A 92,569-nucleotide genomic window follows, 5' to 3' on the forward strand; every position below is an offset into this window, starting at 1 on the left:
GGGGGCGTCCGCCCGGGGGGGCGGCGGGGGGGGTGGGGGCCCCCGCCGGGCCGGTCCCGCGTGGGGCGGGCCGGGGCCCGCTGCTCATCGGGGGCGCGCCGGCGTCACCGCTGCTTGCGCAGCTCCCGCACGGCCGCCTCCAGGCGCTGACCGTAGTCGGCGTCGGCCTTGCGGAAGTTCTCGATCGCCCGCTCGACGATGTCGTCGCGGTCGGCCGAGACCTTGGCGATGAAGCCGGCCAGGTTGGCGACCAGCCGCTGCTTCTCGTCCTCGCCGATCAGCCGGTACAGGTTGCCCGCCTGCACGAAGTCGTTGTCCTCGGCGTGCGAGGGGGCCTCGGAGGTGCCGGTGGCACCGCTGACGGGGGTCGGCGCCCAGAGCGGCCGGCCGGTCTGCACCGGGCCGCCGAAGCTGTTGGGCTCGTAGTTCTTCTGGCGGCCGTGCCGGCCGTCGTACAGGTGGCCGTCACGGCTGTTGTTGCGCGCCTCGGCGGCGTGCGGGCGGTTGACCGGCAGGTGGTCGGCGTTGATGCCGACGCGGTAGCGGTGGGCGTCCGCGTACGCGAACAGGCGGCCCTGCAGCATCTTGTCGGGGGACGGACCGATGCCGGGCACGAAGTGCGACGGGGAGAAGATCGACTGCTCGACCTCGGCGAAGACGTTGTCGGGGTTGCGGTTGAGCTCCAGCTTGCCGAACTCGACCAGCGGGTAGTCGGCGTGCGGCCAGACCTTCGTCAGGTCGAAGGGGTTGAAGCGGTAGTTCGCCGCGTCGGCGGCCGGCATGATCTGGACGCTGACCGTCCAGGTGGGGAACTCGCTGCGCTCGATGGCCTCGCGCAGGTCCCGCTGGTGGCTGTCCGGGTCCTCGCCCGCGAGCTTGGCCGCCTCCTCCGACGTCAGGTTCCTGATCCCCTGGTCGGTCTTGAAGTGGTACTTGACCCAGAAGTACTCGCCGGCCTCGTTCTGCCACTGGTAGGTGTGCGAGCCGAAGCCGTCCAGGTGCCGGTAGGAGGCCGGGATGCCGCGGTCGCCGAACAGCCAGGTCACCTGGTGGGTGGCCTCGGGCGACAGGCCCCAGAAGTCCCAGACGTTGTCCGCCTCCTGCGAGCCCGTGTACGGGTCGCGCTTCTGGGTGTGGATGAAGTCCGGGAACTTGGTGGCGTCCTTGATGAAGAACACCGGGGTGTTGTTGCCGACGAGGTCGTAGTTGCCCTCCTCGGTGTAGAACTTCAGCGCGAAGCCGCGCGGGTCGCGCACCGCGTCGGCGGAGCCGAGGTTGCCCGCCACGGTGGAGAACCGCAGGAAGGTCTCGGTCTGCTTGCCGACCTCGGAGAGGAACGCCGCCCGCGTGTAGCCGGTCACGTCGGCGGTCACGGTGAACGTGCCGTACGCGGCCGCGCCGCGGGCGTGCACCACGCGCTCCGGGATCCGCTCGCGGTTGAAGTGCGCGAGCTTCTCGAACAGCTGCTGGTCCTGGATCAGCGCCGGACCGCCGACACCGGCGGTCTCGGTGTTCTGGTTGTCGGCGACGGGGGCACCCGCCTCCGTGGTGAGGGTGGGGCGCAGCTCGTCCTGGGTAGTCATAAGAGGGTGCCTCCGCGTGATCCGGTCGTTACGACTCGATCCTAACTTGGACTTTGTCCAAGTCAACACTGGAACCAGACTGGGAGTGCACTTACCCTGTACCCATGAGTGACCTGCTGGAACGGCTTCGCGGACGTGGATGGCGGCTGACCTCGCAGCGCCGGGTCGTGGCCGAGGTCCTCGACGGAGAACACGTCCACCTCACCGCCGACGAGGTGCACGCGCGCGCGGCGCAACGGCTGCCCGAGATCAGCCGCGCCACCGTCTACAACACCCTCGGCGAACTCGTCTGCCTCGGCGAGGTGCTGGAGGTAGCGACCGACGGCCGCGCCAAGCGGTACGACCCCAACGCCCACCACGCCCACCAGCACCTGGTCTGCTCCGGCTGCGGCGCCATCCGCGACGTCCACCCGCTGGGCGACCCGCTGGCCGCGCTGCCCGCCTCCGAGCGGTTCGGCTTCACCGTCTCCGGCGCCGAGATCACCTACCGCGGCCTCTGTCCGGACTGTACGACCGGCCCCTGAGCAGCCCCCGCGAACCGCCCCCGGCGCCACCACCCCCGGCACAGGGTGTCCGGGCGGACCGCGCAGGCGGGCACCTCGACCCGGTGAACGACGAGGACGACGAGGACGGCGCCCGACCCGCGGCGAGCGGCGCCGGGTGCCCGTGGCCGGGCCCGGCGCTACGCGCTCAGCTCGGCGTGGAGGGCGCCCAGCAGGCGGCCGGCCCGCTCGGCCACCTCGGCCGGACCGTAGTCCGCCGCCCGCCGGCACCAGTTCTCCGCCTGCACCGGCTCCCCCCGGCGCAGCGCCAGCAGCGCGAGCCGAAGCGCCGCCCGCCCGTGCCCGGCGTCCGCGGCCCGGGTGTACCAGAGCATCGCCTCGGCCTCGCTGTCCTGCCGGGCCAGCAGCAGCCCCAGGTTGAACGCGGCGCTGCGGCTGCCCGCCGCCGCGGCCCGCCGGTACCAGCTCTCGGCGATCTCCAGCGCCCCGCGCTCGGCCGCCCGCACGCCCATCCGCACCTGGGCCCGCCGGTGCCCGGCGTCCGCCGCCACCGCGTACCAGTGCTCGGCCTCCTGGTCCGCGTCCCCGCGCCGGTCCAGCACCGAGGCCAGCCGGAACGCACCCTCCGCCGACCCGCCCGCCGCCGCCTGGCGGTAACGCTCCAGCGCGCCCGCCAGATTGCCGCGCTGCTCCTGCACCACCGCCAGCTGAAGCGCCGCCTCGCCGTGCCCCTCGGCCGCGGCGCGCGCGTACCACTCCTGCGCCTGCCGCTGCTCGCCGCGCCCGGCGTGCAGGACGCCCAGGTTGAAGGCGCCGTCCACGCTGCCCGCCTCCGCGGCCTTGGAGAACCACGGTTCGGCGCCCGACTCGTCACCGCGCTGCAGCAGCACCACGGCCAGCGCGTTGCACGCCTCCCGGTGCCCGGCGTACGCGGCCCGCCGGTACCACTGCTCGGCCTGCTGGTCCCGCCCGGCGCCCGCGCAGAGCAGCCCCAGGTTGAACGCGCCGTTCTGGTCCCCGGCCTCCAGCGCGCTGCGGTACCAGCGCTCCGCCTCGGCGGCCTCGCCGCGCGAGGCGTGCAGCGCGCCCAGCGCGTTCGCCGCGTTGCCGTCCCCGGCCTCGGCCGCCTCCTGCCACCACTCGGCGGCCGCACCGAGATCCCCGGAGTCGCGCAGCAGGAAGCCCAGCGCGCACGCGGCCCGGGGCTCGCCGTTCTGCGCCGACTGCCGGTACCAGCGGGCGGCCTCCTCCAGCAGCGCCTGGTCCCCGCCGGCCCGGTCCTCCAGCAGGACGCCGAGGCGCAGCGCCGCCCGGGCGTGGCTGCGGGCGGCCGCGATCCGGTACCAGGCCTCCGCGGTCTCCTTGTCCCCGGCCGCCTCCCGCATCCGGGCCAGCCGGTAGGCGGCCTCCCGGTGTCCGGCGTCGGCGGACACCTTGAACCAGCGTTCGGCGCGGACGTCGCGCCGGTGCTCCATCAGGTCGCCGAGCGCGTACGCGCCCAGCGGGTGACCGTGGTCGGCGGCGAAGTGCAGCCAGTACTCGGCCGCCTCCTCCTCGCCCTGGTCCCGCAGTTGCAGGCCGAGCGCGTGCGCGGCCGGCGCGCTGCCGGCCACCGCGGCCTGCCGCCACCACTGGGCCGCCTCGGCCCGGTGGCCCTGCTGGTGCAGCAGCACGCCGAGGTTGTTGGCCGCGGAGCGGAGTCCGGCAGCGGCGGCCCCGCGCAGGTACGGCTCCGCGTCCTCCAGGTCGCCGCGGCGCAGCAGCAGCGTGCCGAGCCGGCCGGCGGCGTCCGCGTCGCCGTCGTCGGCGGCCTGACGGTGCCGGGCTTCCAGTGCGGCCTGCTCGCGGGCGGCCAGCGCGGTCTCGAAGCTCGCGGAGTCGAAGCCGGCGTGCTCGCCGGCGTCCGCCCCCGGGCCGCTCTGTTCGGTGAGCGCGCCGTACGGGCCGATCTCGGCGGTGAACCGGCTGGTGGGGACGTGCACCAGGCTGTCCGGGCCGTAGCCGGGCGCCGGGCGGCGCTCCGTCAGGCCGCTGGTGCGCTGGGCGGGCAGGGCGCCCGGGTTCCGCTCGGGGCTCTCCGCCCAGGCCTCGGTGTCCGCCTCGGTGGTCGCCGGTTTCGCTCCTGTCCCGTTCTTTCCGATCAGCCTCATGCCGACTCCCGCTCCCCCAGAGTGTCGCGGCATCCTTCCCCGGCCATCGGCCGGGGGGACCGTCCCCCGGTCTTGGACCGGAGGCGCCCCCAGGGGGCGCGTCGGACCGGACGGCCGGTCAGCAGCCGTGCAACGTCCCCCATGTGTCCCATCGTCGCATCACCCGCAACCCGCGTACACCTGCCCCGGCCGATTTCGGCGGGGCGGACCCGAAGCCGACGAGATTGCTTCGGCGCTTTGTCGATTTCCCGACACTGGCGTCCGCAAACCCCGCTGCCGTCGTCCTTGGCGACGCTCGATGGTACCGGAGCAACCCCCGCGGCCCGGCCGAAAAAACGCCAGAGGCCCGGAGGACGAATCCTCCGGGCCTCTGTGCTACTGAGTAGCGGGGACAGGATTTGAACCTGCGACCTCTGGGTTATGAGCCCAGCGAGCTACCGAGCTGCTCCACCCCGCGTCGGTAGCCAAACCATAACACGGTCGCGGGGTGGGACAGAAATCGGTCGCCGCAGCTCAGCGGCTCAGGGGCCGGTGCTCGGCGTTGGCGCCGGGGTGGCCCCCGGTGAGCCCGACGGGGCGGGCGTCCCCGACGGAGCCCCCGACGGAGCCGCGGGCGAGGGCCCCGCCGACGCGGCCGCGGGCGCGAGACCGGCCTTCTGCAAGGCCGCGGCCAGCGCCTTGGCCGCCTCGCTCTGCGCCTTCTGAGCCTGCCCGACGGCCACCCAGTCACCGGACTTGGCGGCGTTGTCGAGCTCGCCCTGCGCCTTCAGCACGTCCGCCATCGCCTTCTGCAGCTCGGGCGTGACCGTGCTCCCCGGCGCCGGCGTCGTCGGATTCGTCGGCGTCGTCGGGTTGGTGGGCGTCGTCGGGTTCGTCGGCGTGGTGGGTGCGGTCGGCGTGGTCGCCGGCGCCGCGCCCGCGAACACCTTCCGCAGCGCCTCCTCCAGCGTGTTCTCGAACGCCACGTTGTCGTTGCCGTAGACCGCCAGCACCTTCTGCAGCGTCGGGTACTTGGCGCCGCGCCCGCGGACGTACACCGGCTCGACGTTCAGCAGGCCGCCGCCGACGGGCAGCGTCAGCAGGTTGCCGTACTCCAGCTCCGAGTCACCGCCGCTCTTCAGCAGGGTGATCTGCTGCGCCACCTCCTGCCGCGAGTTGAACTGCGACTGCACCAGGTTGGGGCCGAGCGTCTTGGAGTCCCCCGGCACCTTGAGGATCCGGAGCTTGCCGTAGTCCGGGCCCGGGTCGGCGCTGACGGCCATGAACGCCGCCAGGTTGTCCCGGCCGCGCGGCACGAAGGTGGTCGTCAGCGAGAAGCTCGCCGACGTGACCGCCGGGTCCGGCATCCGCACCGTCAGGTAGTACGGCGGCTGGAACTGCTTGGTGTCGCTGGTCGGGTCCACCGGGACCTGCCAGATGTCGCTGCCGTTGAAGAACGAGTTGGCGTCCGTCACGTGGTACTGGCCCAGCAGGTCGCGCTGCACCTTGAACATGTCCTGCGGGTAGCGCAGGTGGGGCATCAGCGTGCCCGGGATCTCCGCCTTGGCCTTCACGGTGTCCGGGAACGCCTTCATCCAGGTCTTCAGCACCGGGTCGTTCTCGTCCCACTGGTACAGCGTCACCTCGCCGGTGTACGCGTCCACGGTGGCCTTGACCGAGTTGCGGATGTAGTTGACCTGGTTGGCGACGGTCAGCAGCTCACCGCGCTGGTTGGTCAGCGAGTCCTTGGTGGCCGTGCCCAGCGTCGTCTTCGACGAGAAGGGGTAGCCGTCCGAGGTGGTGTAGCCGTCCAGCACCCAGACCACCCGGCCGTTCTCCACCACCGGGTACGGGTCGGCGTCGATCGACAGCCACGGCGCGACCTTCTCCACCCGCTCCTTGGGCGTCCGGTCGTAGATCACCTTGGCGCCGTCGGTGATCGCCCCCGCGTAGAGGATCTGCGGCTCGGCGAACTTCACCGCGTACGCGGCCCGGGTCAGCGGGTTGTTCAGCGAGACGCCGCTGCCGCCGGTGTACTTGTACTGCTTGTTCTCACCGGAGTCGGTGGTGTAGTCGATCTCCTGGTTGGAGCCGCCCACGATCGAGTACGTGGAGGTCTTCTCGCCGTAGTAGATCCGCTGCTGGTAGTCGCCCAGCGAACCCGTCGCCGGCAGGCCGGACTCGGTGAAGACCGGCTGGCCCTTGTCGTTGACCTGGTTGCCCTTGGCCACCACCGCGCCGTAGCCGTGGGTGTACTTGAAGTGGTCGTTGATCCAGTTCCGCTGCACACCGTTGAGGTCCAGCTCGCGCAGGCCGATCACGGTGTCCTGGGCGCCCGCGTCCTTGCCGTACCGGTCCACGTCCAGGGTCTGCGGGAACGCGTAGTACGACCGCTGCTGCTCGATCGACTGGAAGGTCGGCGAGACGACGTTCGGGTCGATCAGCCGGATGTCCGAGATGGTCTGCGCGTCCGGCTTCAGCGCCTCGGCGTCGGTCGTGCCCTTCGGGGTGTACGGGATCGTCTGGCTGTCCGAGATCCCGTACGCCTGGCGCGTCGCGTCGATGTTCTTCTGGATGTAGGGCGTCTCCTTGGCCTGCTCGTTCGGCTTGACCTGGAACTGCTGCACGATCGCCGGGTACACCCCGCCGATCAGCACCGCCGACAGCACCATCAGGCCCAGCCCGATCAGGGCCGGGGCCCAGGTGCGCCGCACCGGGGTCAGGAAGAACAGCACCGCGCAGATGATCGCGACGAAGAACAGGATCGTCTTCGCCGGCAGGAACGCGTTGGCGTCCACGTACCGCAGGCCGGTCCAGCCGGAGACCTCCCGGTAGGCGCCGGTCTTCACGGCCAGCGCGTACCGGTCCAGCCAGTACGCCACCGCCTTCAGCACCACGAAGATGCCCAGCAGCACGGCCAGGTGCCCCTGCGCACCGACGCTCGCCCGCCGGCCCGGTCCCTGCAGCCGCAGCCCGCCGTACAGGTAGTGCACCAGCACCGAGGTCAGCAGCGAGACGATCACCGCGCTGAACGCGAAGCCCAGCACGAACTCGTAGAACGGCAGATCGAAGGCGTAGAACGAGACGTCCCGCCCGAACTGCGGGTCCTTGACCCCGAACGAGGTCCCGTTGGTCCACAGCAGCCACGTCCGCCACTGGCCCGAGGCCGCGGCACCCGCCACCAGCCCGATCACCAGCGAGATCCCGATCAGCGCCCAGCGCTTGAACGGCGCCAGGCCCGAGCGGTAGCGGTCCAGGCTCTGCTGCTCGACCGACATCGCCGACAGCGGCGGCCTCAGCCGGTGCGCCAGCCACACGTTGAAGCCGACGATCACCGCCATCAGCAGGCCGAAGACCGCGAACAGCCCGATCTTGGTCCAGAGCTGGGTGGTGAACACCGAGGAGTACTGGACCGACTTGAACCAGAGCCAGTCCGTCCAGAATCCGGCGAACATGACGAACAGCAGGAAGAGGACCGCGAGCACTCCCAAGGTCAGCAGGAGCACTCGCGCCCGCCGGGAGGGCGGGCCTACTCTGCGCCGGAAACCCGGCCCTGAGCGTTCCGGCATCTGGAATACCACGGTGGCACCTCAGTTGTGTCGTCTGGAGTCGGTCGGTCTTCAGTGCAACTTAACCAGGCTTTAGCCGAGTTCCCACCGTTAGCAGACGGTTACGAGCGCAGCCGGCCCCCGCTCCCCCGCCGGCGGGGGCCTCACGGCGCTCCCGACGGCTCCCGGACGGCCTCCGTCCGGCCTCCCGACGGGCTCCCCACGGCACCGCCCGGCACCGCGCCCGGCGCGGGACCCGGCACCGCCGGGCCCGCCGGACCCGCCCGGCGTGTGAGGATTGAGGCATGTCCGATGGATCCAATCTCCCCGACGACGTCTCCACGCTCCCGGCCGCGACCCCGCTGACCCGGGCCGCCCTGGAGATCGACGAGTACGCCGCCACCCTCGGCTGGGACCTCCCGGCCCGGCTGTTCGCCCTGGTGGACAGCGCCGCCCTGCGCAAGGCCGACCCGCGCATCGCCAAGCAGCTCGGCCTCGCCGACACCGAGGAGGCCGGCCTCACCCCCGTCGAGCAGGACGAGCTGCCGGCCGGCATGGAGCTGGACAAGTTCCTCGGCACCATCGCCTGGCCCGACGCGGTCGCCGGCTGCGCGCTGGTGGTCGAGCGGCTGATGCTGCCGCCCGGCTCCGAGCAGACCCGCCCGCGCAACGCCAGCGACGCCCAGCTCGCCGACTGGGTGGCCAACCACCCCAAGCGCGAAGAGGTGCGGATCACCGCCGCCGTGCTGCGCGGCGGGAAGAAGGAGGTCGCGCTGCGGCTGCGGTCCAAGGACGTCGCGCGCGAGGTGCTGACCGGCCCCGACCTGGTGCCGGGCCTGACCGAGGCCCTGCTGGCGACCTTCTCGTAGCGCAACGGCCACCCGGTCACCCGGCCGATCGGTCAGCCGGCCGTCCGGCCGGTTGACCGGTCTTCCGCATGCCGGTCCCACGATCTCGCGATCTTCAGGTCTTCCGGTCTCGCGATCGCCCGGCCGGCCGGCCGGCGGTGGGTCGGTCGGCTACGCGGCGCAGGAGGGCAGTGCGGAGGTCTGCCCGGAGCGGATCTGCTCCAGCGACTTCAGCGCGCCGTCCAGCGTCTCGGCCTTGACCAGGGTCAGCCCGTCCGGGGTGTTCTTCCCCGCCTCGGCGCAGTTGGCGGCCGGCGTGAGGAAGTACTCGGCGCCGGCGTCCCGTGCGGCGATCAGCTTCATCGATATGCCGCCGATCGGCCCGACCGCCCCGTTGTCGTCGATGGTGCCGGTGCCGGCCACGAACCGGCCGTCGGTGAGGTCGCCGGGCGTCAGCTTGTCGATGATGCCGAGCGAGAACATCAGGCCGGCACTGGGCCCGCCGACGTCCTGCAGCCCGATGTCGATCCGGAACGGGTAGGTGTGCTTCAGGCCCGGACGGATGCCGACCATCGCGGAGCCGCTGTCGGGCGACTTCACGGTCGGGACGGTGATGTCGGTGCGCACCCCCGGCTCGGCCGAGCCCTCCTTGACCCGCGGCACGACGGTGAAGACCACCTGCTCGCCGGGCTGGCGCTTGGTGACCGCCTTGGCCACGCCCTCCGGGTCGGCCACCGCGGTGCCGTCGACGGCGACGATCTGGTCGCCGGCGTGCAGCCGGCCCTCGGCCGGGGCTCCGGCGGTGACGGCCTGGACGATCAGCTCGCTGCCCATCGGGATGCCGAGCTGCTTGAGCGCCGCGGTCCGGGCGTGGTCCTCGGAGAGCGCGAACTCCTCGGCGTTCTGCTGCTTGGCCTCGGCGTCGGTCTGCCCCTTGGGGTAGACGTTGTCGTGCGGCACCACCAGCACGTCGTCCCGCAGCCAGCCGATCACCGCGTTGACCAGGCTGGGCTCGTACTTGGCCCCGGTCACCTGCACGGTGGTCATGTTGAGGTGGCCGCTCGCCGGGAACGACTCGTGGCCGGTGATGGTGATCACCGGCGTGCCCGTCTTCTCCTGCACCCCGAGCGTGTTGTACGTCGGCCCCGGGCTCATCTCGGTGTACGGCACCTTCATCAGCACCGAGACACAGAGCAGCGCTATGAGCAGCAGGGTGGCGGCGAGCATCGTCGCAGAGCGGCGTGGCATGACTCGACAGTACGGGACGCGACCGACGGTACGCCCGGCGGGCTACCGGCCCGGGCGCTCGCCCGGACCGGAGCCGGTCGTGGTGCGTTCCATCGCGGCCATGAACCGCTTGTGTTCGGCCAGTGAGGCCGGGTCCCCCGTCGCCCTGGGGGCCCTCTGGGCCCACCCCGCCCACACGGCGGCGAGCAGTGCGGCGACAACCGGAATGATCAACCAGGCGAGCGCAGCCATCTCAGTACTCCCAGCTCGTCGTGTCTATGAGCAGATTAACCACTCCGGCGGACAACGTTGACGGCGCCTTCCGGGTTACGGCACGGCCGATCGGCTCACTGCCAGGGAGTATTCGGCGCACAGGCCCACACCCGTTCGAGTGAGGACCCGGCGCGCCTGCGCGTCGGCGGGGCTGCGGGGGGCTGGGGGGCGGGGCTGCGGGGGCTGGTCAGCAGCTCCCGGCGCCGACCCACTCCTCCTCGCCGTCGGCGAAGACCTGGTGCTTCCAGATCGGCACCTCGTGCTTGAGGTCGTCGATCAGCCGACGGGCCGCGGCGAACGCCTCGCCGCGGTGGGCGCAGGAGACGGCGACGATCACCGCCTTGTCGGTGATCTCCAGCCGGCCGATCCGGTGGACCGCGGCGAGCGCCCGGACCGGGAAGTCCGCGACGATCTTCTCGGCGATCCGGCGCATCTCCTGCTCGGCCGTGGGGTGGCAGCTGTACTCCAGTGCGGAGACCGACTTGCCGCCGTCGTGGTCGCGGACCGTCCCGACGAAGACGGTCGTCCCGCCGGCCGCGTCGTCGCCCACCGCGTCGTACACCTCGTCGAGGGAGAGCGGGGTGTCGCGGATCGCGAGCAGGCGGATCGGGTCGTGGTTCTCGGACATGACCCCATGATCCCCCATCCCGAGTGGTCCGGGGCAAGAGCTTTCCGCATCACGACGGAGGAATTTCGCATCGTGAGAAACGGCCCGGAGCGAGCCACCCTCCGGACCGGACCCGGGCCAGTCCCCGGGCTACCCGGACCGGGGCCGGACCCGGAGCCGGAGCCGGGCGGCCGGCCGCGGCCCGGGGGCGACCGCGGTCGGCGCGTCGCCGATCAGAAACGGCGCCGCTTCCGCGCCCGACGCACCAGCGCCGCCGTACCCACCAGCGCCACCGTCGCCCCGGCCGCGCCCAGGCTGGTCGCGGCCTCCTTGCCGCCCAGCCGGCGCCCGGCCACCGCGTGCTTCCCCGCCACCTGCGCCAGCAGCTCCGCCAGCACCTCCTCGTTGGTGTACGTCGGCCGCCAGCCCGCCTCGTGCAACCGGCTGCCCGACACCACCCACGGGTACATCGTGTACGCCAGGTCACCGGCCGGCGCCGGGGTCAGCCCCAGCCGGTGCAGCCGCGCCGCCGTACCCAGCGCGAGCGAGGCCGGGAGCTCCATCCGCCGGATCCCCGACAGCCGCTCCACGTCCTCCTGCTCCAGCCAGCCGTCACAGCCGACCGTCACCTCGCCCTCGACCAGGCCCAGCGCCGCGTACTCCAGCGCCGCCGCCAGGTCGTCCACGTGGCAGAACTGCCAGCACGGCCGCGAACCCGCCACCACCAGCAGCCGCGGCGCCTCGAAGTGCCGGGTCAGCACCGTGTCGACCCCGGGGCCCACCACCACCGCCGGGCGCAGCACCGTCACCTGCAGCCCCGGGTGCGCCCGCGGCGCGCGCCGGGCCAGCCGCTCGATCTCCAGCAGGTCCCCGACCAGCGAGGCCTCCTCGGTCGCCCGCAGCTCCGAGTCCTCGGCCAGCGGGACCTCGTTGTCGGCCAGCGCGCCGTAGACCATCGCGGAGGTGCAGAGCACCACCCGGTGCACCCCGGCCGCCGCGGCGGCCGTCAGCACCGTCTGCGCGCCCCGCACGTTGTAGGCGCTGCGCGCCCGCGGGTCCGACTCCATGCCCAGGTCCATCGCCAGGTGGACCACCACGTCCACGCCGGCCAGCCGCTCGGCGACGGCGGGGTCCCGCACGTCCAGGACCCGCCACTGGACGCCCGGCACCTCACCGCGCCGGTCGTCCACCGCGAGCACTTTCTTCACGCCCGGCGAGGCGACCAGCCGGGCTGCGACGCGCTCGCCGAGCACGCCGGCGGCACCCGTGACCGCCACGGTCAGGGGTCTTCCGTCATAGGCTGGAGGAGGCGACGCCGTGATGTCCGGGGCGTCCTCTCCTCCGGTCAGCCCAGAGCGAACGTCCGAAGGCGGGGAACTCACCGGCCATCCTCCACGGTTAGCTTATGTGCGTACGTACGTGTGTCACGTACGTCCATCCTGCCCGAGGCGGAGGCCCGGCGGTGCACCCGGCGCGGACCAGCCGCGTGGGAGCCGCCCACCGGCCGGGAGTCCCCCACTCCACCGACCGCCCCGGGCCTGCAGATTTCACCGCCACCACCCGCATGACGGCCGACCGGATCGAGGACCCCGTGAGCGACCTTCCCTTCGGATTCGGCGTTCCGCCCGAGGAGCCCGAAGACGGCAAGGCCAAGCCCGGAGACGAGCAGAAGAAGGACCAGGGCGGCGACGAGCAGAGCGGCCCGCAGCCCTTCGGCTTCGGTGCCGGCAACCCGTTCGGCGCGCTCTTCGGCATGGGCGGCCTGCCCGGCGGACCGGGCACCCCCGGTGCCCCCGGCGCCGGCGACAACCCCTTCGCCGCCATGTTCGGCGGCCTCAACCCCAACGACCTCGGCGCCGCGTTCCAGCAGCTCGGTCAGATGCTCTCGTTCGAGGGCGGCCCGGTCAACTGGGAGCTGGCCAAGGACATCGCCCGGCAGACGGTCGTCGCCGAGCCCGCCGAGGGCAAGAGCAAGGACCGGTCGGTGAGCGCCACCGAGCGCTCCGCCGTCGCCGAGGCCGTCCGCCTCGCCGACCTCTGGCTCGACGGCTCCACCGAGTTCCCGTCCGGCGCCGGTACCGCCGTCGCCTGGAGCCGCGCCGAGTGGATCGAGGCCACCCTTCCGGTCTGGAAGGACCTCGTCGACCCGGTCGCCGAGCGCGTCGGCAACGCCATGGGCGGCGTCCTGCCCGAGGAGATGCAGGCCATGGCCGGCCCGCTGATGGGCATGATGCGCTCCATGGGCGGCGCCATGTTCGGCACCCAGATCGGCCAGGCGCTCGGCGCGCTCGCCGCGGAGGTCGTCGGCTCCACCGACGTCGGCCTGCCGCTCGCCCCCGCCGGCAAGGCCGCGCTGCTGCCGCAGAACGTCGCCGAGTTCGGCGAGGGCCTGAACGTCCCCGTCGAGGAGGTCCGGCTCTACCTCGCCCTGCGCGAGGCCGCCCACCAGCGGCTCTTCGCCCACGTGCCGTGGCTTCGCGCCCACCTGCTCGGCGCCGTCGAGGCCTACGCCCGCGGCATCAAGGTCGACACCACCCGCATGGAGGAGCTGGTCGGCCAGCTCGACCCGAGCAACCCCGAGGCCCTCCAGGAGGCGCTCGCCGGCGGCCTGCTCCAGCCCGAGGACACCCCCGAGCAGAAGGCCGCGCTCGCCCGCCTGGAGACCGCGCTCGCACTCGTCGAGGGCTGGGTCGACGCCGTCGTGCACGCCGCCGCCGAGCCCCACCTTCCGCAGGCCGGCGCCCTGCGCGAGACCGTCCGCCGCCGCCGCGCGGCCGGCGGGCCCGCCGAGCAGACCTTCGCCACCCTCGTCGGCCTCGAACTGCGGCCGCGCCGGCTGCGCGACGCCGCCCGGCTCTGGGCGCTGCTCGCCGACGCCCGCGGCGTCGAGGGCCGCGACGACCTCTGGCAGCACCCGGACATGCTGCCCACCGCCGCCGACCTCGACGACCCGGACGCCTTCGTGCACCGGGACACCGCGGGCAGCCTCGAAGGCGGTCTCGACTTCGACGCGATCGACAAGCTCCTCGGGGAGGCCGCCGCGGGCGGCGGCACCGGGACGTCCGGCCCGGCGGCCGAGCCGGGATCCGGCCCGAAGCCCGACCTGACGAAGAACGACGACGAGGGCGGAAAGGGCGAGCCCGGCGCATGACGGTCACCGAGACGGTCCCCGGCGGCACGGGCAGCACCGGCGGCACGGAAGCCGGCGCCGCCGGGGCGGGCGCCCTGCACGCGGACGCCGTCCGCGCCCTGGACGGCTGGCGCCCCGCCGACCCGGACCAGGAGCGGCTGCGCCGCGACTACCTGCAGCACCTCGCCGAACAGCCCGAGGGCCTGTTCCGCTCCTGCCTGCCCGCCCACATCACCGCCAGCGCGGCGGTCGTCGACCCGGCCGCCGGACGCGTGCTGCTCACCCTGCACCCCAAGGTCGGCCTGTGGCTGCAGATGGGCGGCCACTGCGAGCCCGGCGACCGCGACCTCGCCGCCGCCGCGCTGCGCGAGGCCACCGAGGAGTCCGGCATCCCCGGCCTCACGCTACTGACGCAGGACGGCGCGCCCGTCCCGGTCAAGCTCGACCGGCACCAGGTGCGCTGCACCGGCAAGGACCGGCCGGAGAACACCCACCTCGACGTCCAGTACGTCGCGGTGGCGCCGCCCGGCTCCCTGGCCCTGATCAGCGAGGAGTCGCTCGACCTCCGCTGGTTCGACTTCGACGCACTGCCCGACCTCACGGACGGGTCGGTGCGCGACCTCGTCGCCCGCGCCCGGCAGCTGACCGGTTGACCGGTTGACCGGTTGAGGCGTTCGGGGGCGTCCGGACGAGGAAAGGGGCGTGGGCCACAACGGCCCACGCCCTTCTCCGTACCTGACTCCGCACCTGTGTCCGCCGCGGCTCCCGCGAGCCGCGGGGCCACCGCCTCAGCCGCAGGAACCGGCCGGTTCCGAGTCCGGCGGACCGGCGTGCCGCGCCCCCGGAATGTGCGGCAGCCGGGCCGCCGACACCACGCCCTCCAGGTAGCCGCGGGCCCGCTCCGTCCTCGGATAGGCCTCCAGCAGCGCCCAGAAGGCCGGCCCGTGGTCCGGCACCAGCAGATGCGCCAGCTCGTGCAGCAGCACGTAGTCGACGACGTACTCCGGCATGCCCTGGAGACGGTGCGAGAGCCGGATCGTCCGCTCACTGGGGGTGCACGAACCCCACCGCGAGTTCTGGTTCGTCACCCAGCGCACCTGGGCCGGCTCGGCCCGGTCGTCCAGGTAGGCGGCGGAGAGCTCACGGGCCCGCGCCACCAGCGCGTCGTCGCCGAGCACCCGGCGGCTCTCCTGGGCGGCGAGCTTCTCCAGCATCTGCGCGACCCAGCGCTGTTCCTCGGCGTGCGACATCCGGGCCGGGATCAGCACGATGGTGCGGTCGCCCTCCCGGTACGCGGAGACCGTCCGGCTGCGCCGGGCGCTGCGCCGCACCTCCACCCGGGAGCGGTCGAACGGCTCCGACCGCGCGGCCCCTGGTTGCTGCTCCGGACGCCCGCGCGTACTCGGCGCCGCCACTTGCGACCCGGACGCTGCACGGGCACGCCGAGGCGACGCCTGGGGATGGGAGTCCCGTTCGGCTGCCATGGCACACGACGTTACCCGGTACCCCTGACAGAAGTCCGCTGCCGTGGCCGAAATGTTTCGTGGAGCGATCGGGAACGAAAGGCCGACAGAAGGTGTCCGGAATCCGACCTCGCACCGGACGTCAAGTTATCCACAGGGTATGCGGACGAATGATCCGATCATGCACCCGAGCCTGTGGACAACGCAGCGCACCCCGGCACCCCGATCGGGCATGCTGCCGTCGACCGTCCGGAACCGATCGGAAGGAAGACCGCCGTGCGCCTCGCCCTCAAGCCCGCCCTCTCCCGCAGCTGGCGGGACTCGGACACCCTGCAGTTCGGCACCGTCTCCCGGCACGCCGGCGTCCTCGCCCGCGCCGACCAGGCCCTCTGTGACTTCCTCGGACTGGTCGACGGGACGCGCGACCGCCCCGCCCTGCTCGCCGAGGGCGAGCGGACCGGCTTCGGGCGCGAGCCCGCCGACACCGTGCTCGACCTGCTGGAGGAGGCCGGGGTGCTCGACGACGCCGAGGCCGCCGACCGGGCGCTCGCCCGCTTCCCCCAGCCGCACCGCGAGATGCTCGGCCCCGACCTCGCCTCGCTCTCCCTGATCCACTCCACCCCCGGCGCCGCTCCCGCCGTGCTGGCCCACCGGGCCGACCATGCGGTGGAGGTCCGCGGCGCCGGGCGCATCGGCGCGGCCCTGGCGGCCGTGCTCGCGGCCGGCGGCACCGGAGCGGTCACCGTGGTGGACTCCGGCCGGGTCACCCCCGCCGACACCTCCCCCGCCGGCCTGCCACCGGGAGAGGTCGGGCGGCTACGGGCCACCGCCGCCCGCGAGGCCGTCGACCGGGCCTGCGCCAGGCACCCGGCCCGGCGCAGCGGACGGCCGAGACCAGGGCTTCCCGACCTGGTGGTGCTGACACCCCGGGACGGCAGTGGGGCGTTCGCCGGCGGAACGCCCCAGGCCCGCGAGCTGCTCCGCGCCGGGGTACCGCACCTGTACGTCGGGGTCGTGGAGGAGTTCGGCGTCGTCGGCCCGCTGGTGGTACCGGGGGTGTCGGCCTGCGGCCACTGTCTGGTGCTGGCCCGGGAGGACGAGGACGCGGCCTGGCCGCGCATCCTCGCCCAGCTCGCCGACGGCGGCCCGGGTCGGGCCCGGACACCGGCCTGCGACACCGCACTCGCGACCGCCGTCGCCGGACTCGCGGCGCTGCACGTCCAGATCTTCCTGGACGGCGGCCGGCCACCGAGCATCGACGGCTGGTGCGAGGTGTCCGCCGTCGACGGAATGCCGCGTCGTCTGCGGCTCAAGGGCCACGCGGACTGCGGGTGCCTCTGGCAGCCGACGCCGCCGCACTGAGTCCGCCGCCGAGGGAGGAAGGAGAAGGAGGAGAAGGAGAAGGAGGAAGGGAGGGAGGGAACGGCGAGTCGGCCCGGCCGGGCCGAGGACCGACCGGTGGGTGAGACGGCCGTCCCCACCGCCACCGGTCCGAACCCCCGGCCGCCAGGTGCCTGCGCCGTTCCGTCGGGCGCCCCGCCGTGGGTGCCGGGTGCCGACCGAGCACCGGCTGCCGAGTGACGACCCGATGCCGGGTACCCGGTCCGGGCACCCGGCGATGGGTGACGGGCGTGGGACGGAAAGCATGGGACGGAAGGGTCGTCAGGAGACACGAGAGGCGGGTGGGTGGGAGGGGGTGGGGGGTGGGCCCCGAAGCGCGGAAAGGCCCTCCCGAACCCCCCGTCCCCCGCCCACCCCCTGCGCTACTGTGTCGTCGGCCACCCGGCCGACGACCGGAAGATGGCCCCTTCCACCGATCGCACCGCTCGTGCACGACCTCACCGAAAGGTCCCGGCATGATCACTCGCAGATCGCTCCTCGGCGGTGCCGGCGCGCTGGCCCTTCCGCTGGCGGCCGTCCCCGCTCTCCCCGCCGTCGCCACGACCGCCGAGACCCGGCGACGGCGCTGGTCCCGGCTCTCCGGCCGTCTGCACGGCACCCTCGTCCTCCCCGGCGACCCGGCCTACGGCGTCGCCAAGCAGATCGGCCAGGCCCGCTTCGACGCCGTTGAACCGGCCGCCGTCGCCTACTGCGCCGACGAGGCCGACGTCTCCCTCTGTCTCCGCTACGCCCAGGACCAGGACATCCCGATCGCCGTCCGCGCCGGCGGCCACAGCGGCGGCGGCTACTCCACCGGCACCGGGCTGGTGATCGACGTCTCCCGCCTCAACTCGGCCGCCGTCGCCGCCGACGGCTCGGCCACCTTCGGCGGCGGCACCCAGCTGGTCGACGTGACCAACGCCGTCGCCCCGTACGGCCTCGCGGTGTCCGGCGGGTTCTGTCCCACCGTCTCCCTGGGCGGCTTCCTCCAGGGTGGGGGTATCGGCCTGCTCACCCGGCACGTCGGCATCTCCAGCGACAAGGTGACCTCCGCCCGTGTGGTGCTGGCGAACGGCAGGACGGTCACCGCCTCGCCGGACGACCACGACGACCTGTACTGGGCGCTGCGCGGCGGCGGTGGCGGCAATTTCGGTGTCGTCACCTCCTACACGGTGAAGGCCGTCCCGCTGGCCACACTGACCCTGGCCAACCTCTCCTGGACCTTCGACCACGCGGTCGACCTGCTCGACGCCTGGGCGCACTGGCTGCCCGACGCCCCTCGGACGCTGGGCGGCGGCGCCGTGGTCGGTCTCCCCGCCGCCCCCGGTGCGCCCCCGTTCATCTCGGTGCTGATCGGTTCGGTCGGCACCGAGGCCGAACTCTCGGCGGAGATCGGCCGGTTGGTCTCGCTGGTCGGCGCGGTCCCGGCCTCCCGGAACAGCTTCACCGCGCCGTACCGCTCCGTCATGATGGGCCTCTACGGCTGCGGGTCCTTCACCCAGGAGCAGTGCCACCGGGCGGGCACCGGTCCGGCCGCCGTACTGGCCCGGCCGACCGCCGCGGTGGACCGGGGCAGGCTGTTCGACGGGCCTCCGCCCCGCGCGGTCTGGGAGGCCGCGATCGGCCGCCTCGGCACCGACCGGCAGGCGGGCCAGCAGCGGATGGTCCAGCTAAGCGCGCTGGGCGGCGCGGCCAACGACCCGGCACGGACCGCCACCGCGTACGTCCACCGCGACGCGCAGTTCAACGCGAGCTTCGGCGCGGTCATCGCCACGGGCCCGGTGGACGAGGCCGCGGTCGCCGCCGCCCGGGGCTGGGTGGACGGCGGGTTCGCGCTGCTCGACCCGCACTCCGGCGGCGAGAGCTACCAGAACTTCATCGACCCCGGTCTGCCGGACTGGCAGCGCGCCTACTACGGCGAGAACTATCCGCGACTGGTCGCGGTGAAGCACCGGTACGACCCGCACCGACTGTTCTCGTTCCCGCAGGCCATCGGCACCCGTCCGCGGCCCGGAGGCCGGGGCTGAGGTCGGTCCCGGCCCCGGCGGGGTGCGAAATCCGGCCGGGGCCGGGGCGGCGAGCGGGCACAATGGCCTATGACAGCCGGCCTCCGCTGCGGGGGCCGGGGGCGTGTCGATTGGAGGCCCGGGTGAGCGATCTTCCGCGCAAGGCAATGACCCGCACGGCAAGACTCGCCGCCCTGCCGCTGGGGATAGCCGGCCGGGCCACTCTCGGGCTGGGGAAGCGGATCGGCGGACGCTCGGCCGAGGTGGTGACGGCCGAACTGCAGCAGGCGACCGCCGACCAGCTCTTCAAGGTCCTGGGTGAACTCAAGGGCGGGGCGATGAAGTTCGGGCAGGTGCTGTCCGTCTTCGAGGCCGCGCTGCCCGAGGAGGTGGCGGGCCCGTACCGGGCGGCGCTGACCAAGCTGCAGGACGCCGCGCCGCCGATGCCCGCCGCCACCGTGCACACGGCGCTGGAGCAACGGCTGGGCAAGGACTGGCGGAAGCTGTTCCGGGAGTTCGACGAGCGTCCGGCCGCGGCTGCCTCGATCGGCCAGGTGCACCGGGCGGTCTGGCACGACGGGCGCGCGGTCGCGGTCAAGGTGCAGTACCCGGGGGCGGGGGACGCACTGCTCGCGGATCTCACGCAGCTGAGCCGGGTGGCCTGGTTGCTGGGTCCGCTGATTCCGGGGCTGGACATCAAGCCGCTGATCACCGAGCTGCGCGAGCGGGTCGCCGAGGAGCTGGACTACGAGCTGGAGGCGCAGGCCCAGGAACGCCATGCCGAGGAGTTCGCGAACGACCCGGAGATCGTGGTGCCGGGTGTCGTGGCGCAGGCCGACCAGGTGCTGGTGTCGGAGTGGATGGACGGCACGCCGCTGTCCGAGGTGATCACGAGCGGCACGCAGGAGGAGCGGGACCGGGCGGGCCGGCTGCTGGCACGGTTCCTGTTCGCCGGTCCGTCGCGGACGGGGTTGCTGCACGCCGACCCGCACCCGGGCAACTTCCGGCTGCTGAAGGACGACGGCCCGGTGGAGGGCTGGCGGCTGGGGGTGCTGGACTTCGGGACGGTGGACCGGTTGCCGGGCGGGCTCCCCGCGCCGATCGGGGCGTCGCTGCGGATGGCCCTGGCCGGGGACGCGACGGGTGTGCTGGCGATGCTGCGGGAGGAGGGCTTCGTGAAGCCCTCGATCGAGCTGGACCCGGACGCGGTGCTGGACTACCTGCTGCCGATGATCGAGCCCGCGGCCGTGGACTCGTTCCACTTCACCCGGGCGTGGATGCGGGCGCAGGCGGCGCGGATCGCCGATCCCCGGTCGCCGGCGTACAACCTGGGCAAGCAGTTGAACCTGCCGCCGTCCTACCTGTTGATCCACCGGGTGACGCTGAGCACGATCGGGGTGCTCTGCCAGCTGGGGGCGAAGGCGCCGTTCCGGGCGGAGATGCTGGAGTGGCTGCCGGAGTTCGCGGAGGAGCCGCCGGCCCCGGCGAAGCGGCGGGGGCCGGCCAAGAAGGGCTGAACCGCTCGGCAGTACGCCGTGCAGCTCCGCGCCGCGCGGCGGAGGGCACGGCCGCGCGCGACGCCCCGGCTCGGCGCAGTGCCCGGCGGAGCGTCCGGCGGACGACCGCCCGCTCGGATCGTGCGACAACGGCCGCAGGCCGCCCCCCGGGTACGGGGGGCGGCCTGCGGCACGACGGGGGTCCGGCGGTGGCCGGGGCGGTGTCGGCGGTGCGACGGCACCGGGACGACTGCGTCCGCGCGACTACATCAGCGCGACGGCGAGGGCCTTGCGGGCACGCATCGAGGCCCGCTCGGCCTTCTGCTTGAGCCGGTGGGCCCGGGCGACCCGGACGACGAGTCGTTGGTGCTCCGCCTCCTGGAGGCGCTCTTGCATATGGGCGCGAGCCAGGGATTCGTGGAGAAGTTGCATTTCGAGGGTCCTGTTCTGGATCTGACGTTCGGTGGTCTGCTCTGCGCGGACGGTGGGATCGACGGCGGCGGCGGTCATGTGGTGGTCCTGCTCGTGGTGCGTTGTCGGGAAGGGGTGGACGCGGGCCGTGTCGGCCTTGGCGGCGGCGATGCGTACGGAGCGGCGGAGGGCGCTGTCCAGCGGGGGCTGCTCTCCCCGGCGGACGGCCTCGGCTCCGAACACGGGGTTCACGCCGCGACCTCGGTCTTGCGCGGGCGGCCACGCGGCCGCTTGCGGGCCACGACGACACCCTGGACGAAGAGCTCGCCGCCCCAGACGCCCCAGGGCTCGCGGCGCTCCAGGGCGCCGGTGAGACAGGCGTCCTTGACGGGGCAGGTGCCGCAGAGGGACTTCGCGTACTCGACGTCGGCGGGCGTCTCGGCGAAGAAGACCTCGGGGTCGAAGGCGCGGCACGGCACGGGGAGACCGAGCTCTTCGGCCTGGTCGATCGAGGTGATCTGCATGGGGGAAACCTCCGGAGGGTCGGCCTGGTCGGCCTGGATCTGGTTCGTCGGCGGTACGGACGGGGTGGGCGGTGTGATGACCGTGGACACTGTGGGCGTCTTCCTCGTCTTTTCAGTGGGTCCGGCTCAGCTGACTGGTGGGGCTGGGCCGGAGGCCCCGGAGGGCCTGGGTGGTCGTGCGTACCGGACAAAACAGAAGGGCCGCGGATCCCGGTGTGACGGGTTCCGCGGCCCTGGAGGTGCCGACCTGAGGCTCGCTCAGGTTCGTTCTCTCCAGGGTTCAGGCCCGCGGAAGGCCCGCATCCGGATGGCCGTGGCGCCGGTAAAGGCGGCCGTGGCCTGCTTGATCTGCTGCTCGTTCTGCTTCTGGGTGTTTCCGGCACCGACGACCTGCGCATAGTCGCCATGCATGGCGACTACAGCTGCCTTCGGTGCCTGGATCGGTCGCTCATCACGCGGGGAGCGCGACGCATCGACCGACGCCCAGTCACGGGACAGACCGCCTTCGACACTGGTGCCGTCGAGGTTGCCGCCATTGATGCCGGTGCTGCCGAGGTCAGTTTGGCCAAGGCCACTGACAGCGAGGGCGGGGGTGGCGGGAGCGACGGAGACACCGGTGGTGTCGAGGCCCAGACCGGTTCCGCACAGCTCAGCGAGTGCCCGCAGGTGGGCGGCGCGCAGGAGGGCAGCGTCGGCGGTCTGGCCAGTCATTTTGGTGATCATGGTGGTTCCCACTGCCTTCGCCTCCTCTCGGCGTCTCGCGGAGCCTGGTCTCCCGGGCTCCGAACTGTTCGGATGTCTGTCTCGGTGAAGCTGGTTCGAGCTGGTCAAGCTGGTGTGTGGCTGGTCGGCGCAGGAGACAGTGGCACAGGCGTCACCCCGTGCGACCGCGTTCCCCTTGACCGCTCCGGCAGGCTATTGCGCTCCCGGTACGGCGCGCAAACTATTTTTCCGGCGAGTTTCCCGACGGTCTCCGCGGCATCTCACGACGCCGGCTGTGATCGCCCCGGACCGGCTCACGCCGGTTCGTCCGACCGGTCGTCCTCGACGTCCGCCGGATCCTCCTCGGGCTCCTCCCCCGCACACAACGAGAGCACGGCGGCCCCGTATTTGTCCAGCTTCATGGCACCGACTCCGGAGATGACGGCCAGCTCCTGACGGGTGCCGGGGACGTCCTCGGCGATGGCCATCAGCGTGGCGTCGGTGAAGACGACGTAGGCCGGGGCCCCCTGCTTGCGGGCCTGGGCGGCCCGCCACTCGCGCAGCCGTTCGTACAGCGCCTCGTCCATGGTGGACGGGCAGGTCTCGCAGCGGCGGAGCTTGCGCTCGACGGCCTCGGTGAGGGCACGGTCGCAGACCCGGCACTTGACCGGTCCGCGGGCCCGGCGGGCGGCGGAGCGCTCGCCCGCCTCGACGCCGCCGCGTCCGCCGCGGCCCGCGGAGCGGGCGCCGGGGGCGCTGGAGCCGGGGCGCAGTCCGTCGAGGAAGCGGCTGGGCTTGCGGGAGGCCCGGCCGCCGGGGGAGCGGGAGAGCGCCCAGGAGAGGGAGAGGTGCTTGCGGGCGCGGGTGACGCCGACGTAGAGGAGGCGGCGCTCCTCCTCGACCTGCTCGTCGGTCTTGGCGTAGATGATCGGCAGGGTGCCCTCGGTGAGGCCGACGAGGAAGACGGCGTCCCATTCGAGGCCCTTGGCGGCGTGCAGGGAGGCGAGTGTGACGCCCTCGACGGCGGGGGCGTGCTGGGCGGCGGCGCGGGCGTCGAGTTCGGCGACGTAGGCGGCGAGGTCGCCGGCCAGGCCCTCGGCGGTCCGGGTGCGTTCGAACTCCTCGGCGAGGCGGACGAGCGCCGCGAGGGACTCCCAGCGGTCGCGGACGGCCCCGGAGCCGGCCGGCGGCTCGGCGGTGAACCCGCGGGTGGCGAGGACGGCGCGAACCTGGCCGGCGAGGTCGGGGGCGTCGTCGGTGAGCGGGTCGGAGCCGGCCCGGGCGGCGCCGCGCAGCAGGACGCCGGCGTCGCGGACCTCGGGCCGTTCGAAGAACCGCTCGGCACCCTTGAGCTGGTAGGGGACGCCGAGGTCGGCGAGGGCCTGCTCGTAGACCTCGGACTGGCCGTTGGTGCGGAAGAGCACCGCGACCTCGCTGGCGCGGACGCCGGCGGCGAGGAGGTCCTTGATCCGGCGGGCGGTGGTCTCGGCCTCGGTCGGCTCGTCCTCGTACTCGGTGTAGACCGGCTCGGGGCCGGCCTCGCGCTGGGAGACGAGTTCGAGGCGGTGCCGGGCGGCCTCGCCGCGGGCCTGGGAGAGCAGCCCGTTGGCGAGGTGGACGACCTGCGGGGTGGAGCGGTAGTCGCGGACCAGCTTGACGACCGTCGCCTCGGGGTGGCGGGTGCGGAAGTTGAGCAGGTAGTCCGGGGTGGCGCCGGTGAAGGAGTAGATGGTCTGGCTGGCGTCGCCGACGACGCACAGGCTGGCGCCGCCGCCGGGTCCGGTCCACTGGTCGAGGAGGCGCTGCTGGAGCGGGGAGACGTCCTGGTACTCGTCGACGGTGAAGTGCCGGTACTGGGACCGGACCTGGTCGGCGATGTCGGGGCGGTCCTCCAGGATGGCGGCGGTGAGCAGCAGGACGTCCTCGAAGTCGATGACGCCGCGGCGGGTCTTGGCCTCTTCGTAGACGCGGTAGACCTGGGCGGTCTCGGCCGGGTCCCGGGGGGCCTCGCGGCCGGACTTCTGGACGGCGGCGGGGTAGTCGTCGGGGCCGATCTGGGTGACCTTGGCCCATTCGATCTCGGCGGTGAGGTCGCGCAGTTCGGTGCGCTGGACGCGCAGGCCGCAGCGGCTCGCGGCCTCGGCGACCAGCTGGACCTTGCGTTCCAGCAGCTGGGGCACCGGTCCGCCGACGGCGCGCGGCCAGAAGTACTGGAGCTGGCGGAGGGCGGCGGCGTGGAAGGTGCGGGCCTGGACGCCCTCGGCGCCGAGCTGGCGCAGGCGGCCGCGCATCTCGCCGGCGGCGCGGGCGGTGAAGGTGACCGCGAGGACCTGCTGGGGCTGGTAGACACCGCTGCGCACGCCGTAGGCGATGCGGTGGGTGATGGCCCGGGTCTTGCCGGTGCCGGCTCCCGCGAGGACGCAGACGGGCCCGTGCAGGGCGGTGGCGACGGCCCGCTGTTCGGGGTCGAGCCCGGCGAGGACCGCGTCGGGACCGGTGGCGTCGTATCGGCCGGACCGGTCGCTGCCGTGGTCGTCGAACGGAATGCCGCTCAAGAGGTCTTCCTGCATGCGTTCCATCCTCTCAGCCCGCTCGGACAACCGGGGAGCGGTTGTCCACAGGTGCGGTGTGATCGCAGGATGATCGCTGCACGGTCCGGCGGGTTGTCGCACTTGAGGGCGCGTTCCCTTCGCCGCACGCCGGGGTGTGCTTCTCCGCGACCGCGCGGAACGACGCGGGGCCGCCGGCCGGGGCGCGGAATGACCGCCGTACGGCGGACGTTCTCCTCCTGGAACCGTACGCCCCTCTCTCTTTCGAAGGAGTCCCCCCGATGTCCGGCAGCGTGACGATGTACAGCACGACCTGGTGCGGCTACTGCAACCGGCTCAAGAGCCAGCTGGACCGTGAAGGCATCGGCTACACCGAGATCAACATCGAGGACGACCCGGCGTCGGCGTCCTTCGTCGAGTCGGTGAACAACGGCAACCAGACCGTCCCGACGGTGCTGGTGCAGCCGGCGGGCGGCGGCGAGCGGGTCGTGATGACCAACCCGAGCCTGCTCCAGGTGAAGAAGGCCCTGGCGGCCTGAGGTCCGCGGGCCCGGGCACGGCGCGCTACGGCGCGTCGGCCCGGGCCGGGTCGACGGGTGCGGCGGGCGCGGGCAGCGACGCCCGGGCGGCGAGGTCGCCGATGCCGTAGACCAGCCGGCTGCGGTCGGCGGAGTAGCGGGTCTCGATGACCCGGACCGGCCCGCGGCGGTCGTACGTGACCCGGGTCTGGACCACCAGCGGCACGCCGGGGCCGCCCTGGAACCACTGGGCCTCCTCGGGGCCCGGCATCCGCGCGACCAGGTGGTCGACCGCGCCGATCTCGGTGCGTCCGAGGGCGGCGAGCACCGCCTCGTCACCGCCGTCGATCTGGTCGGGCTCCATCAGCGGGGTGCCGGCGGCGAGGCCCGCCCGGTAGTGGCTCTCCTCGATGGAGTAGGGCTCGCGGTCGAGCAGGCGCAGCTGGCGGCGGACGACGATCGCCTCGCCGGGGCGCAGGCCGAGCCGTTCGGCGATGTCGATCCGGGCCCGGACGATCATCATCTCGAAGTCGACGGTGAGCTCGCGTCCGGCGTCGGCGGCCTCGCCGCGGTAGACGGCACTGGGGACGGCCAGGCAGTCGCGCGGGCCGTCCTCGGCCCCCGGGGCACCCGGCACTCCCGTGGTCCCCGTCGCCGCCGTGCTCCCCGACGCCGCCGAGGCCACCAGGGCCCCGGAGAGCCCGGGCATCCCGACGGACCCGACGGATCCGGAGAGCCCGGAGAGCCCGGAGGACCCGGCGGACCCGGAGGCGCCCGACGGTCCGGCCGGCCCCGGCAGGCTGGGGCGGACGTCGCGGCCGGGCGCGGGCCCGTAGGCGCGGTGGTCGAGCACCGGGTGCTCGCGCAGGTAGGTCCCCTTGCCCTGGAGCCGGACCAGGCGGCCTTCGTTGACCAGCACGTCGACGGCCAGCCGGACGGTGTTGCGGGCGACCCCGTACTGGCGTTCCAGTTCGCTCTCGACCGGGAGGGCGGCCTCGGTGGTGAACTCGCCCTCGGCGATCCGTCGGCGCAGGTCTGCGGCGAGGCGCTGGTATTTGGGGGATTGGGCGGTGCCCCGTGGGATTGTCACCCGAGAGAATGTAGCGAGGGCGGCGACGGGCTTTCAGGCGTTTGCGACAAAGTCGCCCGGGATCGGTGACGGCGGCCGGCACCCGCGCACGTGCCGTACTGGACAGGGCCGCTCCGGTTACGAACATCGGAAGCCGGCGGTTTCGGAAGGAATATTGGGGGCGCACGGAACTGGTCCGCGCGCCCCCAATATCAAGAACGCTTCAATCCACTCGAATTACGGCCGGGCCGTTACACCCGGGCCCGTTACACCCGGGCCGTTACGCCCGGCCCGTTACGCCCGAGCCCGTGCCGCCCGGCCCGTCGGCCTTCGAGCCCGTCGCCACCGGCCCCCCGGTGACTACCAGCGGGCCGCCGACGGCAACGGCTCCCCGTACCAGAGCTCGACCAGGTGCCGGGCGATCGAGATCCCCGACGGCGGCAGGATCTCCCCCGCCGCCATCCCGGCCCGCAGCTCCTCCCGGGAGAACCAGCGCGCCTCGGCCAGTTCCTCGCCGTCCACGGTGATCGTGGTGCCCGCCGGGTCCGCCTTGCCCATGAAGCCGAGCATCAGGCTGGACGGGAACGGCCACGGCTGGCTGGCCACGTAGGAGACGGCGGAGACCCGGACCCCGGCCTCCTCGTACACCTCGCGGACGACCGCCTGCTCGATCGACTCCCCCGGCTCGACGAAGCCGGCCAGCGTCGACCAGCGTCCCTCGGGCCAGAGCGCCTGGCGGCCGAGCAGGCAGCGGTCCTCGTCGTCGGTGATCATCATGATCACCGCCGGGTCGGTGCGCGGGTAGTGCTCGGCCGCGCAGGACGTGCACCGCCGCACGTGACCGGCCCCGGCCTTCTCGGTCGGGTGGCCGCAGCGCGAGCAGAAGCTGTGCAGCCGGTGCCAGTGCTCCAGCGCGACGGCGTGCACCAGCAGCCCGGCGTCCCGGCCGGAGAGCAGGGCGCCGACCTCGCGCAGCCCGGCCGGGCGGGCGTCGCCGTCCAGCCGGCCCGGCAGGCTCTCGCCCGCCAGCGCGAAGTAGGAGACGCCGTCCTCGTCGGTGCCGAGGAAGTACCGGTCGCCGGTCTGCGGCGCCTCGAAGGAGGGCATCAGGACCAGCTCGGTCCCCTGCCCGGTGTCGACCACGAAGGCCTCGCCGCCGGCGATCGGCAGCACCTTGGTGGTCGGGTGGCTCCAGGCGGCCGCCAGCCAGGGTTCGTCGAACCGGTGCTGGGCCGCCCGGTCCACCCCGGCCCGGGCCAGCGCCAGGTGCAGCGGGTGTTCGGTCTCAGGCACGGTGCTCAACTGTTTCCATCCCCACGTGATGTGTCTTCCGGACGGTTCGGGTTCACTCGCTCGCGCTGCCCGGCCGCCAGTTCTCGGCCAGGTCGGCCCAGAGGTAGGCGGCGGTCTCCACACCCTTGGCCAGCAGGTCCAGCTCGACCTTCTCGTCGACCGAGTGCCAGCCGTCCGAGGGCACCGAGATGCCGAGGAACAGCACCGGCGCGCCGAGCACGTCCTGGAGGTCGGCGGCCGGGCCGGAGCCGCCCTCCCGGGTGAAGAGGATCTTCTGTTCGAAGGCCCGCCCCATCGCCCGGACGGTGGACTGCAGCGCCGGGTGGTCGAGCGGGGTCAGGCAGGGCCGGGTCGCCCCCGGGAAGACCAGCTCGTACCGGATGCCCGCCGGGACCCGGTCGGCCACCCAGGCGCGGACGGCCTCCCGGACCTTCTCCACCTCCTGTCCGGCGACCAGCCGGAAGGAGAGCTTGAGGTGGGCCGAGGAGGGCACGATGGTCTTGCCGCCGGGGCCGGTGTAACCGCCCCAGATGCCGTTGACCTCGGCGGTCGGCCGGGCCCAGATCCGCTCCAGGGTGGAGTAGCCGGCCTCGCCGAGGGTGCCGTACGACTTGGCGACCCTCAGCCACTGCGCCTCGTCGAAGGGCAGCTCGGCGAAGAGCTCGCGCTCGCGCTCGGTCAGTTCGATCACGCCGTCGTAGAAGCCGGGGACGGCGACCCGGCGGTCCGCGTCGTGCAGGCCGGCGGCCAGGTCGGCGGCGACGGCGGCCGGGTTGGGCACGGCGCCGCCGAACGAGCCGGAGTGGATGTCGGTGTCCGGCCCGTACAGGTCGATCTGGGCGTCGGCCAGGCCGCGCATGCCGGTGCAGACGGTCGGCGTGGTCTCGGACCACATCCCGGTGTCCGAGATGATCACCACGTCGGCGGCGAGCCGCGCGGCCTCGCGCCGGACCAGGTCGGCGAAGTGCGGCGAGCCGGACTCCTCCTCGCCCTCGATCAGCAGCTTGAGGTTGACGGCCGGCGCGGTGCGGCCGGTGGCGGCCAGGTGGGCCCGCACCCCCAGGGTGTGGAAGAAGACCTGGCCCTTGTCGTCGGCGGCGCCGCGGGCGAACAGCTGCTTCCCGACCACGGTCGGCTCGAACGGCTCGGTCGCCCAGCCGTCCTCCTTGGCCGCCGGCTGCACGTCGTGGTGCCCGTAGACCAGCACGGTCGGCGCGGACGAGTCCCCGGACGGCCACTCGGCGAAGACCGCCGGCAGGCCGTCCGTCTCCCAGACCTCGGCCACCGGGAAGCCGGTGTCGCGCAGCTTCGCGGCCAGCCACTCGGCGGAGCGGCGCACGTCGTCGGCCCGGCCGGGGTCGGCGGAGACCGAGGGGATGCGGAGCCAGTCGGCGAGGTCCGCGAGGAAGGCGGCCTGGTGCTGGTCGATGAAGGCGCGGACGACGCTGTCCGGAGTTCTCGTCATACGGACGACTTTAGTTCGCCCGTGCGGGTCGGACGGGCCCCGGTCCCGGCCGGTGGACACCGGAAGGCCTGTAACGTCCGTCACCCCCGGCCGCAGGGGGGCGGCGACCGGGGGCGACGGGGGCGGGAGGACGGTGCTCAGCCGGAGCGCCGCAGCAGTGAGATCCGCGAGCGGGTGAGCAGTGCGGCCAGCGCCACCGCGAGCAGCGGCAGCAGGACCACGGTGGCCCCGACGTTGAGCCAGGGGAAGACCACGACGCCCTTGGCGGTCTCCTCCTGGAGGCTCATCCCCGGGTAGGTCTGCGCGGCGGCCTCGACCTTGCGCAGCGCCACGGCGGGCACGACCCCGGCGACGGCACCGAGCAGGGCGCCCATCGCGGCGATGACGCCGCACTGGAAGCCGGAGAGGGTGCGCCGGACCCGGGGCGCGGCGCCGACCGCCGCGAGGGTGGTCAGGTCCCGCTGGGAGTCGGCGGCGGCGAGACCGGTGGCGATGCCCGCGGCGCCGAGGGCGACCAGGCCCGCGAAGGCGGTGAGCCCGAGGGAGATCAGGTCGTTCTCCGACCGGTAGCCGCGCTCGACCTCGAAGTCGGTGCCGTCGGACAGCTTGGCGAGCGCGCCGCGGACCTTCTGCTCCGCCCGGTCGGTCGGCGCGGTCCCGGGCAGCCAGACCGAACCGGAGTCGCTGGTGGTGAGACCGAGGCGGACGGCGGTGTCGGCGCCGAGCACGGCGTCGCCGCCGGCCTGGACCGGCGCTTCGACGTGGACGGCGTCGACGGTGACGGGGTGGACGACCGGCTCCCGGTCGGGGGTGACCGGCTGGTTCGGGTCGTCCGGCTCGGTGAGTTCGAACGTCACCTTCCCGTCCTTGATGTAGCGCTGGTCGAAGACCACGACCTTGCCGGCGGCGAGCGCCTGGGCGCCGGCCGGGTCGGTGGCGCCGTAGAGGTTGCGCAGCAGGTTGCCGTCGCCGGCCTGGACGCTCCCGAAGGAGCTGCCGCGGAAGACGTACGCCGAGCGGCAGCGCGGGTCCTCGCGGAGCAGCCGCTCGGCCTCGCCGTCGATCATGACGGACCGCTTGCCCCAGACCGGGCAGCGCAGTTCCTCGGGCAGGACGATGCCGACGTGGCCGCAGGAGCCGTTGGTGGCCCGGCAGTCGCCCTTGTAGTTGACGCGCCGGACGTCGGCGCGCTCGCCGAGGGCGGGGATGTTGTCCTGCACGGCGCCGCGCAGCTGCGGGAGCATCGAGCCGTCGGAGGCGGCGCCCCAGCCGTTGGTGACGATGACCGCGTTGGCCGGGCCGGCGGCGGTGTACTCGCGCCGGTGCTGCTCGTCGCTGCTGGCGCCGTAGATGCCGACGGCGACGGAGCCCGCGACGGCGGCCATCACGGCGGCGACCGCGGGGGCGGTGCGGCCGCGGTGGCGGACGGAGTCGCGCAGGGCGAGGCGGGGGCCGAGGGGCAGCCAGCGGCCGATCCGGCCGAAGAGGCCGACCAGGTAGGGGGTGAGGGCGACCATGCCGAGTTCGGCGACGGCCGAGCCGCCGAGGACGGCCGTCGAGCGGCTGCCGAAGCCGCCGGTGGCGCCGAGCAGGGCGAGGGCGGAGCCGGCGCCGAGCATCGCCAGGCCGAGCAGGGCGAGCTTGCGGCTCGGCGGCTTGAGGCTGTCGCGGCCGGTGAGCGCGGCCACGACGTCCTGGCGGGAGGCCTGGACGGCGGGGACGACGGCCGCGAGCAGGCCGGTGACCAGGCCGATCAGCAGGATGCCGAACAGGTCGACCGGCTGCAGGTCGAAGTGGCCGAACCGCTCCCCTGCGTAGCTCTCCGCGGAGGTGCGCAGCGCGGCGACCAGGCCGATGCCGGTGACGAGGCCGACGGCCGCGCCGGTGAGGCCGAGGACGACACCGCCGCCGAGGACGACGGCGCGGACGTTGGCGCGGTCACCGCCGCCGGCGGCGAGCAGGCCGAGCTGCCGCCGGGAGCGCCGGGCACCGACGGCGAAGGCGGGGCCCGCGAGGAGCACGATCTCCAGCAGGGCCATGCCGACGACGGTGGCGAGGATGACGACGGAGGTCTTGTCGAGGAACGGGGTCGCGCCGCCGCCCCGGCGGTCCTGGTAGTCGTAGAACGGCACCTCGGAGCGGGCCGGCGGGTCGAGCATGACGGCGCGGGAGCTGACGGTGAATCCGTGCTTGTTGAGCTCCTGGACCTTGGCCCAGTCGACGACGCCGCCGGTGGGGAGCTTGACCAGCCAGCGGTCGTCGGAGCCCGAGGAGGAGCCGCGGCCCCGGTTCGCATCGGCGCCGGGCAGTTTGCCGAGCGGGTCGATCAGGGCGCCGGGCCGGGCGACGACGGCGGCGGTGCGCAGGTCTCCGGGGTACTCGGCGACACCGGTGATGGTGTACGGGGTGGCTTCGAGGCCGCGCGGGGCGGTCCGGTCGCCGATCCGCAGCCCGGAGCGGTCGAGGAAGTCCCGGGTGACGGCGACCTCGTGGTCGGCGCTCGGGGCGCGGCCCCCGACGAGGTCGATCCGTCCGCGCCAGACCGGGTCGGTGAGGTCGGCCTCGACGGTCTTGACGTTGACGAGGCCGTCGCGGGTGCTGCTGGCGGTGTAGGGGCCCTGGCGCACGGGGACGAGGGTGGCGCCGGCCGGCAGGAGCTGCTTGACGAGTTCGCCGGGCTCGGTGGCGAGGCTGCGCTTCTGCTCGGGGGTGTGGACGGGCTGCCCGTTCTCCTTCTTGGCCTCCTCGGCGCTCTCCAGGTGGAAGTCGGACTCCGGGTCCGGCGGCTGGAGCACGATGGAGCCGCGTTCGAGCAGGCGGATCTCGGCGGCGGACCGGCCCATGGTGCGGACGACCTTCTCGCCCGGGTCGAGTTCGGCGCTGCGGAAGACGACGTCGGCGCCGGCCACGCCGAGGACGGGCAGGGCGACCATGGCGACGACGAGGGCGCTGCGGCCCTTGGCGCGCAGGGCGTCACGGCGGGCGATGCGCAGGGCGACCCGCCAGGCGCTGAGCTTCACTGCTCCACCGGGCCCTTCGCGTTGGCGGCGGCGGCGACGAGGAGGCTGCCGGCGTCCTGGCTGACGCTCTCGTCGACCATGCGGCCGTCGCGGAGGAACACGACGCGGTCGGCCCAGGCGGCGTGCCGGGGTTCGTGGGTGACCATCATGGCGGCGGCGCCCTCGTCGCAGCGGGCGCGCAGGACGGCGAGGACCGACTCGCCGGTGGTGGAGTCGAGGGCGCCGGTGGGCTCGTCGGCGAGGACGAGGCGGCGGTCGCCGATGAGGGCGCGGGCGATGGCGACGCGCTGCTGCTGGCCGCCGGACATGTCGTCGGGGAAGCGGTCGGCGAGTTCGGGGATGCCGAGCTCTTCGAGGGCGACGAGGGCCTCGCGGCGGGCGGCGCGGCCGGAGAGGCCGTCGAGTTCACGCGGGAGGGAGATGTTCTCGGCGGCGGTGAGGGCCGGTATCAGGTTGTAGTCCTGGAAGACGTAGCCGACGGATCGGCGGCGGACCTCGGCGAGCCGCTTGCGGTCGAGTCCGCCGAGGGCGACGCCTTCGACGAGGACCTGGCCGTCGGTGGGGGTGTCCAGGCCGCCCGCGAGGGTGAGCAGGGTGGACTTGCCGGACCCGGACGGGCCCATGACGGCGACGAACTCCCCGGGGTGGACCTTGAGGTCGACGCCGCGCAGCGCCCGCACCTCGCCGGCGCCCTGCCCGTGGACGCGGGTGACGTTGTCCAGGTGCAGGACGGGCTTGCGGCCGTCCCTGGTCGGATCGGTGTGGGACACGATTCCCCCTGCTGTGGTGGGGCCCGCCGCATCGTGTGGTGCGGCCGGGCCGGTGGTTCGTCGGTGCGTACGGTGTCGGGGTCCGTACGGGGTGGGCCGCCGGGGCGGCTCAGGCCGTGGTGCGGCGGCGTCCGATCCGGCGGGGCGCGGGCGCCGGCGCGGGGTCGTTCTGCCGGTTCTCGGCGGCGCGGGCCTGTTCGATCTCGGCGCGCTGGGCGAGCCGGGTCTCGCAGTGGTCGAGCCAGCGGACCTCGGCCTCGGTCTGGAAGATGAGCTGTTCGAGGACGAGCAGCCAGGCCAGGTCGGCGCCGGTGCCGTCGTACGTCGCGGCCGTCCCGCCGGTGGCGGTGGGGCGGCTCTCGCCGGCGAGGGCGCGGCCCTTGAGCCGGGTGTAGTCCTGGAGCGCCTTGATGCTGTGCCGGCGCTGGCTCTGGACGACGGCGGGCACGTCGACGCCGGGGACGGTGACGGCCATGGCGAGCTTGATGGCGAGCTCGTCGCGGGGCGGGTTGGTGCGCGGCACCGGGCTGTCGAACCAGGCGTGCAGTTCGGCCCGGCCGGCGTCGGTGACGGCGTAGAACTGGTGCCCTTCGTCGTCCTCGCCGGCGGGGACGACCAGTCCGTCGCGTTCCAGGCGGGCGAGGGTGGTGTAGACCTGGCCGACGTTGAGCGGCCAGGTGGCGCCGGTGCGCGCCTCGAACTCGGTTCTCAGCTGGTAGCCGTAGCGCGGCCCCTGGTCGAGCAGGGCGAGCAGGCCGTGACGGATGGACATACCGAGTATGTATACCGGGTATGCCCGGCAGGTCAAGCCGAGCCCCCCGCGGCCGAGCCGCGCCGGGGCCGTACCGGCCGCTCCCGCGCCCGCCGGGGACCGCGGCCGCGCACCGGCCCCCGGCGAGCGGGTACCGTCGTGCGGTGTGAGCCAGTTGCGCATCGCCACCTTCAATCTGCTGCACGGTCAGCCCCTCGCCCCGGACGGCGCCCCCCGCCCCTACCCGGCCGACCCCGGCGGGCCGCTGGCGGAGGCGGTGGCCGCACTGGACGCCGACGTGCTGGCCCTCCAGGAGGTGGACCGGCACCAGGCCCGGTCCGGCGGCACCGACCAGGCCGCCGTCGCCGCCAAGGCGATGGGCGCGGCCGACTGGCGGTTCGCCGCCGCCCTGCACGGCCGGCCCGCACCGGTGGCCGGCTGGGTGCCCGACCTCTCGGTGCCCGCCGGGATCCAGGTCTACGGGCCGGGCGAGGTCGGCGACGACGCCCCGCCCGCGTACGGCACGGCGCTGCTGACCCGACTGCCGGTGCTGCACTGGCGGGCCCGCCGGTTCGCGCCCGCCCCGTTCGGGCTGCCGCTGCGGGTGGCCGGACGCCGCGGGCTCACCCCCGTCCCCGACGAGCCGCGGGCCGCGCTGGCCGCGGTGCTGGAGGGCGGGAACGGACCGTTCACCGTGGTGGCGGCGCACCTGTCGTTCGTGCCCGGCTGGAACATGGCGCAGCTCGCCGGGATCCGGCGCTGGATCGCCGACCTGCCGCAGCCGTACCTGGTGCTCGGCGACTTCAACCTGATCGGCGCGGTGCCGCGCACCGTCCTGGGCTCGGCGGCGGCGCTGGACCGCACCGCGCCCCGCGCGAAGGTCCGCGAACTGCGGGCGGCCCGGCGGGCCCGGCCGCAGTTCACCGACGCCCGCCGGCGCCGGGTGCGCGAGCCGCGGGCCCGGCTGCAGGGCTGGTACGACCTCGCCCGCACGCCCACCTACCCGTCGCACCGGCCGGCGGTCCAGTTCGACCACGTGCTGGCGATCGGCGTGCCGCGCGCCGCCGTCGGCCCGGCAGCCGCTCCGCTCACCGGGGTCTCGGACCACCGGCCGCTGGTGGTGGAGGCCTCACTCTGACCGACCGCCGGGGGCCGGGGCGGCCGGCCCCGCCACCGCCGGACGGGAGAGCTGGCCGTTCTGGTGCGGGACGTGCGGGACGTTCGCGGCCGGGTCCGGCCGGTCGGCGACCGGCTGCGGGTCGTACTGGAGCAGCAGCATGGCGGCGTCGTCGCCGAGCTGGCGGCCGACGTGGCGGACCACGTCCTCGTGCAGGCGGCGCAGCACGTCGGCCGGGCGTCCGTCGGCGCAGACCGGGAGCCGGTCCGCGAGCGGGTAGAAGACGCCGGCCCGGTCCCGCGCCTCGATGACGCCGTCGGTGAAGAGCAGCACCCGGTCGCCGTGGCGCAGCGGGACGCGGTGCACCGGCGGCCGGACGTCGGCGGGGTCGAGGACGCCGAGCGGGGGCACCGTCTCGGCGAGTTCGAGCGGCCGTACCGGTTCGGTCCCGCGCAGCAGCAGCGGGGCCGGGTGGCCGCAGTTGACGATCTCGGCGGTGCCGTCGGACCGGACGCCGATCAGGACGAGGGTGACGAACTCCTCCTCCACGCCCGGGTGGTCGTTCTCGTGCAGGGCGCGGTCGAGGCTGACGGCGAGCCAGCCGGCCACCCGGTCGAGGGCGGCCTCCTGGTGGGCGGCCTCGCGGAAGGCGCCGAGCACGGCGGCGGCGGTCTCGACGGCGCCGAGCCCCTTGCCGCGGACGTCACCGACCACGGCCCGGACGCCGTGCCGGGTGTTGACGACCTCGTAGAGGTCGCCGCCGATCCTGGCGTGCGCGGCGGCGGCCTCGTAGTGGACGGCCGCCTTGACGGTGCCGACCCGCTCGGGCACGGGCCGGAGCAGGACCCGTCGGGCGATCGAGGCGACCAGCTGGGCGTCGGCGAGGAGCTGTTCCTGGCGCAGCCGCAGGGTGGCGCTGACCCACCCGATCGCGGCGACCAGGACGATCGCGAAGACGGTGGCGCTGTGCACGGACTCGCCGAGCACGTCGTTGTGGAAGGCCATCAGGAAGGCGGCGGCCTCGGTGCAGGCGCCGATGGCCAGCGGGTACCAGGTGCGCCGGCTGACCACGGCGGCCAGGGCGGGGACGGCGGTGAGCGCCGGTTCGACGGTGACGGCGGCGTCGGTGAAGTAGTCGAGGACGACGACCAGCGCCATGCCGATGAACGGCAGCGTGAGCGCCGTCCTCGGCCAGGTGCCGGTCGCGCCGGGTGCGGTTCCCGGGGTCGGCCCGGCGAACCGTTCTCTGATCCATCCGGTCGCGCTCAACTTCGGTCTCTCCAGCAGAAGACGCCGATGCCCGGGGGGCACCTGCGGTGATGACTGAGGGTTAGGGAATGCGGGCGTCGCTGGCGGCCGGAGCACGGGGGTTGACCGGTTACCGACCCCACAATAGGCGCGAAACGTGCACTACGCACAGGTTTCGCCCGATGCCGTGATGACTTGAATGCTCTCCGTGACTCATTCTTCACTGTTCCCGATCAGGAGCCGTTCCAACTCTTTTCGGTCGGGAAGTCCTGCGGGTTGTTCGATCCGGCCACTGCGGACGTACAGGAAGGAGGCCGTGACCTGCTCCAGGGGAACGCCGGCCTGTTCGGCCCAGGCGAGCCGGTAGACGGCGAGTTGGAGCGGATCGGCGGTCTCCTCGCGGTGCGTCTTCCAGTCCACCACTTCGTAGCGTGACGCGCCGCCGAATTCTGACCCGCCGTCACCGTCACGGTAGACCGCGTCGATCCGGCCGCGCACCACCCGGCCCGCCAGCACCAGATGGAACGGCGCCTCGACCCGGTGCGGCTCCCGGTCCGCGTACGGCGTGCGCAGGAACGCCTCCTTGAGCCGCTCCAGGTCCCGTTCGTCCTCGATGCCGTCGTCGTCGGCGCCGGGCAGCGCCTCCGGCCCGATCAGCATCAGCGGCTCGATCCGGGACTGCACCCAGGCGTGGAAGCGGGTGCCGCGGCGGGCGGCGGGCTGCGGCGGGCGCGGCATCGGCCGGGCCAGGTCGTGCGCGAAGCCGTCCGGGTCGGCGGCCAGGCGCAGCAGCTGGGTGGCGGACAGCGAGGCCGGCAGCGGCACCTCCCGCACACCGCGCCGGAAGCGCTCCAACTCTCCCGTCAGCGCCTTCAGATCACGGTCCCAGGAGTCGACCAGGCGGCGGTCCTCGGGGGCCATCGGGCCGGGTTCGGGGGCGGGCTGCCCGGCGAGCCGCCCGAGCACCACCTCGGCGACCCGGCGGCGGGCGTGCTGGGCGGCCGGGTCGAGCGGCAGCGGCCAGGGGCGTTCGACGGGCGAGGCCAGCGCCGGGTTCTCGGCGCCCTTGGCCGGCTGCTCGGCCCAGTGCTCGATCTCGCCGTTGCCGGGCTCCTCGCAGTGGTCGCGCAACTGCTCCAGGAAGGCGGACGGGCCGCGCGGGGTCTTCTGGCTGGGCCCCCACCAGTGGCCGGAGGCGAGCAGCAGGGCTCGCGGCCGGGTGAAGGCCACGTAGCCGAGGCGCAGTTCCTCGGTGCCGGAGTGTTCGGCGAGCGCGGCCTTGAACGCGGTCATCGACTTTCCGGTCCAGCCGTCGCGCACGTCGGGCAGGGTGGCCCCGTCGCCGCGCAGGGCGTGCGGGAGGACGCGCTTGGTGCTGGTCCAGCGCTCGCGCGCGGTGGAGGACGGGAAGGCGCCGCGGACCAGGCCGGGGACGGCGACGACGTCCCACTCCAGCCCCTTCGACTTGTGCGCGGTGAGCACCTTGACGGTGTCCTCGCCGCCGGGGAGGCCGGCGTCGAGGCCGCGGTCGTGCTCCTGGGCGGCGCGCAGGAAGCCGAGGAAGGCGGCCAGGCCCGGGTCGCCGTCGAGGTCGGCGAAGGAGGCGGCGACGTCCAGGAAGGCGTGCAGGGTCTCCCGGCGGCGGGCGGCCAGCGCCTGCGGCGAGGCCGCGAGTTCGACCTCCAGGCCGGTCGCGGCGAGGACCCGGTGCAGCACGTCCATCAGCGGCTCCGCCAGCGAGCGGCGCAGGTCGCGCAGTTCGCGGGCGAGCCGGGCGAAACGCACCCGGGCCTCGGGCGAGAACGGCAGTTCGTCGGGCTGGTCGCGGTCGAGGAAGGTCTCCAGCGCGTCGGCCAGCGAGACCACCTCGGTGGGGTCGGTCTCGGCGACGGCGGCGGCCAGCGGTTCGACGCCGTCGGGCCGGGCGGTGCGGACCAGGTCGGCGGCGCGCCGGCCGAGCAGGGCGAGGTCGCGCGGGCCGATCCGCCAGCGCGGGCCGATCAGCAGCCGGACCAGGGCGGCGTTGGCGGTGGGGTCCTGGAGCACCTCGCAGACCGCGACCAGGTCCGCGACCTCGGGCAGGTGGAGCAGCCCGCCGAGGCCGACCACCTCGACCGGCACGTCGCGGGCGACCAGCGCGGCGTGGATGTCGGGGAAGGCCGCGCCGCCGCGGCAGAGCACCGCGATCCGGCCGGGCGCGGTGCCGGTGCGCACGAGGTGGGCGACCGAGTCGGCCAGCCAGTCGATCTCCTCGGCGTGGGTGGGCAGCAGCGCGGCCCGCACGAAGCCGTCGTGCTCGGCGCCGGGGGCCGGGCGCAGCGCCTCGACGCCCTCGTGCATCGCGCGCAGCGGCGCGGCCAGCCGGTTGGCGAAGGCGAGCAGCCGCCCGCCGCTGCGGCGGTTCTCGCTGAGCGCGTACCGGTCCGCCGGGGCGCCGTCGGCCCGGGGGAAGTGCCGGGGGAACTCGTCGAGGTTGGCGACGGAGGCGCCGCGCCAGCCGTAGATGGCCTGGCAGGGGTCGCCGACGGCGGTGACCGGGTGTCCGGACGGGCCGCCGTCCGGGCCCGCGCCGAAGAGACCGGCGAGCATGAGCCGCTGGGCGACCGAGGTGTCCTGGTACTCGTCGAGCAGGACCACCCGGAACTGGCCGCGCAGCAGGGCGCCGACCTCGGGGCGCTGCTGGGCGAGCCGGGCGGCGGCGGCGATCTGGTCGCCGAAGTCCATCAGCCCGGCGGTGGCCTTGCGGCGCCGGTAGTCCTCGACCAGGCGGAGCAGTTCCAGGCGGGCCCGGGCGGCGGTGGGGACGGCCCGCAGGTCGTCGTTGGTGAGCCTGGCGGTGGCGAGGGTGTCGAGCAGTTCCTCGTCGAAGGCGCGCAGGGTGTCGGGGTCGACGAGGTGCTCGGCGAGCTCGCCGTCCAGCGCGATGAGGTCGGCGACGAGGTTGGCGAAGGTGCCGGTGAGGGCCGGGAAGGGGCCGCGGGCGGTGCGCAGCACCTTGGCGGCGAGCTGGAACCGGGTGGCGTCGGCGAGCAGGCGGACGTCGGGTTCGATGCCGATCCGCAGGCCGTGCTCCTTGAGGAGGCGGCCGGCGAAGGCGTGGTAGGTCGAGATCTCGGGTTCGCCGAGCGGTTCCTCGCCGGGGTCCGGAGCCCGCTCCCACCCGTCGGCCGAGGACACCCCCGGCCCGCCGAGGCGCAGCAGGGCGGTGCGGACGCGTTCGGCGAGCTCACCGGCGGCCTTGTTGGTGAAGGTGAGGCCGAGCACCTCCTCGGGGCGGACGGCGCCGGAGCCGACCAGCCAGACGACGCGGGCGGCCATCACGGTGGTCTTGCCGGAGCCGGCGCCGGCGACGATGACGGCCGGCTGGAGGGGGGCGCCGATGGCCGCCATCTGTTCCCGGTTGAAGGGGATGCCCAGCAGCTCCTTGAGCTGGTCGGGGTGGCTGAGCACGGCGGTCACCTCGTAACGGTAACGGGGGGTACGGACAGGTCGGGCCGTGCGGGAGGGCCGCTGTGGCGACCCTCACTGCCGCACCGGGCCCCGCCCGCCCTTCGTCGCACGGGCCGGGGACGCCCGAAGGCCCGGGCCACCGCGCCGGCCCGCGCCCCTCCTCGTTCCGGCTACTCCACGATCTGGGCACCGTCGCGCTGGGCGGAGCAGCTGCGGCGGAAGGAACAGCGGTCGCAGCCCGCCCCGGTCTGCGGGACGAACCGTTCGGCGAGGATCCTCCCGGCCGCGTCGGCGAGCAGGTTCTCGACCCACGGTTCGCCCTCGGGCGGCTCCTGCCGCTGCACCTTGGGCGCGTCCGGTACGGCCTTGTCGGGCTTGCGCAGCTGGACCAGCTCGGCGCCGCCGGCCTCCGGGGCACGGCCGTCGAAGCCGGGCAGCTCGTTGAGCGCACCGGCCCGGACGGCGAGCTGGTAGACGGCGAGCTGCTTGTGGTCGGGCAGCGACTTGTCGGTGGGCGCCTCCTTGCCCGTCTTGAAGTCGACCACGTAGGCGCGCCCGGCCTCGTCCTTCTCGACCCGGTCCATCGAGCCGCGGATCCGCACCCGGACCCCGCCCGCGTCGAGCGTGACGTCGAAGCCGTGCTCGGTCGCGACGACGTCGCGGCCCCGGCCCATCACGTGCCAGGTGAGGAAGCGTTCCAGGGCGGCGCGGGCCTCGGTCTTCTCCTGCTGGGACTTCCACGGCGCGTCGAAGGCCAGCGCGTCCCAGACGGTGTCCAGGCGCTCCATCAGGACGGCCAGGTCGGCGGGGGAGCGTCCGGAGCCGACCTCGTCGGCGAGGGCGTGCACGACGTTGCCGACGCCCTGCGCGGCGGAGGAGGAGCCGCGCGCCTTGACCTCCTTGTCGAGGAACCACTGGAGCGAGCAGTTCTCCAGCTGCTCCAGGCCGCTGCCGGAGAGCCGGATCGGCAGGTCGGCGTCGCGCAGCGGGTCGGGGGCGGCGGTGGCGTCGTCCAGGCCCCACCACGCGTCGGGCCGGGCGGCGGGGACGAGCGGCCGGTCCTCCTCGTCGGTGGCGAGGGCGAGGGTGGCGAGCCGTTCGGCGGCGGCCCGGCGCAGCTCGGGCGAGCGGGCGGGGTCGACGGTGACCGCGCGCAGTTCGGCGACCAGCGCGGCGACGGAGAGCGGACGGCGCGGGCGGTGGGTGACGTCCTCGACGGTCACCGGAGGGGTACGGCGGACGACCCGGCCGGTCCGGGGGTCGACGTCCTCGCGGTAGAGCTCGCGCAGGAACCGGGAGGGCTGGTCGCCGTCGTCGGCGGGCGCCTTGACGGCGGTGACGACCAGCCGCTCCTTGGCCCGGGTGACGGCGACGTAGAAGAGCCGGCGCTCCTCGGCGAGCAGGGCGGCCGGGGTGAGCGGCTCGGCGAGGCCGTCACGGCCGATCCGGTCGGCCTCCAGCAGCGAGCCGCGGCGGCGCAGGTCGGGCCAGAGGCCGTCCTGGACGCCGGCGACGACGACCAGCCGCCACTCCAGGCCCTTGGAGCGGTGGGCGGTCATCAGCCGGACCGCCTCGGGGCGGACGGCCCGCACGGTGAGGGTGTCGGCGGCGATGTCCTGCGCCTCCAGCTCGGCGAGCAGGTCGAGGGCGCCGCGGTGGCCGGTGACCTGTTCCTCGGCGCGGGCCGCGGTCTCGAAGAGGGCGCAGAGGGCGTCGAGGTCGCGGTCGGCGTTGCGGCCGGCGCCGCCGCCGCGCAGGGCGGCCCGCTCCAGGCGTTCGCGCCAGCGGCGGGAGCCGTCCCACAGCTCCCAGAGGGCCTCCTCGGCGGTGCAGCCGCCGGCCAGGCGTTCGCGGACCTTGCGCAGCAGGGTGCCGAGGTCGTGGGCGCGGCGGGCGTAGGGGGCGTCGAGGACGACGAGCTGCTCGGGTTCGGCGAGGGCCTCGCGGATCAGCTCGCCGGCCGGGCGCGGCACGGCCGCGGGACGGCTCACGGCGGCGGACGCGGACGGGCCGGCGAGCCCGACGGCCCCCGGCTCGGCGCCCGTCCCGGCCCCGGCGGGCCCCGGCTCGGCGCCGGCCTCCGTCCCGGCCCCGGCGACGTTCTCGGCGGCGGTCTCGACGCGCCGCGCCTCGGCACGCAGCGCGGCCCGCTCCTCCTCGCGCAGGACGCGGCCGAGCCGGCGCAGGTCGGCGCCGTCGAGGCCGCCGAGCGGCCCCGTGAGCAGGGTGTGCGCGAGGTCGGTGGTCAGCGGATCGGGTGCCCCGGGGTCGTGCCGGTCCCGGACGGCCTGCTCGGCGCAGACCCGCAGGGCGAGCAGCAGCTGGGCGACGGCCGGCTCCTCGCGCAGCGGCAGGTCGTCGCCGTCGATCTCCAACGGGACGCCGGCCGCGCCGAGTGCCCGCCGGACGCCGGGGATGGAGCGGGCACCGGCCCGCACCAGGACCGCCATCTCGCCCCACGGCACGCCGTCCTCCAGGTGGGCGCGGCGCAGCAGGTCGGCGACGGAGTCCAGCTCGGTACCGGGGGTGGGGTAGGTGTAGACCTCGACCCGGCCGCCCTCGCGGGCGGGCAGCAGGGTGCGGTGCTGGGCGAGCTTGTCGGCGGGCAGCCGGCCCATCGGCATCCGGCGGGTGAGTTCGCGGGCGGCGGAGAGCAGGACGGCACCGGAGCGGCGGGACACCCGGAGCACCTTGACGTCGGCGGGGCGGCCGTCGGCGTGCCGGAAGGTCTGCGGGAACTCCAGGATGCCGTTGATGTCGGCGCCGCGGAACGCGTAGATGGACTGGTCGGGGTCGCCGACGGCGACCAGTTCCCGCCCGCCGCCGGCCAGCCGGCGCAGCAGCCGGACCTGGGCGGGGTCGGTGTCCTGGTACTCGTCGACGAAGACGGCGTCGTAGCGGTCCCGCAGCCGCTCCTCGACCTCGGGGCGTTCGGCGAGCAGCACGGCGCGGTGGACGAGCTCGGCGTAGTCGAGGACACCGCGCAGGTCGAGGACGTCGAGGTACTCGGCGAGGAAGTGGGCGGCGGCGGCCCAGTCGGGGCGCCGGACGCCCTCGGCGAACCGGGCCAGCTCGGCCTCGCCGAGCCCCAGCTCGCGGCTGCGGGCGAGGACGGCGCGGACCTCGTCGGCGAAACCGCGGGTGGTGAGGCAGGCGCGCAGGTCGAGCGGCCAGCCGATCCGCGACCTGCCGAGCCGGGAGTCCTCGGCGCCGCCGGCGAGCAGCTCGCGGACCATGACGTCCTGTTCCGGGCCGGAGAGCAGGCGCACCGGCTCGGCGTAGTCCGCCGGGTCCTGGTGGGCGCGGAGCAGGGCGTAACAGAAGGAGTGGAAGGTGGTGGCCTGCGGGGCGGCGGCCCCGGCACCGGCCGTGGTGACGCCGAGCCGGCCGGCCATCCGGTCGCGCAGCTCCATCGCCGCCCTGCGGCTGAAGGTGAGCACGAGGATCCGGTCGGGGTCGGTGCCGCGCTCGATGCGCCGGGCGACGGCCTCCACCAGGGTCGTGGTCTTGCCCGTCCCCGGTCCTGCGAGCACCAGCAGCGGGCCACCCGTGTGCTCGGCCACGGCGCGCTGGTATTCGTCCAGCACGGGCGGGGCGGGCGGCACGAGGGGGCTGCGCACCAGTCGATAGGGGGAGCTCACGGACGTCCTGGGGGTCGTACTTCGGGCAACGGCGGGCGGGCCCGCCGAGGGGCCCGCCGTATCGAGCCTACGATCCTGCCCCGTCATTCCCGTCCGCGCACGGGTTTCGTCCCACATGGCCGGCGGGGAACGGGACCGCCTCCGCGCTACCGGGCCGGACCCGGCGTGCGGTCACTCCCCGGCCGGTTCGCCGTCCCAGCGGGCCCGCCCGAGGTCGACCCGGGGCGGGTCGGCGAGCTCGCGCAGCGGGGTGCCCTCCTCGGCGTAGCGGGCGAGCGCGCGGTGCTCGTGGCCGGGCAGGAAGCGGCCGTCGGCGCGGATCACCCGCCACCAGGGCACGGCGCCGCCGTACAGGGCGAGCACCCGGCCGACCTGGCGCGGGCCGCCCTGACCGAGGTACTCGGCGATGTCCCCGTAGGTCATCACCCTGCCGGGTGGAATCCGCTCGGCCAGGTCGAGCACCAGTTCGGCGAAGGGTGGCAGCTCTCCGCGCTCACCGTCGTCGTGGGCGTCCGTCACCTGCGGCATTCTTCCGCATCCCGCCGGACCCGGGGGCCCGTACGAACGATCCGCCGCGCCCGATCCGGCCCCTGTCCAGCGCGGGACGCCGCGGCATGCCACCATCTTCGGGGCGGTGAGTGGTGATACGAGGACAAGACCAGATGACCGGGACGGCCGACGTGAGTGTGGACGAGGGCTCCGACGAGTCCTCCCCAGCCGTGCCCGCAGGTCCCGGCGGCGGGTCCGCCACCGAGCCGTCGCCGGCAGTCTCCCTGATCAAGGACCGGACGATCAAGACCCCACGGCCGACCGGCCCCGGGACGGAAGCGGGAACGGAGACGGGGGCCGGGACGGCCGCCGGCCTCCCGGCCCAGCTGCCCGCGCCGGAGTCCTCGCCCGAGCCCGACGCAGGAGCCGGGCTCGGAGCCGGGTCGGAACCCGCCGCGACCGGGACCGACGGTCTCGGCCCGGGCGGACCCGACCCGCTGGACGACCCGCCGCACCTGGACGTCGACGAGCCCCTGCTCGCCGCCCGCGCCCACCGCCCCTCCGACCTGATCCGCTTCCTGGCCGGCGTGCTCGGCCTGGTCGCGGTCTTCGTGCTCGCCGGTGTGGCGACCTCGACCACCACCGGCATCGAACTGGACATCGCCTCCAACGCCCCCCGCTTCTCCCCGGTCCTCGCCACCATCACCGGCCTGGTCTCCAGCGTCGCCGTCCTGGCCGTCCCGCTCGCCTTCGCGGTCGAACGGCTGATCAAACGCGACGGCCTGCGGGTCGCCGACGGCGTCCTCGCCTCGGTACTCGCCTACGGCGTCTCCCTGGGCATCGACTGGTGGGTCGCCGAGGGCGCCTCCGACCACATCAGGGACGCCCTCACCCGCCTCCCGCTGGACTCCAACGGCACCCTGACCGACCCGGTGCACGGCTACCTCGCCCCGGTGATCGCCTACATGACGGCCGTCGGCATGTCGAGCCGCCCGCGCTGGCGGGTCGCCCTCTGGGTCGTGGTGATCTTCAGCGGCATCACCGAACTGCTCGGCGGCTACACCACCCCGCTCTCCCTGCTGCTCACCGTGCTGATCGGCTGGTCCGTCGCCTACGGCACCCTGTACGCGATCGGCTCGCCGAACATCCGGCCCACCGGCCAGCACCTGATGATCGGTCTGCGCAAGGTCGGCTTCACCCCGGCCAGCGCCCACCGCGCCCCGGACGCCCCCGGCGGCACCCGCCGCTACCTCGTGGCCCAGCAGAGCGGCCCGCCGCTGGACGTCCACATCGTCGACCGCGAACAGCAGGCCTCCGGCTTCTTCTACCGGGCCTGGCGACGGCTGCGGCTGCGTTCGGTCGCCGTCCGGCGCAGCCCCCAGTCGCTGCGCCAGGCGCTGGAGCAGGAGGCGCTGATCGCGTACGCGGCCGCCGCCTCGGGTGCCCGGGCCCCGCAGCTGGTCGCCACCTCCGAGCTCGGCCCGGACGCCGCGATCCTGGTCTACGAGAACGTCGAGGGCCGCACCCTGGACGACCTCTCCGACGACGAGATCACCGACCGGGTGATGGCCTCGCTGTGGGAGTCGGTCGCCGCCCTGCACGAGCGCCGGATCGCCCACCGCCGGCTCACCGGCGAGTCGATGCTGGTGACCGACGAGAAGACGGCCTGCCTGGTCAACCTCTCCGGCGGGGACATCGCCGCCACCGACCTGACGCTGCGCATCGACGTCGCCCAGCTGCTCACCACGTTCGCGCTGCGGATCGGCCCGGAGCGGACGGTCGCCACCGCCAACGCGGTGCTCGGCGCCGACCGGGTCGCCCAGGCGCTGCCGCTGCTCCAGCCGGTCGGCATGAGCCGCTCCACCCGCGTCGACCTGAAGCGGCTCAGCAAGGAACGGAAGGCCGCCGCCCAGGCCAGGGCGCTGGAGCAGGTCGCCGCCGGGGCGCGCACCCAGCAGCAGGCCGAGGAGGACATCGCGCTGGCCGGCGAGGACCTGCTCAGCCGGATCCGCGGCCAGATCCTGCAGATCGCCCCCGAGGCGCCGATGGAGCCGGCCAAGCTGGAGCGGCTCAAGCCGAAGACCCTGATCATGGTGATCGCGCTCACCTTCGCCGCGTACCTCGCGCTGACCACCATCAAGCCGGCGCAGCTCAAGCTCTCCCAGATGGACTGGGCCTGGGCGGCGGTGGCCCTCGCCGCGGCGGCCTTCTCGTACATCGCCGCCTCGATGAGCCTGACCGGCTTCGTCCCGGAGAAGCTGCCGTTCCGCCGCACGGTGGCCGCCCAGCTCGCCGGGTCCTTCGTCAAGCTGGTCGCCCCGGCGGCGATCGGCGGCATCGCGCTGAACACCCGCTACCTGCAGAAGGCGGGCATCCGCTCCGGCCAGGCGGTCGCGTCGGTCGGCGCCTCCCAGCTGGCCGGCCTGGCCGGGCACCTGCTGCTGCTCTTCAGCTTCGGTCTGATCACCGGCAGCCAGACCAACGGCGACCTCTCGGCCTCCCGCGCGGTGATCATCGGCGTGCTGACCGCCGCCGTGCTGGCCCTGGTGGTCGCGGCGGTCGCGCCGCTGAGGCGGTTCGTGCTGAACCGGCTGCGCTCGCTGTTCTTCGGCGTGGTCCCGCGGATGCTCGACCTGATGCAGACGCCCAGCAAGCTGGTCAGCGGCTTCGGCGGCATCCTGCTGCTGACGCTCTCCTTCACCGCCTGTCTGGACGCCTCGGTACAGGCCTTCGGCGGCTCGATCTCCTTCTCCGCGGTGGCCGTGGTCTTCCTGACCGCCAACGCGGCGGGCTCCGCCATCCCGACCCCCGGCGGCATCGGCCCGGTCGAGTTCGCGCTGATCGGTGCGCTCACGGTGGCCGACGTGCCGCCGACCGTCGCCACCCCGGCGGTCTTCCTCTACCGGGCGCTCACCTTCTGGCTGCCGGTGCTCCCCGGCTGGATCTCCTACAACGTGCTCCAGCGCAAGGGCGCGCTGTAACCCGGCCGACCGGCGCGAACCGGGTGGCCCGCGCAGCCGGCGGGACCCGGGCGACCGGGCGCGGGCCCGGGTACGCGAAAGGGCCCGCCGGAGCGGGCCCTTCCACGGTCTCGGTCAGTACACCGGCTTGTGCGGCTCGATCTGGTTCACCCAGCCCAGCACGCCGCCGCCCAGGTGGACGGCGTTGGCGAAGCCGGCCGACTTCACCACGGCCAGCACCTCGGCCGAGCGGACGCCCGACTTGCAGTGCAGCACGATCTTCCGGTCCTGCGGCAGCTGCTCCAGCGCGTTGCCCATCAGGAACTCGTTCTTCGGGATCAGCACGGCACCGGGGATGCTGACGATCTCGTACTCGCCGGGCTCGCGGACGTCGATCAGGTAGATGTCCTCCTGGTCGTCCTGCCACTGCTTGAGCTGCTTCGAGGTGATCGTCGAACCGGCGGCGGCCTCCTGGGCCTCCTCCGACACGACGCCGCAGAAGGCCTCGTAGTCGATCAGCTCGGTGACGGTCGGGTTCTCGCCGCAGACCGCGCAGCCCGGGTCCTTGCGGACCTTCACCTGGCGGTAGTTCATCTCCAGGGCGTCGTAGATCATCAGACGGCCGACCAGCGGGTCGCCGACCCCGGCCAGCAGCTTGATGGCCTCGGTGACCTGGATCGAGCCGATCGACGCGCAGAGCACGCCCAGCACGCCGCCCTCGGCGCAGGACGGAACCATGCCCGGCGGCGGGGCCTCCGGGTAGAGGCAGCGGTAGCAGGGGCCGTGCTCGGCCCAGAACACGCTCGCCTGGCCGTCGAAGCGGTAGATCGAACCCCACACGTACGGCTTGCCGAGCAGCACCGCGGCGTCGTTCACCAGGTAGCGGGTGGCGAAGTTGTCGGTGCCGTCGACGATCAGGTCGTAGCCGGAGAAGATCTCCAGCACGTTGGAGTTGTCGAGGCGCTCCTCGTGGAGGATCACGTCGATGTAGGGGTTGATCTCCTTGACCGAGTCCCGTGCCGACTCGCCCTTGGAACGGCCGATGTCCGACTGGCCGTGGATGATCTGACGCTGCAGGTTCGACTCGTCGACCACGTCGAACTCGACGATTCCGAGCGTGCCGACACCGGCGGCGGCCAGATACATCAGCGCGGGCGAGCCCAGACCGCCGGCGCCGACGCACAGCACCTTGGCGTTCTTCAGGCGCTTCTGCCCGGCCATGCCCACGTCGGGGATGATCAGGTGGCGGGAGTACCTGCGGACTTCGTCAACGGTGAGCTCGTCGGCCGGCTCGACCAGGGGTGGCAGCGACACGGGGACTCCGATGGTCGTCATCTCAGGTGGCCGGGGCCAACCTCTTGTGGCTTGTTGCTCCGCCACCGAGGTGGCTCTGCTACGCCAACAGTGTCATGCCGCCCCTGTATTCCGAGACAGCTCGTCCGATGGGCGAGACGGCCCGCGTCGGATGGTGGGACCGCCGGCCGCGCGGCCCCCGCGGCCGAAAACCGGCCCGCCCGGGCCGCGAGGTGCCGACGGCGGCGCGCCGTCGGCCTCCCCCCGGCTCCCCCGGCCCTCCCGGACGGGACCGGCGGCGGACCCGGACGGATCAGACCCGGCAGGCCGTCTCCAGCCAGACGTCCCCCAACGACTCCTCCAGCGGCACCTGTGTCCGCCAGCCGAGACGGTCCCGCGCCGTCCGGACGTCCGCCTGCCGCCACGGCACCGGCTCCCCCGACGGCACCCTCCCCTCGGCCGACCGGGACTCCGCCGGGCGGTGGCCCGGCAGGTGGTGACCGGAGCCGTGCCCGGGCAGGTGGTCCACCGCCCCACCGGCCTGCGCGGGCAGCAGGACCTGCCGGTTCTCCTCCACGATCGCCCCCTCGAAGCCGGACGCCCGGACCAGCAGCTGGGCCGCCTCCCGGGCCCGGACGGCGTGCCCGCTGCCGATGTTGATCACCCCCGTGGCGGCCGACACCGCCGCCGCCTGGATCGCCCGCGCGACGTCCCGGACGTCCACGAAATCCCGGTATCCGGACAGGTCGGGCATCCGCACCTGGTTCTCCTCCCGCTCCAGCGCGCGCCGCAGCCCCTCGGCGAGCCGCCCGAACAGCGAGGCGGTCGGCGACCCCGGCCCGACCACGTCGAACACCCGCAGCACCGCCGCGTCCAGCCCGGAGGCCAGCACCAGCTCCGTCCCGGCCAGCTTCGACACCCCGTACGGGCCGACCGGGCGCGGCTCGGCGCCCTCCGAGACCGGCACCCCTCCCGGCACCGGCCCGTACTCGGCCGCCGAGCCGACGTGCACCAGCCGGGCGGGCTCCCGGCTGCGCCGGATCGCCTCGCAGACGGTGGCCACGGCCAGCGTGTTGGCCCGGATCAGCGTGCGCGAACTGCCGTAGGTGGCACCCGCGCAGTTGATCACCACCTGCGGCACGACCGCGTCCAGGAACCGGGCCAGCGCACCCGGGCTGCCGGTGGTCAGGTCGAAGCGGATGTCGGCGGAGTCACGCCGGCCGAGCACCGTCACCTGCAACTCCGGATCCACGAGCAGACGATCGGTGACCCGACGGCCGATGAAGCCGTCGGCGCCCAGCAGCAGCACCCTCATCGGGGGGCTTCCTTCCACGAAGCCAGACCGGGTACGGCCTGGCGGGTCCTAGTGAACAACGGGATGTCGAACGGAACGGCGGAACAGGAGGAGCGGGAGGAGCGGGAGGGACGGGCGCGCCGGGCGGGTGGCGGAAGCGGCCGCACACCGGCCGGGCCCGGTCCGGCCCGGCGGTCAGCGGTGCGCATCGGGACGGCCCAGCACCGCCCACGCGTACACCAGCAGGGCCAGCGCGACGGCGCCGCCGGCCGGACCGGCCACCGGTGGGAGCGGAGCCGCCGTCGCCACCGCCCCGGCCAGTGCGCCGAGCGCCGCGACCCCGGTCCGGCCGCAGCGCGCCAGCAGGGCGGGCAGCACCAGCAGCAGACCCAGCACCCCCTGGCCCGCCCACTGCCCCGGGTCGGCCCGCTCGGCCACCAGGTGCAGCAGGCCGCCGTGTCCAGGCCCCGGACGCGGCGCCACCGCGGTCAGCACCGCGAGCGCCGCGAAGGTCAGCACGGACAGCACCGCCAGGTGCAGGGCCAGCGCCGCCGGGAGCACCGGCCGCATCCGGGCCCGGAACTCGGCCAGCGTCACCGCCGTCCCCAGGTGGCCCCGCCCGACGCGGCGGAACCAGCGCGCGGACCACTCGGCCGACCCGGCCGACAGCGCGGCCGCGAGCACCAGCGCCGTCGTCACCCGTCGGTCCCCCGGGCCACCGGCCGTCAGCGCCGGCGGCGCCAGCAACAGCCCGGCCACCCCTGCGCCGTGCACCGCCTGCCACCACCACAGCCGGCCGTGGACCACCCGCGCGGCACCCGGGACGACCGGACCGGCCTTCTCCTCGGGCCCGGCGACCGGCCGCTCCCCGCCACCGACGCTGCGGGAGCCGTCGCGGTCCCCGGGGTGGCCCGGGTCGGCGGGGCCCTCGGCACCGGCCGGACCGGACCGGCCCGCGAACGGGATCGCCACGGACCACCCGGGGGCCCTGGCCGGCCCGTCCGCACCGGGCGCGCCGGAAGCGGCCGGGACGAGCGTCAGCGGGACGGCCGCAGCCAGCAGGACGGGCCGGCCGCCACCGAGCCCGGCGGCGGCCGCGCACGGAAGCGCCGCCAGCACCGCCGTCCGGAGCGCCACGACCCAACGCCGCTGCCGGCTCTCCCCGGGTACGGCCTCGACCGACGGGGGCGCGCGGCGCGGCACCCGGGCGTACAGCTCCTCGGCGAGCGCGAACAGGTCCGCGTGCCGGCACCGGGCGGCGTCCGCCGGGCCGAGTCCGGCCTCCTCCAGCCCGGCGGCGATCTCCAGCGGATCGACGGCGCGCTCGCAGAGCTCCCGGTGCTCCGCCATCACCTCCCGGACCGGATCCCCGGAGGCGCCGGGGATCCGGACGCCCACCGGGTGCGCGGCGGGACCGGCCGCACCCCCCGGGCGGGCTCCCCCGTCCACCCCCACGGACGCTCCTGCACCGGCCGTCATCAGACCGCCTCCGCGAGCGCACCGGGCCGGCCGAACGCCTCACCGGCGCCCTCGGCCGCCGGGGTCCCCTCGGTCCCGGGCCCGGCCGCCCGGCTTCCCGCACCCGCGGACCCGACATCCGTCGCCCCGAGATCCGTCGCCCCGACATCCCTCGCCCCGAGGTCGGCGGACCCTCCGCCCGCCGACCCGGTGCCCGCACGGTCGCCCGCCGCTCCCACCACCGCGTCACCACCCGCCCCGGCGCCGCCACCCCGGCCGGTGAGCCAGTACTCGGCGGGCCGGGCGAACGGCCGGGGCCGGGGACCGCCCGGAGCACCAGGCGCCCCGTCGGCGGCCGGGTAGGCCGGCCACTGGGAGACCAGCTCCAGGTAGATCTCCCGGAAGGCCCCGACCACCGGCTCGACGGCGAAGCGTTCCTGCGCCCGTAACCGGCCGGCCAGGCCGAGTCGGGCCCGGCGCTCCCCGTCCCGCAGCAGGGCCAGGCAGGCACCGGCCAGCGCGCGCGGGTCGCGCGGCGGGACCAGCAGCCCGGTCGGCCCCACCACCTCGCGGGCCACGCCGACATCGGTCGAGACCACGGCCCGCCCGCTCAGCATCGCGTCGGCCAGCAGCCGGGGGCCACGCTGGGAGAGCGCCGAGAAGAGGACCACGGAGCCGTCCGCCCAGGCCCGGGCGGCGGACCGGGGCCGGCCGGCGAACTCGACCGCCTCGGCCACCCCGAGCCGTGCGGCGACGGCCTCGCAGTGCGCCCGGTAGCCGGGGACGGCCTCCTCACCGTGCACGACCAGCCGCGCCTGCGGAAGGTCGGCCCGGACCAGGGCGAAGGCGTGCAGGGCCAGTTCGGGGCCCCGGCCGGGTTCCAGGGCCCCGGCCCAGACCAGGGTGGGCCGCTCCGGCTCCGGGCCCGCGGCGGGCCGGTCCACGGCCGGGGTGCCCTCGTACACCACCCGGGTCCGCTCCGGGTCGGCCCCGCAGCGCAGCTGCCAGCGCCGGTCGTGGGCACTGCCGGGGGTGAGCACCGCGGCCTGCCGGTAGGTCTCCTCGGCGAGCGCCCGGAAGAAGGCGAGCAGGAGCGCCCGGACCGGCCGGAGGTACGGCGCCTCCCGGTACCCGAGGTACTGCTCGCGCAGGTGCAGGCCGTGCTCGGTGACCACGAACGGCACCCCGTGCAGCTGCTTGGCCACCAGCGCCGGCAGGGCGGCCGGGCCGCCGCCGACCACGTGGCAGAGGTCGGCGGCGCCGATCCCGCCCGGCCCGGTGCCGTACCAGGGGGCGGCGAGCGGTCGCAGGCACTGTTCGAGCAGGTCGGCGGCGACCAGGACGTCGCGGACCAGCGGCTGCCCGGCGGAGGTGTCGGCGCCGGGCGAACGCCAGACCCGCTCCAGGACGCCCCGGGCCCGGGCGGAGACCAGGAAGGCCGGCAACCCGCCGTCCTCGCGGGCGAGCCCCGCCAGCCGGTACAGGCCGGCACCGAAGGAGGACCGCTCGTCCGGCCTCAGCAGGGCCCGGACGAGCTGCTCGTAGGCGCGGGCGTACTGGCGTCCGCGGAGCGCGCCGGGCGCGCGGCCGGTCCGGCGGCGCCCCCGGAGGGCCTGCTCGTGCACGCCGCTCCACCGGCCGTGCGGGTCCTCACCGGCGCCCGGACCGGCGGTCCCGGCCGCCACGTACCACTCGAAGTCGTGCTCGCGCAGACCCTCCACCAGCCGGTCGCACCACCCGCCGGCGCCACTGCCGGCGCGCGGACGCACACCCTCGGTGAGCAGAGCAACGCGCACGGGAGACCTCCGGGGCAGAGCGGATCGACGGATTGCTGAGCGGCTTGGCCGGCGCCCGGCCGGCCCGCGTCCGACGCGGGCGGCCCGGGGCGGAGGAGTCGGCCCGCCGGAGACACCGCGGCCCGGTACCGGCGGCCGTCCCCCGGCCCCCGGTCACCCTCGCGCGGCCGCCCTCCGGGTTCTCCGGCGGCCGCGACTCCCCCACACCTGTTCGGTCCGACAGCAGAAAGGTAGGACCGGCTTACGGCAATCCATCGGTCACATGCCTGGTTGCCACCTGAACGAGTGAACCGGAGTGACCACTTCCCGATCGGGGCGTTAACGGCTGCCGATCAAGGGGTATCGGTCGTGTTCCGTTCGATCCGTTCGAGCCGTTCGGCCCGCGCCGCCCCTTCGGCCGGTTCGATCCGTTCGGCCCTCGACCCGTTCGACCCGCCCCGTCAGGCGGCCCGCTCCAGCAGCTCCCGCACGGCCCGGGCGACGACGCCGGGGTGCTCCATCATCGCGACGTGCCCGGAGTCCGGCAGCACCAGCAGCCGCTGGTCCGCGAAGACCGCGCAGGCCCGGCGCGCCGAGCGGTACGAGACCAGCTTGTCGCGCAGCCCGTACACCAGCAGCACGGGCACCTTCACCTGCGCGGCCTGCCGCCACAGCGCCTGGTCGCCCCGCTCGGTGTAGGCGGAGGCGATGCCCCGCACCGAGCCGACCAGCGCCCGCGTCGCGTACGGCAGCTCCAGCCGCCGCCGGTACTGGGCCACCGCCTCGGCCCGGACCTCCGGGGACAGGGCGTCGGGGTCGCCGTAGACCAGCCCGAGCACGCCCTCGGTGACCGCCTCGGGTCCCCGCCCGTCGGACGGCCGCCGGCGCAGCAGCGGGGGGAGGCCGGGCACGGCGAGCAGGGCGGTCGGCCAGGCGGTGCGCTGCGGGGGCAGTTCGGGCAGGGCCGGCGAGATCAGGGTGAGGCTGCGGACGAGGTCCGGGCGCAGGGCCGCGAGCCGGACGGAGACCGCGCCGCCGAGCGAGTTGCCGAAGAGGTGGACCGGGCCGCGGCCGGACGCCTCCAGGTAGCCGATGACCGCGCGGACGTGGCCGGACAGGGAGAGGTCGCCGTCGCGGGGCGGGGCGGATTCGCCGAAGCCGGGGAGGTCCACGGCCTCGCCGTCGACGAGGTCGGAGAGCCGGCCCATGAGCCCCGTCCAGTTGGCGGCGGAGCCGCCGAGGCCGTGCACGAAGAGCGCCGGCGCCCGCCCGCCGGGGGCCGTCGGGGCGGCGTCGTGGCGGTGCACCGCGACGACCGCGCCGGGGACCTCGACCGTGCGGAACGGCGGCGGGGCGGCCGTCTCCGGGCGTATCTGCTGCTCAGGGCTGCTCATGGTGGACGATGGTAGTGAGCCGGCGCCGTCGCGGCCCGCCCACGGACCGTTCCCGGTCCGCTCCCGGTCCGGTCGTTCCTGCCCCTGTCACACCACTGCCGGTGGCCGTGGTCAGCGCCGTATTGTGGGCTCCTGACAAGGGGGCTGGCCGCTTTTCTCACGCCTGCCAAGCGCGAGGGCGGTTACCCGAAAGTAGAATCGGTCATCTTGCCAACCCCGTACGACCCGTGAAATGAGGAGCGCCGTGACGGCCATCCAGGAGGCGCAGGAGCGCCCGCGCGGTGCCCGCCTGCCGCGAAGCGCCCGCCGTGAACAACTGCTCGGTGCCGCCCAGGAGGTGTTCGTCGCGCAGGGTTACCACGCGGCCGCCATGGACGACATCGCCGACCGCGCCGGGGTGAGCAAGCCGGTGCTGTACCAGCACTTCCCCGGGAAGCTGGACCTCTACCTGGCGCTGCTGGACAAGCACTGCGACGCCCTGGTCGACTCGACCCGCGAGGCGCTGGAGACGACCACCGACAACAAGCTGCGGGTGGCCGCGACGATGGAGGCGTACTTCAACTACGTCTCCAGCGAGTCCGGTGCCTTCCGGTTGGTCTTCGAGTCGGACCTGACCAACGAGCCGGCCGTACGCGAGCGGGTCGAGCGGGCGGCGGAGGCCAGTGCGACGCTGGTCAGCAAGGTGATCCAGGAGGACACCGACCTGCCGGAGTCGGAGTCCAAGCTGCTCGCGGCCGGGGTCTGCGGCCTGGCCCAGATCACCGCGCGGTACTGGCTCTCCCAGGGCCTGGAGATCCCGCGCGACGAGGCGGTCCGGCTGGTCGCCAGCCTGGCCTGGCGCGGGCTGAAGGGCTTCCCGATGCACCCCAACCTCGATTCCCCGGAGGCCGCTGCCCCCGAGCAGTGATCACCGGACCTTCGCCTCGGTACCGATCCGGTGCTCTATGGTGAAGCCGTACGGCGCGGTCGCCGCGAACGCTTGTCCCAGGCGGTCCGGTGCCCGCGCGTGGATGGCTGCAACCCCGGAGGGACGGAAGCCGTGGAGGTCAAGATCGGCGTGCAGAACGCGCCGCGCGAGATCGTCATCGAGAGCTCGCAGACGGCCGATGAGGTCGAGAGCGCGATCGCCAAGGCGCTGGAGGGCACCTCGAAGCTCTTCACGCTGACCGACGAGCACGGCCGCCGCGTCATCGTCCCGGCCGAGCGCCTGGCGTACGTGGAGATCGGCGAGCAGGCCGCCCGCAAGGTCGGTTTCGGCACGCTCTGAGCTGTCCTTCGGTGCCCCGCTCCCTCGTCCGAGGGGGCGGGGCACCGTCGCGTTCACGGCCGGGGCGGGGGGACGTGGCGGGCGCGGCCGGCTCGCCCCGGCGTGTACGACCGGGGGGAGCGGGGTACGGCGAGAAGTGCGGCCGGCCACGTGCCGCGCACCGAGCCCCGGGGAGGCACCCTTGCTGGTCGAGACGTTCGCCTTCGCCCTCGTCGGCCTGGTGGTCGGCGCCACCGCCCTGCTGTCGCTGCCCGCGTACTTCCCCTCCGGGTGGGGGCTGACGACGGGGACGGCGCTGGTCTCCGCGCTGCTGGCCGGGGCGATCGCGCACTTCACGCTCGACGGCGAGTACCCGGCGGCCTGCATCGCGGTCTCGGCGGTCACCTCGGCGCTGATCACCTCGGTGCTGGCCCGTCCCGACCTCGCCGCAGGCCGCCAGCCGGCCCGCCGGCACCGCCCGCACCGGGCGGGTTCGCACCGGCGGCACCGCCCCGCCTGACCTGGGCCGAAGGCCCCCGGGCGTTACGAGGCGAGGCCGAGCGCGGCCATCCGCCGGGTGTGCGCCTCGGTGATCCGGTTGAACATCTTGCCGACCTCGACGAGGTCGAAGCCCTGCACCCGGACGCCGCCGACCAGCAGGTTGGAGAGCGCGTCCCGCTCGGCGACCACCCGCTGGGCCTGGCTGAGCGCCTCGCCCATCAGCCGCCGGCCCCAGAGCGCCAGCCGGCCGCCGGCCCGCGGGTCGGCCTCGATGGCCTGCCGGACCTTGTCGACCGCGAACTGGGCGTGGCCGGTGTCCGACATGACGCCGAGGACCAGGTCGCGGGTGTCGTCGTCCAGCCGGGCGGCCACCTCGCGGTAGAAGTCGGTGGCGATCGCGTCGCCGACGTAGGCCTTGACGAGGCCCTCCAGCCAGTCCGAGGGCGCGGTCATCCGGTGGAACAGCTCCAGCGGCTCGACGAACGGCCGCATCGCCTCCTGCGGGTCGGCGCCGACCTCGGCGAGCCGGTCGTGCAGTCGCTGGTAGTGCTGGAACTCGGCGGAGGCCATCCGGGCCAGCGCCGCCTTGTCGGCCAGGTCGGGCGCCAGCTTGGCGTCCTCGGCGAGCCGCTCGAAGGCGCTCAGCTCGCCGTACGCGAGGGCGCCGAGCAGGTCCAGCACGGCCGCCCGGTAGCCGGGGTCGGCCGAGCAGGTCGCCCAGTCCCCGATCGAGCCGTCCGCCACGTCCTGCGTCCCACCACGGTTCTCCATGACCCGTCACCTTAGTCCCGGTCCGTCCCGGGTCGCTCCCCGCACACGCGCGGCCCGCGCACGCCGACCGGCCGCGCGGGGGCACCGGCCCGTCCGGCCCCGCCCGCCCCGACCTGCGATGTCGCCCGCGTCACGTGTTCGAGTCGTCGGGTGACTGTATGGTGGTACGGAGGCCCGTCGTGCTCGCACGGTGTCACCGCCGTCTCGGTGTGCCGGGCAAGCCCGCTCCGAAGCAGGCGCAGTCCGTCAGGACGTGTCCGTACCGGAAGCCGGGACCTCATCGTACGCGGATGCCCGGTCGGAGAGCCGATCGGCTCCGACCAGGGCTTGGACTTCAAGCCTTGGCACCGCACCAGTGGCCGAGCGAGGGCCGCCGAGACCGCGCCATCCCGGCGCAGGTCCCGCGCAGGTCCCTCACGGGAATCCTCCCCGACGCCGCCGGCGACGCGCCCCTGTCGGGCCGCGCGCACCGGCCGGCCGCAGGGACCGGCGCGATTGTGCGTCCGCGCAGCTGTTTTCTGGGCCGTCCAGGCCCGTACGCAGCCGCGCGGCTGCCCGCCCGCCGCTCGCTCTCGGCCCCTCCACACGGAAGAGGCAGCACCCTGTCCACCACCGCTGAACCCACGAAGACCACGTTCCGGGACCTGGGGATCCTCCCGGAGACCGCCGAGGCGCTCGAATCCGTCGGCATCGTCCACCCCTTCCCCATCCAGGAGATGACCCTGCCGGTCGCGCTGACCGGCCACGACGTCATCGGCCAGGCCAAGACCGGCACCGGCAAGACGCTCGGTTTCGGTCTCCCGCTGATCGAGCGCGTCGTCGTGCGGGCCGACATCGACGCCGGCCGCGCCGGCGAGGACCAGCTCTGCGACTCCCCGCAGGCGCTGATCGTCGTCCCGACCCGCGAGCTCTGCACCCAGGTCACCAACGACCTGCAGACCGCCGGCAAGGTCCGCAACGTCCGCGTGCTCGCCGTCTACGGCGGCCGGGCCTACGAGCCGCAGGTCGAGGCGCTGAAGAAGGGGATCGACATCGTCGTCGGCACCCCGGGGCGCCTGCTCGACCTGGCCGGCCAGAAGAAGCTGGACCTGTCGAAGGTCCGCTCGCTGGTCCTGGACGAGGCCGACGAGATGCTCGACCTCGGCTTCCTGCCGGACGTCGAGAAGATCATCACCATGCTGCCGGCGAAGCGGCAGACCCTGCTGTTCTCCGCGACCATGCCGGGCCAGGTGATCAGCCTCGCCCGCCGGTACATGAGCCAGCCGACCCACATCCGCGCCGCCGCTCCGGACGACACCGGCAGCACCGTCGCCAACACCGAGCAGCACATCTTCCGCGCCCACTCGCTGGACAAGGTCGAGATGGTCTCGCGCATCCTCCAGGCCGACGGCCGCGGGCTGGCGATGATCTTCTGCCGCACCAAGCGGACCGCCGCCGACGTGGCCGACCAGCTGACCCAGCGCGGCTTCGCCTCCGGCGCCGTCCACGGCGACCTCGGCCAGGGCGCGCGCGAGCAGGCCCTGCGGGCGTTCCGCAACGGCAAGGTCGACGTGCTGGTCTGCACCGACGTCGCGGCCCGCGGCATCGACGTCGAGGGCGTCACGCACGTCATCAACTACCAGTGCCCCGAGGACGAGAAGACCTACCTGCACCGGATCGGCCGCACCGGCCGGGCCGGCGCCTCGGGCACCGCGGTCACGCTGGTCGACTGGGACGACATCCCGCGCTGGCAGCTGATCAACAAGGCGCTCGAACTCTCGTTCAACGAGCCGGAGGAGACCTACTCCACCTCGCCGCACCTGTTCGAGCTGCTGAAGATCGCGAAGGGCACCACCGGTGTGCTGCCGCGTTCGGAGCGGACCCGGGCCGGGCTCGGCGCGGAGGAGGTCGAGGACCTCGGCGAGACCGGCGGGCGCGGTTCGCGTTCGGCCGGTGGCGCCCGGGGCCGCGGCGGACGGGCGGCCGGCCCCGGCCGGGCCGACGTCGTCGAGACCCCGGTCGCCGAGGAGAAGCAGGCCCGCAAGACCCGCGAGCGCCGCCGCACCCGTCGCGGCTCCTCGGTCGAAGAGGCCGTCGAGGGCACCGTCACCGAGGCCGTCGCGACGGCCGGCCCGGAGGCTCCGGCCGTCGAGGGCGCCGAGGGCGAGTCCGCGGCCCCGCGCCGCCGCCGTCGCCGCTCGCGCGGTGCGGCGTCCGGCGAGGACGCCGCCGCCGCCGTGGCGGAGGCTCCGGCCGCCGTCGCCGAAGCCGCGGCCCCGGTCGCGGCCCCGGCTCCGGTCGCGGTCGCGGTCGCCGAGGCGGTCGCCGAGGAGAAGCCGAAGCGCACCCGCACCCGGGCCAAGAAGGTCGCGGCGCCCGCCGAGGCCGCTCCGGTGGTGGAGGCCGCCGAGGCCGCCGCCGACGTTCCGGCCCCGCGCCGGCGTTCCCGCACCCGCCGCCCGGCGGCCGCCCCCGAGGTGGCTCCGGAGAGCTGATCCACCCTGGTTGAAGGGGGCGGCCGGAATGTTCCGGCCGCCCCCTTCGGCGTCCGCACGCCGATCCGCGGGTCTGCCCGCCGCCGCCCGGCCGCCGCCCGGCCGCCACCGGCGCAACCGGGTGAGCCGGGGGCTCGACGGCAGACCCTAGGCTCGGGGCCGTCCGCCGGTTCACCCCGCCGCGCCAGGCCCCAGGAGGTCCGTCCCCATGAGTACGCCGCCGTTCCTCACGCTCCCGTCCTGCGCGCGCGCCCTGCGGGTGGCGACGACCCGCGGCGGGTTCGCCGCGCTGCGGGCGGAGCCGGCGGGGGCGGTGCGCGGGTCCGCGTTGCTGGTGCCCGGGTTCACCGGCAGCAAGGAGGACTTCATCGCCCTGCTGGAGCCGCTGGCGGCGGCGGGCTACCGGGTGACGGCAATCGACCAGCGAGGGCAGTACGAGACCGGGGGACCGGACGACCCGGCCGCCTACGCGGTGGCCGCGCTGGGCGCCGACGTGCGGGCGCTCTCCGCCGCGCTGCGGGCCGAGGCCGTCGCGGCCGACGGGAACGGCGCCGGCGGGCGGTTGCACCTGCTCGGCCACTCCCTCGGCGGCCAGGTGGTCCGCGAGGCCGTCCTGGCCGCCGAGGCCGAGGCGGTGGCCCGCCCGGGCGGCTCCGGATCGCTGCCGTGGTCCTCGCTGACGCTGATGTCCACCGGGCCGGGCCCGATCGACCCGGCCGAGGCGGAGCGGACCCGGCTGCTGGTCGACGTGCTGCCGACGATGACCCTCGAAGAGATCTGGCAGGTGATGCAGCAGCTGGAGGAGGGCGGCGACCGGGCCCGCCGCCCGGGCGCCGAGGTCGCCGCGTTCCTGCACCGCCGCTGGCTGGCCAACGTGCCGCAGGCGCTGATCACCACCGGCGGCCACCTGGTCGCGGCACCGGACCGGGTGGACGAGCTGGCCGCGACGGTCGCCGCCGGGCTGCCCGCCCTGGTGCTCTCGGGAGTGCGGGACTACGCCTGGCCGGTGCCGGAGCAGACCGCGATGGCCGCCCGGCTGGGTGCCCGCCGGGTCGTGGTCGAGGACGCCGGCCACTCCCCCAACGCCGATCAGCCTGCCGCCACGGCCGCCGCCCTGACCGCCTTCTGGGGCTGACCGGCCGGTCCGGCGCCGGACCGCCGCCGGAGCGCCGACGCGGCGAACCGGGCCCCGCCGTGCGCCCGCTCCGGGCCTCTGGTAAAAGACATGCGACAAAATTCGTTAGTTGCGGTAATATTTGATTCGGTCCTGGAAACATCGTTGACACTGACGTCGGCGTGCTGTCGATGTCGATCCTCCGAAACCAGGACTTTACGGACGGGCAACGGCCCGGTAGCAGCGCCACCGCAGAGTGGATTCGAGGGAAAGACACCCTTGGCACGCAGGGGGGAGCCCTCTTTGCCGCAACGGTCGGTCGACCGTTCGACCCGACAGACCCTGAAAGGGCTGATACCGACTCAGCCACGAACGCCCCGCTCGACGGGGCCGGGAAAGGAAACGCCCATGCGCTTCGAGATCCTCCGACTGGACGACGCCCGCGGCACCGCCACCGACCGCCTGATCGCCGACGCCGAAACCGTCCGCGAGCTCGTCCAGGCCGCCGCCCGTACCGGCGAACGCCTGCTCATCCGCCCGTGCCCCGCCGCCTGACCGGCCGCTGCGGCGCCTCCGACCGGGAGGCCTCGCCCGCCGCCGACGAGCCGGGACCGTCCGACCCCGACGTTCCGAAACCGGACTGACGCCCCGCCACCGCACCAGCGGAGACGGGGCGTCAGTGCGTACGGGACCGCCCGGCGCCGCACCCCGGAGCGCGCCGCGGACGTTTGCCGCCGCCCCCGGCTGGACAGTTCCCCAACGGGATCCGCCGCACCGCGCCCACCCCGCGCCGGCCGGCCGTCCGCCACCGACCGGTGCCGCCGGACCGCCCTCCGTACGGGTGATCGTCCTTGACGCGGCGGTCCGGAGGGAGGAGCGTTGTCGGCTATGAGGGGCGAGCCAAGCTGCCCGAGGTGCGCCGGTCGGGTCCGCGCTCCCGGTCTGTTCTCAGACACCTGGCAGTGCGACCGGCACGGCGCCGTGCATCCGATGCAGCCGGTGCTGCCCCCGAGCGTCGAGGCGCTCGGTGTCGCCGTCGCCCGTTCGCAGGTCCCCGTCTGGCTGCCCTGGCCGCTCCCGGTCGGCTGGCTGTACACCGGCATCGCGCACGTCGGCGACGACATCTCGGGCGCCCGCGCCACCGCCGTGGCCTGCGCCGGCCCGGCGCCGCTCGGGGGGTTCGGCGAACTGGTCCTGATCGCGGAGGAGCTGGGCGTCGGGCTCGGCGCCCGGTACGCGGGGCTCCCCGGGCCGGACCCGGGCGACTCGGTCGGCCTCTACAAGCCGGCGGACGCCAAGCTGCTGGCCGCCGGCCGGCCCACCCCGATGTTCCACGTCCCGGACGCACCGGCCGACCGCGCGGTCTTCGCCGGCGAGGCCCGCGGCCTCTGGCTCTGGGCGGTGGCCTGGCCCGAACAGTCGGCCCTGGTCATGTACGACGAGCTGGTGCTGACCGACCTGCGGGAGGCCGGCGCGGAGCTCGACCTGCTGCCCTGCGGGGCGCTCTCCCCCCGTCTGCTGGGCTGATCCCCCGACACCCGGGCGCACTATCCTGGGCCGCACCTCCGCCGACGACCCAGGGAGCACCGCCCGTGCGCATCGACCTGCACGCCCACAGCAACGCGTCCGACGGTACGGACAGCCCGGCCGAGCTGGTCGCGGCTGCGGTGGCGGCCGGGCTGGACGTGGTCGCCCTGACCGACCACGACACGGTGGCGGGCCACACCGAGGCGGCCGACGCGGTGCACGCGCTTCCCGCCGGCACCCGGTTGCGGCTCGTCCCCGGCGCGGAGCTCTCCTGCGTGGTGGACGGCATCTCGATGCACCTGCTGGCCTACCTGTTCGACCCCGCCGAGCCGGCCTTCGCGGCCGAGCGCGAACTGGTGCGCACCGACCGGTTCCGGCGCGGCGAGGCGATCGTCGAGCGCTGCCGCGCACTGGGCGCGGACATCAGCTGGGAGCAGGTGCAGCGGATCGCGGGAGCCGGCTCGGTGGGCCGGCCGCACATCGCCAGCGCCCTGGTCGAGGCGGGCGTGGTCGCGGAGGTCTCGGACGCGTTCACCGCGGAGTGGCTGGCCAACGGCGGGCGGGCGGACGTCCCCAAGCACGAGACGGACCCCGTGACGGCGGTCCGGCTGGTCCGGGCGGCCGGCGGGGTGCCGGTGTTCGCCCACCCGGGAGCGGTGAAGCGCGGACGGACCGTCTCCGACCAGGTCATCGCCGACCTCGCGGCGGCCGGGCTGGCCGGGCTGGAGGTCGACCACATCGACCACGACGAGCCGGCCCGGCTCCGGCTGCGCGGGCTGGCGGCCGAGCTGGGACTGCTGACCACCGGGTCCAGCGACTACCACGGCACCCGCAAGACGGTCCGGCTCGGCGCGCACACCACCGATCCCGCCGTCTACGAGGCGCTGGTCGGGCAGGCCACCGGCGCGAAGCCGATCGGCGGCTGATCGCCCGCCGGTCCTCGCGCCGGCGTGAGGCGGGTCCGACGCGGTGCGGGCGCCCGCCGCACGCCCCGTGGCGGGCCGTCAGTCCAGCCGGACGCCGCGGCGGTCCGGGTCGCGCAGGTCGGTGCCGTGCTGGAGCCAGCGCTCCTGCAGCGCCGCCGCGCCGTGCACCCGCTTCCAGCCGGCCTCGTTGGGGGTCATCGGCAGCAGCGGCAGGAAGCGGACCGGGTCGGCCGGCTCGTCCAACGCCAGGTCCTCGACCAGACCGCCGGGCTCGGCGGCCAGCACCGAGGTGAACGGCGCGCCGTCCCAGAGCGGGGCACCGAGGTCCAGCGACCCGCCGGGGGCCGGGACCAGCCCCTCGACCTGCGGCGTCGCCGCGAAGGTGGCCAGCGTGCGGAGCACGCTGTCACGCCCCCCACGAACCGTCAGGACCAGCTCGGCGCGCGGACCGCGGACCGGGTCGGCGACCGCGGCGGTCGGGTCGGTCATCGGCGCGGCGGCCATCCCGAGCGTGGCGTAGCGGACCAGCCCCTCGGCGTCGGGGCCGAAGCGCAGCACCTCGATCCGGTCGGCACCGAGGAAGGTGACGGCGGCGCGGCCGCTCGGTTCGCCGAAGGTGGTGAGCAGCCGGGCCTCGACGGCGGCCAGCACCGCGTCGCGGGAGAGGCCGGTGCCGCCGGGGGCCGGGGAGGAGTCACCGGAGTCCGAGGACGGGTCGCCGAAGAGCGGGAAGTCGTGCGCCATGCCGGTGAGCGTAACCCGCGCGCCGCGCGCCGTCGGCACGGCCGTCATGCGAACACCGGAGCGGCGACGGCCGGTCAGATGTTAGTGTGAGCGACTGGCTACCGGGGATCCTTGCTCCTCCGGGGCAGCGGCGCGAAGGAGGTGGTTGCGGTGGATACCAGCCGACCATGCAGTACCGGCAGCTCTACCCGGCCCGGACGCCTTCCCCGTACCCCTCGCCACGCGGGCTGAAACAGCGGGCCTGAGAAATCTCGGCAGCAGCTGGACCAGCCCCCCGTGCGAACGTCACGGCGGTCTCCGGTCCGGCCGGGAGAGCACCCCACCGACGTCCGGTCGTTCCGTCTCGCGCGCCCCAGCAAGGCCGAGGACCGACCACAGGCGCCGGATTCCATCGGTGTTCCTCCGCCGTCGCACCACGGCCATCCGTCACCGCGCCGCCGTGCGGCGGCTCCTGCCCCAGGGAGCCTGCCATGTCGATGATCAACAGCCTGCGCGCAGCCGTCCGCACCAACCGCCGCCGTTCCGCGTCGGGACTGTTCGACACGATCCACCCGGGCCAGACCCCGTCCGCGGTGGTGGACTGCGCGGTCTACCAGGACGGCAAGCGGCTGGGGGAGAGCTGCAGCCCGCGCGAGGCGGCCCGACTGGTCAAGGCCTCGAAGCAACTCCCGGACGGCGCGGGCTCGTTCAGCTGGATCGGGCTGCACGAGCCGACCGAGGCCGAGTTCGAGGGGATCGCCCAGCGGTTCGGACTGCACCCGCTGGCGGTCGAGGACGCGGTGCACGCCCACCAGCGGCCGAAGGTCGAGCGGTACGACGACGTGCTGTTCGCCGTCTTCAAGACGATCCGGTACGTCGACCACGACCAGCTCACGCCGACCAGCGAGGTGGTCGAGACCGGCGAGCTGATGGTGTTCGCCGGGCGGGACTTCGTGATCACCGTCCGGCACGGCGGGCACAGCTCGCTCAAGGAGCTGCGGCACCGGCTGGAGGCCGACGCGGACGGCTCCGGGCTGCTCGGCAAGGGCCCGTCGGCGGTGCTGCACGCGATCGCCGACCAGGTGGTGGACAACTACCTGCTGGTCGCCGACCGGCTGCAGACCGACGTGGACGAGATCGAGTTCGACGTCTTCTCCAACCGGGGCGGCCGGGGCACCGACGTGGGCCGGGTCTACCAGCTCAAGCGCGAGGTCCTGGAGTTCAAGCGGGCGGTGGCGCCGCTGCTGCGGCCCATGCAGCAGCTGTCGGAGCCGCTGCAGCGGCTGGTCGACCCGGAGATCCAGAAGTACTTCCGGGACGTCGCCGACCACCTCGCCCGGGTCACCGAGCAGGTGCACGGCTTCGACGAACTGCTGAACTCGCTGCTCCAGGCCAACCTGGCGCAGGTCTCGGTGGCACAGAACGAGGACATGCGCAAGATCACCGCCTGGGCGGCGATCTTCGCCGTGCCGACCATGATCACCGGCGTGTACGGCATGAACTTCGACTACATGCCGGAGCTGCACCACCGGTACGGCTATCCGATGGTGCTCGGCAGCGTGGTGCTGATCTGCGTCGGGATGTACCGCGGCTTCCGTCGCAACGGCTGGCTGTAGGGCCCGGGCGGGGCCCGCCGCCCGCAGCGGGTCCGGGGCGGGCACCGGTGACCGGCCACCGACCGGCCACCGGGCGGCTGTCGGCTACCGACGACCGGCGCGCGCGACCAGCACCAGGCCCAGCAGGATCAGCACCACCGCCGGGTACGCGGCGACCGGGGGCCACTGGCCGAGCCAGAGCGCCGCGATCAGCGCGGCGCCCGGGGTCTCCAGCAGGACCGACGTGGAGGTGACCGAGGGCCCGAGGGTGCGCACGACCCGGTTGCTGAGCGAGTGGCCCAGCAGCTGGGCGGTGACCATCAGCAGCACGATCTGCCACCAGGCCCCGGCCGACCAGCCGGACAGCGGCGTCCCGGCCACCAGGCAGACCGCCAGCAGGACCGCGCCGGTGGTGGCGTAGCAGACCAGCGTGTACGCGGTGGTGCTGACGGTCCGGCGGACCTCGGCGCCGAGCAGCACGTACCCGGCGGCGGCCAGGCCCGCGCCGAGCGCCAGCGCGTCCCCGGCCAGGGCGCGCGGCGAGAGCGAGAGGTCGACACCGGTGAGCACCAGGACCCCGGCGAAGGCCACCGCCATGCCGAGCCAGACCATCCGCGGCGCCCGCACCCCGAGCAGCCGCATCAGCAGGATGGTCCAGAGCGGGGTGGTGGTGACCAGGGCGGTCGCCGACGCGACCGAGGTCATCCGCAGGCTGGGCATCCAGAGCGCGAAGTGGACGGCGAGCAGGGCGCCGGCCGCCACGGCCAGCAGCAGCGCCCGCCGGGAGATCCCGCGCAGCTCCGCCCGGTGGCGCAGCAGCGCGTACGGGCCGAGCACGCCGACCGACATGACGTTGCGCCAGAAGGCGATCGCCAGGGCCGGCGCGGCGGTGGCGCTGATCAGCGGTGCGGAGAGCGAGATGCCCGCGACCGAGACCGCGAGCAGCAGCAGGTCGAACCTGGGGAGCGGCTGCGCGGGGGCCGCGACGGTACCGGTGGGGGCGGTGACGGCGGCGACGGTGGCGGGGGCAGACTCTGGCCGGACGGCGGGCACGACGCTCCTCTGCTTCGGAGTGAGGGGTGCGGTTCAGGAAGGACTGCAGGGCGGGCTGCGGGCGGGCGACTCCTACCGTAAGGCCCGTGCCGCACCGACGGAACTGTCTCCCGAACCGCGAGACATCGCCCGGACGGCTCAGGCCGTACGCTGTGCGCCATGGACCGTACGCCTGCCGCAGCCGCGACCGCCGACGACTTCCTCGACCGGGCCCTGCTGGAGGAGGCCGCGAAGAAGTCGGGGCTGCTCTGGGTCCGGGCGGACGGTCAGGAGCACGGCCGGGCCGTCTGGCACGCCTGGCACGACGGCGCGGTGGTGGTGGTCGGCGACGGCGCCGAACAGCCGCTGCACGGACTGACCGGCGGGGCGGGCGCGGTGGTGACCGTCCGCAGCAAGGACAAGGGCGGCCGGCTGACCGGCTGGCCGGCCCGCGTGGTCGAGCTGGCCCCGGGGAGCGAGGCCTGGCTGGGCGCCGTCGAGGAGCTCAAGGGCAAGCGGCTGAACGCCCCCGACACCGACACCGTCACCGACCGGTGGGCCCGCGAGTGCCGGGTGCTCCGGCTGGAGCCGGCCGGCGCGGCCGACGGCGTGCTCACCGAGCAGCCGGGTGCGATGCCGGACGCCTCGCACGCCACCGCCCCGATGCCCACCCCGGCCACCACCCGGCAGCCGATCCCCGCCGGCCTGCCGAAGCTGCTGTTCAAGCGCCGCAAGGGCTGAGCCTCCCCGCCGCGGCGAGCCCCCCGGCCCCCGGCGCACCCCCGGCCCGCAGCCACCCTCCGGCGTCCCCGGCGGCGCGCCCGTGCCCGGTTCGCCCAGGTTTCCACCGAGCCCGGTCGCGGGTCCCCGCGTAGCCTTGGCCACGGGGCGTGCCCGCGCGCCCGACCGGAGCGTCGAGCGAGCGAGGGAGTCCATGGCAGGGGCAGGCAGCCGGGTCTTCATCTCCCACCTCTCCGGCATCGCCGTCTTCGACCCGAACGGCGACCAGGTCGGCCGGGTCCGGGACGTCGTGGTCACGCTCCGCCTCGGTGGCCGACCGCCCCGGGTGCTCGGACTCGTGGTCGAAGTGATCGGCCGCCGCCGGATCTTCCTCCCGATGACCCGGGTGACCAGCCTGGAATCCGGCCAGGTGCTGACCACCGGCGTGATCAACATGCGCCGCTTCGAACAGCGCACGTCCGAGACGCTCGTCCTCGGCGAACTGCTGGACCGCATCGTCACCTGGAGCAAGTCCGACCAGGACGTCACCGTCCTGGACGTCGCGATGGTGCAGACCCGGCTGCGCGAGTGGGAGATCAGCAAGGTCTTCGTCCAGGTCGGCCGGCCCGGTCGGCTGCGCAAGTCCAAGGGCGAGACGCTCACCCTGGACTGGAAGGACGTCACCGGCTTCGCCCTCGCCGAGGAGAACCAGGGCGCCGCCAACCTGCTCGCGACCTTCGACCAGCTGCGCGCCGCCGACCTCGCCAACGTCATGCACCACCTCTCCGCCAAGCGCCGCGCCGAGGTCGCCGCCGCACTCGACGACGAACGGCTCGCCGACGTCCTGGAGGAGCTGCCCGAGGACGACCAGGTCGAGATCATCGGCAAGCTCAAGGACGAACGGGCCGCCGACGTCCTGGAGGCGATGGACCCGGACGACGCCGCCGACCTGCTCTCCGAACTGCCCGGCGACGAGGCCGAGCGGCTGCTCCAGCTGATGGAACCGGAGGAGGCAGAGCCCGTCCGCCGCCTGCTCACCTACGAGGAGAACACCGCCGGCGGCCTGATGACCACCGAGCCGATCGTGCTGGAGCCGAACGCCACGGTGGCCGAGGCGCTGGCCCGGGTGCGGGTCTCCGACAACAAGCCCGCGCTGGCCGCGCAGGTCTTCGTCTGCCGCCCGCCCAACGAGACGCCGACCGGCAAGTACCTGGGCACCGTGCACTTCCAGCGGCTGCTGCGCGAACCCCCGTACACCCTGGTCGGCTCGCTGGTGGACGACGACCTGGACCCGCTGCCGCCGGACACCCCGCTGACGCTGGTCACCAGCTACCTGGCGACGTACAACATGGTCGCCGCCCCCGTGGTCGACGAGGCCGACCACCTGGTCGGCGCGGTGACCGTCGACGACGTGCTCGACCACCTGCTGCCCGAGGACTGGCGCGAGGCCGCCCCGCACGGGCCGGCCGACGAGAGAGAGGTGACCGGTGGACGCTGACCGCAAGGGCCGACGGGACGACTCGCCCCGCCAGCGCCTGCAGGGCGAGCTGCGCCAGCTGCGCGAGGTGCGCGCCCGCGAACGCGGCCGCGTCCAGCGCACCGAACCCCCGTCCGGAGGCGGCCGCGCCCGGCTCGACCAGCCGCGCACCACCCGCCCCGGCCTGATCACCCTGCCGACGTACGACCCGGAGGCCTTCGGCAAGCTCTCCGAGCGGATCGCGCGCTTCCTCGGCACCGGGCGGTTCATCGTCTGGATGACCATCGTCGTGATCGTGTGGGTGGGCTGGAACACCGTGCTGCCGGACCAGGTGCACTTCGACGACTACCCGTTCATCTTCCTCACCCTGATGCTCTCGCTCCAGGCCTCGTACGCGGCGCCGCTGATCCTGCTGGCACAGAACCGCCAGGCCGACCGGGACCGCGTCAACATGGAGCAGGACCGCGCCCGCAGCGACCGCAACATCGCCGACACCGAGTACCTCACCCGCGAGGTGGCCGCGCTCCGCCAGGGCCTCGGAGAGGTCGCCACCCGCGACTTCCTCCGCTCCGAACTCCAGGCGCTGCTCAAGGAGATCGACGAGCGCCGGGAGACCTCGGACGTGCTGTGACCTGCGGCACGCTACCGACCGGTTAAGCACCCTTCCCGGCGCCGTACCATCAAGGCATGGCCAACGAGACAGAGGTCGCGGCCGGCGTCACGGAGGAGTCCGTACGCCAGGCGCTTGCGACCGTCAACGACCCGGAGATCAACCGCCCGATCACCGAGATCGGCATGGTGAAATCGGTCGGGATCGACGAGGGCGGCGCCGTGCGCGTCGCGGTCTACCTGACGGTCTCCGGCTGTCCGATGCGCGACACCATCACCGCCCGCGTCCGCGAGGCGGTCGGCCGGGTCCCCGGGGTGACCGGGGTCGAGGTCGAGCTCGACGTCATGAGCGACGAGCAGCGCAAGGAGCTCTCGCAGCTGCTGCGCGGCGGCGCCCCCGAGCGGGAGATCCCGTTCGCCAAGCCCGGCACGCTGACCCGGGTCTACGCGGTCGCCTCCGGCAAGGGCGGCGTCGGCAAGTCCTCGGTGACGGTCAACCTCGCGGCCGCGATGGCCGAGGACGGCCTGAAGGTCGCCGTCGTGGACGCCGACATCTACGGCCACAGCGTGCCGCGCATGCTGGGCGTCGAGGGCCGGCCGACCCAGGTCCAGGACATGATCATGCCGCCGCAGGCGCACGGCGTGAAGGTCATCTCGATCGGCATGTTCACCCCGGGCAACACCCCGGTGGTCTGGCGCGGTCCGATGCTGCACCGCGCACTCCAGCAGTTCCTGGCCGACGTGTACTGGGGCGACCTGGACGTCCTGCTGCTGGACCTGCCGCCCGGCACCGGCGACATCGCGATCTCGGTGGCCCAGCTGGTCCCCAACGCGGAGATCCTGATCGTCACCACCCCGCAGATGGCCGCCGCCGAGGTGGCCGAGCGGGCCGGCACCATCGCGGTGCAGACCCACCAGAAGATCGTCGGCGTGATCGAGAACATGTCCGGCATGCCGTGCCCGCACTGCGACGAGATGATCGACGTGTTCGGCACCGGCGGCGGCCAGATCGTCGCGGACGCGCTCACCCGCACCGTCGGCGCCACCGTCCCGGTGCTCGGCTCGATCCCGATCGACGTCCGGCTGCGCGAGGGCGGCGACGACGGTCGCCCGGTCGTCCTGGCCGCCCCCGACTCCCCGGCCGCTGCCGCCCTCCGCGCCGTCGCCGGCAAGCTCGGCGGCCGCCAGCGCGGTCTCTCCGGCCTCTCCCTCGGCCTCACCCCGAAGAACAAGTTCTGACGCGCCGCCACGTCGGTGGTGCGGCCGTGAGGGCGTGAAGGGGCCCGCCGGGAGACCGGCGGGCCCCTTCCGTGCGGCTTCGTCGCGGGCGCGCCTACGGGCGGGTGTAGGCGGTCAGGTCGGGGACGGTGGCGAAGCCGGCGCCGTAGGCGCTGACGCCCCGGCCGTAGGCGCCGAGCAGGACGCCGGGGGCCTCGCCCGCCAGCACCCACCCGTACTCGGACTCGCGGTAGCGGAACGGCTGCGGCAGCCCGTTGACCGGAAGGCTGAGGGTGGACCAGCCGGGGCCGGCCAGGTCGTCGGCGAGGTCCCAGGCGAGCGCGGACTGCTGCTCCAGCCAGTCCTGGCGCCGCGAGCGGTCCAGTTGCCCCGGCCAGGTGGCCGCGAGCAGGCCGGAGCCGGCCAGCCAGGCGGCCGAGGAGGCGGACGTCGCCTCCAGGGTCCCGGTGTTGTCGGCGCTGCGGCGGCTGTCCCGGCGGGCCACCGTCACGACGACGGCGAACTTCCGGACGTCCCGCGGCTCGTACTGGCGGGCCGGCTCCTCGCCGTGGCCCAGGCTGCCGTAGTCGACGGAGCCCCGGGCCGCCCCCGCGCGCGGACCGCCGGCGGCGCCCGGCCCGCCGGGCTGCAGGTAGCGGCGGCCGCTCCAGCCGTCGTCCAGGCCGTACCACGGGAAGTCCGCGGACAGGTACGGCATCAGCGGGTCCGCCGGGCCCGCCTGTCCGCCGACCACCGGTCCGCCGGCCGTGGCCGTCCCCACCGCCTGACTCGTCGCGTCCATCCCCGGGCCTCCTCAAACACACGTATCCCTGCCGTGGCGCGCTCCCATCGTGGCGTACCGCGGCGTCCCCACCGACCGTCTTCGGTCCGGAACGGACCGGAAAGTGACAGACGGCACAGCGGGAACAATCAGCACAATAGCGGCGCACACGTCGCCGCCCCGCTCAGCCGTGCGGGCGGGCGGGGCGGTGGTGTCGTCGGACGGGCGCCGGAAGGGTGAGCGCGGGGCCGGCGCCGAAGCGCGGGAACGACGCGGGAACGAGGGGGCACCGACCGTCGGCGCCGGGCCGGAACGCCCCGGAGGCGCGCGGGCGAAGCACCGCTCAGGTGGCGTCCGGGTCGAACGGGGGGCGCTCGCCGGGCTGCAGCGGGGAGCCGGCGGCGGCGGCCACCGGGGCCGTGACCGAGGACTTGTCCATCGAGACGGATCCGGACCGGCCGTGGCCGTTCACGGCGGCGGCGGGCTTGTCGTCCAGCACCGAGCGGATGTCGAGGCTGTCCCGCATGTCCTTGAGGCCCAGCGGGTCCTCTTCGCCGCCCATGAGCTGCTTGCGGACGAAGGTCTTCGGGTTGAGGTCCTCGAACTCGAAGTCCTTGAACTCGGGACCGAGCTCGCTGCGGATGTCCTCCTTCGCCGTGTCGGCGAAGGAACGGATCTTCCGGATGAAGCCCATGGTGTCCTGGATCAGCTTCGGCAGCTTGTCCGGACCGAAGATCACGATGGCCATGATGGCCAGGGTCAGGACCTCCAGTGTGCCCACGTCACTGAACACCAAAGCTCCCTAAGCTCGCGATCGGACAACGTCCCTCACAGGGTAATGGCCATCGGCGGGTTCATGACCCCGGTGTGATGAAGCCGTGGTGAAGACCCGCCGATGACCGTGACCGCAGGGGCCACCGCCGTCTATCTGTTCTCGTGGTGCAGCCCGGCCATCCCGGAGCTCGGGGTGCGCTCCGGCACCTCGTGCGGCGGGGTCGCGCCCCGGGTGACCGCCACCGGGCGGACCGGGAAGTCCACCGGTACCTGCGCGTTCATGGGGACCAGCCCGCCGCCGCGGCCGTTGCCGCCGGCCGGGCTGATCGTGGTGCCGTGCTGCTCGTCGCCCGGGCCGGCGAAGCCGCCGACCCCGCCGAGCGTCACCGCGGCGACCGAGAAGGCGCCGGCGGCGGCGAAGACGAAGCGGCGCCCGCGCGGCGGGACCTGCCGGACCACCGGGGCAGCCGCGGCCAGTGGCTGCGGCCCGACCGGGGCCGTCGGGCGGGCGGTCCGCCGGCCCATCAGCGGGCGCAGGACCGCACCGCCGCGACCGAACGCCCGCGGGTCGACCCCGGGCAGCGGCGCGTCGGCGCCCAGCGCGCCCGCTCCGAAGGAGGCGCCGGCCCCGCGGCCGAACGAACCGCCGTTCAGCCGGCTGCCGCCGAGCGTCCCGGCGGCCGGCAGCCCGCCGCCGGGCAGGTCGTCGTCGTCCCGGCCCGGGCGGTCGACCGGCGGCCGCTCGTCCTCCGGGAGCGCGCCGACGGCCATCAGCCGGGCCATCAGCGCCGACGACGGGCCGGGCGTACCGGTGCGGGTGAGGAGGTGCTTGACGGCGCGGCCCTCGTCGGCCTCGGCGAGGCACTGCGGACAGGTCGCCAGATGGGCCTGGACGCGGTCGCGCGAGTCGTGGCCGAGTTCGCCGTCGACGAAGGAGGAGAGCCGCTCACCGAGATGGTGCTCCTCGGCGGCCGGCTCGCCCGGGCGGACCGCGACGGCGCGCAGCGCGGGCTCGCCCGGCGCTCCGGCCTGGCCGCGTTCCGGCTGCGGTTCCCCGGAGGGGTCGGTCCCGTCGTGGCCGCGCCGCCCCAGGGCGGCCCAGCCGCCCCGGCGGGCCGCGGCCCGGCCGGGCACGTCGGAGTGGCCCGGTCCTGACCGGCCGGTTGCGCTCACGACCGCCTCCGTCCGCGACCGCCCGGCGCGACCGCGGCCTCACCGGCGACGGCGCCGACCGGCACCGGCTCGTCGGCACCGCCGCCGCGGCGCTCACGGCCGGGGGCGGCACCGGGTGCGCGGTGCTTGAGCGCGGCACGCAGGTGCGAGCGGCCGCGGTGGATGCGGCTGCGGACGGTACCGAGCTTCACGCCGAGCGTCGCGGCGATCTCCTCGTAGGAGAGTCCCTCGATGTCGCAGAGCACCACGGCGGCCCGGAACTCGGGCGCCAGGGTGTCCAGCGCCTGCTGGACGTCGGCGTCGAAGTGGGTGTCGCTGAAGTGCTGGGCCGGGCTGGGCTCGCGCGAGGCCAGCCGCTCGGCCGCGTCGTCACCGAGCGCGTCGAAGCGGATGCGCTGGCGTCGGCGGACCATGTCCAGGAACAGGTTGGTGGTGATCCGGTGCAGCCAGCCCTCGAACGTGCCGGGGGTGTACGTGGACAGCGAACGGAACACCCGGACGAAGACTTCCTGGGTGAGGTCCTCGGCGTCGTGCTGGTTACCGGTCAGCCGGTAGGCGAGGCGGTAGACACGGGCACTGTGGGCCTCGACGATCTCCTCCCAGCTGGGCGGAGTCCAGGTCTGCGCGTCGGGGCCCTCGGCGAAGGTCGCGAGGGCGGGGGCCTCGGCGGTACCGGCGGCCGGCGTCTGGGGCGCGGCGGCCGGCTGGTCCGGAGTGGAGTGCGCAGGCTGGTTCATCACGGGCTTCGGCGTACGGGCCGACGCGGTGCCGCGGGAGTGCCGCCGCACAGGGACGTCGCCCTCGGCCACACCTCCTCGGTCGGCTCTTCTGCCCAGCAGGGCCACCACCATATCCACCTCACCCGTCAAGCCCGGATAAAAGTGCCCGCGACCGTCAAGCCGGAGAACAGGCCCGGGAACCTCCTGTTCCCCCGGTCCCTGCCTCACCAACGGCCCGCCGCCGTACGCGGTTCCCGCCCGGCCAGTAATCTGTGGCAGGAAATATCGACATCCGCTAGGCGCCGGGCCGCCACCCGGGGCTCCGAAAGAGGCAGCCATCAGCGAGTTCGGGCCCGCGCATGCGGCTCTCGCGGACACCTACGTCGGCGAGGACGCGGTGCTGACCTACGCCCGGGCACAGTCCGCGCGAACCGGAATCAGGGCGATCGGACCCAGCGGAGGCGCCTGCCTCCGGCTGCTCGCGGCCGCGCTGGACGCCAAGGCGGTGGCCGAGATCGGCACCGGGACGGGCGTCTCCGGGGTCTACCTGCTGCGCGGGATGCGGCCGGACGGCGTGCTCACCACCGTCGACTCCGAACCGGTCCGCCAGCAGCTGGCCAGGGAGGCGTACCAGGCCGCCGGTTTCGCGGCCAACCGCTCGCGGTTCATACCGGGCCGGGCCCTGGAGGTGCTGCCGCGGCTCGCCGACGGCCAGTACGACCTGGTGTTCTGCGACGGCGACCCGGCGGAGTCACAGGAGTACCTGGCGGAGTCGCTGCGGCTGCTGCGGCCGGGCGGGATGGTCTGCTTCGAGGGCGTCTTCCAGGAGGGCCGGCTGGCCGAGCCGGAGCAGCAGGACCCGCAGACCCGGTCGGTCCGCGACCTGGTGCGCGACGTCCGGGAGAGCGAGAAGCTGCTGCCGGCGCTGCTGCCGGTCTCGGACGGGCTGCTCTGCGCCGTCAAACGCTGAGGGCCGACCCGGGGGGCCCGGGGGCCGCGCGGCGGGCTCCCGGGGCCCGTAGCGGCCCGGGAACGGCCGAGCCCGGGCCGACGTGATCGTCGGACCCGGGCCGGTGGCACATCTCCAGGAGATGGCGAGCACCTGCTGCGGTCAGCCGCAGGCCTTCTTCAGGGCCTCACCGAGGGCGTCGGCCTCGTCAGGCGTGAGCTCCACCACGAGGCGTCCGCCGCCTTCGAGCGGAACGCGCATGATGATGCCCCGCCCCTCTTTGGTGACTTCGAGCGGGCCGTCACCCGTCCGCGGCTTCATGGCCGCCATGCTCGTTCCCCTTCCTGCAACGCTCAGCTACGCACCGGCAGTCCGTCCACCGCCGGTATCGAACGCATTGATCGGAAGCCATTATCCCGCATGCCACGGCCTGATGACCAACATCACTCTCGGTGCAACCTCGGCCGGACCGCCCCCAACCGGCGCATTTCCCGCCATAAGCCCCGGCGCGGCGGTGATCAGTCCGCCGCCGGAAGGTGCGATACCTCACACTCCCCAGCCGGCCCCGCACTCCGGCATCCTGGCAGCCCACGACCACCGTGCGATCACCGCGCGACGAGCAAGGGAGCCCTCGCCCCATGTCCGATTCCGTGCTGTACGAGCTGGACGGCGGCCTGGCCGTCATCACCATCAACCGCCCGGAGGCGATGAACGCGCTGGACGTACCCACCAAGGTGGCTCTGCGTGACACCGTGACGGCCGCCGCCGAGGATCCGGCGGTGCGGGCCGTCCTGCTCACCGGCGCGGGCGACCGGGCGTTCTGCGTCGGCCAGGACCTCAAGGAGCACCTGGGCCGGCTCCGGCAGGCCGAGGAGACCGGCGAGGGCGCGCTGAAGACCGTCGCCGAGCACTACAACCCGCTGCTGCGGGCGCTGGCCGGGATGCGCAAGCCGACCGTGGCGGCGGTGGGCGGGGTGGCGGCCGGCGCGGGCGCCTCGCTGGCCTTCGCCTGCGACTTCCGGATCGTCTCGGAGACGGCCGGCTTCAACACCGCCTTCGCCGGTATCGCCCTGACCGCCGACTCGGGCGCGTCCTGGACGCTGCCGCGGCTGGTCGGACACGCCCGGGCGACCGAGCTGCTGATGCTGCCGCGCACCGTGAAGGCCGCCGAGGCGATGGAGCTGGGGCTGGCCACCAAGGTGGTTCCGGCCGCCGAACTGGCCGCCACCGCACGGGTGTTCGCCAAGGAGCTGGCCGATGGCCCGACCGTGGCGTACGGCGCGATCAAGGAGTCTCTGGCGTACGGCGCCGCGCACACGCTGAGCGAGCTGCTCGACAAGGAGGACGAGCTGCAGACGCTGGCCGGCGACAGCGAGGACCACCGGATCGCGGTCCGCGCCTTCATCGCCAAGGAGAAGCCGCAGTACCTGGGGCGCTGACCGGCGCACGGCCCGCCGGACCGCCCGCCCGCCGGCAGGTCCGCCGGCGACCGCGCGCTACGCCCCGGGCCGCGTCCCGTCGAGGACGGACCGGACGTGGCAGTCGGCGAGGTGGTCGTCGACCAGCCCGCAGGCCTGCATCAGGGCGTAGGCGGTGGTCGGGCCGACGAACCGGAAGCCCTCCTTCTTCAGCGCCTTGGCCAGTGCCGTCGACTCGGGCGTGACGGCCGGTACCTCGCCCGTCGAGCGGGGGGCCGGCCGGTCCGGGTCTGCGGCGAACTGCCAGATCAGCGCGTCCAGCCCGCCGTCCAGGTCGCGGGCGACCCTGGCGTTGGCGATCGACGCCTCGATCTTGGCCCGGTTGCGGATGATCCCGGTGTCGCCGAGCAGCCGCTCGACGTCGGCCTCGCCGAACTCCGCGACCCTCGCGATCTCGAAGCCCGCGAAGGCGGACCGGAAGCCCTCGCGGCGGCGCAGGATGGTGATCCAGGAGAGCCCGGACTGGAAGGCCTCCAGGCAGACCCGCTCGAACAGGGCGTCGTCGCCGTGGACCGGGCGGCCCCACTCGGTGTCGTGGTAGGTGCGGTAGTCGTCCGCCGAGTCGCCCCAGGCGCAGCGGCGCAGGCCGTCCGGGCCGACGACGGCGCCACCGGTCGGGGCGTCCGTCGGGGCACCGGCCGCGACGTCCGCGTCGGCGCTCACCGGCCGTCCGCCGGCTCCGCGTCCTCCGGGCCGGCGGGAGCCTTGGTGAGGACGACGGCGGGCTCGACGACCTTGGCGAAGTCCTCCAGGCCGGGCAGCGGCTCGGCGCCCGTGCCGGGGCGGTCGGCGGCCTCCACCGCGCCGCGCACGGCGGCGAGCGCCTCCAGCTCGACGATCCGCGCGTCGCGGTAGGCGAGTTCGACGCCCAGCCGGTCGAGCACGTCGTCCACCTCGTCCATCCGGTAGCCGCGGACGGCCATCGGCAGACGGATCGCCTCGACGTCCTCCTGACCGAGCGGGCGGTCCTGCGGCAGCCCGGCGGCGATCCGGTCGTGCACCGCCTCCGGCAGCGAGCCGCCCCCGCCCAGCGCCACCAGCGCGGCGCCGCCGACCACCACGGCCATCGCCACCACGATCACCCAGAACACGAGCGGTCCTCCCGATTTTCCGGCCGGCCCCGACAGGAGTGGGATCATGGTCCCGATGGGCCGGGGGCCATCATCGCACTCGCAGCAGCTGTGGAGGAGACATCGGTGGCACTGCGCCTGGGACCACGGGAATTCGGCGACGACGAGCTGGTGATCATGGCGATCGTCAACCGGACTCCTGACTCGTTCTTCGACAAGGGCGCCACCTTCGCCGACGAGGCGGCGTTCGCCGCCGCCGACCGCGCGATGGCCGAGGGCGCCGCGATCCTGGACATCGGCGGGGTGAAGGCCGGGCCGGGCGACGAGGTCACCGTCGAGGAGGAGCTGAGGCGCACCGTGCCGTTCGTGGCGGAGCTGCGCAAGCGCCACCCGGAGGCCGTGATCAGCGTCGACACCTGGCGGCACGAGGTCGGCGAGGCGGTCTGCGAGGTCGGCGCGGACCTGCTGAACGACGCCTGGGGCGGGGTGGACCCGCGGCTGGCCGAGGTGGCCGCCCGGCACGACGCCGGGCTGGTCTGCACCCACGCGGGCGGCGCCGAGCCGCGGACCCGACCGCACCGGACCGGGTACCCGGACGTGATGGCGGACATCCTGCGGGTGACCGTCGGGCTGGCCGAGCGGGCGGTGGGGCTCGGCGTGCGGCGGGACGCGGTGGTCATCGACCCGGGGCACGACTTCGGCAAGAACACCCGGCACTCGCTGGAGGCGACCCGGCGGCTGCCGGAGATGACGGCGACCGGGTTCCCGGTGCTGGTCTCGCTCTCCAACAAGGACTTCGTCGGCGAGACCCTGGACCTGCCGGTGGACCGGCGGCTGCTCGGCACGCTGGCGACCACCGCGGTCTCCGCCTGGCTGGGCGCCCGGGTGTACCGGGTGCACCAGGTGGCGGAGACCCGGCAGGTGCTGGACATGGTCGCCTCGATCCGCGGCAGCCGTCCCCCGGCGGTCGCCCGCCGGGGGTTGGCCTGAGAGGCGCGCCGGGCAGGGCCTAGATCTCGTTCACCGGCCGGCGGGCGTCGGCGAGGATCTTCAGGACCTCGTCGATGTCGTCGGTGATGTGGAAGAGCTCCAGGTCGTGCGGGGCGGCCTTGCCCTGCGCGACCAGGGTGTTCTTCAGCCAGTCGGCCAGCCCGCCCCAGTACTCGCTGCCGAAGAGGATCACCGGGAAGCGGGTGACCTTCTTCGTCTGCACCAGGGTGAGCGCCTCGAACAGCTCGTCCAGCGTGCCGAGGCCGCCGGGCAGGACGACGAACCCCTGGGCGTACTTCACGAACATCGTCTTGCGGACGAAGAAGTAGCGGAAGTTCAGCCCGAGGTCGACGAACTCGTTGAGCCCCTGCTCGAAGGGCAGCTCGATGCCGAGCCCGACGCTGAGCCCGCCGGCGTCCGAGGCGCCCCGGTTGGCCGCCTCCATCGCCCCGGGGCCGCCCCCGGTGATCACCGCGTAGCCGGCCTCGGCCAGCGCCCGTCCGATCGCCACGCCCGCCGCGTACTCGGTCGAGTCGACCGGGGTCCGGGCGGAGCCGAAGACGCTGATCGCGGGCGGGAGTTCGGCCAGCGCGCCGAAGCCCTCGACGAACTCCGAGGTGATCCGCAGGACCCGCCAGGGGTCGGTGTGCAGCCAGTCGGTCGGGCCGGTGGTGTCCAGCAGGCGCTGGTCCGTCGTGCTCTCGCCGACCTGGTCCCGGCGCACCAGCACCGGGCCCTTCTGCTTCTCGGGCCACGCCTTCTTCGGGTGCGGCTCGCCCACCTGCTCAGGACCGTGTCCGTAGTGCTTTTCGTCTCCAGTGCCTGTCATGACGAAACCCTACGCCCGCCGATCCCGGTTTTCAGGCAACGGTGAAAGGTCGGTTGGGCAACCGGAAGGTGGCGTTCAGCCGTTGATGCGCTTGTCACCTCAGTCGGTCAGCCAGGCGCGCAGCCGCTCCTCGGTCTCGGCGATGGCGGTGAGCGAGCAGTGCTCGTCCCGCTTGTGGGCCTGGTTCGGGTCGCCCGGGCCGTAGTTGACCGCCGGGACGCCGAGCGCGCTGAACCGGGCGACGTCGGTCCAGCCGAACTTGGCGCGGGCCGTGCCGCCGGTCGCGGCCACGAACGCCCGGGCGGCCGGCTGCGCGAGGCCGGGCAGCGCGCCCGGGGCGAAGTCGGTGACCGTGACCTCGTAGCCGTCGAGGACCTCGCGCACGTGCTTCTCGGCCGCGGCCTCGTCGCGGTCCGGGGCGAACCGGAAGTTGACGGTCACCACGCACTCGTCGGGGATGACGTTCCCGGCCACCCCCCCGTCGATCCGCACCGCGTTGAGGCCCTCGCGGTACTCCAGCCCGTCGATCTCGACCCGGCGCGGCTCGTACGCGGCGAGCCGGCCGAGCACCTCGGCGGCGTGGTGGATGGCGTTGTCGCCGAGCCAGCTGCGGGCCGAGTGGGCGCGCACGCCGGTGAGCCGGACCTGTGCGCGCAGGGTGCCCTGGCAGCCGCCCTCGACGGTGGCCTGGCTGGGCTCCATCAGCACGGCGAAGTCGGCGGCCAGCCAGTCGGGGTGGGCCTGGACGAGGTGCCCGAGGCCGTTGCGGTGGGCCTCCACCTCCTCGCAGTCGTAGAACACGAAGGTGAGGTCGCGGTTGGGCTCCGGCAGGGTGGCGGCGAGCCTGAGCTGGACGGCCACGCCGGACTTCATGTCGGAGGTGCCGCAGCCGTAGAGGAGGTCGCCCTCGACGTAGGAGGGCAGGTTGTCGGCGATCGGCACCGTGTCCAGGTGCCCGGCGAGCAGCACGCGTTCGGCCCGGCCGAGGTCGGTGCGGGCCACCACGTTGTTGCCGTACCGGTCGACGGTCAGGTGCGGGTAGGCGCGCAGGGCGGCCTCCACGGCGTCGGCGAGCGCCTGCTCGTCGCCGCTGACGGAGGGGAAGTCCACCAGCTGGGCGGTCAGCGCGCCGCCGTCGAGGGTGAGGTCCAGGGACGTCTTCGGGCTGCTCATGGTCACCCAGCCTAGTCCGGTGGCGGGTCACGGCGCGGCCCCGCCGTAGCGGGGCTGTGACACCGTCACCCGCAACCGACGGTCACCGCACACCCGTCCGAGTGGGTACGGTGTCGGTTCGGATGCCCGGCCCGGAACCCCGGTCCGGACAGCACGGTTCGGTGAGAGGGGCGGCGGTGGCCAGGAGAAGGAGCGGCGGCCGGGACGACGGCACGGTGCCCCGGCGGCGTCGTGGACTGCGGGCGGTGCTGATCGGTCTGCTGGTGCTGGCCGTGGTGGCGGTCGGGCTGTTCTGGCTCCGCGACCAGAAGCTGCTGACCCCCGAGGGCTGCTCGGTGAAGACCCCGGCCGGCGAGGGCGAGCTGGAGATCCCGCAGGCGGCCAACGCGGCGACCATCGCCGCCGTCGCGCACTCCCGCGCCCTGCCGGACCGGGCGGTGACCATCTCGCTGGCCACCGCGATGCAGGAATCCAAGATCCGCAACCTGACCGGCGGCGACCGGGACTCGGTCGGCCTGTTCCAGCAGCGGCCCTCCCAGGGCTGGGGCACCGTGCAGCAGATCATGGACCCGGTCTACGCGACCAACAAGTTCCTCGACGGCCTGGTGAAGGTCCCCGGCTACACCCGGCTGCCGCTGACCGACGCGGCCCAGCAGGTGCAGAAGAGCGGCTACCCGCAGGCCTACGCCAAGCACGAGACCAAGGCCACCCTGCTGGCCTCCGCGCTGACGGGCCGCGAGGCGGCCTCGCTGAACTGCGTGGTGCACGACTTCGCGGCGCCCGACGAGGCCGAGGAGGCACCGACGGCCACCGCCCCCGGCGCCACCGCCCCGGCCGCCGCCCCGCCGGACCGGACCCAGGTGCTGAGCGACCGGGTCCGCCGCGAGTTCGGCCGCACGGTGACCCCGGCCGGCGGCTACTCGTCCACGGTCAAGGGCGCCGAGAACGCCGTCTCGCTGACCCCTGACCCGACCGCCTCCACCGACGCCGGGCCGGACGCCGAGCGCCAGAGCGGCTGGGCGGTGGCGCACTGGGCGGTGACCCAGGCCCAGAAGCTGGGCATCGAGACCGTCGCGTACGACGGGAGGATCTGGCGGAAGGCGAAGTCGGAGGACGGCTGGAAGCCGCAGCCGACCGGGACCTCGACCACGCTGGTGCTGGTCTCACTGGCCGCGGCCGCGAAGAGCTGAGCAGCCCGCTGCGCCGGGCCGGCCGGTCACCCGGACGGCCCGGCGCAGTGGTGTTTCCGGGGGCGGGAGCCGCCCGGTCCGGGCCGCTGACGCACTGGTGTCCGGGTTGCCGCCGTACGAGTGATTCGTGTCAACGCAGGTGGACGGCCGGTGCCGGGGGGCCGGCCTGGCGCAGAACCGTCACTCCCCTTGCCCCGCCGTACCCGCACACCCCCGGCCGGGCACCCGGGCCCACCCCGACGGCGGTCGTACCATCCGATGGTCGGCTCGACGCTTTCCTTGCACCGACCGAAACCTTCTGGCTTCTCAAGCGGTAACAACGTCGTCCGCCCGGCGGACGAGACGGACACCAGACCCCCTTCGAGGAGCCCCATGTCTCACCCCCTCACGCGACGGATCGCCCAGGCCGCACTGCTCGTGGCGGCCGGCGCGACCCCGCTGGTCGCGGCCGGCTCCGCGTCCGCCGCCGACGCCCTCCTGCCCAAGAGCGACCTGGCCGCGCCGCTGAGCCAGCTGACCAACACCGACACGGGTTCCACCCTCCAGCACACCACCCACGAGCTGGGCAAGGCGGCCGGGAACACCGGCGCCGCCACCGTCGCCGCGGGCGTGCCCGCCACCGCCGACGCCACCGGCAACATCGTCGCGCAGCAGCTCCCCGAGGCCAACGAGAAGGCCAGCTCGCTGACGGCACCGCTCGACCAGACCGCCGCCACCACCGGCCAGCTCTCCGGCGTCACCCCGAAGGTCGCCAAGGCCCTGGCCGGCAAGCTCGGCGAGGCCGTCACCGGCCACGGCGCCACGCAGCGCAGCGCCGGCGCCGGCGCCAACCCGGTCGGCGGGCTCTCCCAGGCCGGCGCCCTCACCCAGGCCGTCCCCGGTGCCTCCGGCCTCACCAGCGCCGTTCCCAGCACCGGCACCGTGACCGACGCGCTGCCGCTCGGCGCCGTCACCCGCGCCCTCCCCGGCGGCCTGGCGGCCGACCTGCCGGGCGCCGACGTGCTCGGCCTGGCCGAGCACGGCTCGGCCAACCGCCTGGGCGGCGCCGACCTCGGCCCGAACAGCCCGCTGAACGGCCTGACCGGTCTGACCGGCCCGCTCGGCAGCCTGCTGGGCGGCGTCAACGGCGGCGCCCTCGGCGGCCTGCCGATCGGCTGAGACCCGCCCGCCGCATGCCGAGGGGCCGGCGTCCTGCACGCCGGCCCCTCGTGCGGCCCGGGGGAGCCGCGTACGACGCCGCTCCCCCGGGCCGTTCCGCTACGCCGCGGGCCCGGCGTGCAACCGCTCCACGGCCGCCGCGACCCGCTCGTCGGTCGCCGTGAAGGCGACCCGGACGAACCGTCCGCCGGCCGGCCCGTAGAAGTCGCCGGGCGCCACCAGGATGCCCAGGGCGGCCAGTTCGGCCACCGTCTCCCAGCACGGCCGGTCCTGGGTCACCCACAGGTAGAGGCTCGCCTCCGAGTGCTCGACCCGGAACCCGTACGCCTCCAGCGCGGACCGCAGCGCCGAGCGCCGGGCCGCGTACCGCTCGCGCTGCTCCGCCACGTGCGCGTCGTCCGCGAGCGCCGCGGCCGTCGCGGCCTGGACCGGGGCCGGCACGATCATGCCGCCGTGCTTGCGCACCTCCAGCAGCTCCTTGACCACCACCGGGTCGCCCGCCACGAAGGAGGCGCGGTAGCCAGCCAGGTTGGAGCGCTTGGAGAGGGAGTGGACGGCCAGCAGGCCCTCGTGCTGCCTCCCGTCACCGTCGGTCCCGCAGACGTCCGGGTGCAGGACGGAGACCGGGTCGGCCTCCCAGCCCAGCTCCAGGTAGCACTCGTCGCTGACCAGCAGCGCCCGGTGCTCCCTCGCCCACGCGACCGTGCGGCGGAGCTCGTCCTTGCCGAGCACCCGGCCGGTCGGGTTGGAGGGCGAGTTGACCCAGATCAGGCGGACCCGCGAACCGTCCAGCTCGTCCACCGAGTCGTACTCCACCGGCTCGGCGCCGCAGAGCCGGGCGCCCACCTCGTACGTCGGGTAGGCCAGCCGCGGGTAGGCGACCTGGTCGCCGGGGCCGAGGCCGAGCTGGGTCGGCAGCCAGGCCACGAGCTCCTTGGAGCCGACGGTCGGCAGCACGGCCTGCGGGCCGATCTCGGCGCCGACCCGGCGGTGCAGCCAGTCGGCGATCGCCCCGCGCAGCTCCACCGGGCCCCAGACGGTCGGATAGCCGGGGGTGTCGGTCGCGGCGGCGAGCGCCTTCTGGACCACCTCGGGCACCGGGTCGACGGGGGTCCCGACCGAGAAGTCGCAGAGCCCTCCGGGGTGCGCGAGAGCGGTCTTCTTGTACGGCTCCAGCTTGTCCCAGGGGAAGACCGGCAGGAGGTCCGAAACGCGGCGCGCCGCTCCCGGGTGGCCCGGGAACGGCGCGTGCGTGCTGTTCTTGGTAGTCACAGCTCAGATGCCACCGATCGGTCAGTGCTCGGCGTTCTGCGGCGGCAGAGCGGCGATGAACGGGTGGTCGCGCTCGATCAGACCGAGCTTCGACGCACCACCGGGCGAACCGAGATCGTCGAAGAACTCGACGTTCGCCTTGTAGTAGTCCTTCCACTCCTCCGGCGTGTCGTCCTCGTAGAAGATCGCCTCGACCGGGCAGACCGGCTCACAAGCGCCACAGTCGACACACTCATCCGGGTGGATGTAGAGCGATCGCTCGCCCTCGTAGATGCAGTCAACCGGGCACTCTTCGATGCACGCCTTGTCCTTGACGTCGACACAAGGCTGCGCGATGACGTAGGTCACGCTGTCGTTCCTCCTCGGAAGGGCACGGCGGCCCATTCTGTTTTCTCGCGTGCGCGGGTGAGCGCGGCGTCGTCGATGCCCGCCCCTAGTATCGCGGGTCGGAGACCGCAAATGCACAGGAGGTGCCCAGATGGCCGCCGAAGGGCCGGTTCAGGACCGTCCGGAAGTCCGGATAGGCCGTGCGGACGTTGGCCTGCGGGTCTCCGCCCGACGTCTCTCGGGCCTCGTGGACGGCAGGCCCGAGTTCCGCGACGTGATCGGCGTGCTCGCCTCCTGGGACGACCGGGGACTGACCGTCGTCCCGCGCACCGGCGGACCGGTCTCCTTCGACGAGCGGCTGCTCGTCGCGGGCAAGGTCGTACCGCTCTTCCCGGCCAGGCGCGCGCCGCTGCCGGCCGCCTCCCCGGTCGAACTCCAGCGGATCGCCGCCCGCGGCTGGCCGGCCGTCGACCGGGAACCGCTCGGTGCGTGGACGCTGCGCGCCTCGGCCGGATTCACCCGGCGGGCCAACTCCGTCCAGGCGCTCGGCGACCCCGGGCTCCCGCTCGACGAGGCGCTCGCGGCCGCCCGCGCCTGGTACGCGGCGCGCGGGCTGCCGGCCTGGGTGGAGGTCAGCACGCCCGGCTCCCCGGAACCGCTGCGGGCCGCGCTGGACCGGCTCGGCGCGGTGTACTCGCCGACCCTGGTGCGGGTCGCACCACTGGCCGGACTCGCCCGGGCGGGCGCCCCGGCGGCGGTCGGCCGGGTGCGGCTCTCCCGGACGGCCGGGCCGCAGTGGCTGTCGCTGTACCGCCGGGCCTCCGACGACCCGGCGGTCGAGGAGGCCGCCCTGCGGGTGATCCACGGCGGGCCGTCGGTCTGGTTCGCGACCGTGCCCGGGGCGCAGGGCCGGCCCCCGCTGGCGATCGGACGGTGCGTCGTCGACGGCCCGTGGGCCTGCTTCGGCGCGGTCGAGGTCGATGCCCGCGCGCGACGGGCCGGGCTGGCCACCGCGCTGATGGCGGTGCTCGCCTCCCGCGCCGCCGAGGAGGGCGCCACCGGCGCGTTCCTCCAGGTCGAGGCGGAGAACGACGGCGCCGTCGCGCTGTATGACGGACTCGGCTTCACGACCAGTCACACTTACCACTACGCGCGGCTCCCCCAGGGGTAGCGCCCACGCGTGGAACCGCCTGATTGTCCGCCCGTCCCCAGAAAGCCGCCGCAGCCACCGTGACCGAGCAGAGCAGAACACGCTTCCGGACCGAGGCCCGGGCCGAGCACCCCGATCCGGTGCTGCTCTGCCTGCTCGCGGCCGCCGAGCACACCCGCACCCCCGACCCGGACGACCCGGACGACCTGCCGGGCCCGCCCGCCCTCGCGGCCCTGCTCGCCGCCTGTGAGGCCGCGCTCGAACGGCACGCGGCCTCGGTCCGGCTCGCCGTCGCCGAACGGTTCCCGGCCGGGCCCGAGGAGACCGCCGCCCTGCTGGCCGCCGTCCTCGGCGGCCGGGAGCGGTTCCACGGACGGAAGTCCGACTACCGGCGGCTGGAGTCCTCGCTGCTGCCCGACGTGCTGCGGCGCCGGCGCGGTCTGCCGATCATGCTCGCGCTGGTCTGGATGGCCGTCGGCCGGCGGGCCGGACTCGCCGTGCACGGGATCGCCCTGCCCGGCCACTTCATCGTCGCGGTCGGCGGCCCCGCCGGCGGCGACGACTACGTGCTGGCCGACCCGTTCCACGGCGGCCGGCTGCTCGACCTGCCGGACGCGGCGGAGCTCGTCCGCGCCACCGGACACGAGTTCACCGCCGAACTGCTCACCCCCGCGGCACCGTTGGACATCGTGCTGCGGGTGCTCGGCAACATCCGGGCCTGGGCCGCCGACCGCCCCGAACACGCTCGCACCCAGCTCTGGGCCACCGAACTCGCCCTGCTCCTCCCCCGCCACCCCGCCCAGCTCCGCCTGGAACGGGCGGAGCTGCTGGTCCGCACCGGCGACTTCCTGGGCGGGGCCGGGGAGATGGACGAGTACGCCGAGATCCTGGACGCCTTCGATCCCGACACCGCCGCCAAGGTCCGCCGGGACGCCCGGGCCGCGCGGCACCGGCTGAACTGAGCCGCCCGGCGGGAATCGTCGGACGCGCGCTACAGCCCGCGCTCGACGGCGGCCGGACAGCCGGGGACGTCGGCCACCGGGGCGACCGGCCGTGCGGTCACGAGCGGATCCCCGGCGAAGAAGCCGACGGTGCACGCCCCCCGGTCCGGACCTCCGGCCGGGGTGAGCGCGGCGCAGGGGACCAGGGCCACGAGCAGGGCGGCGAGCACCGACACGGCAGGCTTCGACATGCCCGTCATGGTGCCCGCCGCCCGCGCCCGACAGCGGCCCGGCCGATCCTTCGGCACGGAGAGTTCCTCCGCCCGCAGCAACCGCCCGGGGCAACCGCCCGCGGGCGGGGTGCCGACCGGGGGCCGGTCCCCGTACCGGGCGGAGCGGCCACCGGAGCCGCAGACCGGAGCCGGTCCGGGGCGTTCACCGGGGCGGTTGTCGGAGGCGGGGGCTACCGTCCTCCCCGGAGGCCGGACGGATCGCCCCGCGCGGGCGCCCTCGGCCAAGGGGGAGCGGCATGGGCTCCCGGCACCGCTCGTCCGCGGGCCCGGCGCCCTGTTCCGGCCCCGCTCCCCCTCACACCGCCCGCCCCGGACCGTCCCCGACCGTCCCGGACCGTCCAGTCGCCGGGTCTAGATTCCGAGCGACTTCTTCACGAAGTCGACCTGGAGCAGCAGCAGGTTCTCCGCCACCTCCTCCTGCGGCGTCATGTGGGTGACCCCCGACAGCGGCAGCACCACGTGCGGCCGGCCGGCCGCCAGCAGCGCCGAGGAGAGCCGCAGGGTGTGCGCGGCCACCACGTTGTCGTCGGCCAGACCGTGAATGATCATCAGCGGCCGCTCCAGGCCCGCCGCGTAGCCGCTCAGCGAGTTGGCCGCGTACACCTCCGGCCGCTCGGCGGGGTGGCCGAGGTAGCGCTCGGTGTAGTGGGTGTCGTACAGCTCCCAGTCGGTGACCGGGGCGCCCGCGACGGCCGCGTGGAAGACGTCCGGACGGCGCAGCACGGCGAGCGCGGCGAGGTAGCCGCCGTACGACCAGCCGCGGATGGCGACCCGGTCGAGGTCCAGCGGGAACTCCCCGGCGAGCGCCCGCAGCGCGTCGGCCTGGTCGTCCAGGGTGGCGCCGGCGAAGTCGAAGGCGATCGACTTCTCCCAGGCCGGCGTGCGCCCGGGGGTGCCGCGCCCGTCGGCGACGACCACCGCGAAGCCCTGGTCGGCGAACCACTGCGAGTTGAGGTGCGGGTTGTGCGCCTGGACGACGCGCTGGCCGTGCGGGCCGCCGTACGGGTCCATCAGGACCGGCAGCAGGCCGTCCCGCTCGCGGTCGTAGCCGGTGGGCAGGAAGACGGCCGCGGGGATGCGGCGCTCGCCCGCGAAGCGGAAGACCGGGCGGGCGGTGATCACCGGGGCCTCGGCGTAGGAGGCGATGGTGGCGATGTCGTCCACCACCAGGCCCTCCGGCAGGTCCCGGGCGACCTGCACCAGCGTGCCGGGCAGGTCCGGCTCCGCGGTGGCCCGCACGGTGATGCCGGCCGCGTGCACGGCGGTGGTGACGGAGGTGAACGGCCGGCCGTTGGCGGCCTCCCAGGAGAGCCGCTTGCCGTCGTGGCTGATCCGGCCTGCGGCGATCCAGCCCGGCTCGGGGTCGCTCTCGCCCGCGCCGCCGGAGGCGGTGAAGAAGACCTCGTCGGCGGTGACGGCGAGCACCGACCGCAGGTGCAGGTCGGCGCCGGTGACGTTCAGGTCGCCGACCACCAGCGTCCGGGCGCCCGACTCGTCGGAGATGCGGACCAGCTTGCCGTCCGGCGTCCAGGCGGGCACGCCGGGGAACAGCTCCAGCCAGGCGTCGTCCCGCTCCTCGTGCAGCAGCTCGGTCGCGCCGGTCTCGACGTCCACCCCGAGGATCCGCTGGCTGCGCTGGTCGCGGGCCTGGACGAGCAGCAGCGGGACGCCGCCCTGCGACCAGTGCACCCGGGCCAGGTACGGGAAGGCCCCGCGGTCCCAGAGCACCTCGGTGCGGGCGCCGTCCAGGTCGAGCACCCAGAGGCCGACCTCGGCGTCGGCGGTGCCTGCGGCCGGGTACGCGACCTCGGCGGGCTCGCGGTCCGGGTTCGCCGGGTCCGCGATCCACCAGCGGCGCACCGGGGTGTCGTCGGCGCGCTCGACCAGCAGCCGGTCGCCGTCCGGGGACCACCAGTAGCCGCGGTCCCGGTGCATCTCCTCCTGGGCGATGAACTCGGCCTGACCCCAGGTCACGTTGGGTCCGTCGGGCCGGACGAGGGCCCGGTCGGCCGTCCCGTCGGCACGGGTGAGCCGCAGCTCGCCGGCGGTGTTCGCGTACGCGACGTGGAGGCCGTCCGGGGAAGGCCGCGGGTCGAGCAGCGGTCCCTCGGCGGGCAGCTCGGCCGTGGTGCCGTCGACCAGGTCGGCGGTGAAGAGGCGGCCGGAGAGCGCGAAGGCGGCGATCCGGCCGCTGCCGTCCAGGCCGTAGCCGACGACGCCGGCCGAGCCCTCCCGGCTGCGCTCACGGCGGGCCTTCTCGGCCGGGGAGAGGTCCTCCTCGCCGCCGCCGAGCAGGGCGACCGGGTCGGCGGCGACCCGCTCCTCCCCCGTGGCCGTGTCGAGGGTCCAGAGCAGGTTGGCGCGGTCGCTGCCGGACCGCGAGCGAAGGAAGACGACCCGGGAGCCGTCGGGTGCGACGGAGAACGACCGGGGCGCGCCGACGGTGTAGCGCAGGGTGCGCGCGTACTGCCTCGGGAAGGTGTCCGCTGGGGTGTGGGTGGTCATGGCACCTGACCCTACGACCTGGAGGTGCCACCCTCCGGCCGGTGGTGATCACTCGTTCGGAGCATCCGGCGCAAGTACGCCCGGAAGGGGCCCGCACCCCCTCCGACCGGCCCATGCGCCCCGGTGGTGCCCCCGTGCCCCGGGGTGCGCGGACTCACCGACCGTAATGATCCGCTCACCCATCGGGTATGACTGGTCCAACGGGTGATCGTCAGGCCTCGTCCCGGCCCCGGCCGCCCGACCGCAAGTCCCGCACGGTCCCGACCGCCGCCCTCCGCCGGGGGCGGCGCACCCGAGAAGGGGTGTGAGCCGCCATGGCTTTGTCCGTCTCCGCAGCCCTACTGATGCTGGTCATCGTGGTGGTGCTGATCCGCCGCTCCGGCCTGAAGCTCGCGCACGCCGTCGTCTGCGCGCTGCTCGGCTTCTACCTGGCCTCCAGTTCCATCGCCCCCTCGATCAGTCAGGTCACCAGCAACCTCGCCGGGATGATCAACGGCCTGAAGCTCTGACCCCGTGCGGCCGGTCGTTAGGCTGCTCCCATGACCGCCACTACCGGCCGCAGCCTGCTCCTGGTGCACGCCCATCCCGACGACGAGTCGATCGGCAACGGCGCCACGATGGCCAGGTACGTCGCCGAGGGCGCCCGCGTCACCCTGGTGACCTGCACCCTCGGCGAGGGCGGTGAGGTGATCCCCCCGGAGCTGGCCCACCTGACGGCCGATCGGGAGGACACCCTCGGCGCGCACCGGATCGGCGAGCTGTCCGAGGCGATGCGCGCGCTCGGGGTCACCGACTTCCGCTTCCTGGGCGGCCCGGGGCGCTACCGCGACTCCGGGATGTCGGGCGTGCCCGACAACGACGCGCCGGACTGCTTCTGGCGGGCCGACGTGGACGAGGCCGCCGGCCGGCTGGTCGCGGTCGTCCGCGAGGTGCGTCCGCAGGTCCTGGTCACCTACGACGAGGACGGCGGCTACGGGCACCCGGACCACATCCAGACGCACCGGGTCGCGATGCGCGCCCACGAGCTGGCCGCCGACGGGGCGTACCGGCCCGAACTGGGGCCGGCCTGGCGGATCGCCAAGGTGTACTGGAACCGGATGCCCCGGTCGGTGATCGAGCGGGGTCTCGCCGCGACCGCGGCCGGGTCGCCGTTCCCGGGCGTGGCGAAGCCGGGGGACGTTCCGGGGGTGGTCGCCGACGAGGCGGTCACCACCGTGCTGGACGGCGCCGCGTACGCCGACCGCAAGGCCGCCGCGATGGCGGCGCACGCCACCCAGATCACCGTGGCGGGCGACTTCTTCGCGCTCTCCAACGACCTCGGTCAGCCGCTGATCGCCACCGAGTACTACCAGTTGGTGCGCGGCCAGGCCGGTCCCCGGTTGCCGGAGGACGACCTCTTCGCGGGCCTCGGCACGGCCGCGGACCAGATCTCCCAGGAGGATGCCCGATGACCGCGCCCGCCGACGCCCGGCCGCAGCGCCGCTCGATCCCGGCGACCGTCCTCGGCACCCGGGACGAACGGCTGAACGAGTCCCAGCCACCCCGCATCGCACGGATCGCGGCTTATGTCCTGTTCTTCCTGCTGGGCATCGCGGTATCGGTGTGCGGAGCGTTTGTGCAGGCCTTGTGGCCACCCGTGGGAGTCCTGCTCGCACTCGCCGCCACCGCCGCGACCTTCTACGCCGGCCTGCGGGTCACCGGGACCCGGCTCGGCGCGGCCGCGCCGGCGGCCGGCTGGTTCCTCGCCCTGCTGCTGCTGATGGTGCCCCGTCCGGAGGGCGACAACGTCCTCTGGACCAATGCCACGTCGCTCGCCTGGCTGTTCGTCGGATCGATTCTGGGCGTGATCTGCGCCACCCTGCCGACCCGGACCAGCTGGTTTCCCGGAGTACCCGGTCCGCCGCGCTGATCGACCCGCCGAACCGCGTACGGTGGCCGGTACGACGAGCAGTCAGGACCACCCGGTCGTACTCTCATACCGGAAGAACCGGACGTATCGGGTTCTAACCGAACCGGTTCACCGCTCAGTTCTTCCCAGTATGGTGGTGCCGCAGAACGCCGTACCCGACGCCGCCCGCCAGGTCCGGCGCCGACGACCGCGGTCGCGCCGCACGGCCCGGCCCGCGAACCCGGAGCAGAGCAGCATTGAGCAGCCGCGAATCTGAGAACGCCCACCCGACGCCTCGGCGCACGGGCCCGGACGCCTACCCGTCGGGCACCCCGCCCTACGGCACACCGGGCTTCCCCGGCGGCGACCGCACGGGTGCCGGCACCGCCGGGGGCTCGGCTCCGGAGGGCGACGACGAGTCCCCGAAGACCGAGACCACCGTCACCACCCGCGTCCGGATCAACATCCCCGGCTCGCGCCCGATCCCGCCGGTGGTGGTCCGCAGCGCGGTCAAGAACGAGGACGGCCCCGGCGAGGACGCCCCGGCGCCCGCCCCGGCCGAACCGGCCGGGCCCCGGCACCGTTCCGCCGCGCCCTCCTCACCGGTGCTCGGTGTGATGGACGGCGGCGGCGCGCGCGCGGCCACCCCGCCGAACCTGCCCCCGGAGTGGCAGATCCCGCCGGCCACCTCCGAGTCCGAGTCGACCGGCGCGTGGTTCCGGCCGCGGCAGAAGAAGGCCGCCGACGCCCCGGCTCCCGTCGCGGCCTCGGCCCCGGTCGGCGCCCCGGGTGCCCAGGCCACCGCCGCCCAGCCGGCCCAGGCCGCTCCCGACGCCGGCCCCCGGCGCAACGGCACCCGGCCGAACGGCAGCCGCCCCGACGCCGGCCGCCCGAACGGCCGCCCGGTGCCCGCCCAGGCGCAGGCCCCCGCGCCTCGCCCGACCGGCGCACCCGCCTCGCCCTACGGCACCGGCCCGGAACTCCCCGCCGAGGAAGCCGGCGTCTACGCGGACGCCCCGGCCGACCCGTTCGCCCCGGGCCCCGCCGCCGACCCGTTCGCCCCCGGCGCCGGTGCACCCGGCCGGGCCCCCCAGGGCCCCGGCCGCCCGCTGCCCGGCGGACCCGAGGACACCTCGGTCGACGGCTTCGCACCGATCCGCGACGACGCCCCACCCGCCGCCATACCCGGCGTGCCCGGTGGCGCCGGCGCCCCCAACGGCGCCCCGCAGCCCGGCCTGTTCGCCTCCGCCCCGGCCGGCGCCGACCCGTTCGCCGCCCAGCGCCCGCCGGCCGGCGGGCCGAACGGCACACCGCCGCCCGCCGGCCTCTTCCCCGGCGCACCCCTCCGCCAGGGCGAGCCGGGCGGCCCGGGTGCCGGCGGTGGCCCCGGTGGCCCCGGTGGAGCCTTCGACGCCGCACCCGCCGACCCGTTCCGCGCCGCCCCCGGCCTGCCGCAGTACGACGGCCCGGGCACCGGCGTACCCGCCCCCGGCCCGGCCCCCGTGCCCACCCCGGCACCCGCCCCGCAGCCGGCCGCCCCCAAGCCCGCCTCCGGCACCGCCAAGCGCAAGCCCAGCGCCGCCAAGAAGCTGGTCAAGCTCGGCACCTACGCCGTCATCGGCGTGCTCTTCCTCGGCGCCGCCGCGTACGGCACCGGTCTGATGATGAACCAGTCCGACATCCCCAAGGGCACCGTCGTGCTCGGCACCGACATCGGCGGGAGCAACCGCGACCAGGCCATCCGCCAGCTCGACGAGACCGTCGGCAAGGCCGGCCAGCAGCCGGTCAAGCTGAAGGTCGGCGAGCAGACGCTGGACCTCGACCCGACCGCCGCCGGGCTGAGCTTCGACACCACCGCCACCGTCGACAAGCTCACCCAGCACTCCTACAACCCGGCCGACGTCCTCAAGTCGCTCAAGGGCGACGAGAAGGCCGTCCCGCCGGAGGTCAAGGTGGACCGGGCCAAGCTCAAGGCCGCCCTGGACGCCCTGGCCACCGGCTCCGGCCAGGGCCTGCAGGAGGGCTACGTCAAGTTCGGCGACAACGGCGAGGTCGTGGTGGTCCCGGGCAAGGCCGGCCAGGCCGTGGACTCCGCCTCCGCCGTGGAGCTGGTCGACGCGGCCTACCGCGACCGCGCCGCCGGCCGGACCGACCAGCCGGTCGCGCTGTCCGTGACGGCCGCCCAGCCGAAGAACTCCCCGCAGGCCCTGCAGGGCGCCGCCGACACCCTCGGCAAGTCCGCGGTGAACGGCATCGTCCGCATCCAGGCCGGCACCAAGAAGTGGGACTTCACCCCGAAGATCGCCGCCAAGACCCTCACCCTGGTGCCGGACGCCAACGGCAAGATCGTGCCCAAGTGGGACCTCGACGCGCTCAACGGCCAGCTGGCCGGGGCCTTCGACAAGGTCAAGATGAAGAAGAACGGCCAGCTGGTCCAGATCACCCCGCAGGACGTCGCCGACGCGGTCACCTCGGTGCTGGACAAGACCGGCGAGCGGGACCGCACGGTCAAGTTCACCGTCTGACCCCGGAGTGGGGGGGGGGGGGGGGGGGCGCGCGGGGGGCGCCCCCCCCCCCACCCGCCCCCCCCAG

Annotated in this window: 77 protein-coding genes and 1 tRNA gene; 34 read left to right on the forward strand and 44 right to left on the reverse strand. The window is 74.5% G+C overall.

Annotated features, from left to right (window positions below; genetic code table 11):
• Positions 1 to 104 precede the first annotated feature (104 nt).
• Positions 105 to 1,583 (reverse strand): catalase, encoded by a 1,479-nt coding sequence (locus tag ACFWIC_RS24150; protein ID WP_329883132.1) that lies wholly within the window; start codon positions 1,581 to 1,583, stop codon positions 105 to 107.
• A gap of 104 nt (positions 1,584 to 1,687) precedes the next feature.
• Here ACFWIC_RS24150 and ACFWIC_RS24155 point away from each other — a divergent pair, with 104 nt between their 5' ends.
• The gene (locus ACFWIC_RS24155; RefSeq protein WP_329883133.1) at positions 1,688 to 2,107 is read left to right on the forward strand and encodes a Fur family transcriptional regulator; all 420 of its coding nucleotides are present in this window, start codon (positions 1,688 to 1,690) and stop codon (positions 2,105 to 2,107) included.
• A gap of 158 nt (positions 2,108 to 2,265) precedes the next feature.
• On the opposite strand, the gene ACFWIC_RS24160 is transcribed toward ACFWIC_RS24155, so the two are convergent.
• The 3 genes from ACFWIC_RS24160 to ACFWIC_RS24170 all read right to left on the reverse strand — a co-directional run bounded on the left by ACFWIC_RS24160 (position 2,266) and on the right by ACFWIC_RS24170 (position 7,784).
• The gene (locus ACFWIC_RS24160; protein WP_329952287.1) at positions 2,266 to 4,236 is read right to left on the reverse strand and encodes a tetratricopeptide repeat protein; all 1,971 of its coding nucleotides are present in this window, start codon (positions 4,234 to 4,236) and stop codon (positions 2,266 to 2,268) included.
• A 383-nt stretch (positions 4,237 to 4,619) separates the two neighbouring features.
• A tRNA-Met gene (locus ACFWIC_RS24165) sits at positions 4,620 to 4,693 on the reverse strand.
• Between the two features lie 64 nt (positions 4,694 to 4,757).
• Entirely contained in the window at positions 4,758 to 7,784 is a 3,027-nt protein-coding gene (locus ACFWIC_RS24170) for a UPF0182 family protein (protein ID WP_380520020.1), read from the reverse strand.
• Positions 7,785 to 8,068: 284 nt separating this feature from the next.
• Here ACFWIC_RS24170 and ACFWIC_RS24175 point away from each other — a divergent pair, with 284 nt between their 5' ends.
• Positions 8,069 to 8,632 carry a PPA1309 family protein gene (locus tag ACFWIC_RS24175; protein ID WP_329883136.1) on the forward strand — a complete coding sequence of 188 codons (564 nt, stop codon included), beginning with the start codon at positions 8,069 to 8,071 and terminating at the stop codon, positions 8,630 to 8,632.
• A gap of 150 nt (positions 8,633 to 8,782) precedes the next feature.
• On the opposite strand, the gene ACFWIC_RS24180 is transcribed toward ACFWIC_RS24175, so the two are convergent.
• From ACFWIC_RS24180 to ACFWIC_RS24195, 4 genes are all read right to left on the reverse strand, one after another.
• The gene (locus ACFWIC_RS24180) at positions 8,783 to 9,859 is read right to left on the reverse strand and encodes a PDZ domain-containing protein (RefSeq protein ID WP_329952289.1); all 1,077 of its coding nucleotides are present in this window, start codon (positions 9,857 to 9,859) and stop codon (positions 8,783 to 8,785) included.
• 42 nt (positions 9,860 to 9,901) lie between these two features.
• The gene (locus ACFWIC_RS24185; RefSeq protein ID WP_329883138.1) at positions 9,902 to 10,090 is read right to left on the reverse strand and encodes a hypothetical protein; all 189 of its coding nucleotides are present in this window, start codon (positions 10,088 to 10,090) and stop codon (positions 9,902 to 9,904) included.
• Positions 10,091 to 10,298: 208 nt separating this feature from the next.
• The gene (locus ACFWIC_RS24190; RefSeq protein WP_329883139.1) at positions 10,299 to 10,739 is read right to left on the reverse strand and encodes a molybdenum cofactor biosynthesis protein MoaE; all 441 of its coding nucleotides are present in this window, start codon (positions 10,737 to 10,739) and stop codon (positions 10,299 to 10,301) included.
• 212 nt (positions 10,740 to 10,951) lie between these two features.
• On the reverse strand, positions 10,952 to 12,100 hold the full coding sequence (locus ACFWIC_RS24195) for an NAD-dependent epimerase/dehydratase family protein (RefSeq protein ID WP_380355850.1): 1,149 nt from the start codon (positions 12,098 to 12,100) through the stop codon (positions 10,952 to 10,954).
• A gap of 209 nt (positions 12,101 to 12,309) precedes the next feature.
• Between ACFWIC_RS24195 and ACFWIC_RS24200 the strand changes: the two genes are divergently transcribed.
• Entirely contained in the window at positions 12,310 to 13,869 is a 1,560-nt protein-coding gene (locus ACFWIC_RS24200; protein WP_380520002.1) for a zinc-dependent metalloprotease, read from the forward strand.
• Positions 13,866 to 14,501: an NUDIX hydrolase gene (locus ACFWIC_RS24205; RefSeq protein ID WP_380520003.1), complete on the forward strand. Its 636-nt coding sequence runs from the start codon at positions 13,866 to 13,868 to the stop codon at positions 14,499 to 14,501. The genes ACFWIC_RS24200 and ACFWIC_RS24205 overlap by 4 nt, the downstream gene beginning before the upstream one ends.
• Positions 14,502 to 14,636: 135 nt before the next feature.
• On the opposite strand, the gene ACFWIC_RS24210 is transcribed toward ACFWIC_RS24205, so the two are convergent.
• Complete coding sequence (locus tag ACFWIC_RS24210) at positions 14,637 to 15,332, reverse strand: M48 family metallopeptidase (protein WP_329883142.1); 696 nt, start codon at positions 15,330 to 15,332, stop codon at positions 14,637 to 14,639.
• Between the two features lie 255 nt (positions 15,333 to 15,587).
• On the opposite strand from ACFWIC_RS24210, the gene ACFWIC_RS24215 reads away from it, so the two are divergent.
• The 3 genes from ACFWIC_RS24215 (at position 15,588) to ACFWIC_RS24225 (ending at position 20,214) form a co-directional block, all read left to right on the forward strand.
• Positions 15,588 to 16,673 carry a ThiF family adenylyltransferase gene (locus ACFWIC_RS24215; protein ID WP_355399427.1) on the forward strand — a complete coding sequence of 362 codons (1,086 nt, stop codon included), beginning with the start codon at positions 15,588 to 15,590 and terminating at the stop codon, positions 16,671 to 16,673.
• Between the two features lie 494 nt (positions 16,674 to 17,167).
• Positions 17,168 to 18,718, forward strand: a complete 1,551-nt coding sequence (locus ACFWIC_RS24220; protein ID WP_329883144.1) for an FAD-binding oxidoreductase — start codon at positions 17,168 to 17,170, stop codon at positions 18,716 to 18,718.
• A 122-nt stretch (positions 18,719 to 18,840) separates the two neighbouring features.
• Entirely contained in the window at positions 18,841 to 20,214 is a 1,374-nt protein-coding gene (locus tag ACFWIC_RS24225; protein ID WP_329883145.1) for an AarF/ABC1/UbiB kinase family protein, read from the forward strand.
• A gap of 243 nt (positions 20,215 to 20,457) precedes the next feature.
• Here the strand turns inward: ACFWIC_RS24225 and ACFWIC_RS24230 are convergent, their stop codons facing one another.
• The 4 genes from ACFWIC_RS24230 to ACFWIC_RS24245 form a co-directional block, all read right to left on the reverse strand.
• Positions 20,458 to 20,703 carry a hypothetical protein gene (locus ACFWIC_RS24230; protein WP_380355913.1) on the reverse strand — a complete coding sequence of 82 codons (246 nt, stop codon included), beginning with the start codon at positions 20,701 to 20,703 and terminating at the stop codon, positions 20,458 to 20,460.
• Between the two features lie 149 nt (positions 20,704 to 20,852).
• Positions 20,853 to 21,218 carry a WhiB family transcriptional regulator gene (locus ACFWIC_RS24235; RefSeq protein WP_380355869.1) on the reverse strand — a complete coding sequence of 122 codons (366 nt, stop codon included), beginning with the start codon at positions 21,216 to 21,218 and terminating at the stop codon, positions 20,853 to 20,855.
• Between the two features lie 168 nt (positions 21,219 to 21,386).
• Positions 21,387 to 21,863 carry a hypothetical protein gene (locus ACFWIC_RS24240; protein ID WP_380520004.1) on the reverse strand — a complete coding sequence of 159 codons (477 nt, stop codon included), beginning with the start codon at positions 21,861 to 21,863 and terminating at the stop codon, positions 21,387 to 21,389.
• A gap of 281 nt (positions 21,864 to 22,144) precedes the next feature.
• Complete coding sequence (locus tag ACFWIC_RS24245) at positions 22,145 to 24,400, reverse strand: ATP-dependent DNA helicase UvrD2 (protein ID WP_380520005.1); 2,256 nt, start codon at positions 24,398 to 24,400, stop codon at positions 22,145 to 22,147.
• A 260-nt stretch (positions 24,401 to 24,660) separates the two neighbouring features.
• Between ACFWIC_RS24245 and ACFWIC_RS24250 the strand changes: the two genes are divergently transcribed.
• On the forward strand, positions 24,661 to 24,918 hold the full coding sequence (locus tag ACFWIC_RS24250; protein ID WP_380520006.1) for a mycoredoxin: 258 nt from the start codon (positions 24,661 to 24,663) through the stop codon (positions 24,916 to 24,918).
• A gap of 25 nt (positions 24,919 to 24,943) precedes the next feature.
• Here ACFWIC_RS24250 and ACFWIC_RS24255 read toward each other — a convergent pair whose 3' ends face one another.
• The 6 genes from ACFWIC_RS24255 to ACFWIC_RS24280 form a co-directional block, all read right to left on the reverse strand.
• Positions 24,944 to 25,987 carry a GntR family transcriptional regulator gene (locus ACFWIC_RS24255; protein ID WP_380520007.1) on the reverse strand — a complete coding sequence of 348 codons (1,044 nt, stop codon included), beginning with the start codon at positions 25,985 to 25,987 and terminating at the stop codon, positions 24,944 to 24,946.
• Between the two features lie 339 nt (positions 25,988 to 26,326).
• Positions 26,327 to 27,268, reverse strand: coding sequence for an NAD(+) diphosphatase (nudC, locus tag ACFWIC_RS24260; RefSeq protein ID WP_380355880.1), 942 nt, complete (start codon positions 27,266 to 27,268; stop codon positions 26,327 to 26,329).
• Between the two features lie 43 nt (positions 27,269 to 27,311).
• Positions 27,312 to 28,724: a dipeptidase gene (locus ACFWIC_RS24265; protein WP_329949239.1), complete on the reverse strand. Its 1,413-nt coding sequence runs from the start codon at positions 28,722 to 28,724 to the stop codon at positions 27,312 to 27,314.
• A 137-nt stretch (positions 28,725 to 28,861) separates the two neighbouring features.
• Positions 28,862 to 31,744, reverse strand: a complete 2,883-nt coding sequence (locus tag ACFWIC_RS24270) for an FtsX-like permease family protein (RefSeq protein ID WP_380520008.1) — start codon at positions 31,742 to 31,744, stop codon at positions 28,862 to 28,864.
• Positions 31,741 to 32,514, reverse strand: a complete 774-nt coding sequence (locus tag ACFWIC_RS24275; RefSeq protein ID WP_329883154.1) for an ABC transporter ATP-binding protein — start codon at positions 32,512 to 32,514, stop codon at positions 31,741 to 31,743. Before ACFWIC_RS24275 ends, ACFWIC_RS24270 begins: the two co-directional genes overlap by 4 nt.
• Positions 32,515 to 32,623: 109 nt before the next feature.
• Positions 32,624 to 33,286, reverse strand: a complete 663-nt coding sequence (locus ACFWIC_RS24280) for a PadR family transcriptional regulator (protein WP_380355888.1) — start codon at positions 33,284 to 33,286, stop codon at positions 32,624 to 32,626.
• A gap of 145 nt (positions 33,287 to 33,431) precedes the next feature.
• On the opposite strand from ACFWIC_RS24280, the gene ACFWIC_RS24285 reads away from it, so the two are divergent.
• Positions 33,432 to 34,403: an endonuclease/exonuclease/phosphatase family protein gene (locus ACFWIC_RS24285; protein WP_329883156.1), complete on the forward strand. Its 972-nt coding sequence runs from the start codon at positions 33,432 to 33,434 to the stop codon at positions 34,401 to 34,403.
• On the opposite strand, the gene ACFWIC_RS24290 is transcribed toward ACFWIC_RS24285, so the two are convergent.
• From ACFWIC_RS24290 to ACFWIC_RS24305, 4 genes are all read right to left on the reverse strand, one after another.
• Entirely contained in the window at positions 34,395 to 35,651 is a 1,257-nt protein-coding gene (locus ACFWIC_RS24290; RefSeq protein ID WP_329883157.1) for a PP2C family protein-serine/threonine phosphatase, read from the reverse strand. The two genes, ACFWIC_RS24285 and ACFWIC_RS24290, sit on opposite strands and share 9 nt — an antisense overlap.
• Positions 35,652 to 35,843: 192 nt before the next feature.
• Positions 35,844 to 39,089 (reverse strand): ATP-dependent DNA helicase, encoded by a 3,246-nt coding sequence (locus ACFWIC_RS24295; RefSeq protein WP_329949236.1) that lies wholly within the window; start codon positions 39,087 to 39,089, stop codon positions 35,844 to 35,846.
• A 161-nt stretch (positions 39,090 to 39,250) separates the two neighbouring features.
• Positions 39,251 to 42,808, reverse strand: a complete 3,558-nt coding sequence (locus tag ACFWIC_RS24300; RefSeq protein ID WP_380520009.1) for an ATP-dependent helicase — start codon at positions 42,806 to 42,808, stop codon at positions 39,251 to 39,253.
• A gap of 84 nt (positions 42,809 to 42,892) precedes the next feature.
• A complete protein-coding gene (locus ACFWIC_RS24305; RefSeq protein ID WP_380355898.1) occupies positions 42,893 to 43,249 on the reverse strand; it encodes an MGMT family protein in 357 nt (118 codons plus the stop codon).
• A gap of 134 nt (positions 43,250 to 43,383) precedes the next feature.
• Between ACFWIC_RS24305 and ACFWIC_RS24310 the strand changes: the two genes are divergently transcribed.
• On the forward strand, positions 43,384 to 46,191 hold the full coding sequence (locus ACFWIC_RS24310; RefSeq protein ID WP_380520010.1) for a flippase-like domain-containing protein: 2,808 nt from the start codon (positions 43,384 to 43,386) through the stop codon (positions 46,189 to 46,191).
• A 114-nt stretch (positions 46,192 to 46,305) separates the two neighbouring features.
• Here ACFWIC_RS24310 and moeZ read toward each other — a convergent pair whose 3' ends face one another.
• From moeZ to ACFWIC_RS24335, 5 genes are all read right to left on the reverse strand, one after another.
• Complete coding sequence (gene moeZ / locus ACFWIC_RS24315; protein WP_329883162.1) at positions 46,306 to 47,484, reverse strand: adenylyltransferase/sulfurtransferase MoeZ; 1,179 nt, start codon at positions 47,482 to 47,484, stop codon at positions 46,306 to 46,308.
• 292 nt (positions 47,485 to 47,776) lie between these two features.
• Positions 47,777 to 48,778, reverse strand: coding sequence for an NAD-dependent epimerase/dehydratase family protein (locus ACFWIC_RS24320; RefSeq protein ID WP_329949232.1), 1,002 nt, complete (start codon positions 48,776 to 48,778; stop codon positions 47,777 to 47,779).
• 174 nt (positions 48,779 to 48,952) lie between these two features.
• Positions 48,953 to 50,236: a hypothetical protein gene (locus tag ACFWIC_RS24325; protein WP_380520011.1), complete on the reverse strand. Its 1,284-nt coding sequence runs from the start codon at positions 50,234 to 50,236 to the stop codon at positions 48,953 to 48,955.
• Positions 50,236 to 52,011 carry a DUF3492 domain-containing protein gene (locus ACFWIC_RS24330; protein ID WP_380520012.1) on the reverse strand — a complete coding sequence of 592 codons (1,776 nt, stop codon included), beginning with the start codon at positions 52,009 to 52,011 and terminating at the stop codon, positions 50,236 to 50,238. Before ACFWIC_RS24330 ends, ACFWIC_RS24325 begins: the two co-directional genes overlap by 1 nt.
• 440 nt (positions 52,012 to 52,451) lie before the next feature.
• Positions 52,452 to 53,384, reverse strand: a complete 933-nt coding sequence (locus tag ACFWIC_RS24335) for an alpha/beta fold hydrolase (protein WP_380520013.1) — start codon at positions 53,382 to 53,384, stop codon at positions 52,452 to 52,454.
• Between the two features lie 244 nt (positions 53,385 to 53,628).
• Here ACFWIC_RS24335 and ACFWIC_RS24340 point away from each other — a divergent pair, with 244 nt between their 5' ends.
• The 3 genes from ACFWIC_RS24340 to ACFWIC_RS24350 all read left to right on the forward strand — a co-directional run bounded on the left by ACFWIC_RS24340 (position 53,629) and on the right by ACFWIC_RS24350 (position 55,150).
• The gene (locus ACFWIC_RS24340) at positions 53,629 to 54,291 is read left to right on the forward strand and encodes a TetR/AcrR family transcriptional regulator (RefSeq protein WP_329949228.1); all 663 of its coding nucleotides are present in this window, start codon (positions 53,629 to 53,631) and stop codon (positions 54,289 to 54,291) included.
• 132 nt (positions 54,292 to 54,423) lie between these two features.
• A complete protein-coding gene (locus ACFWIC_RS24345) occupies positions 54,424 to 54,651 on the forward strand; it encodes a DUF3107 domain-containing protein (protein WP_327680432.1) in 228 nt (75 codons plus the stop codon).
• A 181-nt stretch (positions 54,652 to 54,832) separates the two neighbouring features.
• Positions 54,833 to 55,150, forward strand: coding sequence for a hypothetical protein (locus tag ACFWIC_RS24350; RefSeq protein ID WP_380356406.1), 318 nt, complete (start codon positions 54,833 to 54,835; stop codon positions 55,148 to 55,150).
• Between the two features lie 23 nt (positions 55,151 to 55,173).
• Here ACFWIC_RS24350 and ACFWIC_RS24355 read toward each other — a convergent pair whose 3' ends face one another.
• Positions 55,174 to 55,902, reverse strand: coding sequence for a ferritin-like fold-containing protein (locus ACFWIC_RS24355; RefSeq protein ID WP_329883169.1), 729 nt, complete (start codon positions 55,900 to 55,902; stop codon positions 55,174 to 55,176).
• Between the two features lie 497 nt (positions 55,903 to 56,399).
• Between ACFWIC_RS24355 and ACFWIC_RS24360 the strand changes: the two genes are divergently transcribed.
• The 5 genes from ACFWIC_RS24360 to ACFWIC_RS24380 all read left to right on the forward strand — a co-directional run bounded on the left by ACFWIC_RS24360 (position 56,400) and on the right by ACFWIC_RS24380 (position 61,943).
• Entirely contained in the window at positions 56,400 to 58,376 is a 1,977-nt protein-coding gene (locus ACFWIC_RS24360; RefSeq protein ID WP_380520014.1) for a DEAD/DEAH box helicase, read from the forward strand.
• A gap of 208 nt (positions 58,377 to 58,584) precedes the next feature.
• A complete protein-coding gene (locus ACFWIC_RS24365) occupies positions 58,585 to 59,511 on the forward strand; it encodes an alpha/beta fold hydrolase (RefSeq protein WP_380356415.1) in 927 nt (308 codons plus the stop codon).
• Positions 59,512 to 59,898: 387 nt separating this feature from the next.
• The gene (locus ACFWIC_RS24370) at positions 59,899 to 60,045 is read left to right on the forward strand and encodes a hypothetical protein (protein ID WP_329883171.1); all 147 of its coding nucleotides are present in this window, start codon (positions 59,899 to 59,901) and stop codon (positions 60,043 to 60,045) included.
• Between the two features lie 333 nt (positions 60,046 to 60,378).
• The gene (locus ACFWIC_RS24375; protein WP_329883172.1) at positions 60,379 to 61,017 is read left to right on the forward strand and encodes a DUF6758 family protein; all 639 of its coding nucleotides are present in this window, start codon (positions 60,379 to 60,381) and stop codon (positions 61,015 to 61,017) included.
• 65 nt (positions 61,018 to 61,082) lie between these two features.
• Entirely contained in the window at positions 61,083 to 61,943 is an 861-nt protein-coding gene (locus ACFWIC_RS24380; protein ID WP_329949224.1) for a PHP domain-containing protein, read from the forward strand.
• A 78-nt stretch (positions 61,944 to 62,021) separates the two neighbouring features.
• Here the strand turns inward: ACFWIC_RS24380 and ACFWIC_RS24385 are convergent, their stop codons facing one another.
• Complete coding sequence (locus ACFWIC_RS24385) at positions 62,022 to 62,687, reverse strand: suppressor of fused domain protein (RefSeq protein ID WP_329883174.1); 666 nt, start codon at positions 62,685 to 62,687, stop codon at positions 62,022 to 62,024.
• Between the two features lie 470 nt (positions 62,688 to 63,157).
• On the opposite strand from ACFWIC_RS24385, the gene corA reads away from it, so the two are divergent.
• Positions 63,158 to 64,282, forward strand: coding sequence for a magnesium/cobalt transporter CorA (gene corA, locus ACFWIC_RS24390; protein ID WP_329883175.1), 1,125 nt, complete (start codon positions 63,158 to 63,160; stop codon positions 64,280 to 64,282).
• A gap of 84 nt (positions 64,283 to 64,366) precedes the next feature.
• On the opposite strand, the gene ACFWIC_RS24395 is transcribed toward corA, so the two are convergent.
• Positions 64,367 to 65,314, reverse strand: coding sequence for a DMT family transporter (locus ACFWIC_RS24395; RefSeq protein WP_380356427.1), 948 nt, complete (start codon positions 65,312 to 65,314; stop codon positions 64,367 to 64,369).
• Positions 65,315 to 65,473: 159 nt separating this feature from the next.
• On the opposite strand from ACFWIC_RS24395, the gene ACFWIC_RS24400 reads away from it, so the two are divergent.
• From ACFWIC_RS24400 to ACFWIC_RS24415, 4 genes are all read left to right on the forward strand, one after another.
• The gene (locus ACFWIC_RS24400) at positions 65,474 to 66,034 is read left to right on the forward strand and encodes a hypothetical protein (RefSeq protein WP_380520015.1); all 561 of its coding nucleotides are present in this window, start codon (positions 65,474 to 65,476) and stop codon (positions 66,032 to 66,034) included.
• 193 nt (positions 66,035 to 66,227) lie between these two features.
• Positions 66,228 to 67,511: a magnesium transporter MgtE N-terminal domain-containing protein gene (locus tag ACFWIC_RS24405; protein WP_329883177.1), complete on the forward strand. Its 1,284-nt coding sequence runs from the start codon at positions 66,228 to 66,230 to the stop codon at positions 67,509 to 67,511.
• Positions 67,501 to 68,121, forward strand: a complete 621-nt coding sequence (locus ACFWIC_RS24410) for a DUF1003 domain-containing protein (protein ID WP_380356432.1) — start codon at positions 67,501 to 67,503, stop codon at positions 68,119 to 68,121. Before ACFWIC_RS24405 ends, ACFWIC_RS24410 begins: the two co-directional genes overlap by 11 nt.
• A 56-nt stretch (positions 68,122 to 68,177) precedes the next feature.
• Complete coding sequence (locus ACFWIC_RS24415) at positions 68,178 to 69,338, forward strand: Mrp/NBP35 family ATP-binding protein (protein WP_329883178.1); 1,161 nt, start codon at positions 68,178 to 68,180, stop codon at positions 69,336 to 69,338.
• 94 nt (positions 69,339 to 69,432) lie between these two features.
• Here the strand turns inward: ACFWIC_RS24415 and ACFWIC_RS24420 are convergent, their stop codons facing one another.
• The 4 genes from ACFWIC_RS24420 to sigE form a co-directional block, all read right to left on the reverse strand.
• Positions 69,433 to 70,119, reverse strand: a complete 687-nt coding sequence (locus ACFWIC_RS24420) for a hypothetical protein (protein ID WP_380356435.1) — start codon at positions 70,117 to 70,119, stop codon at positions 69,433 to 69,435.
• A 322-nt stretch (positions 70,120 to 70,441) separates the two neighbouring features.
• A complete protein-coding gene (locus ACFWIC_RS24425) occupies positions 70,442 to 70,891 on the reverse strand; it encodes a sec-independent translocase (RefSeq protein ID WP_329949221.1) in 450 nt (149 codons plus the stop codon).
• A gap of 131 nt (positions 70,892 to 71,022) precedes the next feature.
• Positions 71,023 to 72,045, reverse strand: a complete 1,023-nt coding sequence (locus ACFWIC_RS24430; protein ID WP_329883181.1) for a zf-HC2 domain-containing protein — start codon at positions 72,043 to 72,045, stop codon at positions 71,023 to 71,025.
• Positions 72,042 to 72,782 carry an RNA polymerase sigma factor SigE gene (gene sigE, locus ACFWIC_RS24435; protein WP_380356468.1) on the reverse strand — a complete coding sequence of 247 codons (741 nt, stop codon included), beginning with the start codon at positions 72,780 to 72,782 and terminating at the stop codon, positions 72,042 to 72,044. Before sigE ends, ACFWIC_RS24430 begins: the two co-directional genes overlap by 4 nt.
• Positions 72,783 to 73,164: 382 nt before the next feature.
• On the opposite strand from sigE, the gene ACFWIC_RS24440 reads away from it, so the two are divergent.
• On the forward strand, positions 73,165 to 73,734 hold the full coding sequence (locus ACFWIC_RS24440) for an O-methyltransferase (protein WP_380356471.1): 570 nt from the start codon (positions 73,165 to 73,167) through the stop codon (positions 73,732 to 73,734).
• 141 nt (positions 73,735 to 73,875) lie between these two features.
• Here the strand turns inward: ACFWIC_RS24440 and ACFWIC_RS24445 are convergent, their stop codons facing one another.
• Entirely contained in the window at positions 73,876 to 74,043 is a 168-nt protein-coding gene (locus ACFWIC_RS24445) for a DUF3117 domain-containing protein (protein ID WP_014137929.1), read from the reverse strand.
• Between the two features lie 308 nt (positions 74,044 to 74,351).
• Here ACFWIC_RS24445 and ACFWIC_RS24450 point away from each other — a divergent pair, with 308 nt between their 5' ends.
• A complete protein-coding gene (locus ACFWIC_RS24450) occupies positions 74,352 to 75,152 on the forward strand; it encodes an enoyl-CoA hydratase-related protein (protein WP_329883182.1) in 801 nt (266 codons plus the stop codon).
• Between the two features lie 57 nt (positions 75,153 to 75,209).
• Here ACFWIC_RS24450 and ACFWIC_RS24455 read toward each other — a convergent pair whose 3' ends face one another.
• Both ACFWIC_RS24455 and ACFWIC_RS24460 read right to left on the reverse strand, forming a co-directional pair.
• Positions 75,210 to 75,854 (reverse strand): DNA-3-methyladenine glycosylase I, encoded by a 645-nt coding sequence (locus ACFWIC_RS24455; RefSeq protein ID WP_329949219.1) that lies wholly within the window; start codon positions 75,852 to 75,854, stop codon positions 75,210 to 75,212.
• Positions 75,851 to 76,282: a DivIVA domain-containing protein gene (locus ACFWIC_RS24460; protein ID WP_329883183.1), complete on the reverse strand. Its 432-nt coding sequence runs from the start codon at positions 76,280 to 76,282 to the stop codon at positions 75,851 to 75,853. The genes ACFWIC_RS24455 and ACFWIC_RS24460 overlap by 4 nt, the downstream gene beginning before the upstream one ends.
• Before the next feature lie 156 nt (positions 76,283 to 76,438).
• On the opposite strand from ACFWIC_RS24460, the gene folP reads away from it, so the two are divergent.
• Positions 76,439 to 77,251 (forward strand): dihydropteroate synthase, encoded by an 813-nt coding sequence (gene folP, locus ACFWIC_RS24465; RefSeq protein ID WP_380520021.1) that lies wholly within the window; start codon positions 76,439 to 76,441, stop codon positions 77,249 to 77,251.
• 19 nt (positions 77,252 to 77,270) lie between these two features.
• On the opposite strand, the gene ACFWIC_RS24470 is transcribed toward folP, so the two are convergent.
• On the reverse strand, positions 77,271 to 78,080 hold the full coding sequence (locus tag ACFWIC_RS24470) for a TIGR00730 family Rossman fold protein (protein WP_329883184.1): 810 nt from the start codon (positions 78,078 to 78,080) through the stop codon (positions 77,271 to 77,273).
• A gap of 99 nt (positions 78,081 to 78,179) precedes the next feature.
• Entirely contained in the window at positions 78,180 to 79,253 is a 1,074-nt protein-coding gene (dapE, locus tag ACFWIC_RS24475; RefSeq protein WP_329883185.1) for a succinyl-diaminopimelate desuccinylase, read from the reverse strand.
• A 176-nt stretch (positions 79,254 to 79,429) separates the two neighbouring features.
• On the opposite strand from dapE, the gene ACFWIC_RS24480 reads away from it, so the two are divergent.
• The gene (locus ACFWIC_RS24480; RefSeq protein ID WP_380520016.1) at positions 79,430 to 80,443 is read left to right on the forward strand and encodes a hypothetical protein; all 1,014 of its coding nucleotides are present in this window, start codon (positions 79,430 to 79,432) and stop codon (positions 80,441 to 80,443) included.
• A gap of 372 nt (positions 80,444 to 80,815) precedes the next feature.
• Positions 80,816 to 81,601 carry a hypothetical protein gene (locus tag ACFWIC_RS24485; protein WP_380520017.1) on the forward strand — a complete coding sequence of 262 codons (786 nt, stop codon included), beginning with the start codon at positions 80,816 to 80,818 and terminating at the stop codon, positions 81,599 to 81,601.
• Between the two features lie 99 nt (positions 81,602 to 81,700).
• Here the strand turns inward: ACFWIC_RS24485 and dapC are convergent, their stop codons facing one another.
• A complete protein-coding gene (gene dapC / locus ACFWIC_RS24490; RefSeq protein WP_380356456.1) occupies positions 81,701 to 82,873 on the reverse strand; it encodes a succinyldiaminopimelate transaminase in 1,173 nt (390 codons plus the stop codon).
• A 21-nt stretch (positions 82,874 to 82,894) separates the two neighbouring features.
• Positions 82,895 to 83,221, reverse strand: a complete 327-nt coding sequence (gene fdxA, locus ACFWIC_RS24495; protein ID WP_030459925.1) for a ferredoxin — start codon at positions 83,219 to 83,221, stop codon at positions 82,895 to 82,897.
• Between the two features lie 226 nt (positions 83,222 to 83,447).
• Between fdxA and ACFWIC_RS24500 the strand changes: the two genes are divergently transcribed.
• Together ACFWIC_RS24500 and ACFWIC_RS24505 are read left to right on the forward strand one after the other, a co-directional pair.
• Positions 83,448 to 84,371, forward strand: a complete 924-nt coding sequence (locus ACFWIC_RS24500; RefSeq protein WP_329949216.1) for a GNAT family N-acetyltransferase — start codon at positions 83,448 to 83,450, stop codon at positions 84,369 to 84,371.
• A gap of 23 nt (positions 84,372 to 84,394) precedes the next feature.
• Positions 84,395 to 85,312: a transglutaminase-like domain-containing protein gene (locus ACFWIC_RS24505; protein ID WP_329949215.1), complete on the forward strand. Its 918-nt coding sequence runs from the start codon at positions 84,395 to 84,397 to the stop codon at positions 85,310 to 85,312.
• A gap of 29 nt (positions 85,313 to 85,341) precedes the next feature.
• Here the strand turns inward: ACFWIC_RS24505 and ACFWIC_RS24510 are convergent, their stop codons facing one another.
• On the reverse strand, positions 85,342 to 85,542 hold the full coding sequence (locus ACFWIC_RS24510; protein ID WP_329949214.1) for a hypothetical protein: 201 nt from the start codon (positions 85,540 to 85,542) through the stop codon (positions 85,342 to 85,344).
• A gap of 393 nt (positions 85,543 to 85,935) precedes the next feature.
• Positions 85,936 to 88,089, reverse strand: coding sequence for a prolyl oligopeptidase family serine peptidase (locus ACFWIC_RS24515; protein WP_380520018.1), 2,154 nt, complete (start codon positions 88,087 to 88,089; stop codon positions 85,936 to 85,938).
• A 314-nt stretch (positions 88,090 to 88,403) separates the two neighbouring features.
• On the opposite strand from ACFWIC_RS24515, the gene ACFWIC_RS24520 reads away from it, so the two are divergent.
• The 4 genes from ACFWIC_RS24520 to ACFWIC_RS24535 all read left to right on the forward strand — a co-directional run bounded on the left by ACFWIC_RS24520 (position 88,404) and on the right by ACFWIC_RS24535 (position 92,502).
• Entirely contained in the window at positions 88,404 to 88,598 is a 195-nt protein-coding gene (locus ACFWIC_RS24520) for a DUF2304 family protein (protein ID WP_329949212.1), read from the forward strand.
• A gap of 30 nt (positions 88,599 to 88,628) precedes the next feature.
• Entirely contained in the window at positions 88,629 to 89,540 is a 912-nt protein-coding gene (gene mshB / locus ACFWIC_RS24525) for an N-acetyl-1-D-myo-inositol-2-amino-2-deoxy-alpha-D-glucopyranoside deacetylase (protein WP_329949211.1), read from the forward strand.
• On the forward strand, positions 89,537 to 89,998 hold the full coding sequence (locus tag ACFWIC_RS24530; RefSeq protein WP_329949210.1) for a DUF6113 family protein: 462 nt from the start codon (positions 89,537 to 89,539) through the stop codon (positions 89,996 to 89,998). The genes mshB and ACFWIC_RS24530 overlap by 4 nt, the downstream gene beginning before the upstream one ends.
• 236 nt (positions 89,999 to 90,234) lie before the next feature.
• The gene (locus ACFWIC_RS24535; protein ID WP_380520019.1) at positions 90,235 to 92,502 is read left to right on the forward strand and encodes a peptidoglycan binding domain-containing protein; all 2,268 of its coding nucleotides are present in this window, start codon (positions 90,235 to 90,237) and stop codon (positions 92,500 to 92,502) included.
• Positions 92,503 to 92,569: the final 67 nt, after the last annotated feature.

The organism is Kitasatospora sp. NPDC127035, assembly GCF_042726075.1.
GTDB lineage: Bacteria > Actinomycetota > Actinomycetes > Streptomycetales > Streptomycetaceae > Kitasatospora.

Bases quoted from the DNA above. Each gene is read 5' to 3' on its own strand.
- folP (WP_380520021.1), top strand. From the start codon at position 76,439: ATGGCGATCGTCAACCGGACTCCTGACTCGTTCTTCGACAAGGGCGCC.
- dapE (WP_329883185.1), bottom strand. From the start codon at position 79,253: ATGAGCAGCCCGAAGACGTCCCTGGACCTCACCCTCGACGGCGGCGCG.
- ACFWIC_RS24365 (WP_380356415.1), top strand. From the start codon at position 58,585: ATGAGTACGCCGCCGTTCCTCACGCTCCCGTCCTGCGCGCGCGCCCTG.
- ACFWIC_RS24250 (WP_380520006.1), top strand. From the start codon at position 24,661: ATGTCCGGCAGCGTGACGATGTACAGCACGACCTGGTGCGGCTACTGC.
- ACFWIC_RS24185 (WP_329883138.1), bottom strand. From the start codon at position 10,090: ATGGCTGCGCTCGCCTGGTTGATCATTCCGGTTGTCGCCGCACTGCTC.
- sigE (WP_380356468.1), bottom strand. From the start codon at position 72,782: ATGAACCAGCCTGCGCACTCCACTCCGGACCAGCCGGCCGCCGCGCCC.
- ACFWIC_RS24415 (WP_329883178.1), top strand. From the start codon at position 68,178: ATGGCCAACGAGACAGAGGTCGCGGCCGGCGTCACGGAGGAGTCCGTA.
- ACFWIC_RS24370 (WP_329883171.1), top strand. From the start codon at position 59,899: ATGCGCTTCGAGATCCTCCGACTGGACGACGCCCGCGGCACCGCCACC.
- ACFWIC_RS24190 (WP_329883139.1), bottom strand. From the start codon at position 10,739: ATGTCCGAGAACCACGACCCGATCCGCCTGCTCGCGATCCGCGACACC.
- ACFWIC_RS24445 (WP_014137929.1), bottom strand. From the start codon at position 74,043: ATGGCGGCCATGAAGCCGCGGACGGGTGACGGCCCGCTCGAAGTCACC.
- ACFWIC_RS24305 (WP_380355898.1), bottom strand. From the start codon at position 43,249: ATGCCGCAGGTGACGGACGCCCACGACGACGGTGAGCGCGGAGAGCTG.
- ACFWIC_RS24170 (WP_380520020.1), bottom strand. From the start codon at position 7,784: ATGCCGGAACGCTCAGGGCCGGGTTTCCGGCGCAGAGTAGGCCCGCCC.
- corA (WP_329883175.1), top strand. From the start codon at position 63,158: ATGTCGATGATCAACAGCCTGCGCGCAGCCGTCCGCACCAACCGCCGC.
- ACFWIC_RS24175 (WP_329883136.1), top strand. From the start codon at position 8,069: ATGTCCGATGGATCCAATCTCCCCGACGACGTCTCCACGCTCCCGGCC.
- ACFWIC_RS24210 (WP_329883142.1), bottom strand. From the start codon at position 15,332: ATGGCAGCCGAACGGGACTCCCATCCCCAGGCGTCGCCTCGGCGTGCC.
- ACFWIC_RS24220 (WP_329883144.1), top strand. From the start codon at position 17,168: ATGATCACTCGCAGATCGCTCCTCGGCGGTGCCGGCGCGCTGGCCCTT.
- ACFWIC_RS24245 (WP_380520005.1), bottom strand. From the start codon at position 24,400: ATGCAGGAAGACCTCTTGAGCGGCATTCCGTTCGACGACCACGGCAGC.
- ACFWIC_RS24400 (WP_380520015.1), top strand. From the start codon at position 65,474: ATGGACCGTACGCCTGCCGCAGCCGCGACCGCCGACGACTTCCTCGAC.
- ACFWIC_RS24375 (WP_329883172.1), top strand. From the start codon at position 60,379: ATGAGGGGCGAGCCAAGCTGCCCGAGGTGCGCCGGTCGGGTCCGCGCT.
- ACFWIC_RS24325 (WP_380520011.1), bottom strand. From the start codon at position 50,236: ATGACGGCCGGTGCAGGAGCGTCCGTGGGGGTGGACGGGGGAGCCCGC.
- ACFWIC_RS24230 (WP_380355913.1), bottom strand. From the start codon at position 20,703: ATGACCGCCGCCGCCGTCGATCCCACCGTCCGCGCAGAGCAGACCACC.
- ACFWIC_RS24355 (WP_329883169.1), bottom strand. From the start codon at position 55,902: ATGGAGAACCGTGGTGGGACGCAGGACGTGGCGGACGGCTCGATCGGG.
- ACFWIC_RS24450 (WP_329883182.1), top strand. From the start codon at position 74,352: ATGTCCGATTCCGTGCTGTACGAGCTGGACGGCGGCCTGGCCGTCATC.
- ACFWIC_RS24180 (WP_329952289.1), bottom strand. From the start codon at position 9,859: ATGCCACGCCGCTCTGCGACGATGCTCGCCGCCACCCTGCTGCTCATA.
- ACFWIC_RS24160 (WP_329952287.1), bottom strand. From the start codon at position 4,236: ATGAGGCTGATCGGAAAGAACGGGACAGGAGCGAAACCGGCGACCACC.
- mshB (WP_329949211.1), top strand. From the start codon at position 88,629: ATGACCGCCACTACCGGCCGCAGCCTGCTCCTGGTGCACGCCCATCCC.
- ACFWIC_RS24155 (WP_329883133.1), top strand. From the start codon at position 1,688: ATGAGTGACCTGCTGGAACGGCTTCGCGGACGTGGATGGCGGCTGACC.
- ACFWIC_RS24520 (WP_329949212.1), top strand. From the start codon at position 88,404: ATGGCTTTGTCCGTCTCCGCAGCCCTACTGATGCTGGTCATCGTGGTG.
- ACFWIC_RS24530 (WP_329949210.1), top strand. From the start codon at position 89,537: ATGACCGCGCCCGCCGACGCCCGGCCGCAGCGCCGCTCGATCCCGGCG.
- ACFWIC_RS24405 (WP_329883177.1), top strand. From the start codon at position 66,228: ATGGCAGGGGCAGGCAGCCGGGTCTTCATCTCCCACCTCTCCGGCATC.
- ACFWIC_RS24420 (WP_380356435.1), bottom strand. From the start codon at position 70,119: ATGGACGCGACGAGTCAGGCGGTGGGGACGGCCACGGCCGGCGGACCG.
- ACFWIC_RS24470 (WP_329883184.1), bottom strand. From the start codon at position 78,080: ATGACAGGCACTGGAGACGAAAAGCACTACGGACACGGTCCTGAGCAG.
- ACFWIC_RS24335 (WP_380520013.1), bottom strand. From the start codon at position 53,384: ATGAGCAGCCCTGAGCAGCAGATACGCCCGGAGACGGCCGCCCCGCCG.
- ACFWIC_RS24265 (WP_329949239.1), bottom strand. From the start codon at position 28,724: ATGACGAGAACTCCGGACAGCGTCGTCCGCGCCTTCATCGACCAGCAC.
- ACFWIC_RS24280 (WP_380355888.1), bottom strand. From the start codon at position 33,286: ATGTCCATCCGTCACGGCCTGCTCGCCCTGCTCGACCAGGGGCCGCGC.
- ACFWIC_RS24510 (WP_329949214.1), bottom strand. From the start codon at position 85,542: ATGTCGAAGCCTGCCGTGTCGGTGCTCGCCGCCCTGCTCGTGGCCCTG.
- ACFWIC_RS24515 (WP_380520018.1), bottom strand. From the start codon at position 88,089: ATGACCACCCACACCCCAGCGGACACCTTCCCGAGGCAGTACGCGCGC.
- ACFWIC_RS24485 (WP_380520017.1), top strand. From the start codon at position 80,816: ATGTCTCACCCCCTCACGCGACGGATCGCCCAGGCCGCACTGCTCGTG.
- ACFWIC_RS24205 (WP_380520003.1), top strand. From the start codon at position 13,866: ATGACGGTCACCGAGACGGTCCCCGGCGGCACGGGCAGCACCGGCGGC.
- ACFWIC_RS24150 (WP_329883132.1), bottom strand. From the start codon at position 1,583: ATGACTACCCAGGACGAGCTGCGCCCCACCCTCACCACGGAGGCGGGT.
- ACFWIC_RS24310 (WP_380520010.1), top strand. From the start codon at position 43,384: ATGACCGGGACGGCCGACGTGAGTGTGGACGAGGGCTCCGACGAGTCC.
- ACFWIC_RS24320 (WP_329949232.1), bottom strand. From the start codon at position 48,778: ATGAGGGTGCTGCTGCTGGGCGCCGACGGCTTCATCGGCCGTCGGGTC.
- ACFWIC_RS24300 (WP_380520009.1), bottom strand. From the start codon at position 42,808: ATGACGGGGCAGGATCGTAGGCTCGATACGGCGGGCCCCTCGGCGGGC.
- ACFWIC_RS24385 (WP_329883174.1), bottom strand. From the start codon at position 62,687: ATGGCGCACGACTTCCCGCTCTTCGGCGACCCGTCCTCGGACTCCGGT.